This window comes from Micrococcus sp. NPDC078436 (assembly GCF_040702705.1).
Taxonomy (GTDB): Bacteria; Actinomycetota; Actinomycetes; order Actinomycetales; family Micrococcaceae; genus Micrococcus.
In genome coordinates this window covers 1-102983 of record NZ_JBFBLX010000008.1, presented here as the reverse complement: position 1 = coordinate 102983, position 102983 = coordinate 1, and the positions used below count along the sequence as shown (strand labels likewise).

The 102983-nt window shown below is 74.4% G+C and carries 83 protein-coding genes, 1 tRNA gene and 1 pseudogene; 30 read left to right on the top strand and 55 right to left on the bottom strand.

Going from position 1 to position 102983, the window contains the following annotated elements:
* Positions 1-227: 227 nt before the first annotated feature.
* The 4 genes from tyrS to AB0302_RS06505 all read right to left on the bottom strand — a co-directional run bounded on the left by tyrS (position 228) and on the right by AB0302_RS06505 (position 6842).
* Positions 228-1571: a tyrosine--tRNA ligase gene (gene tyrS / locus AB0302_RS06520; protein ID WP_248117094.1), complete on the bottom strand. Its 1344-nt coding sequence runs from the start codon at positions 1569-1571 to the stop codon at positions 228-230.
* A 77-nt stretch (positions 1572-1648) separates the two neighbouring features.
* Entirely contained in the window at positions 1649-3937 is a 2289-nt protein-coding gene (locus AB0302_RS06515; RefSeq protein WP_366370916.1) for a UvrD-helicase domain-containing protein, read from the bottom strand.
* A 186-nt stretch (positions 3938-4123) separates the two neighbouring features.
* Positions 4124-5584 carry an argininosuccinate lyase gene (argH, locus tag AB0302_RS06510; RefSeq protein ID WP_366370915.1) on the bottom strand — a complete coding sequence of 487 codons (1461 nt, stop codon included), beginning with the start codon at positions 5582-5584 and terminating at the stop codon, positions 4124-4126.
* A gap of 16 nt (positions 5585-5600) precedes the next feature.
* Positions 5601-6842, bottom strand: coding sequence for an argininosuccinate synthase (locus AB0302_RS06505; protein ID WP_248117101.1), 1242 nt, complete (start codon positions 6840-6842; stop codon positions 5601-5603).
* Positions 6843-7418: 576 nt separating this feature from the next.
* On the opposite strand from AB0302_RS06505, the gene rpf reads away from it, so the two are divergent.
* On the top strand, positions 7419-8375 hold the full coding sequence (gene rpf / locus AB0302_RS06500) for a resuscitation-promoting factor Rpf (protein ID WP_366370914.1): 957 nt from the start codon (positions 7419-7421) through the stop codon (positions 8373-8375).
* Between the two features lie 135 nt (positions 8376-8510).
* On the opposite strand, the gene argR is transcribed toward rpf, so the two are convergent.
* The 6 genes from argR to argC all read right to left on the bottom strand — a co-directional run bounded on the left by argR (position 8511) and on the right by argC (position 14495).
* A complete protein-coding gene (argR, locus tag AB0302_RS06495) occupies positions 8511-8999 on the bottom strand; it encodes an arginine repressor (protein WP_366370913.1) in 489 nt (162 codons plus the stop codon).
* The gene (argF, locus tag AB0302_RS06490; protein WP_366370912.1) at positions 8999-9985 is read right to left on the bottom strand and encodes an ornithine carbamoyltransferase; all 987 of its coding nucleotides are present in this window, start codon (positions 9983-9985) and stop codon (positions 8999-9001) included. Before argF ends, argR begins: the two co-directional genes overlap by 1 nt.
* 73 nt (positions 9986-10058) lie before the next feature.
* On the bottom strand, positions 10059-11318 hold the full coding sequence (locus AB0302_RS06485; RefSeq protein WP_319076208.1) for an acetylornithine transaminase: 1260 nt from the start codon (positions 11316-11318) through the stop codon (positions 10059-10061).
* Positions 11315-12286 carry an acetylglutamate kinase gene (argB, locus tag AB0302_RS06480; protein WP_319076210.1) on the bottom strand — a complete coding sequence of 324 codons (972 nt, stop codon included), beginning with the start codon at positions 12284-12286 and terminating at the stop codon, positions 11315-11317. The genes AB0302_RS06485 and argB overlap by 4 nt, the downstream gene beginning before the upstream one ends.
* An 11-nt stretch (positions 12287-12297) precedes the next feature.
* Entirely contained in the window at positions 12298-13458 is a 1161-nt protein-coding gene (gene argJ / locus AB0302_RS06475; protein WP_366370911.1) for a bifunctional glutamate N-acetyltransferase/amino-acid acetyltransferase ArgJ, read from the bottom strand.
* A complete protein-coding gene (gene argC, locus AB0302_RS06470; RefSeq protein ID WP_366370910.1) occupies positions 13455-14495 on the bottom strand; it encodes an N-acetyl-gamma-glutamyl-phosphate reductase in 1041 nt (346 codons plus the stop codon). Before argC ends, argJ begins: the two co-directional genes overlap by 4 nt.
* A 62-nt stretch (positions 14496-14557) precedes the next feature.
* Between argC and AB0302_RS06465 the strand changes: the two genes are divergently transcribed.
* The 3 genes from AB0302_RS06465 (at position 14558) to AB0302_RS06455 (ending at position 21146) form a co-directional block, all read left to right on the top strand.
* Positions 14558-15562 (top strand): quinone oxidoreductase, encoded by a 1005-nt coding sequence (locus tag AB0302_RS06465; protein ID WP_366370909.1) that lies wholly within the window; start codon positions 14558-14560, stop codon positions 15560-15562.
* Positions 15563-15747: 185 nt separating this feature from the next.
* Positions 15748-19749: a Pls/PosA family non-ribosomal peptide synthetase gene (locus tag AB0302_RS06460; RefSeq protein ID WP_366370908.1), complete on the top strand. Its 4002-nt coding sequence runs from the start codon at positions 15748-15750 to the stop codon at positions 19747-19749.
* Entirely contained in the window at positions 19746-21146 is a 1401-nt protein-coding gene (locus AB0302_RS06455; RefSeq protein WP_366370907.1) for a M1 family metallopeptidase, read from the top strand. The genes AB0302_RS06460 and AB0302_RS06455 overlap by 4 nt, the downstream gene beginning before the upstream one ends.
* A gap of 28 nt (positions 21147-21174) precedes the next feature.
* On the opposite strand, the gene AB0302_RS06450 is transcribed toward AB0302_RS06455, so the two are convergent.
* The 3 genes from AB0302_RS06450 to pheS are packed head-to-tail and all read right to left on the bottom strand — an operon-like array spanning position 21175 to position 25503.
* Entirely contained in the window at positions 21175-21828 is a 654-nt protein-coding gene (locus tag AB0302_RS06450) for a 4'-phosphopantetheinyl transferase superfamily protein (RefSeq protein WP_366370906.1), read from the bottom strand.
* Positions 21829-21839: 11 nt separating this feature from the next.
* On the bottom strand, positions 21840-24416 hold the full coding sequence (pheT, locus tag AB0302_RS06445) for a phenylalanine--tRNA ligase subunit beta (RefSeq protein WP_366370905.1): 2577 nt from the start codon (positions 24414-24416) through the stop codon (positions 21840-21842).
* Positions 24417-24420: 4 nt separating this feature from the next.
* A complete protein-coding gene (pheS, locus tag AB0302_RS06440; protein ID WP_248117127.1) occupies positions 24421-25503 on the bottom strand; it encodes a phenylalanine--tRNA ligase subunit alpha in 1083 nt (360 codons plus the stop codon).
* Between the two features lie 86 nt (positions 25504-25589).
* Between pheS and AB0302_RS06435 the strand changes: the two genes are divergently transcribed.
* Positions 25590-26012, top strand: a complete 423-nt coding sequence (locus tag AB0302_RS06435; protein ID WP_366370904.1) for a CHY zinc finger protein — start codon at positions 25590-25592, stop codon at positions 26010-26012.
* A complete protein-coding gene (locus tag AB0302_RS06430; RefSeq protein ID WP_366370903.1) occupies positions 26009-26443 on the top strand; it encodes a hypothetical protein in 435 nt (144 codons plus the stop codon). Before AB0302_RS06435 ends, AB0302_RS06430 begins: the two co-directional genes overlap by 4 nt.
* Before the next feature lie 50 nt (positions 26444-26493).
* Here the strand turns inward: AB0302_RS06430 and AB0302_RS06425 are convergent, their stop codons facing one another.
* On the bottom strand, positions 26494-27165 hold the full coding sequence (locus tag AB0302_RS06425) for a pyroglutamyl-peptidase I (RefSeq protein ID WP_366370902.1): 672 nt from the start codon (positions 27163-27165) through the stop codon (positions 26494-26496).
* Between the two features lie 72 nt (positions 27166-27237).
* Here AB0302_RS06425 and AB0302_RS06420 point away from each other — a divergent pair, with 72 nt between their 5' ends.
* Entirely contained in the window at positions 27238-28350 is a 1113-nt protein-coding gene (locus AB0302_RS06420) for an Rv2578c family radical SAM protein (RefSeq protein WP_319076228.1), read from the top strand.
* An 18-nt stretch (positions 28351-28368) separates the two neighbouring features.
* Here AB0302_RS06420 and AB0302_RS06415 read toward each other — a convergent pair whose 3' ends face one another.
* On the bottom strand, positions 28369-28851 hold the full coding sequence (locus AB0302_RS06415; protein ID WP_298713750.1) for an NUDIX domain-containing protein: 483 nt from the start codon (positions 28849-28851) through the stop codon (positions 28369-28371).
* Between the two features lie 56 nt (positions 28852-28907).
* Between AB0302_RS06415 and AB0302_RS06410 the strand changes: the two genes are divergently transcribed.
* Complete coding sequence (locus AB0302_RS06410) at positions 28908-30137, top strand: MFS transporter (protein ID WP_319076230.1); 1230 nt, start codon at positions 28908-28910, stop codon at positions 30135-30137.
* 119 nt (positions 30138-30256) lie between these two features.
* Entirely contained in the window at positions 30257-30532 is a 276-nt protein-coding gene (locus AB0302_RS06405) for a GlsB/YeaQ/YmgE family stress response membrane protein (protein WP_319076231.1), read from the top strand.
* A 112-nt stretch (positions 30533-30644) separates the two neighbouring features.
* On the opposite strand, the gene AB0302_RS06400 is transcribed toward AB0302_RS06405, so the two are convergent.
* The 4 genes from AB0302_RS06400 to infC all read right to left on the bottom strand — a co-directional run bounded on the left by AB0302_RS06400 (position 30645) and on the right by infC (position 33541).
* On the bottom strand, positions 30645-31532 hold the full coding sequence (locus tag AB0302_RS06400) for an RNA methyltransferase (protein ID WP_366370901.1): 888 nt from the start codon (positions 31530-31532) through the stop codon (positions 30645-30647).
* Between the two features lie 126 nt (positions 31533-31658).
* Positions 31659-32045, bottom strand: a complete 387-nt coding sequence (gene rplT, locus AB0302_RS06395; RefSeq protein ID WP_248117145.1) for a 50S ribosomal protein L20 — start codon at positions 32043-32045, stop codon at positions 31659-31661.
* A gap of 86 nt (positions 32046-32131) precedes the next feature.
* Positions 32132-32326 carry a 50S ribosomal protein L35 gene (gene rpmI / locus AB0302_RS06390; RefSeq protein ID WP_248117147.1) on the bottom strand — a complete coding sequence of 65 codons (195 nt, stop codon included), beginning with the start codon at positions 32324-32326 and terminating at the stop codon, positions 32132-32134.
* Positions 32327-32443: 117 nt separating this feature from the next.
* A complete protein-coding gene (gene infC / locus AB0302_RS06385; RefSeq protein WP_366370919.1) occupies positions 32444-33541 on the bottom strand; it encodes a translation initiation factor IF-3 in 1098 nt (365 codons plus the stop codon).
* 351 nt (positions 33542-33892) lie between these two features.
* Here infC and AB0302_RS06380 point away from each other — a divergent pair, with 351 nt between their 5' ends.
* Positions 33893-34264, top strand: coding sequence for a DUF1844 domain-containing protein (locus AB0302_RS06380; RefSeq protein ID WP_248117151.1), 372 nt, complete (start codon positions 33893-33895; stop codon positions 34262-34264).
* An 87-nt stretch (positions 34265-34351) separates the two neighbouring features.
* Here AB0302_RS06380 and AB0302_RS06375 read toward each other — a convergent pair whose 3' ends face one another.
* A complete protein-coding gene (locus AB0302_RS06375) occupies positions 34352-34771 on the bottom strand; it encodes a hypothetical protein (RefSeq protein WP_298713762.1) in 420 nt (139 codons plus the stop codon).
* Between the two features lie 369 nt (positions 34772-35140).
* Between AB0302_RS06375 and AB0302_RS06370 the strand changes: the two genes are divergently transcribed.
* A complete protein-coding gene (locus tag AB0302_RS06370; protein WP_248117155.1) occupies positions 35141-35389 on the top strand; it encodes a WhiB family transcriptional regulator in 249 nt (82 codons plus the stop codon).
* Between the two features lie 15 nt (positions 35390-35404).
* Here AB0302_RS06370 and AB0302_RS06365 read toward each other — a convergent pair whose 3' ends face one another.
* The 3 genes from AB0302_RS06365 to AB0302_RS06355 are packed head-to-tail and all read right to left on the bottom strand — an operon-like array spanning position 35405 to position 39152.
* Positions 35405-36913: a sensor histidine kinase gene (locus AB0302_RS06365; RefSeq protein WP_366370900.1), complete on the bottom strand. Its 1509-nt coding sequence runs from the start codon at positions 36911-36913 to the stop codon at positions 35405-35407.
* Positions 36883-38508 (bottom strand): ATPase, encoded by a 1626-nt coding sequence (locus tag AB0302_RS06360; RefSeq protein WP_366370899.1) that lies wholly within the window; start codon positions 38506-38508, stop codon positions 36883-36885. Before AB0302_RS06360 ends, AB0302_RS06365 begins: the two co-directional genes overlap by 31 nt.
* A 2-nt stretch (positions 38509-38510) precedes the next feature.
* The gene (locus tag AB0302_RS06355) at positions 38511-39152 is read right to left on the bottom strand and encodes a flagellar biosynthesis protein FlgA (RefSeq protein WP_319076301.1); all 642 of its coding nucleotides are present in this window, start codon (positions 39150-39152) and stop codon (positions 38511-38513) included.
* 256 nt (positions 39153-39408) lie between these two features.
* Between AB0302_RS06355 and AB0302_RS06350 the strand changes: the two genes are divergently transcribed.
* Positions 39409-39645 carry a helix-turn-helix domain-containing protein gene (locus AB0302_RS06350; RefSeq protein ID WP_248117160.1) on the top strand — a complete coding sequence of 79 codons (237 nt, stop codon included), beginning with the start codon at positions 39409-39411 and terminating at the stop codon, positions 39643-39645.
* Positions 39646-39666: 21 nt separating this feature from the next.
* Here the strand turns inward: AB0302_RS06350 and AB0302_RS06345 are convergent, their stop codons facing one another.
* On the bottom strand, positions 39667-40230 hold the full coding sequence (locus AB0302_RS06345) for a hypothetical protein (RefSeq protein WP_248117162.1): 564 nt from the start codon (positions 40228-40230) through the stop codon (positions 39667-39669).
* A gap of 187 nt (positions 40231-40417) precedes the next feature.
* Between AB0302_RS06345 and AB0302_RS06340 the strand changes: the two genes are divergently transcribed.
* A complete protein-coding gene (locus AB0302_RS06340; protein WP_366370898.1) occupies positions 40418-41191 on the top strand; it encodes a hypothetical protein in 774 nt (257 codons plus the stop codon).
* Positions 41192-41274: 83 nt separating this feature from the next.
* Positions 41275-41793: an Rv3235 family protein gene (locus AB0302_RS06335; RefSeq protein ID WP_298713775.1), complete on the top strand. Its 519-nt coding sequence runs from the start codon at positions 41275-41277 to the stop codon at positions 41791-41793.
* Positions 41794-41808: 15 nt separating this feature from the next.
* Here AB0302_RS06335 and secA read toward each other — a convergent pair whose 3' ends face one another.
* The 6 genes from secA to mtrA form a co-directional block, all read right to left on the bottom strand.
* Positions 41809-44544, bottom strand: a complete 2736-nt coding sequence (gene secA / locus AB0302_RS06330; RefSeq protein WP_298713777.1) for a preprotein translocase subunit SecA — start codon at positions 44542-44544, stop codon at positions 41809-41811.
* Positions 44545-44744: 200 nt separating this feature from the next.
* Positions 44745-45434 (bottom strand): ribosome-associated translation inhibitor RaiA, encoded by a 690-nt coding sequence (raiA, locus tag AB0302_RS06325; RefSeq protein WP_366370897.1) that lies wholly within the window; start codon positions 45432-45434, stop codon positions 44745-44747.
* 209 nt (positions 45435-45643) lie between these two features.
* Positions 45644-46435 (bottom strand): ComF family protein, encoded by a 792-nt coding sequence (locus AB0302_RS06320; protein WP_319076238.1) that lies wholly within the window; start codon positions 46433-46435, stop codon positions 45644-45646.
* Between the two features lie 98 nt (positions 46436-46533).
* On the bottom strand, positions 46534-48318 hold the full coding sequence (locus AB0302_RS06315; protein WP_319076239.1) for an LpqB family beta-propeller domain-containing protein: 1785 nt from the start codon (positions 48316-48318) through the stop codon (positions 46534-46536).
* Positions 48315-50054 (bottom strand): MtrAB system histidine kinase MtrB, encoded by a 1740-nt coding sequence (gene mtrB / locus AB0302_RS06310; RefSeq protein WP_366370918.1) that lies wholly within the window; start codon positions 50052-50054, stop codon positions 48315-48317. Before mtrB ends, AB0302_RS06315 begins: the two co-directional genes overlap by 4 nt.
* Positions 50055-50071: 17 nt before the next feature.
* Positions 50072-50752: an MtrAB system response regulator MtrA gene (gene mtrA, locus AB0302_RS06305; protein ID WP_248117191.1), complete on the bottom strand. Its 681-nt coding sequence runs from the start codon at positions 50750-50752 to the stop codon at positions 50072-50074.
* Between the two features lie 168 nt (positions 50753-50920).
* Between mtrA and AB0302_RS06300 the strand changes: the two genes are divergently transcribed.
* Entirely contained in the window at positions 50921-51637 is a 717-nt protein-coding gene (locus tag AB0302_RS06300) for an RNA polymerase sigma factor (RefSeq protein ID WP_366370896.1), read from the top strand.
* Entirely contained in the window at positions 51628-52689 is a 1062-nt protein-coding gene (locus tag AB0302_RS06295) for a CU044_5270 family protein (protein WP_366370895.1), read from the top strand. Before AB0302_RS06300 ends, AB0302_RS06295 begins: the two co-directional genes overlap by 10 nt.
* A gap of 20 nt (positions 52690-52709) precedes the next feature.
* On the opposite strand, the gene AB0302_RS06290 is transcribed toward AB0302_RS06295, so the two are convergent.
* The 6 genes from AB0302_RS06290 to AB0302_RS06265 all read right to left on the bottom strand — a co-directional run bounded on the left by AB0302_RS06290 (position 52710) and on the right by AB0302_RS06265 (position 58922).
* Positions 52710-53816: a hypothetical protein gene (locus AB0302_RS06290; protein WP_366370894.1), complete on the bottom strand. Its 1107-nt coding sequence runs from the start codon at positions 53814-53816 to the stop codon at positions 52710-52712.
* Positions 53809-54225 carry a chorismate mutase gene (locus AB0302_RS06285; RefSeq protein ID WP_248117199.1) on the bottom strand — a complete coding sequence of 139 codons (417 nt, stop codon included), beginning with the start codon at positions 54223-54225 and terminating at the stop codon, positions 53809-53811. Before AB0302_RS06285 ends, AB0302_RS06290 begins: the two co-directional genes overlap by 8 nt.
* A gap of 10 nt (positions 54226-54235) precedes the next feature.
* Complete coding sequence (gene mnmA, locus AB0302_RS06280) at positions 54236-55372, bottom strand: tRNA 2-thiouridine(34) synthase MnmA (RefSeq protein ID WP_248117201.1); 1137 nt, start codon at positions 55370-55372, stop codon at positions 54236-54238.
* A 310-nt stretch (positions 55373-55682) separates the two neighbouring features.
* Positions 55683-56885, bottom strand: a complete 1203-nt coding sequence (locus AB0302_RS06275) for a cysteine desulfurase family protein (protein WP_366370893.1) — start codon at positions 56883-56885, stop codon at positions 55683-55685.
* Between the two features lie 41 nt (positions 56886-56926).
* A complete protein-coding gene (locus AB0302_RS06270) occupies positions 56927-57625 on the bottom strand; it encodes a TrkA family potassium uptake protein (RefSeq protein WP_366370892.1) in 699 nt (232 codons plus the stop codon).
* The gene (locus tag AB0302_RS06265; protein WP_366370891.1) at positions 57618-58922 is read right to left on the bottom strand and encodes a potassium transporter TrkG; all 1305 of its coding nucleotides are present in this window, start codon (positions 58920-58922) and stop codon (positions 57618-57620) included. Before AB0302_RS06265 ends, AB0302_RS06270 begins: the two co-directional genes overlap by 8 nt.
* Before the next feature lie 134 nt (positions 58923-59056).
* On the opposite strand from AB0302_RS06265, the gene AB0302_RS06260 reads away from it, so the two are divergent.
* From AB0302_RS06260 to AB0302_RS06250, 3 genes are all read left to right on the top strand, one after another.
* A complete protein-coding gene (locus tag AB0302_RS06260) occupies positions 59057-59995 on the top strand; it encodes a DnaJ domain-containing protein (protein WP_366370890.1) in 939 nt (312 codons plus the stop codon).
* A 109-nt stretch (positions 59996-60104) separates the two neighbouring features.
* Positions 60105-60584 (top strand): tRNA (cytidine(34)-2'-O)-methyltransferase, encoded by a 480-nt coding sequence (locus tag AB0302_RS06255; RefSeq protein WP_319076305.1) that lies wholly within the window; start codon positions 60105-60107, stop codon positions 60582-60584.
* Positions 60585-60591: 7 nt separating this feature from the next.
* On the top strand, positions 60592-62052 hold the full coding sequence (locus tag AB0302_RS06250; RefSeq protein WP_366370889.1) for an anti-sigma factor: 1461 nt from the start codon (positions 60592-60594) through the stop codon (positions 62050-62052).
* A 58-nt stretch (positions 62053-62110) separates the two neighbouring features.
* Here AB0302_RS06250 and AB0302_RS06245 read toward each other — a convergent pair whose 3' ends face one another.
* Positions 62111-62911 carry a PIG-L deacetylase family protein gene (locus AB0302_RS06245; protein ID WP_366370888.1) on the bottom strand — a complete coding sequence of 267 codons (801 nt, stop codon included), beginning with the start codon at positions 62909-62911 and terminating at the stop codon, positions 62111-62113.
* Positions 62908-64329 carry a trypsin-like peptidase domain-containing protein gene (locus tag AB0302_RS06240; protein ID WP_319076251.1) on the bottom strand — a complete coding sequence of 474 codons (1422 nt, stop codon included), beginning with the start codon at positions 64327-64329 and terminating at the stop codon, positions 62908-62910. Before AB0302_RS06240 ends, AB0302_RS06245 begins: the two co-directional genes overlap by 4 nt.
* Positions 64330-64566: 237 nt before the next feature.
* Between AB0302_RS06240 and AB0302_RS06235 the strand changes: the two genes are divergently transcribed.
* From AB0302_RS06235 to AB0302_RS06225, 3 genes are all read left to right on the top strand, one after another.
* Positions 64567-66750, top strand: a complete 2184-nt coding sequence (locus tag AB0302_RS06235) for a TPM domain-containing protein (protein WP_366370887.1) — start codon at positions 64567-64569, stop codon at positions 66748-66750.
* 146 nt (positions 66751-66896) lie between these two features.
* The gene (locus AB0302_RS06230) at positions 66897-67706 is read left to right on the top strand and encodes a PspA/IM30 family protein (RefSeq protein ID WP_319076253.1); all 810 of its coding nucleotides are present in this window, start codon (positions 66897-66899) and stop codon (positions 67704-67706) included.
* Positions 67707-67898: 192 nt separating this feature from the next.
* Positions 67899-69278, top strand: coding sequence for a sodium:glutamate symporter (locus tag AB0302_RS06225; protein WP_366370886.1), 1380 nt, complete (start codon positions 67899-67901; stop codon positions 69276-69278).
* Between the two features lie 139 nt (positions 69279-69417).
* Here the strand turns inward: AB0302_RS06225 and AB0302_RS06220 are convergent.
* From AB0302_RS06220 to AB0302_RS06210, 3 genes are all read right to left on the bottom strand, one after another.
* Positions 69418-69491: transfer RNA gene (locus AB0302_RS06220), tRNA-Met, on the bottom strand.
* A 110-nt stretch (positions 69492-69601) separates the two neighbouring features.
* Entirely contained in the window at positions 69602-72751 is a 3150-nt protein-coding gene (locus tag AB0302_RS06215) for a UPF0182 family protein (protein ID WP_366370885.1), read from the bottom strand.
* A gap of 129 nt (positions 72752-72880) precedes the next feature.
* A complete protein-coding gene (locus tag AB0302_RS06210; protein ID WP_366370884.1) occupies positions 72881-73960 on the bottom strand; it encodes a S16 family serine protease in 1080 nt (359 codons plus the stop codon).
* 204 nt (positions 73961-74164) lie between these two features.
* Between AB0302_RS06210 and AB0302_RS06205 the strand changes: the two genes are divergently transcribed.
* Positions 74165-75565 carry a zinc-dependent metalloprotease gene (locus tag AB0302_RS06205; protein WP_366370883.1) on the top strand — a complete coding sequence of 467 codons (1401 nt, stop codon included), beginning with the start codon at positions 74165-74167 and terminating at the stop codon, positions 75563-75565.
* A gap of 14 nt (positions 75566-75579) precedes the next feature.
* Here the strand turns inward: AB0302_RS06205 and AB0302_RS06200 are convergent, their stop codons facing one another.
* On the bottom strand, positions 75580-76230 hold the full coding sequence (locus AB0302_RS06200) for a M48 family metallopeptidase (RefSeq protein ID WP_319076260.1): 651 nt from the start codon (positions 76228-76230) through the stop codon (positions 75580-75582).
* Positions 76231-76332: 102 nt separating this feature from the next.
* On the opposite strand from AB0302_RS06200, the gene AB0302_RS06195 reads away from it, so the two are divergent.
* A complete protein-coding gene (locus tag AB0302_RS06195; protein ID WP_366370882.1) occupies positions 76333-77190 on the top strand; it encodes a ThiF family adenylyltransferase in 858 nt (285 codons plus the stop codon).
* Between the two features lie 66 nt (positions 77191-77256).
* Here the strand turns inward: AB0302_RS06195 and AB0302_RS06190 are convergent, their stop codons facing one another.
* Entirely contained in the window at positions 77257-79386 is a 2130-nt protein-coding gene (locus tag AB0302_RS06190; protein WP_298713798.1) for an ATP-dependent DNA helicase UvrD2, read from the bottom strand.
* Between the two features lie 120 nt (positions 79387-79506).
* Here AB0302_RS06190 and AB0302_RS06185 point away from each other — a divergent pair, with 120 nt between their 5' ends.
* On the top strand, positions 79507-80703 hold the full coding sequence (locus AB0302_RS06185; RefSeq protein WP_366370881.1) for a macrolide 2'-phosphotransferase: 1197 nt from the start codon (positions 79507-79509) through the stop codon (positions 80701-80703).
* Here AB0302_RS06185 and AB0302_RS06180 read toward each other — a convergent pair.
* From AB0302_RS06180 to AB0302_RS06170, 3 genes are read right to left on the bottom strand one after another with little or no spacing between them, the layout of a single operon-like run.
* The gene (locus tag AB0302_RS06180; protein WP_366370880.1) at positions 80678-84157 is read right to left on the bottom strand and encodes an ATP-dependent DNA helicase; all 3480 of its coding nucleotides are present in this window, start codon (positions 84155-84157) and stop codon (positions 80678-80680) included. The two genes, AB0302_RS06185 and AB0302_RS06180, sit on opposite strands and share 26 nt — an antisense overlap.
* Positions 84145-87612, bottom strand: a complete 3468-nt coding sequence (locus AB0302_RS06175) for a PD-(D/E)XK nuclease family protein (protein WP_366370879.1) — start codon at positions 87610-87612, stop codon at positions 84145-84147. Before AB0302_RS06175 ends, AB0302_RS06180 begins: the two co-directional genes overlap by 13 nt.
* Before the next feature lie 30 nt (positions 87613-87642).
* On the bottom strand, positions 87643-88119 hold the full coding sequence (locus tag AB0302_RS06170; RefSeq protein ID WP_366370878.1) for an MGMT family protein: 477 nt from the start codon (positions 88117-88119) through the stop codon (positions 87643-87645).
* 66 nt (positions 88120-88185) lie between these two features.
* Between AB0302_RS06170 and AB0302_RS06165 the strand changes: the two genes are divergently transcribed.
* A complete protein-coding gene (locus AB0302_RS06165) occupies positions 88186-88872 on the top strand; it encodes a 3'-5' exonuclease (protein ID WP_298987329.1) in 687 nt (228 codons plus the stop codon).
* A 21-nt stretch (positions 88873-88893) separates the two neighbouring features.
* Here the strand turns inward: AB0302_RS06165 and hemL are convergent, their stop codons facing one another.
* From hemL to AB0302_RS06150, 3 genes are all read right to left on the bottom strand, one after another.
* Positions 88894-90222: a glutamate-1-semialdehyde 2,1-aminomutase gene (gene hemL, locus AB0302_RS06160; protein ID WP_319076269.1), complete on the bottom strand. Its 1329-nt coding sequence runs from the start codon at positions 90220-90222 to the stop codon at positions 88894-88896.
* On the bottom strand, positions 90219-91205 hold the full coding sequence (gene hemB / locus AB0302_RS06155; protein WP_366370877.1) for a porphobilinogen synthase: 987 nt from the start codon (positions 91203-91205) through the stop codon (positions 90219-90221). The genes hemL and hemB overlap by 4 nt, the downstream gene beginning before the upstream one ends.
* 90 nt (positions 91206-91295) lie before the next feature.
* Positions 91296-91829, bottom strand: a complete 534-nt coding sequence (locus AB0302_RS06150) for an ATP-binding protein (protein WP_248117247.1) — start codon at positions 91827-91829, stop codon at positions 91296-91298.
* Positions 91830-91921: 92 nt separating this feature from the next.
* Here AB0302_RS06150 and AB0302_RS06145 point away from each other — a divergent pair, with 92 nt between their 5' ends.
* The gene (locus AB0302_RS06145) at positions 91922-92464 is read left to right on the top strand and encodes a GNAT family N-acetyltransferase (protein WP_366370876.1); all 543 of its coding nucleotides are present in this window, start codon (positions 91922-91924) and stop codon (positions 92462-92464) included.
* 35 nt (positions 92465-92499) lie between these two features.
* On the top strand, positions 92500-92985 hold the full coding sequence (locus AB0302_RS06140) for a GNAT family N-acetyltransferase (protein WP_366370875.1): 486 nt from the start codon (positions 92500-92502) through the stop codon (positions 92983-92985).
* Between the two features lie 454 nt (positions 92986-93439).
* Here the strand turns inward: AB0302_RS06140 and AB0302_RS06135 are convergent, their stop codons facing one another.
* Positions 93440-94567 (bottom strand): hypothetical protein, encoded by a 1128-nt coding sequence (locus AB0302_RS06135; RefSeq protein ID WP_366370874.1) that lies wholly within the window; start codon positions 94565-94567, stop codon positions 93440-93442.
* Positions 94568-94789: 222 nt separating this feature from the next.
* On the opposite strand from AB0302_RS06135, the pseudogene AB0302_RS06130 reads away from it, so the two are divergent.
* Positions 94790-95968: pseudogene (locus tag AB0302_RS06130) on the top strand (IS3 family transposase).
* 175 nt (positions 95969-96143) lie between these two features.
* On the opposite strand, the gene AB0302_RS06125 reads toward AB0302_RS06130, so the two are convergent.
* The 5 genes from AB0302_RS06125 to AB0302_RS06105 form a co-directional block, all read right to left on the bottom strand.
* On the bottom strand, positions 96144-96854 hold the full coding sequence (locus tag AB0302_RS06125; RefSeq protein ID WP_041290833.1) for a DUF305 domain-containing protein: 711 nt from the start codon (positions 96852-96854) through the stop codon (positions 96144-96146).
* 59 nt (positions 96855-96913) lie between these two features.
* Positions 96914-98932, bottom strand: coding sequence for a copper-translocating P-type ATPase (locus AB0302_RS06120; RefSeq protein WP_366370917.1), 2019 nt, complete (start codon positions 98930-98932; stop codon positions 96914-96916).
* Positions 98933-99229: 297 nt separating this feature from the next.
* Positions 99230-99559, bottom strand: coding sequence for a heavy-metal-associated domain-containing protein (locus tag AB0302_RS06115; protein ID WP_012801982.1), 330 nt, complete (start codon positions 99557-99559; stop codon positions 99230-99232).
* A 71-nt stretch (positions 99560-99630) separates the two neighbouring features.
* Positions 99631-100800 (bottom strand): HAMP domain-containing sensor histidine kinase, encoded by a 1170-nt coding sequence (locus tag AB0302_RS06110; protein WP_192593062.1) that lies wholly within the window; start codon positions 100798-100800, stop codon positions 99631-99633.
* Positions 100797-101522, bottom strand: coding sequence for a response regulator transcription factor (locus AB0302_RS06105; RefSeq protein WP_366370873.1), 726 nt, complete (start codon positions 101520-101522; stop codon positions 100797-100799). Before AB0302_RS06105 ends, AB0302_RS06110 begins: the two co-directional genes overlap by 4 nt.
* Before the next feature lie 156 nt (positions 101523-101678).
* Here AB0302_RS06105 and AB0302_RS06100 point away from each other — a divergent pair, with 156 nt between their 5' ends.
* Positions 101679-102545, top strand: a complete 867-nt coding sequence (locus tag AB0302_RS06100) for a F510_1955 family glycosylhydrolase (RefSeq protein ID WP_298713843.1) — start codon at positions 101679-101681, stop codon at positions 102543-102545.
* Positions 102546-102983 lie beyond the last annotated feature (438 nt).

The window sequence follows — 102983 nt, the reverse complement described above, 5'->3', positions numbered from 1 at the left end:
CGGCAAGAATCCGCGGATTCCATGTTCTTCACCCGGCCGTCCGATTCCTCGAACCGCGCCTCAGCACGAGATGGAACTCTACACACACCACGACCCCCACACAAAATCGGGCTGCGATCGGCATGCGAGAGGCCCCGTCTTCCGCAGGATCCTGCGGAGGACGGGGCCTCGGGTCTCTGCCGGCGGGACGCTTGCGGCAGAGGCAGCGGCTGTGACGCCGCCCTCACTCACCGCGCGGTCAGATCCGCGCCGGCCATGTTCTTCTTGCCCCGTCGCACCAGGAGGTAACGACCCGCGAGGGCGTCGGCCGCGCCGAACCTCTGCTCCGCGTCCGTCATCCGCACGTTGTTCACGGACGCGCCGCCCTCCTTGATGGTGCGCCGTGCCTCGGACGTCGAGGAGGCGAGGCCGGTGGAGACGAGCAGCTCGACCGCCGTCGCCGTGCCGGCCTCGCCCTGCCACTGCGCGGGATCCGCCTGGGGCAGCTCGGAGAGGACCGCGGCCAGCGTCTCCCCGTCCACGGTGGAGAGGTCCCCTCCCCCGAACACGGCCGCGGACGCGTCGATGACCTTCTGGGTCGCGTCCTCCCCGTGGGCCAGGGCGGTGACCTCCCACGCGAGCCGCTTCTGCGCCTCCCGGCGGAACGGCTCCTCGGACACCTTCCGCTCGTACTCCTCGATCTCGGCACGGGTGAGGAAGGTGAACACCTTCAGCCGGGAGACCACGTCGGCGTCTGCGGTGTTGAGCCAGAACTGATAGAACGCGTAGGGCGAGCACATCTCCGGGTTCAGCCACACGGCGTTCCCCTCGGACTTGCCGAACTTCGTGCCGTCCGCGTTCGTGATCAGCGGAGTGCCGAGGGCGTGCACGTGCGCACCCTCCACCTTGCGGATCAGCTCCGTGCCCGAGGTGAGGTTGCCCCACTGGTCCGAGCCTCCCGACTGCAGGCGCACCCCGTGGCGGCGGTACAGCTCGAGGAAGTCGTTGCCCTGGAGCACCTGGTAGGAGAACTCGGTGTAGGAGATCCCCTCCTCCGAGTGGAGGCGCTTGGCCACGATCTCCTTCTTGACCATGGTGCCCACGCGGAAGTTCTTGCCCACCTCGCGCAGGAAGTCGAGCGCGCTCAGCTGGGAGGTCCACTCGAGGTTGTTGACCATCGTGGCGGCGTTGTCTTCCTCGAAGGACAGGTAGGGCTCGATCTGCGCCCGCAGCGAGTCCACCCACGCGGCCACGGTCTCGCGCGTGTTCAGCACGCGCTCGGAGGTCTGCCGGGGATCGCCGATGAGGCCGGTGGCACCGCCGACCAGGGCGACGGGGCGGTGGCCGGCCAGCTGCAGGCGGCGCATGAGCAGCAGCTGGACCAGGTGGCCCAGGTGCAGGGACGCCGCCGTGGGGTCGAACCCGCAGTAGTAGGAGATCGGCTCCCCGGCCAGCGCCTCCTCGAGGGCGGCCTCGTCTGTGGAGACGTGGACGAGCCCGCGCCAGCGCAGCTCCTGCCACACGTTCTCGAAGGAGGGATCGTTGGCCTGCTCCCGCAGGCGCTGGGCACGGTTCACGGTCGATTCAGCCACGCCGCCACCCTACCGACGTCCCGCTCCCCCGCGACGGCGACGCGCCGCCGTCGCGGGGGACCACGCCGACGCCGGCCTCAGCGGGGCACGGCGCTGAGGCCGGCGGGCAGCCGCGCCTCCTCCGCCGTGGAGACGATCGTCAGGGCCTGCGTGCATCGCGTCATGGCCACGTAGAGGTCGCCGACGACGCCGTGCGCGTCCTCCACGATCCGCTCGGGGGCCGCGAGGACCACGGTGTCGAACTCCAGTCCCTTGGTCTCGCGGGGGCTCACCACGACGACCTCCACCCCGGGCAGCGGCGCCCGGTCCACGCGCGCCGTTCCCCAGCGCTCCCGCAGGGCGGCCACCTGGGCGGGCACCTCGGCCTCGGGCACGATCACCGCGGTGAGTGCATCCGGGACCAGGTCGCGCTGGCGGGCGACGGCGTCGCCGACCAGCCCGGTGAGCGTGCCGCCCGGCTCCGCGACGAGCTCGGGGGCGTGGTCGCCCTCGCGCACCGCCTCGGGCTGCGAGACGGCGTGACCGGCCGCCTGTGCCACCTGCGCCGCCCAGCGCATCACCCGGGCCGGCGAGCGGTAGTTCACCGTCAGCTCCTCCAGCCGCCAGCGGTCCCCGAAGACCGGCGTGAGCGCCGCGTCCCACGAGCCGGCCGCGTCGAGCCGCGAGGACTGCGCGATGTCCCCCACCACCGTGAAGGACTTCATGGGGCAGCGGCGCGCGAGCAGCCGCCACTGCATCGGGGAGAGCTCCTGTGCCTCGTCCACCACCACGTGGCCGTACGTCCACGAGCGGTCGTGGGCGGCCTGGTCGGCCGTCGTCCTGCGGACGCCGCCGGGCTCGTTGGCCGCGGCGAGCTGCTCGGCGTCCACCACGCCGTCGATCCCCATGTCCTCGAGGCTCTGGTGCATGTTCTCCAGCGAGGCGCGCGCGTTGTCCACGTTGCGGCGGTGCTGCGCCTCGGACTCCCGGCCGGTCGGCGGGGCCTCCACGGCGCCGAGCAGCTCCGCGGCCTCGTCCAGGAGCGGCACGTCCGCCTCGGTCCACGGGGAGCCGGCGGGCCGCAGCAGCGCGGCGATGTCCTCGTCGGAGAGCCACGGGGCAGCCGCGCGCAGCAGGGGCTCGCGGGAGAGGAGGTCCCCGATGAGCCACTCCGGCGTCATCGGCATCCAGCACAGGTTGAGCGCCACCCGCACGTCGCGGGCGGTGCGCACGTCCTCCAGGAGGAGGTCCCGCTGCACGGGGGCGCCGGAGGACTTCTCCAGCTTCTTGCGCAGCTTCTCCGCGAGGTCCTTCACGAGGATCTTCACGAAGGTCGAGCGCGCCTCGTTGTGCGGCTTGCCCGTGGCACGGGCGCGTTCGCGAGCGCGCCGCACCATGGCCGGCTTGAGCTTGACCACCGTGCCGTCGATGTTCAGCCGGCGGGGCTCCACGAGGAGGCGCTGGCGCTGCGCGACGGCGTTCGCCACCACCGCTGCCATCTCGAGGCGGCCCTTCACCGCCGCGGCGGCCGCCCGCGGCTCCGGTCCGGCCTGGAACCCCGGCATGAGCGTGCCGAGCGAGGCCATCACGACGCCCGTCTCGCCGAGCGAGGGCAGCACCCGCTCGATGTACCGCATGAAGGCGGTCGAGGGGCCCACCACGAGCACGCCGGAGCGGGCCAGCCGGTCGCGGTGCGTGTACAGCAGGTACGCGGCGCGGTGGAGGGCGACGGCGGTCTTGCCCGTGCCCGGCCCGCCCTGGACGACCAGCGCGCCCGAGACACCGGCGCGGATGATCTCGTCCTGCTCCGCCTGGATCGTGGCGACGATGTCCCCCATGCGGCCCGTGCGGCGCGCCGTGACGGCGGCCAGCAGGGCGCCCTGGGAGTCCGGGCTGATGTGGTCGTCGTCCGCGAGCAGGCCCGGGTCCAGGATCTCGTCGTCCAGGTCTCGCACCTCGCGGCCGCGCAGCATGAGGTGACGCCGGCGGCGCACGTGCTGGCGACGGGCCGCCGTCGCCTGGTAGAAGGCACCGGCCTCGGCGGCGCGCCAGTCCACGAGGAGCCGCTCCTGCTGGGGGTCGGTGAGGCCGATGCGCCCGATGTAGCGCTGCTCCGACACGCCGTCCTCGTCCGGGTCCAGGTCGAGGCGGCCGAACACGAGCCGCTCATCGACGGCGTAGAGCTGGGCGAGGCGGTCCTCGTAGAGCGTGGCGAAGGCGTCCCGCTCGGAGTGGTTCTGGAGCGATCCCTCGAGCCCGGTGCGGCGCACGCGGGCGAGCTGCTCCTCCTTCTCGACGCGCAGGGCGTCCAGCCGGGCGTAGCGCTCGGACACCCGCCCCTGTTCGAGCTCGAGCTCCGTCTGGCGGGCGGACACGACGTCGGTCATCGCGGTGGTCCTTCACAGGGGCGGTCGGGGGTGGGCGGGCTCGGCGCGCCGCGCACCCGGTGGAAAAGTGACCACCCATGCTACAGCGACACAGATGAACGACAGATGGCCGCGCGGTGGACCTCCCCGCACGGCCATCCCCGTCCCATCCGGGCCTCGGCGCCCCCGCGAGGGCACCGGCGCGCCTCACCGCGCGTCGACCACCGAGCCCCGGCTGGCCGCGAACGCCCGGAGGGGCTCCAGGGCTGCGGCCAACGCCTCGATCTGCGCGGCGACGGCCGAGGGGGCCGTGCCGCCCTGCCCGCTGCGCGAGGCCAGGGAGCCCTCGGTGCTGAGCACCTCGCGCACCGCCGGCGTCAGGTGCGGGGAGATCCGCGCGTACTCCTCGTCGGAGAGGTCCCACAGCTCGACGCCGCGGGCCTCGGCCGCCTGGACGGCCTCCCCCGAGAGCTCATGCGCCTCGCGGAAGGGCACGCCCTGACGGACGAGCCACTCGGCGACGTCCGTGGCGAGCGCGAAGCCCTGGGGGGCCAGCTCCGCCATCCGCTCGGTGCGGAAGGTCAGCGTCGCGATCATCCCGGAGACCGCGGGGAGCAGCAGCTCGAGGGTGTCCGCGGCGTCGAACACGGGCTCCTTGTCCTCCTGGAGGTCCCGGTTGTAGGCCAGGGGCATCGCCTTGAGCGTGGCCAGCAGGCCTGTGAGGTCGCCGATCAGACGTCCGGACTTGCCGCGCGCCAGCTCCGCCACGTCCGGATTCTTCTTCTGCGGCATGATCGAGGACCCCGTGGAGAAGGAGTCGTGCAGGGCCACGAACCCGGCCTCCTTCGTGGCCCAGAAGATGACCTCCTCGGAGATGCGCGAGAGGTCCACGCCGATCATGGCCGCCACCCAGGCGAACTCGGCGTAGACGTCGCGGGAGGCCGTGCCGTCGATGGAGTTCCACACGGCCGAGTCGAAGCCGAGCTCCGCGGCCACCGCGTTCGGGTCCAGGCCGAGGGAGGATCCGGCCAGGGCCCCCGAGCCGTACGGAGAGACCGCGGCGCGGGCGTCCCAGTCCGCGAGGCGCTGCAGGTCCCGGGCGAAGGCCCACGCGTGGGCCAGCAGGTGGTGGGACAGCAGCACCGGCTGGGCGTGCTGGAGGTGGGTGCGCCCCGGCATGGGCGCGTAGGGGTGGGCCTCGGCCTGGGCCAGGAGGGCGTCGATCGTGTCGAGGACCCCCCGCGCCACGATCCGGGCGTGGTCCCGGAGGAACATGCGCCCGAGCGTGGCCACCTGGTCGTTGCGCGAGCGGCCCGCGCGCAGGCGCCCGCCCAGCTCCGGCCCGGCGCGCTCGATGAGACCGCGTTCGAGGGAGCCGTGCACGTCCTCGTCCGAGGCCGAGGGCGCGTACGCGCCCGAGCGCACGTCCTCCTCCAGGCGGTCCAGTGCCGCGAACATGTCCCCCAGCTGATCCGCCGTGAGCAGGCCGGCCGCGTGGAGGACGCGGGCGTGGGCCCGCGAGCCCGCGATGTCGTAGGGCGCGAGCCGCCAGTCGAAGTGCGTGGACTTGCTGAGCGCGGCGAGGGCCTCCGAGGGTCCCCCGGCGAAGCGGCCGCCCCATAGGGCACCCTCATTCGTGCCGTGCCGCGGCGTGGACTGCTCCGTCACGTGTCTCCCCTCGCGATCAGTCGTTGCTCAGGCGGGCGACGTCGGCGAGGTCGGCGGTGCCGGCCAGGCGCTGCTCGCGCTCGGACGCGGTCTTGGCCGAGAGCCCGAAGATGTCGATGAAGCCGCGGGCCGAGGACTGGTCGAACGCGTCGCCCTCGTCGTAGGTGGCGAGGTTGAAGTCGTAGAGGCCCGTCTCGGAGCGGCGGCCCTGCACCGTGGCGCGGCCGCCGTGGAGCTCGAGGCGGATCTCGCCGTTCACGTGCTCCTGAGTCGCGTCGATGAAGGTGTCGAGGTTGCGCTTCAGGGGGGAGAACCACTGGCCGTCGTAGACCAGCTCGGTCCAGCGCTGCTCCGCCTGGCGCTTGAAGCGGGCCTGCTCGCGCTCGAGGGTGACGTGCTCGAGCTCGCGGTGGGCGGCGATCAGCGCCATCGCGCCCGGGGCCTCGTAGATCTCGCGGGACTTGATGCCCACGAGGCGGTCCTCCACGATGTCGATCCGGCCCACGCCCTGGGCGCCGGCGCGGCGGTTGAGCTCCTCGACGATCTGCAGCGGCGAGAGCGCGCGGCCGTCGAGGGCGGTGGGGACGCCCTTCTCGAACGCGATCGTGACCACGTCCGGCGCCGGCGGGAAGGCGGGGTCGTCGGTGTAGTCGTAGACGTCCTTCGTGGGCCCGTTCCAGATGTCCTCGAGGAAGCCGGTCTCGACCGCGCGGCCCCAGACGTTCTGGTCGATCGAGAAGGGGTTCTTCTTCGTGGTGGCGATCGGCAGCCCGTTGCGCTCCGCGTAGTCGATCGCCTTGTCGCGGGTGAGCGCGAGGTCGCGCACGGGGGCGATGCACTTCAGGTCCGGGCCGAGGGTCTGGATGGACACCTCGAAGCGCACCTGGTCGTTGCCCTTGCCCGTGCAGCCGTGGGCCACGGTCGAGGCGCCGAACTGGCGGGCGGCCGCCACGAGGTGGCGGGAGATCACGGGGCGCGAGATCGCGGACACCAGCGGGTACGCGTCCATGTACAGGGCGTTCGCCTTCAAGGTGGGCATGCAGTACTGCTCCGCGAACTCGTCGCGCGCGTCCGCGACGTAGGCCTCCACCGCGCCGCAGTCGAGGGCGCGCTGGCGGATGGTCTCGAGGGACTCGCCGCCCTGGCCCACGTCCACGGCGACGGCGACGACCTCGGCACCCGTGGCCTCCGCGATCCAGCCGATGGCCACGGAGGTGTCCAGGCCTCCTGAGTAGGCAAGGATGATGCGTTCCTTCACGATGAACTCCTCTGTCTCCTGTGCGCTGCGTCCGGGGCGGGCGCGCGGGCCCGGTCGGCCCCGCACTGCTGACCGATCGTACCCAGTGTTTGCATAAATATTCAATGCGTCGCATAGGGAACCCCCGCGGCGCAGGGATGACGTCTGCCACACATCGAGCGCGTCCGGACCCCCCCCGATGCACGGGGGGACATCCCCCGGGGGCACGCCCCCTCCACCGTTGTCCACACCCCTGGGTGGACGGATCGCGCGGCAACGAGCCCCTTCATGCCGGATCGTCCGACCGGGATGGGCGATACGGAGCGGATCGTCCTCGCATACAGCCCCTCGGTCCCTCCCGGCCGCCGCCACGGGTGCCCGATTTGACGGGCCGCCCCCGAAGGGCGTTGACTCGTTCGTAGCCGATTCGTGATCTCACCGTTATCTGCCTGAGCGGATGACGCGATGATCTCGTGATCGAAATGCTTCGTCGGTCGCCCGCTGTGGGGTCGTCCCGAGCCGACGGAGTCTTTGACCCGACCAAGGAGTAGACGACCCCGGTGCGCCCCGGCCCGCCGAACAGCGAGGACTCGACACATGGACATCATGACTCTCTTCGCTTCTTCCGCCACCCGCTCCCGCCGTGCGACCGCGACCGTCGTCGCCGGCATGACCCTGGCCGGTGCTGCCGCTGTCGGCGGCGCCGTTCCCGCCCAGGCCGCCTCGGTGGCCACCTGGGACCGCCTGGCCCAGTGCGAGTCCGGCGGCGACTGGTCCATCAACACCGGCAACGGCTTCTACGGTGGCATCCAGTTCACCTACTCCTCCTGGCGCATGGTCGGTGGCTCGGGCTACCCGCACCAGGCCTCGAAGGCCGAGCAGATCAAGCGCGGCGAGATGCTCCTCGACATGCAGGGCTGGCGCGCCTGGCCCGCCTGCTCCAAGAAGCTGGGCCTGACCGCCTCCGATGCCGCGGGCACCCCGTCCGTTGCCGTCGAGCGCACCGCCACCGTGCAGCGTCAGGATGCCGCTGCCGCCGAGCGTGCCGCTGCTGAGCGCGCCGCCGCCGAGCGCGCCGAGGCCCAGCGTGCCGCAGCCGCCGAGCGCGCCGAGGCCCAGCGTGCCGAGGCCCAGCGTGCCGCCGCGGAGCGCGCCGAGGCCAAGCGTGCCGCAGCCGCCGAGCGTGCCGAGGCCCAGCGTGCCGCCGCGGAGCGTGCCGAGGCCCAGCGTGCGGCAGCCGCCGAGCGCGCCGAGGCCAAGCAGGCCACTGCTGAGCGCGCCGAGGCCAAGAAGGCCGCTGCCGCGAAGTCCGCTCCGGTGAAGGCTGCGGCTCCCGCAGCCAAGGCCGCCCCCGCCGCCAAGGCTGCGAAGGCCGCTCCCGCCGTCAAGGCCGAGCAGACCGTCGTGGTCGCCAAGGGCGACACCCTGAACAAGCTGGCCGCCGAGCACGGTGTCGACGGTGGCTGGAAGGCCATCTACGAGGCCAACAAGGACCTCATCGAGGATCCGAACCTCATCTTCATCGGCCAGGAGTTCGTCCTCCCCCAGGCCTGATGAGCCTCGCGTGACCCTCAGCGTCACGCACCACAAGAAGGCCCCCGCCGTCCGGTGGGGGCCTTCTTGCGTGTCCGGAGCGGTGGCGCCCACGCCGGCGGCCGGCAGGTGGACGCCCCGGGGCGCCGGTCCCGGTCAGCCGGCGAGGCCCAGCAGCCGGGAGGCCACGACGGGTGCGTTCTCCGAGCCGGCCGTGATCAGCAGGATGGTGTCGTCGCCGGCGATCGTGCCGAGCACGTGCTCCACCCGGGCGTGGTCGATCACGCTGGCCAGGAACTGGGCGGCCCCCGGCGGGGTGCGCAGCACGACCAGGTTCTCGCTCGGCTCGGCGGAGATCAGCAGCTCGCGGGCCATGCTCGCCAGGCGGCCCTGCTGGGACTCCGAGCTGCGCGGCGGGACCGCGGACTCCTCGCCCTCGGCCGGCACCGCGTAGACCATCCCCGCGGCGCCGCGCACCCGGACGGCGCCCAGGTCCACGAGGTCGCGGGAGAGGGTGCCCTGGGTGACGGAGAGGCCGCGATCCCCCAGGGCGGCGGAGAGCTCGGCCTGCGAACGGACCTCGCGCATGGCCAGCAGCTCGCGGATCGCGGCCTGCCGGGCGGTCTTGGTGGTCGGCACGGCCATCAGCGCGCCCCCTCCGCCGTCGCGCGCGGATCCTCCGCCAGCCCGGAGCGGTACAGGAGCCAGGCCATGAGGGCCTTCTGCGCGTGCAGGCGGTTCTCCGCCTCGTCGAAGACCACCGAGGCCGGGCCGTCAATGACGTCGGCGCTCACCTCGTAGCCGCGGTAGGCCGGCAGGCAGTGCAGGAAGATCGCGTCCTCGGCGGCCCGGGCCATCGCGGCCCCGTCCACCTGGTAGGCGCGGAAGAGGGTGAGCCGATCCTCCTTCTCGTCCTCCTGGCCCATGGAGATCCAGGTGTCCGTCACAACCGCGTCGGCGCCGTCCAGGGCCTCGCCCGGATCCGAGGTGATGAGCACCGAGCCGCCGGTCTCGAGGGCACGCTCCCGAGCGGCCGCCACGACGTCGTCGGCGGGGAGGAAGCCGGCGGGGCCGGCGATCCGCACGTGCATGCCCGCCGTGACGCCGGCCAGGAGGTAGGAGTTGGCCATGTTGTTGGCCGCGTCCCCCACGTACGCCAGGGTCAGGCCCGCGGTGCGGCCCTTGTGCTCCCGCACCGTGAGGAGGTCGGCGAGCAGCTGGCACGGGTGGTAGTCGTCGGAGAGCGCGTTGACCACGGGGACCCGGGAGTGGGCGGCCATCTCCTCGAGACCGGCCTGCGCGAACGTGCGCCACACGATGATCCCGACCATGCGCTCCAGGACCTGGGCCGTGTCCGCGACGGACTCCTTGTGGCCCAGCTGCGACTCCCCCGGATTGACGATCAGCGGGCTGCCGCCGAGCTCCGCGATCCCGGCGGAGAAGGACACGCGGGTGCGCGTGGAGGTCTTGTCGAAGAAGACCACGCCGGTGCGGGGACCCGCCAGCGGGCGGTGCAGGAAGCGGTCCCCCTTCATCTCCAGGGCCAGGTCGAGGACCTCGGCCTGCTCCGCGGGGCTCAGGTCCGTGTCCACCAGGAAGTGGCGGGTCGGGGGGTGGGGGGCGGTGCTCATGGGGTCTCCTCCCGGAGAGGTGGGGCGGACGGGTGGGGCGGGCGGGCCCGCCAGGTCGGTGGCGCGAGGTCGCTCAGGCGGCGGCCACGAGGGCCGGCAGCGAGTCCGTGAAGCGGTCGAGGTCGGCCCGCCCGATGGTCAGGGGCGGGGCCAGGCGCAGGGTGGCGGGACCGGTGGCGTTGAGGATCCATCCGGCGTCGAGGCCGGCCCGCACGACGCCGGGGGCGAGCCCGCCCTCCGGGTCCGCGCCCGCCCTCTCGGCGAGGTCCACGCCGATCCACAGGCCGTAGGCGCGCACGGCGCTCACCTCCGGCAGCGCCGACAGGCGGGCGGCCAGGCGCACGCCCTCCGCGCGGACACGCTCCAGCAGCCCCTCGGCGCGGATCGTCTCGACGACGGCCAGGCCGGCCGCCGTTGCGAGTGGATTGCCGCCGAACGTGGTGCCGTGCTGGCCCGCGGTGAGCAGGCCGGAGGCTCGCTCGCCCACGCACACGAGCGCGCCGATCGGCACGCCGCCGCCCAGGCCCTTCGCAAGGGTGAACGCGTCCGGGAGGACGGGCACGTCCGAGCCGGTGACCTCCGGGCTCTGGAAGCCGAACCACGCCCCGGTGCGGCCCATGCCGGACTGCACCTCGTCGAGGATCATGAGGGCGCCGGCCTCACGGGTGGCCTCGCGCACCCCGGACAGGTAGCCGGCGGGCCAGCCGTGCACGCCTGCCTCGCCCTGCACGGGCTCCAGCAGCACGGCCGCCACGGTGGCCCCGTCCGCGTCCGGGGCGAGCGCGGCGCGCAGCGCGGGAAGATCCCCGCCCGGGACGTGCTCGACGCCGCCGGGCAGCGGCTCGAAGGGGGCGCGGTAGGCCTGCTTGTGGGTGAGGGCGAGGGCGCCCATGGTGCGGCCGTGGAAGGCCCGCTCGAGGGCGATCACCCGGGTGCGCCGCCCCGAGGGGTCCTCGCCGCCGTGGCGGCGGGCCAGCTTGAAGGCGGCCTCGTTGGCCTCGGTGCCGGAGTTGGCGAAGAAGACGGTGGAGCCCTCGGGTGCGCCGGCCGCCGCGAGCAGCTCCTCCGCGAGCCGGACCTGCGGCTCCGAGGTGAAGAGGTTGGAGACGTGCCCGAGCGTGCCGACCTGCTCGGTCACCGCGCGCACGATCGCCGGGTGGGCGTGGCCGAGCGAGTTCACGGCGATCCCGGCCAGCAGGTCCGTGTACTCCTTCCCGTCCGCGTCCCACACGCGGCTGCCCTCCCCGCGCACCAGGACGCGCGAGGGGGGCCCGAACACGCCGGTCAGGGAGGCGCCGTAGCGCTGGAGCAGCTGGGACTGGGTGGTGCTCATGCGTCCTCCTGGCCCGGGGCCGGTGCGTCGTCGTCGGGGACCACCTGGGTGCCCACGCCCGCCGACGTGAACACCTCCAGCAGCATGGAGTGGGGCCGGCGGCCGTCCACCACGTGGGCGCGCTGCACGCCGGCCTCCACGGCGTCCAGGCACGCGGCCATCTTCGGGATCATGCCCGAGGCCAGGGAGGGCAGCAGTGCGCGCAGCTGGCCGGCGGTGAGGGAGCTGATGAGGGATCCGCGGTCGGGCCAGTCCGCATAGAGTCCCTCGACGTCCGTGAGGAGGACGAGCTTCGTGGCCCCCAGGGCGGCCGCGAGCGCGGCGGCGGCCGTGTCGGCGTTGACGTTGAGCACGTGGCCGGTGGGGTCGCCGTCCGGCCCGATCTCGGGGGCGACGGAGGAGACGACGGGGATGCGCCCGGCGTCGATCACGTCCCGGATGGCGGCGGGGTTCACCCCCGTCACCTCGCCCACCAGCCCGAGGTCCACCTCGACGCCGTCCACGACGGCGCCGGTCCGGCGGGCGCGGAACAGTCCGGCGTCCTCCCCCGAGGACCCCACCGCGTACGGCCCGTGCGAGTTGATCAGTCCCACGAGCTCGCGGCCGACCTGGCCGGTGAGGACCATGCGCACCACCTCCATGGCCTCCGGCGTGGTGACGCGCAGTCCGCCCCGGAACTCGGAGGAGATCCCGAGGCGGTCGAGCATCGCGTTGATCTGCGGACCGCCTCCGTGCACCACCACGGGGTGCACACCCACGTGGTGCAGGAACACCACGTCCTCGGCGAACGCCGCCCGCAGCTCCTCCGAGACCATGGCGTTGCCGCCGTACTTGATGACCATGGTGGTGCCGGCGAAGCGGCGGATCCACGGGAGCGCCTCCACGAGGACCTCGGCCTTCGAGGCGGCCCGCTCGAGGCGGTCCGCCGTGGAGAGCACGGGCGGGGCGGCGGTGGGGTTCTCGCTCATGTCGGGTCTCCTCACGTGGAGTAGGCGGAGTTCTCGTGCACGTAGTCGTGGGTGAGGTCATTGGTCCACACGGTGGCCTCCGCGGAGCCGGCGTGCAGGTCGATCTCCACGCGCACCTCCCGGGCGCCCAGGTCCACGAGGGAACGGTCCTCCCCCACGCCGGAGGCGCGGCACACCTGCACGCCGTTGAAGGAGACGTCCAGGGCGTCCGCGTCGAAGGGCGCGAGGGCCTCCGGCACGGTGCCGACGGCCGAGATGACGCGTCCCCAGTTCGGGTCCTGGCCGAACACGGCGGCCTTGAAGAGGTTGGACCGGGAGACCGCGCGGGCCACCGCCTCGGCGGCCGCTTCGGTGCTCGCTCCCACCACGCGGATCGCGATCTCGTGCGACGCGCCCTCGGCGTCGCCGATGAGCTGGCGGGCGAGGTCCGCGCACACCCCGCGCAGCAGCTCGGTGAACTCGCGCGGATCCGGCGTGGCGCCCGAGGCGCCGGAGGACAGCAGCACCACGGTGTCGTTCGTGGACATGCAGCCGTCGGAGTCGGCGCGGTCGAACGTGGTGCGCACGGCCTCCCGCAGCGCGGCGTCGAGCACGGCGGAGGGCAGCAGCGCATCCGTGGTGAGGACGCACAGCATGGTCGCCAGTCCGGGCGCGAGCATGCCGGCGCCCTTGGCCATGCCGCCGATGACGTAGCCCTCGCCCGTCGCCAGCGCCTGCTTGGGCACGGTGTCCGTCGTCATGATCGCGACGGCGGCGTCCCCGCCGCCGTCGGCGGAGAGCGAGCCCGCCGCCGCAGAGACGCCCTCGAGCAGGAGCGGCATCGCGAGGCGCTCGCCGATCAGACCCGTGGAGCAGACCGCGACGTCGGCGGGGTCCACGGACAGGGCCGCTGCCGTGTGTTCCACCGTGCGCCGGGCGTCCTCGAGGCCGGCCGCGCCCGTGGCCGCGTTGGCCCCGCCCGAGTTGAGCACGACGGCGGCGGCGCGCCCGTCCGCGAGCGCCGCGCGGGAGAGGCGCACGGGGGCGGCCGCCACGCGGTTCGTCGTGAACACGCCGGCGGCGGCGTGCTGCGGCCCGTCGTTCACGACGACGGCGACGTCCGACCTCCCCGACGGCTTGAGCCCGGCCGTGACGCCGGACGCGCGGAACCCCTGTGCTGCGGTGACGCTCACGGCGCGACCCCCTGGTGCTCGAGCCCGGTCTGCTCCGGCAGTCCCAGGGCGATGTTCATGGACTGCACGGCGCCGCCGGCCGTGCCCTTGGTGAGGTTGTCGAGGGCGGCGGTGACGATCACGCGCCCGGCGCGCCCGTCCACGGCCAGCTGCAGCTGCACGTGGTTGGAGCCCAGCACGGCCTTGGTGGCCGGCCACTGCCCCTGGGGAAGCACGTGGACGAAGCGCTCGCCCGCGTAGGCGGCCTCCCACGCCGCGCGCACCGCGTCCGGCGCGACCCCGGGGCGCAGGCGCGCGGTCGCCGTCGCGAGGATGCCGCGGGGCATGGGGGCGAGGGTCGGCGTGAAGCTGATCTGCACGCGCTCCCCGGCCGCCTGGGACAGGCCCTGCTCGATCTCGGGGGTGTGCCGGTGCCCGCCGCCCACGCCGTAGGGGCTCATGCCTCCCATGACCTCGGAGCCGAGCAGGTGCGGCTTGGCGGCCTTGCCCGCGCCCGAGGTGCCGGACGCGGCCACGATCACGACGTCGGAGGTCTCGAGCAGGCCCGCCGCGAACCCGGGGGCCAGGGCCAGGATCGACGTCGTGGGGTAGCACCCGGGGACGGCGATGCGGCGGGCGCCGGCCAGCCTCTCGCGCTGGCCCGGCAGCTCGGGCAGGCCGTAGGGCCACGTGCCCGCGTGCTCAGATCCGTAGAAGGCCTCCCAGTCCTCGGCGGACTCGAGGCGGTGGTCCGCGCCGGCGTCGATGACGAGCGTGTCCGGGGAGCGCTCCGCGATCTGCGCGGCGAGCGCGCCCGAGGCGCCGTGGGGCAGGGCGAGGAGGACGACGTCGTGCCCGGCGAGCACGTCCGCGGTGGTCTCCTGCAGCACGCGGTCCGCGAGGGTGTGCAGATGCGGCTGGAGGGCGCCGAGGCGCTCCCCCGCGTTCGAGTGCGCCGTGATGGCGCCGATGCTGACCTCGGGGTGGGCCGCGAGCAGGCGCAGGGCCTCTCCCCCGGCATAGCCGCTGGCGCCGGAGACGGAGACGGTGTGAGTCATGGGCCCACCCTACCTGGTGTATGCGAGATTCGGAATATGTATGCGATCGTACAGTGGAGGGCATGAGCCTCGAACACGCCTCCCCCGCCCACCCCTCCACCCACCACGCCGTCGTCGTCGCCTCCGCGGGCGGACCCGAGGCACTGGCGTGGACCGAGGTCCCCGCGCCGAGGCCGGCCGCCGGGCAGGTCCTCGTGCGCACGGCGGCGGCGGGCCTGAACTTCATCGAGACGTACCAGCGCTCCGGCGTGTACGCCGTGGACGTCCCCTTCACCCCCGGCACCGAGGGTGCGGGCGAGGTCGTGGCCGTGGGCGACGGCGTCGACGGCTCCCTCGTGGGGCGCCGCGTGGCGACGGCCGCCGGGCACGCCACGTACGCCGAGCACTTCACAGCCCCCGCCGACCAGCTCCTCGACGTGCCGGACGCCATGGACCTGGCCGACGCGGCGGCCCTGCCCCTGCAGGGCATGACGGCGCACTACCTGTGCCGCTCGACCTTCGAGGTGTCCGAGGGGCAGACGGTGGCGCTCACCGCCGGCGCGGGCGGCGTGGGCCTGCTCCTGACCCAGCTGGCGGCGGCCCGCGGGGCGCGCGTGATCGCCGCCGCCTCCACCGAGGAGAAGCGCGAGCTCTCGCGGGCCGCCGGGGCACACGCCGCCGTCGGCTATGCGGAGCTGAGGGACGCGGTCCTCGAGGCCACCGGCGGAGAGGGGGCGCACGTCGTCTACGACGGCGTCGGCCGGGACACCTTCGAGGCCTCGCTGACGATGCTGCGCGTGCGCGGCCTGCTGGTGCTCTTCGGGGGCGCCTCCGGCCAGGTCCCCCCGTTCGACCTGCAGCGCCTGAACTCCGGCGGCTCGCTCTACGTGACCCGGCCGTCCCTGGCGGCCTACACACGCACCGCCGAGGAGACCCGGCAGCGCGGCGCAGAGCTCTTCTCCGCGTGGACTCAGGGCTCCCTCGACGTGCGGATCGGCGCCCGCATCCCGCTCTCCGACGCCGGACGCGCGCACGAGCTGCTCGAGTCCCGCGCGACGACCGGCAAGGTGCTCCTGACGCTGCCGTGACCCCGCCGTGACGGTGTCACGACGTCCTCGCGGGGCGGCGCGGAAGAGCCTCCGCCGCCGCCCGGGGACGGAGGACACCGAGCACGAGTCGTCAGGTGAACTACATTGGGCTGGTTCGGCGGCCCGTCGTGAATCTCCCGACGCCGCGCCGCCCACCCATCGACTGACCCTTCATCGGAGGTCCCATGACCGAGCCGACCGCCCGCGTCCACCCGCCCCAGCTCCCCGGATCCGACCGCACCCCGCCCCCACGGACCCTCCTCGACCTCTTCGAGGCCACGGTGCGTGAGCATCCCGACTCCCCCGCCCTCGACGACGGCCGCGAGCAGCTGACCTACGCGGAGCTGCACGAGCGCGTGCTGGAGTCCGCCCGCTTCCTCGCGGAGCGCGGCGTGCGGCCCGGGGACCGGATCGGCGTGCGGATCGCGTCCGGCACCGTCGGCCTCTACGTCTCCATCCTCGCCGTGCTGGCCGCCGCCGCCGCCTATGTCCCCGTGGACGCGGACGACCCGGAGGAGCGCGCCCGCCTCGTGTTCGGCGAGGCCCGCGTGGCCGGGATCCTCACGGACGAGCGCGTGCTGAGCGCCTCCCGCGAGCCCGCCGCCGACGTCGGGACGGGCGATCCCGTGCGCCCGGGCCTGGGCGACGACGCGTGGATCATCTTCACCTCCGGCTCCACGGGCACCCCGAAGGGCGTGGCCGTCTCGCACCGCTCCGCCGCCGCGTTCGTGGACGCTGAGGCGCGGATCTTCCTCCAGCAGGACCCGCTCGGCCCCGGCGACCGCGTGCTGGCGGGCCTCTCCGTGGCCTTCGACGCCTCCTGCGAGGAGATGTGGCTGGCCTGGCGCCACGGCGCATGCCTCGTGCCGGCCCCCCGCGCCCTCGTGCGCTCGGGCATGGACCTCGGCCCGTGGCTGGCCGAGCGCCGGATCACCGCCGTCTCCACGGTGCCCACCCTCGCCGCGATGTGGCCGACCGAGGCCATGGACAACGTGCGTCTGCTCATCTTCGGCGGCGAGGCCTGCCCGCCGGAGCTCGCCGCGCGCCTGGCGGTGGAGGGCCGCGAGGTGTGGAACACCTACGGCCCCACCGAGGCGACCGTGGTGGCCAGCGCTGCCCCGCTCACGGGCGAGGGGCCCGTGCGCATCGGGCTGCCGCTGGACGGCTGGGACCTCGCCGTCGTCGATCCCGCCACGGGGGTCCCCGTGGCCGCGGGCGAGACGGGCGAGCTGATCATCGGCGGCGTGGGGCTGGCCCGCTACCTGGATCCCGCGAAGGACGCCGAGAAGTACGCCCCCCTGCCCTCGCTGGGCTGGGAGCGCGCCTACCGCTCGGGCGACCTCGTGGTCTTCGACCCCGCGGGCCTGCTGTTCGTGGGCCGCGCCGACGACCAGGTGAAGCTCGGCGGCCGTCGCATCGAGCTCGGCGAGGTCGACGCCGCCCTCCAGGCACTGCCCGGGGTGCACGGCGGCGCGGCCGCGGTGCGCTCCACCCCCGCCGGGCACCAGATCCTGGTGGGCTACCTCAAGCCCGGCGGTCCGCTCGAGGACTTCGACCTCGCGGACGCCCGCGAGCGCCTCACCGAGGAGCTGCCGGCCGCCCTCGTCCCGCGCCTCGCCCTCGTGGAGTCCCTGCCCACCAAGACCTCCGGCAAGGTGGACCGCCACGCCCTGCCCTGGCCCCTGCCGGGCGCCGAGGCCGCGGACGAGGACGCCCCCGAGATCGACGAGTCCACCCCCGCGGGCTGGATCCTGCGGCAGTGGGCGGACATCCTCGGCCAGGCCCCCGCCGGGCCGAAGACCGACTTCTTCGCCGCCGGCGGCGGCTCCCTCGCCGCGGCGCAGCTCGTGGCACGCCTGCGCCAGCGCCACCCCGCGGTCACGGTGCAGGACGTGTACCGCCACTCCAAGGCCGGCGCGCTTGTCGCCGCCGTCGTGGGTGAGGAGGGCGACGCCCCGGGCATCGAGGTGCACGACCGCCACGTGGCCCGCACCCGGCACCGCACGCAGTGGGCGCAGACCCTCGTGGGCCTGCCCGTGTTCGTGCTGCCCGCGCTCCGCCTGGGCGTGTGGACGGGCCTCGTGCTCAACGTCCTCGCCCTGACCGGCCTGGCCCCCGGGCTGCCGACCGTGTCGTGGTGGGTGCTCGGCGTGGCGGCCCTGCTCGTCGTCACCGCGCCGGGCCGCATGCTCATCGCCGGCCTCGCGGCGCGGCTGCTGCTGCGCGGCGTGGAGCCCGGCTCCTATCCGCGCGGCGGCCGCGTCCACCTGCGCCTGTGGCTGGCCCAGCACGTCACGGACCTCGTGGACCCGTACTCGCTCGCCGGCGCCGCGTGGGTCCCGGCCTACGCCCGCCTGCTCGGCGCGAAGATCGGCCCGGACGTGGACCTGCACTCGGTGCCCCCCGTGACCGGCCTGCTCGAGATCGGCGAGGGCGCGTCCATCGAGCCGGAGGTCGACCTCTCGGGCTACTGGGTGGACGGCGACGTCGTCCGGATCGGCCGGATGCACGTGGGCGCCGGCGCCGTGGTCGGCGCCCGCACGACGCTGATGCCGGGGGCCCGCGTGGGCGCCGGCGCGCACGTGGAGGCCGGCTCGACCGTGGCCGGCCGCCTGCGCGGCGGCCAGCGCCACGCCGGATCGCCCGCCGCCAAGGTGGGCAAGGTCAAGGCGGACGGGCCCAACGTGGCGCCGCCCCGGGCCACGGGCTGGCGCATCGCCTCCACCGTGGGCTCCACCGTGCTGGCCCTGCTGCCGCTCCTGGCGGCCACCGCCGCGCTCGCCGTGGGCGCGTGGTCCCTGGCGTGGTGGCCGGAGGCGGCCGCCGCGGCCACCCCGCTGGCCGCCGTCGGGCAGACCGCCCTGCGCCTGCTCGCCGCCTCGCCGCTCATGGCGGCGGTGTGGTTCGGCACGCAGATGCTGCTGGTCCTGATGACCGTGCGCGTGCTCTCCGTGGGCATCACGGAGGGCCACCACCCCGTCCGCTCGCGGGTGGGCTGGCAGATCTGGGCCACCGAGCGTGTCCTCGACGCCGCGCGAGACCAGCTCTTCCCCCTCTACGCCTCGCGCTTCACGCCCGTGTGGCTGCGCTGGCTCGGCGCGGAGATCGGCCGCGACGTGGAGGCCTCCACCGTGGTCCTGCTGCCGAAGTTCACCCGCGTGGGCGACGGCGCGTTCCTCGCCGACGACACCATGGTCTCCTCCTACACCCTGCAGGGCGGCTGGATGCACGTGGGCCCGGCGAAGGTGGGCAAGCGCTCCTTCGTGGGCAACTCGGGCATGGTCCCGGGCGGGCGCACCCTGCGCCGAGACTCGCTCGTGGCCGTGCTCTCCACGACGCCGGCCAAGACGAAGGCCGGCTCCTCCTGGATGGGCTCCCCGCCCGTGCGCCTGCGCCGCACCGAGGTCGCCGCGGACGCGGCCCTGACCTACGACCCGCCGGCCCGGCTCAAGGCCGCGCGCACCGCGTGGGAGCTGCTGCGCGCCATCCCCGTGTGGCTCCACGTCGCCCTCACCATCGCCGTCGGTGCGGCACTCGCCGCGCTGGCCGCCGTCGGGGGCTGGCTCCTGGCCGCCGTGCTGGGCGGGGTCGTGCTGCTGGCCGCGGGCGCGGTGGCGGCCGGCATCACCGTGCTGGCGAAGAAGCTGTTCGTGGGGCGCATCCGCACCTCGGAGCACCCGCTGTGGTCCTCGTTCATCTGGCGCAACGAAGTGGCCGACACGTTCACCGAGTTCCTCGCCGCCCCGTGGTTCGCCCGTGCCGCCGCCGGCACGCCCGCACTCGTGTGGTTCCTGCGGGCGATGGGCGCGCGGATCGGGCACGGCGCGTGGGTCGAGTCCTACTGGCTGCCCGAGGCCGACCTCGTCACCCTCGGCGACGGCGCCACCGTGAACCGCGGATGCGTGGTGCAGACGCACCTCTTCCACGACCGCGTCATGGCCCTCGACGAGGTCACCCTGGGCGACGGCGCCACGCTGGGCCCCAACTCCGTGGTCCTGCCCGCGGCGCGCCTGGGCGCGGGCACCACCGTCGGCGCCGGCTCGCTCGTCATGCGCGGCGAGGACCTGCCCGCCGGCACTTGGTGGCTCGGCAACCCCGTCGCGCCGTGGCGCATGCCGGACGGACCGGTCGCCGTCGTCGAGCACGGAAGCACCGCCGCCCCCGCCACCACCGCAGAGGAATCATGAGCACGGACCCCTACATCCCCGGAGTCGGCACGGACGTGGCGACCATCGAGCACATCGACCTGACGCTCGACGTCCGGCTGGCCGCCAACCGCGTGGCCGGCGTGGCCGTGCTGCGCGTGCGGCTGCGGCGCCAGACCTCGAGCGTCGAGCTGGACCTGCACCGCCTCGCGGCGCAGTCCGTGACCGGAACGGTGGACGGGCGCACGCTGAAGGTCCGGCACTCCCAGCCGCGCCGCACGCCGCACCGCCTCGTGGTGCAGCTGGGCGAGAGCCTCCCCGAGGGCGCCCTCGTGGAGCTGACGGTGACGTACGCGGGCACCCCCGCGCCGCGCCGCAGCCCGTGGGGCACCATCGGCTGGGAGGAGCTCACCGACGGCGTCCTCGTGGCCGGGCAGCCGCACGGCGCGTCCACGTGGCTGCCGTGCATCGACTCCCCCGCGGTCCGCTCGACGGCACAGATCACCCTGACCTGCGACGCCGGCTACCTCCCCGTGGCCAACGGGACCGGCCGGCCCGTGCGCACCCGCGGCTCCCGCGTGACGTGGCAGTGGCGCATGGACCGGCCCGTTCCCGCGTACCTGCTCACCGTGCAGATCGGGCGGTACCGCCGCGTGGACGCACCGACGGCCGTGCCCGTCCCGGCCGGCCGCGGGGCGCACACGGCCACCTCCCGTGTGGCCGCCGACGCCGACGCGGGCCTGCCGCCGCTGAGGCTCGTGGTCTCGCCCCGCCAGGAGCAGCGCGCCCGCGCCGCGCTGGCGCCCCAGGCGCGGATGATGGCCGCGTTCGTGGACGCCTACGGCGCCTACCCGTTCGAGGAGTACACCGCCGTCGTGGCGGACGAGGTCCTCGAGATCCCGCTCGAGGCGGCCGGCATGTCCCTGTTCGGCACCAACCACCTGGACGGCTCGTGGGAGTCGGAGCGGCTGATCGCCCACGAGATGTCCCACCAGTGGTTCGGCAACGCCGTGACGCTGGGCCGCTGGTCGGACCTGTGGCTGCACGAGGGCTTCGCGTGCTACTCGGAGTGGCTGTGGGCCGAGGCGTCGGGCCGTTCCAGCATCGCCTCGATGGCCCACCGCGCGTGGCACCGGCTGCGCGAGGAGCCGGAGGACCTCGTGCTCGTGGACCCCGGGCCGCGGGACATGTTCGACGACCGCGTGTACAAGCGCGGCGCCCTCACCGTGTTCGCGCTGCGCGAGCTCCTCGGCCCGCGCGCCTTCCACGACATGGTCCGGGCCTGGGTGGCGCAGCACCGCTTCGGCACGGTGGACACCGCCGCGCTGCGCGCCCACGTCCGCGCGTGGGCCGAGGCGGAGGGCGTGGAGGGATCGGACGTCGACGCGCTGTTCGAGGCGTGGACCGCGAGGGCGCCGCTGCCGGCGTTCCCGGGCTGACGCCGGCGGCGGTTGCGCCCGCGCGCGGTCATCGTCCGCGTCGCACCCGGAAGGCCAGCGCCCCGACGGCGCCGGGGACGACCGTGTCGTCGAGGTCGACCACGCGCATGCCCGCGGGAGGCCGCAGGGCGGGGACGTCGGTCGGATCACCGGTGAAGCCCGTCCCGGCGGCCTTCACGACAGCCTCCTTGCGGGTCCACAGCACCGCGCGAGCGGCCGGGCGGGCGGCCTCGTCGTGATCCGCGAGCCAGCCGCGCTCCCGAGGCGAGAAGGCGACGTCCCCGAGCGCGGCGTCCGTCGCGAAGGCCGGCGCGTCCTCCCGCTCCAGGTCCAGCCCGAGGCCGGCCCCCCGCCCCGCTCCGGCCCACCACGCGCCGAGCCGGACGCGCATGCCCGGCGCCCCGGGCACCGCCACGTGCGTGAACGAGACGAGCGCGCAGCGGCCGGTCGGCAGCCCCGTGAGGGTGGGCGCCCCGTGGTCCGTCCCCCCGCAGGCCGGGCACGCGTGCCCCAGCCCCAGCGGGCCCACCGGCTCCCCCCACACGTCGGCGAGCGCCGACGCGATCTCCTCCAGGAGGGCGGCGGAGGCGGCGACGGCCGCCCCCGCGGGTGCGGAGACGGCCGTCGTCAGACCCCAGCGGCCCGGAAGGCCACCCGGGGCGGGAGCGTGGCGCGCGCCCACGGGAGGACCGTTCAGCGCTGCACCGCGCCGTGGCGCCGGGCCGCGAGCTCGGTGGCCGCGGCGCGGGCCTCGGAGGCCTCGTCCGCGGTGAGCGTGCGGTCCGGGGCCCGGAAGCGCAGGGAGAACGCCAGCGACTTCTTGCCCTCGGGCACCCCCGGCCCCTCGTACACGTCGAACAGCGCGACCTCCTCGAGCAGCTCGCCCGCCCCCTCGGCGAGGGTCGCGCGCACGTCCCCGGCCACCACGGCGGCGTCGACGACGAGGGCGACGTCCTGCGTGCTGAGCGGGTACGTGGAGATGGCCTCGGCGACGACGGCCTCGGGCGCCGCCGCGGACAGCGCGTCCAGGTCCAGCTCCCACGCGCTCAGGCGCGCGGGCAGGTCCTCCGCCTCGAGCCACTGGGGGTGGAGCTCGCCGGCCACACCGACGACGGCCTCGCCGTCCGCGACGGCCACGACGAGCTCGGCGGCGCGCCCGGGGTGGAATGCGTGGTGCGCGCCCTGCCGGACCGTGAGCTCGACCCCGAGCAGGTCCGCGACGTCCAGCGCGGCGGACACGGCGTCCTGCCAGTCCACGGCGCGCCCGGCGGCGCCGGGGCCCACGGGGGCCTCGTGCCCGACGAGGACACCGCCCACGTGCCACGGCTGCGCGGGCACGCCGGAGGTCAGTCCCTCGAGCACCTCGGCGGAGGGGTGCACGCCGCGCGGCGGCACCTCGGGCGAGCCGAGCGCGCCCGAGGGCAGGAACACGCGGCCCACCTCGGCCAGCGCGAGGTCACGGAAGCCGCGGCCCAGGTTGCGGCGCGCGGTCTCCACGAGGCCCGGCAGCAGCGAGGTGCGCAGGAACCGGAACTGGGAGGAGATCGGGTTGGCGAGCGAGACCGTCTCGAGCGCGTCGGCGGCCGCATCCGTCGCGGCGCCGAACCGGCGGTTCTGCTCCTCGGAGACGAACGGGTACGTCAGGACCTCGGTGTGCCCGCCGGCCGCGAGCGCGGCGGCGACGCGGCGGCGCTGGGCCTGGGCGCGCGTGAAGCCGCGGCCCGGGGGCGCGACCGGGACCACGGAGGGGATCTGGTCGTAGCCGCGCAGGCGCGCGACCTCCTCGACCAGGTCCTCGGGGATCTGCAGGTCCGTGCGCCAGGACGGAGCGGTGACGCGCAGCAGCGGCGCACCGCCGTCGCCGGTCTCGCCGACCTCCACCTCGGCGCCGAGGGAGCGCAGGGTCTCCACGACCTCGTCCGCGGTGTACTCCACGCCCACGCGGGCGGTCGGGTAGTCCGCCGCCATCTCGACGACGGCGGGGGCCGGGCGCTCGCCGACGTCCGTGACGCCCTCGGCGGCCACGCCGCCGGCCAGCTCGACGAGCAGCTGCACGGCGCGCTCGGCGGCCTCGTCCGCGACCTCCCAGTCCACGCCGCGCTCGTTGCGCTTCGAGGCCTCGGAGGGCAGGCGGTGGCGGCGGCGGGTGCGGGCGATGGAGACCGGATCGAAGTTGGCCGACTCGATCACGACGGCCGTGGTGGCGTCCGAGACCTCGGTGCGCTCCCCGCCCATGACGCCTGCCAGGCCCACGGCGCCGGCCTCGTCCGCGATGACCAGGTCCTCGGCGTCGAGGGTGCGCTCCTTGCCGTCGAGCGTGGTGAGGGTCTCCCCCGGGGCCGCCCGGCGCACGGTGATGCCGCCCTGGAGCTTGTCCGCGTCGTAGAAGTGCAGCGGCTGGCCCAGCTCCCACATGACGTAGTTGGAGATGTCCACCGGCAGGGAGATGGAGCGGATCCCGGCCAGGCGCAGCCGTGAGGCCAGCCACGGCGGCGTCGGACGGGAGGCGTCCACGCCGGTCACGGTGCGGGCCACGAAGCGCGTGCAGCCCGGGTTCCCGTAGATGGGCGCGTCGTCGTCGAGCGTGACGGGCACGCCGGCGTCGTCGGCCGCGGGCGGGGTGACGGCCTCCGCCGGGTCCGTGAACGGCCTGCCCGTGGCGTGCGCGTACTCGCGGGCCACACCGCGCATCGAGAACACGTAGCCACGGTCCGGCGTCACGTTGATCTCGGCGGCCTCGTCCCGCAGGTCCAGGACGTCGCGCACGTCGGCGCCGAGCTCCGGATCCAGGCCGAGGGTGAAGAGCACCAGGATGCCCTCGTGGTCCTCGCCCAGGCCGAGCTCGCGGACGGAGGCCATCATGCCGGCCGAGACGTGGCCGTAGGTCTGGCGGGGGCTGATGCGGAAGTCGCCGGGCAGGACGGCGCCGGGCAGGCACACGGCCACCTTGTCCCCGACCTCGAAGTTCTGCGCGCCGCACACGATGCCCTGCACGCCGGAGGGGTCGACGCCCTCGCCCGTGAGGGTCTGCTCGGCGCCGTCGGGCACCACGCGGACGGAGCACCAGTTGATGGTCTTGCCGTTCTTCTGGGGCTCGGGCTCCTTGGTGAGCACCTGGCCCACCACGATGGGGCCCTCGAGCTCGGCGGCGGGACGGTGGACGTCCTCCTCCTCGAGGCCGACGCGGACGAGGTCCGCCATGACGTCCTCCGCGCGGTGGTCGGCAGGGACGGGGACGAACTCCCGGAGCCAGTTCAGGGGGATGCGCATTGGATCAGACCTCCATGCCGAAGTGCTGGGAGAAGCGGACGTCGCCCTCGATCATGTCCCGCATGTCCGGGACCTCGTTGCGGAACATGAGCGTGCGCTCCACGCCCATGCCGAACGCGAAGCCGGAGAACTCGTCCGGGTCCAGGCCGGCGGCGCGCAGCACGTTCGGGTGGACCATGCCGCAGCCGCCCCACTCGATCCAGCGGGGGCCGCCCTTGGCGCCGGGATGCCAGATGTCCAGCTCGGCGGAGGGCTCGGTGAAGGGGAAGAAGTTGGGACGCAGGCGGATGGCCGCCTCCGCGCCGAACATCTGCCGCGCGAAGTACTCGAGCGTGCCGCGCAGGTGGGCCATGGTGAGGCCGCGGTCCACGGCCAGGCCCTCGAACTGGTGGAACACCGGGGTGTGGGTGGCGTCCAGCTCATCCGTGCGGAACGTGCGGCCCGGGCAGAGCACGTAGGTGGGCGCGCCGCGCTCCAGGAGGGAGCGCATCTGCACGGGGGAGGTGTGGGTGCGCAGGAGCAGATGGGCCTCGGCGGGCTCCACGAAGAAGGTGTCCTGCATCTCGCGCGCCGGGTGGTCCGGGGCGAAGTTGAGCGCGTCGAAGTTGAACCACTCGGACTCCAGCTCGGGGCCCTCCGCGATCTCCCAGCCCATGCCGACGAAGATCTCGGAGACCCGGTCCATGGTCAGGGACAGCGGATGGCGGGCGCCCGGGCGGCGGCGCCGGACGGCGGCCGTCACGTCCACGGTCTCCTCGCGCAGGATCCGCTCGGCGTGCTCGGCCTCCAGCACCGCGGTGCGGGCCGCGAGCGCCTTGTTCATGCGGCCGCGCGCGGCGCCCATGACCTTGCCGGCCTCGGCCTTGCGCTCCTTGGGCAGGGCACCGATCCCCTTGTTGGCCAGGGTGAGCGGGGCGCGGTCGCCGGTGTGGGCCAGGCGGGCGGCCTTGAGCTCGTCCAGGTCGTCCGCGGACTCGAAGGCGGCGAGGGCGGCCTGCACGGCCGCGTCCACCGCCTCGGCGTCCACGGGGGAGATCTCCGGAGCGGGCGCGGCGGACTCCGCGCCGGGCTCGGTGCTGGGTGTCATGGGGGCAACGACCTTCGCGTGCTGGCTGATGGGGGCGGGCCCAGTCTAGTGTCCGGGCAGGGACGGACACCTCTACGCTGAGCGGCATGACCGACGCCCCCGTCCCGCCGTCCGTGCCCGTCCGCGGGGTCGCCGTGGACGGGCAGACCCGGTGCGCCCACTACGCGAGCCCCCGCGACGTCGTCGCGATGCGCTTCGCGTGCTGCGACGCCTACTGGCCCTGCCACCGGTGCCACGCCGAGCTCGCCGGCCACCCGGCCGTCCCCGTGCCGGCCACGGACTTCGCCCGGCCGCACGTCCTGTGCGGAGTGTGCCGCGCCGAGCTGAGTGTCCACGCGTATCGCGCGGCCATGGCCGCCTCCCCGGACGGCGACGGCGGCGCCTCGCCCGCCTCGCCGGCGTGCCCCTCGTGCGGGGCGGGCTTCAACCCCGGCTGCTCGGCCCACGCGCACCTGTACTTCGCGGTGCCGGAGCCCGGCCGGGCCGCGGCCGAGGGGTCCGACCGATGAGGGCCGCCCGGGCCCGCGGCCTGTGGAACCTCGTGAACCTGTCCACGCCCCTGGGACTCGTGGGCGCCGTCGTCGCGCGCTGCGAGCTGCGGCCGGGTCCCCTGGGCCTCATCGAGGCGCGCGGGTGGACGGCCCCCTTCCCGGGTGGGGCCGCGTTCACGGTGGGCGACGTGGTGTTCACCCGGCCCGGGCTGCGGATGACGCCGGAACTGTGGCGGCACGAGGGCGCCCACGCGGCGCAGTACGCGGCGTGCCTCGGGCTGCCGTTCCTGCCGGCCTACGCGCTCGCGGCGGCGTGGTCCTCCTGGCGCACGGGCGACCCGGCCTCCCGCAACGCGTTCGAGCGTGGCGCCGGGCTGGTGCGCGGCGGCTACGTGGAGCGGCCCGTGATCCGCACGCTCTCGCTTCGGCCGCTCCGGCGACGCGGCTGAGCGGCGGCCGGGTCGGGCGGAACGGGGCTCGGGCGCGGGCGGAGCGTCCCTCAGTGCAGGGTGCCGCCGGGGACGGTCAGGTCCGCGCCGCCGTCGAGCGCGGCCAACGCGGTCTCCGCCACGGCGCGTGCGAGGTCGGCGGCCGGCAGCCCGGGCGCGTCCGCCGTCGGCCGGTGCTCGATGTCCCACGGCACGTGCACGAACCCGGCGGCGCGCGCCGTTCCCGGAGCGTCGAGCAGCGAGTACATGACGTGGTTGCACACGAAGGCGCCCGCCGAGAGCGAGGGCTCTGCGGGCACGCCGGCCGCGCGGATGCGGGCGACGGCGCGCTTGACGGGCAGCGTGGCGAAGTGCGCGGCCGGGCCGCCGAGCCGCACGGGCCGGTCCACCGGCTGGTCCCCCGCGTTGTCCGGAATGCGGGCGTCCTGCAGGTTCACGGCCACGCGCTCCACGCGCACGGACCCGGTGCCGCCCGCCAGCCCGACGGCGACCACGGCCTCCGGGTGCGTCTCCCCCAGTGCGGCGGCCAGCGCGGGCCCGGCCGCGGCGAACACGCACGGCAGCTCGACGGCGTGCGCGCTCACCCCCTGCGTCGAAAGGAGGCCGACGGCGGCGCGCGCGGCGGCGATCGAGGGGTTGTGGGCGTCCCCGCCGAAGGGCTCGAAGCCCGTGAGGAGGACGCGGACGGGGGTGGCGTGGACGGGGGTGGCGTGGACGGTCATGCGCCCAGGGTAGGCGCGAGGAGGACTCGAACATGCTTGCGATGGCGTTCGAACATGTGTTCTACTGAGGTCATGCGATGGGAAGCGCAGACCCTGCGGTCCGAGGGCGGATCCGAGCAGGCGGAGGACGGCACACCGGCCGGAGCCCCCGCTCTGCTCCCGCTCTCGGACCTGCAGCGGAGCATCACCACGCCCGAGTTCGCGGGCATCACGTTCCACGAGGTCCTGGCCAAGAGCGTGCTGAACTCCGTCCCGGAGTCCTCGGCCATGCCGTTCCGCTGGACCGTGAACCCGTACCGCGGCTGCACCCACGCGTGCCGGTACTGCTACGCCCGCAGCACGCACTCGTTCCTGAACCTGGACGCCGGGGCGGACTTCGACCGGCAGATCGTGGTGAAGGTGAACGCCCCCGAGGTGCTGCGCCGGGAGCTCGCGCGGCCCACGTGGGGCCGCCAGAGCGTGGCGCTGGGCACCAACACGGACCCCTACCAGCGCGCTGAGGGCCGGTACCGGCTCATGCCCGGGATCATCGCCGCGCTCGCGGACTCGGGCACCCCGTTCTCCGTGCTCACCAAGGGCACCCTGCTCGCTCGGGACGTCCCGCTGCTGCGTGCCGCCTCCCGGTCCGTGCCCGTGCAGGTCTCCCTCTCCCTGGCGGTCCTGGACCCGTCCGTGGCGGCGGCGGTGGAGCCGGGGACGCCGTCCCCGGCCGCGCGGCTGCGCCTCATCGAGCAGCTCGCCTCCGCCGGGGCCGAGGTCACCGTCATGGCCATGCCCCTGCTGCCGTGGCTGACGGACTCGGAGGGGCAGATCGACGCGCTCATGCGGGCGGTCTCCGGAGCGGGCGCCGCCCACGCGCTGGCCGGCGCCCTCCACCTGCGTCCCGGCGCCCGGGAGTGGTACCTCGCGTGGATCGAGCGGGACCATCCCCATCTGCTGGAGGGGTACCGCCAGATGTACGCCCGGTCCTCGTATGCCCCGGCCGCCTACCGCCGCACGCTCGCGCGGTCCGCGGCCGAGGCCGCCCGGCGGCACGGGCTCGGCCGCCACGGCGCGCACGGCGTGCGGCGCGACGACGGCCCGCGCCCGGACGGCTCCCCCGCTCCCGCGCCGCGGCGGACGGGGCGTCCCGGGCCGACGGCGGGTCGCTCGGACCTCGCGGAGGCGCAGCCCGCGCTCTTCTGAGAGCGGCGGCCGCCGCGGTCAGGCGAAGGCGTCCTCCAGCTGCGCCAGCACGGCGTCCACGATCGGCCGGTCGGCGGGGATCCACGGGTGGGCGTGGAGGTCCTCGGCGGTCAGGGGCGTCCACGCGAGCCGGTCATGGTCCTGCAGGGCCGCCGGTTCGGCCGATCCCTGCTCGAGGACGCCGTAGAACACGCGCATCCGGGCGCCGTCGGCCAGCTTCCATCCGATCGTCTCCGGGGCCGCCACCTCCGCGCCCAGCCGCACGCGCGCGCCGAGCTCCTCCCGGACCTCGCGCAGTAGCGCCTCGCGGTCCGACTCCCCCGGCTCGACCTTGCCGCCCGGGAACTCCCACAGCCCGGCCAGGGACGCGGGGGCGCTGCGGCGGGCCGCCAGGAGGACGCGCGGGGCCGCGGCGTCGTCGAGGAGGGCGACACCCACCACCGTCCGCCTCGGCGGCGGGGGCGGCACGGTGGGCGTGGCGTGCGATGTGTCGGAGGTCATGTGGCCACCCTAGCCAGCGGCGGCGACCCGCCCGGTGCACTCCGTAGGCTTGAGCGGTGCTGACCCCCTCTCCCGACTCCCCCACCCCCTCCGGGCCCGACGCCCTCGTGCGGCGCCGCCCCGCGCGCCTGCTCCCCGCGATCCTGGCGCTCGCCCTCGGCAGCTTCGCGATCGGCACCACCGAGTTCGCGATGATGGGGCTCCTGCCGCAGGCGGTCGACGACCTCGGCGTGGGACTGGAGACCGGTGGCGTGCTCATCTCCATGTACGCCCTCGGCGTGGTCGTGGGCGCCCCCGTGCTCGCCGCCGCGTGCGCGCGCATGGACCGCCGGCTCACGAGCATGCTGCTCATGGCCCTCTTCGCGATCGGCCACGCGGCCTCCCTGCTGGCCCCGGACATCACCACCATGATGCTCGCGCGCTTCGTCTCGGGCCTGCCCCACGGTGCGTTCTTCTCCGCCGCCGCCCTCGCGGCCGCGGACCTCGCCGGCCCCGCCCGGCGCGGCCAGGCGATCGCGTGGGTCATGGCGGGGCTCTCGGTCGCCAACGTGATCGGGGTGCCCCTGGCCACGGCCGTGGGCCAGGCGTCCGGCTGGCGCTGGATGTTCGTGATCGTGGCGATCTGCGCCGTCGGCTGCATCGCGGCGACCGCGTTCCTCGTGCCTCCGGTGCCCGCCCCGCCGGGCTCGTCCGTGGCGAACGAGGTCCGTGGCCTCGCCTCCCCGCGGCTGTGGGCGACCGTCGCCGTCGGGGTGATCGGGTTCGCGGGGATGTTCGCCCTCTACACCTACATCACCCCGCTCCTGACCCGGGTCGCGGGGCTGGATCCGCGGTGGGTCCCCGCCGTCCTGGCGCTCTACGGCGTGGGCATGGTGGTCGGGACGCTCGTGGGCGGCGCCCTCACCGACCGCGACCCCGTGCTGACCCTGCGCGTGAGCTTCGCGGCGAGCGCGGTGGCGCTGCTCGGTGTCGGCCTCACCGCCTCGTGGCTGCCCGTCATGATCGTGTTCCTCTTCCTGGTGGCGGTGACCGGCTCCGGCATCGCCCCGGCCCTCCAGGTGCTGCTGGTGGACTCCGCGCCGTCCGCCCCGCAGCTGGCCGGGTCCCTCAATCACTCCGCGCTGAACATGGCCAACGCGATGGGCGCCTGGGTGGGGGCGACGGCGATCGGCGCGGGGGCATCCCTGCAGGTCCCGCCCACGATCGGCGCGGGGATCGCGGCGCTCGGACTGGCACTTTCCCTGATCCTGGTGAGCCGCAGACGGATTTCCGCATCGGGAAAATGAGAGTCGGGTCACCGCATTGATCGGTTGTCAGCGGGTGACATACCCCCATAGGGGTTGATACAGTCGCAGGCGTAACGGCGTCACACAAGTGCACGTCCCACCATCGAAAGGTCTTCATCATGGGCTTCATTGCTTGGATCATCCTCGGCCTCATCGCCGGCGCCATCGCCCGCATGATCCTCCCCGGCTCGCAGGGCTCGGGCTGGATCGGCGCGCTCATCACCGGCGTCCTCGGCGCCCTCCTCGGCGGCTGGATCGGCCAGCTCCTGGGCTTCAACCCCAACCAGGAGTTCTTCTCCCTGACCACCTGGATCTTCGCGATCCTGGGCGGCGTCATCGTTGCCGCCATCTGGCAGGCCGTCGCCGGCCGCATGGGCCGCGGCACCCGCGTCTGATCCTCGCGATCTGACACGCACCGCCTGAAAGGGGTGGGAGACCGGACACCCGGTCTCCCACCCCTTTCGCATGCCCGCATCGCGGGCCTCCCGCGTCCGCCGGGTCCCGGGGTCAGGCCCCGTCGGCCCGGGCGTCTCCGTCGCGCGGAGCCGCCATCGCGGAGGCGTAGAGGCACACCGTGGCGGCCGTGCCCACGTTCAGGGACTCGGCCGCCCCGTACAGCGGCACCGCCACGCGACGGTCGGCCCGGGACATCTCCTCGTCGTCCAGGCCCTGGGCCTCGTTGCCGAACAGCCACGCCGTGGGCCCGCCCGTGATGTCACGGGGCAGCGTGTCCAGGCGGTCCGGCGCATAGCCGTCGGCCGCCCACACCTGCAGGCCCGCGGCTCGCGCCCGCTCCGCCGCCTCTCCCACCGGAACGCCGACCGCCAACGGCACGTGGAAGAGCGATCCCGCGGTGGACCGCACCACCTTCGGGTTGAAGGGGTCCACGGAGCCCGGGGTGAGGACCACGGCGTCCGCGCCCGCGGCGTCCGCGGCCCGCAGGACGGTCCCCGCGTTGCCAGGGTCCTGCACCCGGCAGAGCACCGCGGCCAGGCGGGCGCCCTCCAGCACGGCCGACGCCGAGCGCTCCTCGGGGATCCGGGCCACCGCCACGATCCCCTGTGCCGTCACCGCATCCGACATCGCGCCGAGCACCTCGGCCGTGGCCGTGCGCACGGGCACGTCGGTCAGGCGCCCCACCAGTGCGGCAAGGTCCGGGTCACGCTCGGCGAGCCCCTCCCCCACGAACACCTGCACCAGAACGTGGCCGGCGGGCCACTGCTCGACGGGCGCCGGCCCCTCGCCCAGGTGCGCGCGCAGGGCTTCGCGGCACCCCTGGGGGCCCTCCACGAGGAACGTGCCCGTGCGGCGTCGGGCGGAACGGGTGGCCAGTGCGGCCACGGCACGGACGCGGTCCGCCCGAGGATTGGCCAGCAGGGCGGCGTCCGGGGTCATGCGGGGGCTCCTTCGGGGTGGGGCAGGGGCGGGGACGCCGATGGGGGCGGGCCGGAATCGGCCCGCCCCCATCGGCGTGGTGCTTACGTTCGCGCGCGAACCGCGCGACGCGCGCTCCGTGTCGGCTCAGCGGCCGGCGGCCGGGGCGTTCACGTCCGCGGGCAGCGCGGCGCGCGCGGTCTTCACCAGGGCGGTGAAGGTGGCGGCGTCCGAGACGGCGATCTCGGCCAGCATGCGGCGGTCGACCTCGACGCCGGCCAGCTTCAGGCCCTGCATGAAGCGGTTGTAGGTCATGCCGTTGGCGCGGGCGGCCGCGTTGATGCGGGTGATCCACAGGCGACGGAAGTCGCCCTTGCGCTTGTGACGGTGCTGGTAGTTGTAGGTGAACGAGTGGAGCAGCTGCTCCTTCGCCTTGCGGTACAGGCGAGACCGCTGACCGCGGTAGCCGGACGCGCGGTCCAGCATGGTCCGACGCTTCTTGTGGGCGTTCACTGCCCGCTTCACACGTGCCACGTGCGACTCCTATCTGTGATGCCCCGCCGGTGCGTCCGAGAGCACGTCGGCGGGAGGGTGCCCGGCACAGGGCCGGACGGGGGTGATCAGATGCCGAGCATCCGCTTGATGGTCTTGATGCTGCCCTTGGAGACGACCTTGTCGCCGGCGAGGCGGCGGGTCAGGCGCGAGGACTTGTGCTCCAGGTAGTGGCGGCGGTTGGCCTGCTGGCGCATGATCTTGCCGGAGCCGGTCACGCGGAAGCGCTTCTTGGCACCGCTGTGGGTCTTCATCTTCGGCATGGCTGCCGTTCTCCTTCGTTCTTCAGCTGCCGGACACGGGTGGTGCGGCAGTGCTGTGCTCACCCATCCCGTGCGGGATGGGCTGGACTGGGACGGCCCGAGGGCCGACGTCGACGCTCAGGCCCCCTTGGCGCCCGGCTTCGGCGCACCGCCACGCGGGGCGCCGGGCTTGGGCGGGGTGGGCATCGGCCGACCGGCGCCCGGCTTGGGGGCACCGGGCTTCGGGGCCGCGACGGGCTTGGGGGCGGCGGCGGGCTTCGGCGCCGACGCCGGCTGGGTGGCCGGTGCCGGGGCGCTCGGCTGGGCCGCGGGGCGCGGAGCGGACTCCGAGGTCGGCGCGGCGCCGCGCCGCGGCTCGGCCGAGCGGGGCGCGGACTGCGGACGCGGAGCCGCCTGCGGGCGGGCGGGCCGCTCCTGGGCCGCCGGGCGGGCCTGCGGCGCGGGGGCCTTCACGGACTCGGAGGGCGCCTGCGACGCCGGGGCCTCGGGGGCCTCCACCGCGGGAGCCGACGGGGTGGTGCGCGGCTCGGCCGCGAGACGGCGCAGCTCCTCCGGGAACGCGTCGCCCACCGAGTTCGAGACGGGCGCGGCGTTCTCCTTGGCCTTCTTCTCCGCGGCGGCACGCGCCTCACGGGCGGCCTGGTCACGGCGCGAGCCGCCGTCGGCACGCTCGCGATGATCCTCGCCGGAGTCCTTGCGCTGCTCGGCGCGGGCCTCCGCCTTGGTCTTGTGCGGGCCGATGACCATGACCATGTTGCGACCGTCCTGGCGCGGCTGCGACTCGACGCTGCCCAGGTCCGCAACATCCTCCGCGAACTTGTGCAGGAGCTTGATGCCGAGCTCCGGGCGCTGCTGCTCGCGGCCGCGGAACTGGATGATGGCCTTCACCTTGTCACCCTGGCCCAGGAACTTCTTGGCGTGGCCGGTCTTCGTCTCGTAGTCGTGCGTGTCGATCTTCAGGCGGAAGCGGACCTCCTTGAGGACCGTGTTCACCTGGTTCTTGCGCGATTCACGGGCCTTCACGGCGGCCTCGTACTTGTACTTGCCGAAGTCCATCAGCTTGCACACCGGAGGCTTGGCCGTGGGGGCCACCTCCACGAGGTCGAGGTCGGCCTCGGCCGCGAGCCGCAGTGCGTCCTCGATGCGGACGATGCCGGCCTGCTCGCCGTTCGGGCCGACGAGGCGGACTTCCGGAACGCGAATACGCTCGTTGATGCGGGGATCGCTGATGGCGCTACTCCTGTGTTGAGACGACGGGGTGGACTCCGCGCGGCGCGACAGGACGGGCCTCTGAAACGAGAGAAGGCCTCCCCTGCGGTGACGCAGACGGAGGCCTCGACGCGATCCCGACGGACGGGACCCTCGACAACGGGACGCGACGGGCGTGATGCACCCGGCGGACCGATCGGTGACCCGGCAACTCGGCCCGGCGGTGCCGGACATGCTGCTGACGCGGGTGGGAGGAGGCCTCCACTTGTCCTCCCGGGGCTGACGCCGCGGCGCCGGGCCCGTGGGCCAGACTGCTGCGTGCACAGACCGGGAGTGGTCTGTGGGAAGCTTACCACCATGACCGATGAACGTCACCCCCAGGCCCCGCAGGACGCCGGCGCGCCGGCCGAGATCCGCGACATCCACGAGGTCCCCGCCGTGGAGGTCATCACCACCACGGCCGTGCACCTCATGACCGCCGCCGCCGTGAAGGTGGGACTCGCCGACAGCCCGGACGCGCGAGAGCTCATCGACCTCGACGAGGCCCGCAAGCTCATCACGGCCCTCGCCGGCCTCGTGGTGTCCGCCGCCCCTGAGATCGGCAGCCAGCACGCCGGCCCGCTCCGCGACGGCCTGCGCTCCCTGCAGCTCGCCTTCCGCGAGGCCTCCCCCTTCCCGGACGCGCCGGGCAAGGGCCCGGGCGAGAAGCTCACCGGCCCGGTCAACTGACCGCGACCGCCACAGACGGGCCGCCGCCTCCCCCGGAGGCGGCGGACCGTCGTCGTCCCGGAGCCCGGGTCCGTGCCGGCTGACGCCTCAGCGGCGGTCCGCGCCGGCGGGCGTCCCATCGGAGGCGGGTGAGAGGTGCCGGGTGACCGGACCCGTGAACAGCGCGATGAGGGCGGCGCCGGAGAGCACCAGCAGCCCCGCCCCCAGCGGTGCGGCGCCCATGCTGATGAGCCACCACGAGAGCAGCACGGCGAACAGCTGCACCGCGGTGGTGGCGCCCCGACTCCAGGCACGCCCGCGCACCATGGCCACGGCGGCGGCGCCGACCCACACCCCGAGCAGCAGGTAGAGCACCGCGAGGAACACCTGGGCTCCGGACGGCAGGACGCCGCCGCCCACGTGGGCCAGGGCGTCCACGGCGAGCCACAGCAGGGCGATCGACTGGGCGGCGAGCACGCCCGCCACCAGCAGGACGGCCGCGGGCGGGCGGCGACGGGACGGGGCCATGGCGGACTCCCCTTCGGGTGGTCGAGACGACGATGGGCGGTCGGCAGCGGTGCGCGCGGCCGGCTCCACGCTACGCGCTCCCGGCCGCGGATGCCGGTCGCCGAGGTGACGAACGACTCACCCGCGCGGCCTGTGATCGTTGTCATTCACCTCTTGTTCACACTGGGGCCCCGTGCGAGGATTGTTCCCAATGCAATCGACGGGGGCCGAATCGCCAAGACTCGGTCCCCGTTCTGATGACCGGGTCGTGCACGCCCCGGGGCCCGGCCCAGAGCCCGTGGAGCCCCGAGCGCCCACTCCAGGCCGCGGCCACGACTCCCCGGGGACCCACGACGGACCCGGGACACTAGACAGAAAGCGAGCATCCCCATGGATTGGCGCAGCAAGGCCGCGTGTCTCGACAAGGACCCGGAGCTCTTCTTCCCGGTGGGCAACACCGGCCCGGCCCTCCTCCAGATCGAGGAGGCCAAGGCCGTGTGCCGCACGTGCGACGTGATCGACACGTGCCTCAAGTGGGCCATGGAGTCCGGCCAGGACTCCGGCGTCTGGGGCGGCATGAGCGAGGACGAGCGCCGGGCCATGAAGCGCCGGGCCGCCCGCGCGCGCCGCGCGTCCTGACCCGCCGACGCGGCGTCAGGACGCTGGCACCCGCACGCTGACACGCGTGCCGCCGTCGGGGCGCCGCTCCCAGCGGATGGCGCCCCGCAGGTCCCCCTCCACCAGCGTCTGCACGATCCGCAGCCCGAGCCCCGACGACGTCGGCGCCGGCTGGAAGTCGCCCGCCTCCCCCTCGAGGGGAGCCCCTGTTCCGCCGTCCTCCACCGTGACCACCAGGACACGGCCCGAGGGCGTGTCCTCCTGACGCGCGCGCAGCGCGACGTGCCCCCCGCCCGGCCCGGTCCCATGCTCCACCGCGTTCGTGGCCAGCTCGTTGAGCACCAGGGCCAGCGGCGTGGCCACGTGCGTCGGGAGTTCGCCGAACTCCCCCGTCACCTCCGTGGCGAGCGGCCGGCCGTCGCCCGCCACCTCCACCGCGAGCCGGAACTGCCGCTGCAGGAGGCCGTCCACGGGGATGTGGCCGTCGATCTCCTCGCTGAGCGTCTGATGCACGAGCGCGATGGTGTCCACGCGTTGCATCGCCTGACGCAGTGCACGCCCGGCCTCAGTGGAGTCCATCCGCCTGGCCTGGATCCGCAGCAGCGAGCCCACGGTCTGCAGGTTGTTCTTCACGCGGTGGTGGATCTCGCGGATCGTGGCGTCCTTGCTCACGAGACGCTGCTCCTGACGGCGGAGCTCAGTGACGTCGCGGAGCATGAGGAGCGCGCCCGTCCAGCCGTCACCGCCACGCAGGGGGACACTGCGCACCGTCAGGGTGGCGCCGCCGGCCTGCACCTCGGTGCGCCCGGCCCGCCGGCCGCCGAGGATGGACCACGCGCCCTCCTCCACGGGACGCCGTGCCGCGGCGGTGCTCAGCAGGATGTCCGTGAGCGCACGCCCGAGCAGCGGTGCGGTCACGCCGAGGCGTCGCAGGGCCGAGACCGCGTTCGGGCTCGTGAAGCGCGCCCGCGAGTCCGCGCCCAGCACCACGAGCCCGTCGCCGACGCGCGGGGTTCCCCCGATCCAGAAGGCCGGCGGATCCTCCGGGTCGGGCCAGCGGCCATGCTGCATCATGTCGAGCAGCTGGTCCGCGGCTGCGCCGTAGTTCTCCTCGATCACCGAGCGGGCGGGCCGGCTGTTCGGGTCCGCGTGGGCGCTGACCACGCCGATCACCCGTCCCTCGCGGACCACGGGCCACAGCCGCACCTGGAGGGTGCCGCCAGGGGCGACCACGGGCTCCACGCCCTCGCCCGGGGCGTCGGCCCGCCACACCCGGTCCACGAGGGCACGCAGGTCGGCGCGGACCCGAGAGCCGACGATGTCGCGCTGGAACAGCGTGGGGGCCGTGAAGGGACGCACCTGGGCCACGGCCACGTAGCCGCCGGCCGGCTCGGTGTGCGGCACGGGGTACCAGAGGACGAGGTCGGCGAGGCCGAGGTCGGCGACGAGCTGCCAGTCCCCCACGAGCATCTGCAGCCAGGAGCGCTCCTGCTCCCCCAGGTCGGGGTGCGAGTTCAGGGGGTCCGACGCGAGAGTGCTGACCATGGGACCAGCCTACGGCCGCTCCCCCGCCGCCCTGCGGCAGCGTCGTCCTCCGTGCCCGACCGCGTCGCCCGCCGCCGACGGCGCCCGTCCCCCGGCGGCACGGCCCCCTCCCTGCGCGCGAGGGACGCGACCGCCCGGCGCAGGGGGCTGGACGGGGCCGCCTCGGCGAGCACCTGCCCGCCCAGCAGTGCACGGTCCGCGGCGCCCGGGTCCCACGGAAGGAACGCGGCCACGGGCACGGGAGGTCCGTAGCGCGCCCAGACCGAGCTCACTTGGGCCCGCGGCGACACCCCGGACGCCCCGGCCCGCGTGCGGTTCACCACCACGCCGATGCCCTCGGCGGTCACCGTGCGGCCGAGCGCCTCGACCCCTCGGATGAGCCGCGGGAGGCCCACGGCGTCCGCCGTCCCCACCGCCAGCACCCGGTCTGCGGCGCCAAGCGCGGCGAGCGTGGCGGCGTTGCGCTGTGGGGCGGGGACGTCGAAGGAGAGCTCCTCGTCCTCCTCGAGGCTGAAGCCCACGTCCACGACCACGCGGTCCCAGTGCTCGCGTGCCGCGCCCAGGATGCGCTCGACGGCCGAGCCCCGCACCTCCGGCCAGCGGTCCGGCCGGGACAAGCCCGTGAGCACGTCCATCTCCGCGCCGGCCACACGGACGCGCACGGCGGCCTCCACGAGGTCGGCGGCCGTGATGCGCTCACGGTCCGCCCGTCGTGCTGCCCGGGACACGCCCGCCGTCTCGTCGGCCAGGCCCAGATGTGCGCCGACGGCCGGTCCGTAGGTGTCCAGGTCTACCAGGAGGGTGGCCAGCCCCGTGAGCGCCAGCTCGGCCGCCACGTTCACCGCGACGGTGGTGCGGCCCGGGGCGCCCGTGGGTCCCCAGACCACGACGACCCGACTCGGCCCCCGTCCCGACGCACCGTCGCCCGGGCCGCCGTCGTCCGTCGCCGCCTTCGGCGCGTCGTCCCCCACGTCCTCGGTCAGCACCGTGAGGGCCGCACCGCCGTCCGTCGTGGCGGCACCCTCGCCGGTGTCCGGCGCGGGGCCGCCCCACACCTCGGAGAACGCGGAGTCCGGCACGGGCTGCCCTGCGAGATCCCAGCGCGCCGTGGGATCGACGCCCACCGGGAGGGATCCGGTGTCGACCTCCACGGTGCCGGGGACGGCGTCCACGGAGTCCACGAGGGCCTCCACTCCATCCGGCTCCTCCTCGGCCAGGCCGGCCGTGGGCTGCACCCCCAGTGCGGCGGCGCGCGCCGCGTCCTGGATCGCGCGGGCCAGCTCGAGGGGCGCGGCGTCGGCGCGCAGGCACGGCACGCCGAGCCCGCGGAGGCGGACCCGCTCGGAGCGGATGTCGCTCAGGGCCACGATGCCCACGGGCCGCGGGGCCGCCTCGAGCTCGTCCAGGAACGCGCGGGTCAGCTCGTCCGATCCACCGGCCACCAGCACGGCGTCCACCATGCCGGAGCGTGCGGCCGCGATCAGCTCGGCGAGGTCGGCGGCGCGACGCAGGACCGTGACCTCCCTCTGACTGCGTTCGAGGACCCCGATGAGGTCCGTGCCGGGCGCCACGGTGACGGCCAGGGAGATCCGCACGATCAGGCCGCCCCGAGGGCGGGGACCACCGTGATGCGGGCGTCCGTGACCTTCGCGTCGAGCAGGCGCGGCAGCACGTCCTCGTCCACCATGAGCTGCACGCGTGCGGTGGGTCCTCCCCCCAGGGCGCCCTGGTCCTCGGCGAGCTCGATGATCTCGATCCCCTCCGCGAGCCGCTGCGGGTCCGCGTGACCGCGGCCGCCCTCCACCGGCGCGGCGACCCACACGTCCACCCGGTCACCGACCCCGACGCCGTCCGGCAGCGGCTCGTCGAGCTCCACCCCGACGGGCCGGCGACGCTGGGGGTCGACCTCTCCGAGCAGGCGCAGCGGCACCAGCTCGCCCGCCCGCACGGTCCCCGACGCCACGCGGCCCGCGGGCGGCGGCCCGTCTGCGCGCAGGTAGAGGTGCCCGGCGTCGCCGAGGTTGGCCTCCGCGGGCGCGAACTGCTCCGCCTCGACGGGGGCTCCGGGGACGATGTCCCGCGTGGCCGCCCAGTACGACTGGGTGCGCTGGGAGGCGGAGACCAGGGCGACGACCCCCGCGACCGAGACGAGCACCAGCACGAGCCCGACGATCAGACGCGGATCCCGCCACCGCGGACGACGCAGTCGCGTGCCCTCGGCTGGCGCGTTGACGTGCATGGACACGGTGGGTCCCCCTTCAGGACGGGCCCGGCGAGGGGCCGCGCGGGCCCGAGCACCCCGTCGGTGCCTCCCCCGCCCCGCGCTGGCACCAGGGTATCCACCGACGGCGCGGGATCCCATGCCTGGCGCCTGGGTGTGGAAAAGTGTCCGGAGCCGTCCCGGACACGATTCAATGGGGGACGACGACGCGGTCGCGACCCCGACCGCGTCCGCCCGCCTCGGAGCTCCGGGGCGACGACCGTGGAGGAGCATCGTGCAGCGCTTTCTGACCCTGACGGACGTGGCCGAGGTCCTCAACGTCTCGGCCGGGCAGGCTCGCGCGCTCGTGCGCAGCGGCGAGCTCCAGGCCATCCAGGTCGGAGGCCGCGGCCAGTGGCGGATCGAGCAGTCCTGGCTGGACGAGTTCATCCAGCGCCAGATGGAGCGCACGCAGGCCCGCGTGCGGGAGTGGGCGGAGTCCGGAACGGACATGGACGCGGACGTGCGCTGAGCCGGCCCGTCGGTCCCGTCCTCACTCCAGCCCCTCCGCGCCCCGCACGAGCCCGACCGCGGAGAACGGCACCACGAGCACGCCCCGCACCGCTCCGCGGCGGCGCGCCTCGTCGCGGGCGTGGCGGGCGATGTCCAGGTGGTCCGCGCCGACCCGGTCCACCGTCCCCTCCACGATCACATCGCCCCGCAGGCCGACCACCGTGACGGCGGCACGCGAACGCGCCACGCCGCGCAGCACCGCCGCCAGCCCGATCTCGCCGGCCACGCCGGCAGGCTCGGGGACGGCGGCGCCCAGCGACCCCTCGACGGCCGCCACCGCGGCCGTCCGCACGACGGCGGAGCCGCCTCCGGTCAGGTCGACGCCGAACCACGTCCGCCCCACGGTCCGCACCCGGACGTGGAGGGCCTGTCCCCCCACGAGGTGCACGCGGAGGTCCGCGCCGCGGGCGCCGCGGAGCCGGTCCGCCAGCGTGATCCCGGCCCACTCCGCGCGCGTGAGCTCGGCGGCCTCGGCCACCGTGCCCTGCCACCCGAGGTCTGCCCAGCGCGCCTCGATGTCCTCGAACAGTCCGTCCCACCGCATGCCGCCAGCCTAGGGGTGCGGCAGCGGCGGGATGAGGTGCGCCGTCCGTCCGACGTCGCCACGTCACCGAACGACAGCAAACGACATCAAAGGACACCATTGACAATCGAACGGGACCAGGTTTGACTATGGATCGTCAAGCGACACCGGCCACGGGGCCGGCACCGCACCAGGCCTGGAGGGGACCATGCCGCACATCCTTGACCATCACGCCGCCCACACAGCGGGGTCCGCGACGCGCACCGACGTGGCGGGGACCGTCCTGCTGACCCTCTCGGGGCCCGTCCTGCTCCTCTCGGCCGCCACGTTGACGGCGGCCGCTCCGCGCGGCCCCGGCCCTCAGCTGACGCACGCCCTCGGCCTCGCGGCCGGGGGCGCCGGTGCCCTCCTCCTCCTGTGGTGCTGTCTCGGCGCGCTCGGCATCGCCCTCATGGCGTTCGGTGAGCGCGCGGGCCACCGCGGGCTCACCCGGATCGGCTCCCGCATGGCCCCCGCCGTGATGCGGCGGGCGGCCTGCGCCGTCCTGGGGCTCCACCTCATCGGTGCCCCCGCCGTCTGGGCCGCACCCGCGCCGGCCCCCGCCACGGCGGCGGCGCTCGCCGATGCGTCGTGGACAGCCGCACCGAGCCCCACGCCTCGAATCGGCACGGTCCCCGGACCGCTGCCCGACGCTGGCTGGATGCCGCGCTCCCCCGCCCCTGCCCCGCCCGGCTCCGCGGAGCGGCCGACGCAGGATCGGCCCACGGTGACCGTGCGGTCCGGGGACTGCCTGTGGGACATCGCCGAGGAGGAGCTCGGCCCGGACGCGACGCTGCGCGAGGTCGACCTGCGCTGGCGTGAGTGGTACCGGGCCAATCGGGCGGTCATCGGCGACGACCCCCACCTGATCCTGCCGGGCACCGTGCTGGTGGCCCCGGTCTTCTCCCCCCATGTCCCCGAGGCCGGCGGAGCCCGCCGATGACACGCACGGTCCACTCCGACCCCGGCACCCGCCTCGACCATTCCGCCCGCTGTCCCCCTGCCCTCAGCCTCCCGGAGGATCCCATGACCGCTCTCGCCGCCGCCCGCCCGCCCGTCGCCATGTCCCGCCCGTCGTCCGCACCACCCGTCCGAGGGCAGGGCCGCCCTGGCCAGGAGAGCCTGCTGCACGGCCCTGCCCGCCGGCCCTCCGCACTGCCCGGCACGGAGGAGCTGGCGCGGCGGGCCGCCGCGGAGCAGGGACGTGAGGAGCTGCGTCGCGCCAGGTCGCTCGTCGCGGTCGTCGCCGTCGCGTGCGTCGAGGTGGAGGCGGGTCGGCGTCCGCTGCGCGACCTCGCCGGCTGGCTCTCCCCGGAGGTCTACGACAAGGTCGCACGGCGGCTGGAGCTGCTCGCCTCGTCTCCGGCGACGCGCGGCACCGGCACGCCGCCGCCCCGACCGGTGGGCGCACGGGTGTGCGAGGTCGCCCCCGGCCGGATCGAGGCCAGCGCCACGGTGTTCACCGACGGGCGCGCCCGGGCCTTCGCCCTTCGTCTCGAGCGCCGTCTCAGCCGGTGGAAGGTGACCACGGTCGAGATGGGCTGACGCCGGCCGGCCCCGTCAGTCGCGGCGTTCGCGTCGCTGGGCGGCGCGGCGGGACCGGCGGTTCGTGCCGGCCTCCACAGTGGCCCCGGACTCCGTGGTCACCTGGGTGGCCGTGGCCGTGCCGTCCTCCGAGGGACCGCTCAGGCGCAGCTGCGCGGGCTGCCGCGGGGCGTCCACGCCCTCCACGCTGATCTGCGGCGTCATGGTGGCCGCGCGGGCGTCCTTGATCCCCGGCAGGCTCGTCGGGGCCGGGGCGGCGGAGATCTGCGCCTGGAAGAGGGTGCGGACGGACTCCTCGCGGATCGCGGCGAGCATCGCCTGGAACAGGGTGTAGCCCTCGCGCTGGTACTCCACCAGCGGCTCTCGCTGGGCCATCGCGCGCAGGCCGATGCCCTCCTTGAGGTAGTCCATCTCGTAGAGGTGCTCCTGCCACTTGCGCCCGATCACGGAGAGCACGACGCGCCGCTCGGCCTCGCGCAGCGCCTCGGAGCCCACCTGCGCCTCGCGATCCTCGTAGGCCAGCAGGGCGTCGGAGACCAGCTCGCGGCGCAGGGTCGTGGCCTTGAGGCGGCCCCGTCCGCCGGTCTCGGCGAGCACGTCCTCCTGGCTGATGCCCACCGGGTAGAGCTGGGCGAGGTCCGCCCACAGGGCGTCCAGGTCCCACTCCGTGGGGTGGCCGTGCTGGGTGGCGGCGTCCACGATGCCGCCGACGGCGTCCTCCACGAACTGGCGCACCCGCGCCGCGAGGTCCTCGCCCTCGAGGATGGAGCGGCGGTCCGCGTAGATGGCCTCACGCTGGCGGTTCATCACGTCGTCGTACTTGAGGACGTTCTTGCGCTGCTCCGCGTTGCGGCCCTCCACCTGGGTCTGCGCGTTCTGGATGGCCGCGGAGACCATCTTGAACTCGAGGGCCATGTCGTCCGGGATGGAGGAGCTGTTCATGATCCGCTGCGCCGCGCCCGGGTTGAAGTTGCGCATCAGCTCGTCCGTCAGGGACAGGTAGAAGCGGGACTCGCCCGGGTCGCCCTGACGGCCGGAGCGGCCGCGCAGCTGGTTGTCGATGCGGCGGGAGTCGTGGCGCTCGGTCCCGAGCACGTAGAGGCCCCCGGCCTCGATCACGGCGTCGTGGTCCTCCCGGACGGCCGCCGTCGCCTCCTCGAGCACGGCGGGCCAGCGGGCCTCGTACTCCTCCGGATGCTCGGTGGCGTCGAGGCCGAGCTCCTGCATGCGGGCCACGGCCGCGAACTCGGCGTTGCCGCCGAGCATGATGTCGGTGCCGCGGCCGGCCATGTTGGTGGCCACGGTGACCGCGCCCGGGCGGCCGGCCTGCGCGACGATCGCGGCCTCGCGCGCGTGGTTCTTCGCGTTGAGCACCTCATGGCGGATGCCCTCCTTGGCCAGGAGCGTGGAGAGGTACTCGGACTTCTCCACGGACGTGGTGCCCACGAGCACGGGCTGCCGGGCGGCGTGGCGCTCGACGATGTCCTTGACGACGGCGTCGAACTTGACCTTCTCGTTCTTGTACACGAGATCGTTGCGGTCAACGCGCTGCTTCGGCCTGTTCGGGGGGATCACCACGACGCCCAGGCCGTAGGTGGACGTGAACTCGGCGGCCTCGGTCTCCGCGGTGCCGGTCATGCCGGAGAGCTTGTCGTAGCCGCGGAAGTAGTTCTGCAGCGTCACGGTGGCCAGCGTCTGGTTCTCGGGCTTGACCTCCACGCCCTCCTTGGCCTCGATCGCCTGGTGGACGCCCTCGTTGTAGCGTCGGCCCGCGAGCACGCGGCCGGTGTGCTCGTCGACGATCTGGACCTCGCCGTCCAGCACCACGTAGTCCTTGTCCCGCTTGAACAGCTCCTTGGCCTTCACGGCGTTGTTCAGGAACTGGATGAGGGTGGTGTTCTGGGACTCGTAGAGGTTCACGATGCCGAGGTGGTCTTCCACGGCCTCGATGCCCGGCTCGAGGATGCCCACCGTCTTCTTCTTGTGGTCCACCTCGTAGTGGGTGCCCTCCTCGAGGCGCCGCACCACGCGGGCGAACTCCGCGTACCACCGGTTGGCCTCGCCCTGGGCGGGCCCGGAGATGATCAGCGGGGTGCGGGCCTCGTCGATGAGGATCGAGTCCACCTCGTCCACGATCGCGTAGTGGTGGCCGCGCTGGACCAGCTCGTCGAGGGACCAGGCCATGTTGTCCCGCAGGTAGTCGAACCCGAACTCGTTGTTCGTGCCGTACGTGATGTCCGCGTTGTACTGCGCGCGGCGCGTGGCCGGGTCCTGGCCGGAGAGGATCACGCCGGTCTCCATGCCGAGGAAGCGGAACACGCGGCCCATGAGGTCCGCCTGGTAGGACGCCAGGAAGTCGTTCACGGTGATGACGTGGACGCCCTTGCCGGTCAGGGCGTTCAGGAAGGCCGGCGCGGTGGCCACGAGGGTCTTGCCCTCGCCGGTCTTCATCTCCGCGATGTTGCCGCGGTGCAGGGCGACGCCGCCGAGGAGCTGCACGTCGTAGTGCCGCTGGCCGAGGGTGCGTCCCGAGGCCTCCCGGACGGCGGCGAACGCCTCCGGCAGCAGCAGGTCCAGGGACTCGCCGTCCGCGTGCCGCGCCTTGAGCGCGTCCGTCTCGGCGCGCAGCTCGGCATCGCTGAGCGCTCGGAAGTCCTCCTCGAGCAGGTTCACGGCGTCCACCGTCCCCCTCATGCGCGAGAGCACACGGTTGTCGGAGATCTTCAGGACGCGGTCGATGATCGAAGGCACTGGTTCCTCTGCTCCCTAGCGGTGTGGCCGAGCACGCGGGGAGCGCCCCCTCGGCCGGCCGATGCGCGGTCTTCTGCGACAGTCTACGGTCCGAGCCCGGACGCGCCGCGGCGCCCGCTCGGTGGCGCGGGTGCCGCGGCGCACGGGGCAGTCCGCGGAGCACCCCGGCGACGACGTGCCTGCCGCCGGGATGCCCGTGCTCAGTCGGCGGAGCCCTGGTACTCCCGCTCCTGGACCCTCTGGCCGGCCACGTGGTCGGCCGGCAGGGACTCGTCGAGGCGGATGACGCCGTAGCTCCACCCGCGGCGGCGGTAGACCACGGAGGGCACGCCGGTCTCCGCGTTCTGGAAGAGGTAGAAGTCGTGGCCCACCAGCTCCATGGCGTCCACCGCCTCGTCCACGCCCATCGGGGTGGCGGGGAACGCCTTCTCGCGGATCCGCACGGGCGTGCCGGGCTGGGGCTCGCCGTCGTCGGCGGCGTCCGCGCCGGCGGCCGGAAGGTCCGCTCCGGTCGCGGGCAGCGGCGGGACGAAGGCCACCTCCCCGGCACCGCGGGAGGACGCCGCGCCGCGGCCCGTCCGGCGGTCCTTGCGACGGTCGCGCAGGCGGCGCAGGCGCTCGGCGAGTCGCCCGCAGGCCAGGTCGAAGGCGGCCAGCTTGTCGTCCGCCGAGGACTCGGCCCGGATCACGTCCCGCGGCCCGCGCACGGTGAGCTCCACGGTCACGGACTCCTCGGAGTGTCGGTGGTGCGAGGACTTGGTGACCTTCACCTCGAGCTGGGTGGCGTCGCCGGCCAGCGGCTCCAGCCGTGCCGCTCGCTCCGCCACATGCTCGCGGAACCCGTCCGTGAGCTTGAGGTCGTGGGCGATGTAGCTGACATCCATGGTCATGGCGTCCTCCTGGTCCGACAGTCACAGACGCCCCGCCGCGCAGAAGGGGTGGACGACCTCTCGGACCGCCTCCCGACCCTGCAGGTCGGCGACCGGTCAGAGGGGAGACCTCCTTCCAGCCGCCGGCGGGACGGGAACCGGGGAACCGGTTCCTTGCCCGCCACCCTACGCCGCGGGGCTCCCGCATTCCAGTGGATTCGTGACGCGCCTCACGGTCCAGGTCTCGTCGTGGTCCCCCGCCGCCCCGGCTCCACCCCGGCCACCACCACCGCTCCCACGGGCCGGGCGCCGGCCTCCCACGCGGCCGCGGCGAGCGCCCTGAGGGTGGCTCCGGTGGTGACCACGTCGTCCACCAGGAGCACCGGCGTCCCCGCGGGCACGCGACCGGGCATCGGCCGCCAGCGGCGGGAACGGCGGCGGCGCTGCGTGGCGCCGGATCCCGCATGCTGCGGCGCACCGCCCGCCCAGCTCGGCAGGGCCGTGAGCGCGCCCCGGGGCGCCATCACGAGGTCGGAGCGCACCCACTCCGGCGGGAGACCACGGGCGAGCTCCGCCACCGGGTCGTAGCCGCGCCGGCGGAATCCGGCCGCGCTGCCCGGCACGGGGAGGAGGAGGGCGGCAGCGGCGTCCGGCACGCCGGGGTCGCACCGCAGGGCCGCCGCGGCCAGGGCGAGGGCCTCCCCCAGCGGCGCACGCAGGTGCAGGGCGTGGTGGTCCTTGAAGGCCAGGAGCGCGGTGGACAACGGCGGCTCGTACACCCCGGCGGCCATCACGGGCAGGGGTGCGCCGCCGGGGCCGAGCGGGAGCGCCAGCGCCCCCTCCTCCACGCGCCGCGGCCGCGCGAGCGCCGCCTCCAGGTCACGGCGGCACGCCGGGCACAGCCGGGTGGCCGGCTCCCCGCACACGACGCACTCCGCGGGCAGGACCAGGTCCACCAGCCCCTCGACGATCGCGCCGACTCCTCCGGCACCGCTCCCGTGCCGGCTCTCACTCCCCCGCATGGGACCAGGCAAGCACCGCCGTGGACGGCCCGCCCCCGCGCGTGCCCCCGCTGGGGACGAGGGCGCCCCCGGTGACTCCTGTGCAGGGGCCTCGCGGCTCAGCCGGGGAAGGCCAGATCGCGCACGGGCCGGCTGAGCTCCTGTGCCCGCCACGAGGACCCGACCAGCATGAACACGGTGTCCCGCGTCTCGGCGTACAGCGTGCCGCGGTCCCCGGCCGAGACGCCGGTGAGCCCGGAGAGCGGGTTGAGCTGACGCGTCGTGCCGTCGAGGTCGATGATCTCCGGGGTCACCCGGTCGTCCTCGTCCCCGGCTGTCGCGCTGGCGATCAGGCTGGTGTCCCCCACCCACTCCACCAGGTCCGGATCCTCCTGGCTCGGCAGCAGCAGCGGCTCGGTCAGGGAGGCGGGCACGCCGTCGGAGCCTCGCACGACGCCGGCCACCCGCACGGTGCGCCGCTCGCCGTCGTCCACCACGAGCGCGGCCCGGGCGCCGCCGCGGGAGATCCGCAGGGCGACGATGCTCTCGCCGTCCTCCAGCCACGGGGCGGTGACCACGCGCCCGGAGCCGTCTCCTTCGGGCTCGAGGGGGCTCGCCTGGATCCGGGCGGACCCGCCGGCGTCGACCGTCCAGGCCCAGCCGAGCGCGTCGATGCTCGGCGGGGTCAGGCCGGTGCCCCTCACGGCCTGCTCCAGCCTGCCCTCCGCGGTGGCGAGGTAGAGGGAGGTCCGGTCCTGAGTGAGGAACGCGAACCGGGTGCGGTCACGGCTCATCGCGGGGACCGCGGGGTGCAGGTCGGCGACGTTCGGGACCCCGCCCACGGGCGTCACGCTCAGACCCTGGAAGAACGCGAGTCCGCCGGTGGAGGGGGCGACGCCCACCTGCACCGACTCGGCGGGCGGGTCGACCTGGACCGGGACGGGGGTGGCGTCGCCGCCGCTCGAGGCCAGGGGGGCGCCCTCCACCGAGACCTCCACCCGGTTCACGGAGGCCAGGCCCGTGAGCGTGAGCCGCAGCTGCTCCTCCATGCGGTAGCGCGCCTCCGCGTCCGCGCCCTCGACGGCGGCGTCCACGAGGTCCACGCGGGCCACGCCGGCTTCGTCCACGGGGACCGCGGGGTGGGTCAGGTCGGTCCCGGAGCGCACGGGGAACGCGGACACCGTGGCCCCCGTGAGGTAGGGCGCGGGGCCGTGGAGCAGCGCGCGCGTCGCGGCCGTCACCGTGGTCCCGCGATTGACGAACCACCGCACGTCCGCGACGGCGTAGGTCATGGTCTGGTCGAAGAACACCAGGTCGTGCGGAGCGTAGACCTGGGTGAACTGGGAGAGGGAGAGCAGTGTGCCGTCGTCGACCGCCGAGATCCGCGGGCCCTGCTCGGTCTCGTCGAGGGTGATCTCCCAGGCGCGTGTGCTGCCGGGCGGGGCCATGGTGCGCAGCCCGTACTCGTCCACCTCGGAGTCCACCTCCACCTGGATCTGGTAGGAGTCCTCGGCCACCCGCGTGATGGTGGGCTGCGCCGAGTAGACGACCGTGCGCTGGGCCGGGTTCCACTGCCGCGTGGCGGGACCGGTGAGGTGCTCGCGGGCGATCTCGTAGTCGTCCTGCGGGCTCGTGCCCGCCAGGATGAACCCGCGGATCACCTCCTCGGCGTCCGCCCCGTCGGCGGGGCCGGGCGGACGGAACTGCGGGGTGTCGGCGGAGGCACGGTTGTCCGCGAGGGGCTCTCCGGTGCGCACCGGGGAGGACTGGGGGATCTGCGTGCAGCCCGCCAGCACCAGGCAGGCCGCGAGGGTCGCGGACAGGGCGGCCGTGCGCCGCCCGCGGGAGGTGGGCGGGCGGAGCGGGGCTCGGCGGCGCGGCTCGGCTCGATGTGGATCGCTCACGATTCCTCCTCGGACAGGGGCGGGGCGGGGATCGGGTGGGATCCGGCCCCCGAGGGGTCGCCCCCCGGACTCCGGCCGTCCGCGGCCGCCGCGGCGATCACGGCGTTCCAGCGCGTCTCGGGCAGCGGGCGGTCCAGGTCGTCGGCGCGCCGCCGGCCGGACTCGGAGTACTGGGGCGGGGTGCTCATCGCGGCGCGCACGAGCGGCTCGGGCGCCTCCATCCCGGCCGGGGTGGCGGACCGCCGGCGGGGCAGGGAGAGCATGAAGCATGCTCCCACGCCCAGCTCGCCCCACGCCTCGAGGCGGCCGCCGTGCAGCCGGGTGTCCTCCGTCGCGATGGAGAGGCCCAGACCGGAGCCGCCCGTCGTGCGCTTGCGCGACGGGTCGGCCCGCCAGAAGCGGTCGAACACGCGCTGGACCTGCTCGGGGCTCATCCCGACGCCGTGGTCCACGACCGCCACCGTGACCACCTCGACGTCGGCGCCCACCACGACGTCGACGGGCGCGCCGTCCGCGTGCTCGATCGCGTTGTTGACGAGGTTGCGCAGGATCCGCTCGATGCGTCGAGGGTCCACCTGGGCCTCGAAGGTCTGCCCCTCCGCCCGGCCGAGCGGCACGAGGTAGACGGGCACCTCCGCCTGCTCGGCGAGGGGCTGGGCGGTGAGCACCACGTCACGCGCCAGCTCCAGCAGGTCGGTGCGCTCGAGCGCGAGCGAGGCCGCGCCGGCGTCGAAGCGGGTGATCTCCAGCAGGTCCGCGAGCATGGCCTGGAAGCGGTCCACCTGGTGGTGCAGCAGCTCGGTGGAGCGTCGGTTCACGGGGTCGAAGTCCTCGCGGGAGCCGTAGAGCACGTCGGCGGCCATCCGCACCGTGGTGAGCGGGGTGCGCAGCTCGTGGGAGACGTCGGAGACGAACCGCTGCTGCATCTGGGAGAGCTGGGCCAGCTGGGTGATCTGATCCTGGATGCTGTCCGCCATCCGGTTGAACGAGGTCCCCAGACGGGCCAGCTCGTCCTCGCCGCGCACGGGCATCCGCACGGCCAGGTTCCCGCCGGAGATCGCCTCGGCGGCGCTGGCGGCCTCCTGGACCGGGCGAACGAGACGGCCCGCCGACCACGTGGACAGCACCACGTTGAGGACGATGAAGCCCGCGCCGAACACGAGCAGGACCCGCAGCACGGAGTCGAGGGACTCCTGGACGTCGGAGAGGTCGTAGACGAGGTACAGCGCGTAGCCGGCCCCCGGGGGCAGCACCACCTGGGTGCCGAAGGCGAGCGCGGGCCGCGGGACGCCGGCGGCGTCGGGCAGGGAGATGCTCGCGTCGTACACCCCGGGGCCCTGGGCCACGGCCCGTTGCAGGTCCTCCGGGATCACGGACGGATCGAACTGCGCGGAGGAGATGGTGCCGACATAGGCGGACTCGGACTCGGGCAGCGGCGTCAGGTGGAAGCGACGGCGGATCGTGGTGCCGGTGTCCCCCTCGAGCGCACGCAGCGTCTGGCTCACGAGCGCGTCCGTGCTCTGGTCGTCCGAGGCGGTGGAGCCCGCGAAAGTCTCGTGCACCCGGCTCAGACCGCGCCGGGCCTCGGCCTCCACCTGCTGGTACCGGGACTGGAAGAGGGCCTGGGTGATCTGCTGCGTGAGGAGCCCGGAGAGGGCCAGGCCGGCCACGAGTGTCAGCAGGGCGGCGAGCACAGCGCTGCGCAGCCGGAGGGACTGGGCCCAGCGGTGGCGCAGTGCCGTCCACGCGCGCGTCAGGACTGGCCCGCCTTGTACCCCACGCCGCGGACGGTCAGCACCACGGACGGGTTCTCGGGGTCACGCTCCACCTTCGAGCGCAGGCGCTGGACGTGGACGTTGACGAGGCGGGTGTCCGCCTGATGACGGTAGCCCCAGACCTCCTCGAGCAGCATCTCGCGCGTGAAGGCCTGACGCGGCTTGCGGGCCAGCGCCACGAGGAGGTCGAACTCAAGGGGCGTGAGCGAGAGGGCGGTGCCGCCGCGGGTGACCTGGTGGCCGGCCACGTCGATCTCCACGTCCCCGATGCGCAGCAGCTCCGCGGGGCGGGTCTCGCCCTCGCGCAGGCGCGCGCGCACCCGGGCCACGAGCTCGGCCGGCTTGAAGGGCTTGGGCACGTAGTCGTCCGCGCCGGACTCCAGCCCGCGGACCACGTCCGCGGTGTCGGACTTGGCCGTGAGCATCACGATCGGCACGTCCGACTCGGCGCGGATCAGCTTGCAGACCTCGATCCCGTCGATGCCGGGCAGCATGAGGTCCAGCAGCACGAGGTCCGGGCGCTCGGCGCGGAACGTCGGCAGAGCGGACGTGCCGTCGGCGGCGAACGCGGGCTCGAAGCCGTCGTTGGTCAGGACGATGCCGATCATCTCCGCGAGCGCCTCGTCGTCGTCCACCACCAGGATCTTGGCCCTGCTCATCGTTCCTCCTCGTCCGCGTCACGTCCGGGCGTCCCCGACACTTCGGATCGTAGCGCCCCGGGCGGACGCCGGGCGCCCTCGGCCGTCACCGCGGCCCGGAACGTCACCGATTCGTGACGACGGCCGACCCCGGTGGGAACCCTGCGCCGCCTGCGGACATGATGGGGCATGGACACCTCCTCGACTCCGCCGCTGACGGACCTCGGCGACGTCGCCCTCTGGGCCCGCGTGCGGGGCGACGACGCCGGCGCCTTCGCCGCCGTCTTCGATCGCCATCAGGCGCGAGTGCACCGTCACGCCCGGCGCTGGACGGTCACGCCGCACGACGCCGACGACCTCGTGGCCGCCGTATTCCTGGAGGCATGGCGTCGCCGGGAGGACGTGAGCGTCGTGGACGGATCCGTCCTCCCCTGGCTCCTCGCCGCCGCCAACAACGTCCAGCGCAATCGTGCCCGCTCCGCCGTGCGCGGCAGCCGTGCCATGGAGCGGCTGCGCCGCCGCAGCGCGACGTCGGCCCCCGACCACGCGGACGACGTCGCCGAGCTCGTCGACGCCGAGCGGCGCGCCGACACCGTCCGGCGGGCGTTCGCGCGGCTCGACCCGATCGCCCAGGACGTCCTGACCCTCTGCGTGCTGGAGGACCACCCGATGGCCGCTGCGGCCGAGGTGCTCGGCTGTCCCGTCGGCACCGTGAAGTCACGGCTGAACCGGGCCCGGCGCAGCCTGCGCCGGGCCCTCGAGGACACCGCACCGGACGCCCCCGTCACCGCCCTCCCCTCGGTGCCGGCCGCCGGCCCCGTCCCTGCCCGCCGTTCCGACACGCCTCGCATCGTCACCCGCCCCGCGTCGCCCACCCTCACCGAGAGGACCGCCTCATGTCCGTGAGCACCCGTCACCAGCCCCCTGCCGACGCGCTCGGCCCCGCCCTCGACTCCGCACTGCTCGGCCGCGCAGACCGCTCCCCCTCCCCCGATCGGGTCGCGGCGCTGCGGGAGCGCATCCTGGAGGACGCCTCGTCCGAGGCGGTCCTCCAGGCCTCGGAGACCGACTCCTCGCGCCGTCCCCGCGCTCAGCGGTGGCTCGCCGCGGCCGCCGTCGGCGCCGTCGTCGTCACGGGCCTCGGCGTGGTGCCGGGTGCCGTCGCGGAGGCGGAGGCGAGCCAGGTCCTCACCGACACGGCCGCGGGGATCCGGTTCACCGACGACCTGGTCCCCGGGTCGGGCCAGTACATCCGAGTGGACTACCGCCGCACCCAGAAGGCGATGTCGGGGCCGGGCGGAGTGCAGGAGGCGCTCTCCTACGGCCGGGCCCGCTACCTCCCGGCCGACCCGGGCCGCGACGCCGTCGACGTGCCCGATCCGACGCTCGCGGCGGACGGCAGCGTGCTCTCCCAGGAGCCCTCGACCTCCTACCGGGCGGACGCGATGGGGCCGGGCAGCCTGCCGCAGAGGCTCGAGGTCGACACTCTCGAGGACGTGCCCCGGGATCCCGACCAGCTGATCCGGTTCTTCCGGGACCGGTATCACGGCGGCTCCGCCTCGAGGGACGAGAACCTGTTCGTGCAGCTGACCGACACGCTGCGCGAGCCCGGCCTCCCCGCCGACCTGCGTCGAGGCCTCGTCGCGGCCCTGGCCCAGGCACCCGGGGTCCGGGTGGAGGAGGCGGTCACGCTGTCCGATGGGCGCACGGGCGTCGGCGTGAGCCGCGCCGAAGTCCTGCGGATGGGGGCCGTCGAGCAGATGGTGCTGGACCCGACCACGGGGCAGGTGATCGGCGAGCGCGATCTCGTCGGATTCGGCGTCGGGGAGTTCGGGACGACGGAGGTCGTCTCGGAGTCGACCACCCGGCTCTCGATCGTCGACGAGGCCCCGAGGGCCCAGGTGCACATCGACGACCACAGGGGACCGAACGGGGAGGACATCACCCACCTCCCCTGAACCCCGGGACACCCGGCGTCTCAGCCGAGGAGCTCGCCGACCCGCGCGTCGAGCTCCTCGGCGTCGGTGCGCAGCCGGCGCAGCACGGCTGCGTCGTGCCGCCCGCCGACCGTCAGCGTCACGCGGCGCAGCAGGGCGGGGTCCATGCCCATCCGGTCCCACGTCCGGACGATCGTCTCGGGCCGCTCGGCGGTGCGCAGGGTGACGCGGCGGCCGGCGTCGGCCCAGCCCGCGACGACGCCCCACTCCTCAGGCGTGGCGCCCGGCCCCTCGAGCGCGCCCACGGGGAGCACGAGGGACACCGGCTGCCGCGTCGTCCCCGACTCCGACGGGGGCGGCGCGTCCGGGAGCGCCTCGGCCGCTAGCGCAGCCAGCGCGGCATGGTCCGGCGCGCCGTCCTCGGACCCCACGCCCGCCCGGCCCGGAGCGAGCCACGCATCCTCGATCCCCCCGCGCGCCATGAGCCCGGTGAGCAGCTCGCGCCACACGTGCCGCGCCTCGTCCCGGGGCATCGAGCGCACGGTGCGGTATCCGCTCGCGGTGGGCAGGGCTCCGGCGAGCACCGCGGCGGCCCACGGCTCGTCCAGCACGACGCCGAGGCGGCGCGCCCCGGCGGTCTCCCGCAGGCGCCCGAGCGCCTCGATGAGCCCTTCCCGGTAGGACTCGGCGACGTCGCGGCGCGCACCGGCGTCGATGAGCACGCGTTCACCGCCGGGCAGCCACAGCGCCCCGAGCAGACTCAGCGGCCCGCGCACGCGCACCGCGAGGCGCTCGGTGGAGACCCCCTCGGCGCCGGCCGTGTCTGCCCAGCGGTGGGCGTCCTCGCGCCAGAAGGACGCCGCCCGCCGCCGGTCCATGCCGGAGCCGACGACACCGGGCGGGCTCACCCGCCAGCCGTGGGGCTGCAGGTCCACGGGGAGCTCGTGCAGGAGGGCGGCCGAGCGTCCCACGTCGTCCGCGCCGGGGCCGCGGTCCGGCAGCTCGGGGAGCAGGGGCCAGTGCTGGCCCTCGAGCTCCCCGTGGGTCGCGCGGTGGGCCTCCGCGGCATCGGACCCGGACCACGGGGACCCGCCGAGGGCGCGCACCGACGTCGCCGACGGTGGCTCAGTGGCGACCGGCTCAGGCACGGGCCCCTCCGTCAGCATCACGGGCGGCGTCCTGCCGGACCACGGGGACCGTTCCGGTGCGGGGGCCGACGTCCTCGCCCGCCGCGATGGCGCGGTGGTGACGGATGACCTCGGCGATGACGAAGTTCAGGAACTTCTGGGCGAACGCGGGCTCGAGCTCGGCGTCGTGGGCGAGGCGCTGGAGGCGCTCGATCTGCGCGGCCTCTCGTCCCGGATCCGAGGGAGGGAGGTCATGCTCGGCCTTCAGCCGGCCGACGCGCTGCGTGAACTTGAAGCGCTCGGCGAGGAGGTAGACGAGCGAGGCGTCGATGTTGTCGATGCTTCCGCGGATCGCGAAGAGCTCGTCGAGGACGGCCGGGTCGGTGGACGCGTCGAGGGAGCTGGCATGCGGGTCGTAGTCGGCGCTCATGACGGGAAGACTACGCACCCGCGGGAGCGGCGAGGCGGGCGTTGCGCGCGGCGTCGATGGTGGCCTGGCCGAGCACGCGCGTGCCCCGGTAGAGCACGGCGGACTGTCCGGGGGCGACCCCGCGCAGTGCCGCGGCGGGCTCGATCTCCCAACGGGGGGCGCCGTCGTCGCCGGCAGCCTGGCGGGCGCGGGCCGGGACGATCTCGCCGTGGGCGCGGAACTGCAGCTCGCAGTCGAACCAGTGCCCGGCGGCGGCCTCCGGCAGCGGCGACCCCGCCCACGTCGGGCGGATGCCGGTGATGCGGTCCACGTCCAGCAGGTCGCGGCCGCCGACCACCACCGTGTTGTCCTTCGGGCGCACCTCCAGGACGAAGCGGGGCCGGCCGTCGGCGGCCGGGCGGCCGATGGCCAGCCCCTTGCGCTGGCCCACGGTGTAGGCCTGGGCGCCGGCGTGGGTGCCGAGGCGCTCGCCGTCGGGGCCGACGATGGGGCCGGGCTCGAGCTCGATGCGCTCGGCGAGCCAGCCGCGCGTGTCCCCGTCAGGGATGAAGCAGATGTCGTGGGAGTCCGGCTTCTGGGCGACCGTGAGGCCGCGCTCGGCCGCCTCGGCGCGCACGAGCGCCTTGGACGGGGTGTCCGCCAGCGGGAAGAGGCAGTGGGCCACCTGGTCCGCGGTCAGCACGCCGAGGACATAGGACTGGTCCTTCGCGTCGTCGGCGGCGCGGTGGAGCTCGAGCGCCCCGTCCGCGCCGGGGCGCACGGCGGCGTAGTGGCCCGTGCAGACGGCGTCGAAGCCGAGCTCGAGGGCACGCTCGAGCAGGGCTGCGAACTTGATCTTCTCGTTGCAGCGCAGGCACGGGTTGGGCGTGCGGCCCGCGGCGTACTCGGCCACGAAGTCGTCCACCACGTCCTCCTGGAACCGCTCGGAGAAGTCCCACGTGTAGAAGGGGATGCCGAGCCGCTCGCACGCGCGCCACGCGTCCTGCGCGTCCTCGATGGTGCAGCAGCCCCGCGAGCCGGTCCGCAGCAGGCCCGGCATGCGAGACAGCGCCAGGTGCACCCCGACGACGTCGTGACCGGCGTCCACCGCCCGCGCGGCGGCCACGGCCGAGTCCACTCCCCCGGACATGGCGGCGAGGACCTTCATGGGGATGCCTTTCGACGGGGAGCAGGGCTGGACAGTCTACCGAGCCGGCCCCAAGACCGTGCATGGTCGCCGCCGCCCGATGGGTCCTCCTGCCGCGAAGGCGCGGGGGGGATCAGGAGCGCAGCCACCAGCACCGCAGAGAGGCCCAACCCCCACCAGAAGAGCGTCCCAGCCGCTCAGTGACGACAGGGACGCCTCTGCACTCGGCGCCGTCCCCGTCGGCATGTCCCCTCCATCTGCCGCGCGCTCACGCGACCCCAGGGCAGACGATCACCTCAGCGCCCCCAGGACGCGGGGCTTCATCGACTGCTCACCGTCCGGAAGGACGCAGCCGCCCCAGCGCCCCCACGAGCGCCGCCACGTCCTCCGCCGTGCTCGTGTGCCCCAGCGTGAACCGCTGCGTCGCCCGCGCATCCGCCTCGGTCCGCCCCGGCAGCGCGAGCACCACGTGGGACGGCTCGGCGACGCCGGCCGTGCACGCCGAGCCGGAGGACGTGTCCAGCCCGGCCATGTCGAAGCCGAACAGCAGCGCATCCGCGCTCTTCCCCGGCACGGTGACATGCACGTTCCCCGGCAGCCGCCGTGTCCCGGCGGGCAGCCGCTCCCCCGTGGCCGGGTCCACATCGCGCGGCCCGGTGAGCGTCACGCCCCCCACCGCGTCGACGGCGGCGATCACCTCGTCCCGCAGCGCACCGAGGCGCTCGGCCTCGCCCGACTGCTCGGCCACCGCCTCCTCGACGGCGGCCGCCAGCGCCGCCGCCAGCGCCGCCGACACCGTCCCGGAGCGCAGGCGCCGTTCCTGCCCTCCGCCGTGCGCCACCGGCTCGAGCGACACGTCCCGCCGCACGAGCAGCGCCCCCACGCCGACGGGCGCGCCGAGCTTGTGCCCCGACAGGGCGAGCGTCGCCGGCCCGGACCCTGCGAAGTCCACGGGCACCGCGCCCACGGCCTGCACCGCGTCGGTGTGCATAGGCACCCCGTGCTGCGCCGCGATCCGTGCCGCCTCCGCCACGGGCTGCACCGTGCCGATCTCGTTGTTCGCCCACATCAGCGTCGCCAGTGCCGTGCGGTGCGGCGCCTCCGCGAGGGCCGCCGCCCACGCGCCGAGGTCGACGGCGCCGTCGTCGTCCACCGGGACGAGCACGGACTCGGCGCCCTCATGGGCCACGAGCCAGTCGACCGTGTCCAGGACGGCGTGGTGCTCGATCCCGGTGTGCACGATCCGCGTGCGGCCCCGGTCCGCCGCGCGGCGCGCGCGGAAGAGCCCCTGGACGGCGAGGTTGTCCGCCTCCGTGCCCCCGGAGGTCAGCACCACCTCGGACGGGTGCGCCCCGACGGCGGCCGCGATGCGCTCGCGGGACTCCTCGAGCCCCAGCTTGGCGCGGCGGCCCGTGGTGTGCAGCGAGGCGGGGTTGCCCACCTCCCCGGCCGCGCCGGCGAACGCCGCGAGCGCCGCGGGCCGCGCCGGGGTCGTCGCGGCGTGGTCCAGGTAGACGCGTCGGGGCGTGGGCACGGGGCGAGTCTACGGAGCGCGGGCACGGACGCCGCCGCCCCTCAGCGCAGCGCCGCGAAGGCCTCCACGGCGCGCGTGGGGCCGGCCACGAGCAGCGTGTCCTCGGGCACGAGCACGTGATGGCCGGGCGGGTACGCCCATCCGTCGCCGCTGCGCAGGGCGACGACGCGCACCCCGGTCTCCCCCGCCAACCCGGCCGAGCGCAGGTCCTGCCCGAGGTGGCGCTGAGGCGCGGACGTGCGCACGATCGCGAAGCCGGGCTCGACCTCCACGAAGTCGTCGAGGGCGTTGAGCACGAGGTGGGCCACGCGGCGGCCCATGTCCCGCTCGGGGTGGACCACGTGGGCCACGCCCAGCTGCTGGAGGATCGCGCCGTGCCGGGGGTCGTTGGCCTTGGCCCACAGATGCGTGACGCCGAAGCGCAGCATCAGCGAGGTCGTCAGCACGGACCCCGCGAGGTCGCCGCCGATCGCCACCACCACGTGGTCGGCCTCGTGCACGGACAGCTCGCGCATGACCTCCTCGTCTGTGGTGTCGGCGCGCACCACGTAGGTGAGCCGGCCGTTGAGGGACTGGACGACGGCCGGGTCGTGGTCGATGCCCAGCACGTCACGGCCGGAGGCCATGAGCTCGAGGGCGACGGAGGCGCCGAAGCGGCCGAGGCCGAGTACCACCACGGTGGAGCCCAGGGCGCCGGTGGACGGCTTGGCCGAGAACAGGGAGCGGAGCGGATCAGCCAATCAGGGGCCTCTCTTTCGGGAGTTCGTAGTGGCGCGTGCGGGTCTTGAGGGCCAGGGCGCCGGCCACGGTGGCCGGGCCGATGCGCCCCACGAACATGAGCACCATGAGCACCAGCTGCGCCAGCGGCGGAAGCTGGGCGGTGATGCCGGTGGACAGCCCCACGGTGGCGAACGCGGAGACGCATTCGAAGAGCACCTGGTCGGTGGTGAAGGACGTCATGCCCATGAGCAGGACCGTCCCCGTGATGACCGCGGCGGCCGAGAGCATGATGACCGTGATCGCCTCGCGGTGCGTCGAGCGGGACAGGCGGCGGCCCATCACGTTCACGGCCGCGTCGCCGCGCAGCTCGGTGACGACGACGGCGCCCAGCACCACGGCCGTCGTGATCTTCACGCCGCTCGCCGTGCCGGCCGGGCCGGCGCCGATGAACATCAGCAGGTCCGTGGCCATGAGGGTGACGGGGTGCATCTGCCCGTAGTCGAGGGTGTTGAAGCCGGCGGTGCGGGTGGTGACCGACTGGAAGAACGCGGCGAGGACGCGGGGGGCCGGGTCCAGGGCACCCAGCGTGCGCGGGTTGTTCCACTCCATCACGAGGTACATCGCGGTGCCCGCGGCCAGCAGCGCCACGGTGCCGACCACCACGATGCGCGCCGTGAGCGGCCAGCGGCTTGGCCTGCGGAAGTGCCGGACGAACGTGACGTACACGGGCAGGCCCAGGCCGCCGGCGATGATCGCGGCGGCGATCGGCAGGCACACGAACGGATCGGCCACGAAGTCCATGAGGTTCGCCGAGTGCAGGGCGAAGCCGGCGTTGTTGAAGGCGGAGACGGCGTGGAAGAGCCCGTGCCACGCCGCGGTGGGCAGCGGCAGGCCGTGGCCGAGCCAGAACCGCAGGGTCAGGCACGCCGCCACGCTCAGCTCCACCGCCGCGGAGACCGTCACGAGAAGGCGCAGCACGCCGGGCAGGTCTCCGATCCCGGAGGTGCGCGAGGAGGCGGCCGCGTCCAGCCGCTGGGTCAGCCCGAGGCGACGCATCACCAGCAGGCCCATCAGGGAGGCGAACGTCATCACGCCGAGGCCGCCGAGCTTGATCAGGCACAGGATGACGACCTGGCCGAACCCCGTCCAGAACGTCTCGGTGTCCACCACGCCGAGGCCCGTCACCGTGGTGGCGCTCGTGGCGGTGAAGGCCGCCTCGAGGAGCGTGGGCGCGCGGCCGGCATAGGACGCGGGCAGCCGCAGGGCGACGGTGCCGAGCGCGATCACGACGAGGAAGGACAGGACGAGCGCCTGCACGGGACGTAGCCGCGGACGGCCGGGCATGCGTGGCGCTGAGGGCATGGGCACGAGCCGGGAATCTACACCCGCGTGGGGCGCCACGCGGAGCACTCCCGCGATTCCCGGCGCGAGGCGTGCGACACAATGGTGCGATGCCGCACGACGACGGGGACCACCGCACCGCGTATGAGGTCCTGGGCGTGCCCCGGGCCGCCACGGAGGAGGCGGTCCGCCGCGCCTACCGCCGCGCGGCCCGGCAGGCCCATCCCGACGTCGGCGGGGACCCCGCGGCCTTCCGCGCGCTCACGAGGGCATGGGAGACCCTGGGGGACCCCGAGGCCCGCCGGCGGTATGACCTGTCCCTCCCGACGGACCCCGCGCGGGGCGCCGCCGGGCCGGGGGCGGGAGCGCCGTCTGCGCGCGCGGCCGAACGGCCCGGCACGACGCCCGTCCGCTACGACCCGCCGCCGGGCGAGGCGTCCGCGGACCTGGCCGTGCTGGACCTGGCCCGATCGAGCCAGCGCGTGCACGGCGCGCCCCGGCCCCGGGGCCTCCTGCCGGACGAGCACCGCGTGCTGCGTCAGGCCCGGACCCTGGACCTGCTGATGCGCCACGTCCTCGACGCGCTGCCGGCCGCGCGCATCCTGACGGGCCTGCGCCTGGCCGGCCGCTGGGGCCGGCCCCTGGACGTGGACCACGCGGTGCTCTGCGGGCACCGCCTGGCGCTGATCGGATCGGTCCAGGTGCCGGACGGCGTCTACACGTGGGACGGCACGGACCTGCGGGCCGGGACCCGCCCCGTCGCGCCGCCGCTGCTGAGGCCGGCCATGATGGCGTGGCAGCACGCCCTGCCGCACGTCACCGTGGGCGGCTTCGTGCTCGTCATGACGGACCGGGACGCCATGCACACGCCCGTGATCCGGCACGCCCGCGGCGCGGACGACCCCGCCGCGCAGGAGGACCTCCTCACCGAGCCGCCGGCCGCGGGCAAGACGTTCCTGCGGGACCTGCTGCTCTTCCTCGGCTCGGGCGAGCACCGCGACCTCGTGGACCGCCGGGTCCTCGGCGCGCTCGTCGCCCGGCTGCACTGACCGGGCCCGGCACTACCATGGGCGGGTGCCCGATCTCCCCGCATCCGCGCCCCTCAACCCCCACGCCGCAGCGGAGCGGGGCCCCGCCCCCGGCACGCCCGGGTTCCGGATCCTCCTGCACTCCCCGGAGATCCCCGGCAACACGGGCAACGCGATCCGGCTCGCCGCCATCACGGGTGCGGAGCTCCACCTCGTGGAGCCGCTCGGCTTCGGCTTCGAGGACGCCCACCTGCGCAGGGCGGGCCTGGACTACCACGACCTCGCCGTCGTGACCGTGCACCCGGACCTCGAGGCGGCGTTCGCCGCGCTGGGCCCCGCGCGGGTCTTCGCGTTCACGGCCCGGGGCGGCGTGCGCCACGACGAGGTGGCCTACGAGGCGGGGGACGTGCTGATGTTCGGGCGCGAGTCCACCGGACTCGACGCGGAGGTGCTGGCCCACCCGCGGGTCACCGCCGCGGTCCGCCTGCCGATGCAGCCGTCCCGGCGCTCCCTGAACCTGGCCAACGCCGTCTCGGTCGCCGTGTTCGAGGCGTGGCGGCAGCACGGCTTCGCGGGCTCCGCGGCCCCGGACGGCGATTCCCTACACTGAGGTCACCATGGACACGACTGACGCGCACGAGACCCCCGCCCCCGCGCTCGAGGAGGAGGGCGGGCGCTCGCCCTCCGACCCGCTCACGGTGGACGCCCTGCTGCGTCAGAGCGCCCGGGGGGACCGCGCGTCCTTCTCCGCGTTCTACGACGCGACCGTGCCGTGGGTGCACGGGATGGCGGCGGCCATGTTCCGCTCCCCGCGGGACGCGGCCGAGGCGACGCTGCAGACCTACCTCGCCGCGTGGGAGGCGGCCCCCGAGGCCGAGCTGGACCTGAGCGAGAAGGACGACGCCGCTCACCGCGAGCGCCTCGTGTTCGCGTGGCTGGAGGTGCTGGCCCACCGTGTCATGACCGGACTGCTGCGAGAGGAGGCGGAGCCCGGTCGGGGCCGCCTCCCCGACGGCGCCGGGCCGGCCGCCTCCGACCGGCACGCACCTCCGGAGGACCTCAGCGGGCGGGTCGATCCCGCCGCCTTCGAGGCCGTCCGCGGTGCGTGGCTCGGCGGCCTGACCGACGCCCAGCTCGCCGAGCGACTGGGCCTTCCGCGCGACACGGCCCGCACCCTGGTGCGCACCGGCGTCCGCCAGCTCACAGCCGCGCACCGCACGCTGGCCCGCGGACTCGACCAGCCCGCCGACGCGGACGCGGCCCGCACGACCGACGTCCCCCTCGGCGCCACCACCGCCGAGGACCTCGAAGCCGGCCGCGGCGCCCAACTGGCGGACCTGGCCGCCCTCCATGCCCTGAGCCCCGAGGACCACGCCGCGGCCGTCGACGCCGTGCGCCGCCGCGGCGGCGGTGACCTGGCGGTGTGGCGATCACGCGTGGACGGCGCCCGCCGCGCCGTGACATGGGCCTTCCGCGGCGTCGTGGCGGAGCCGCCCTCGGCCCTGCTGGACGACCTGCTCCACCGCCTGCCCGCTCCGGCGGCGGAGGACGCGGCCGGCAGGCCCGTCCGTCCGCCCCGGGACCGGCGGCGACCGCTGAAGATCGCGCTGCTGACCCTCCTGACGCTGCTCGTGGTGGCCGCGGGCGCGTGGGTGGCCTGGGACCAGTTCTCCCGTCCCGGGATCGTGCACCGTGTGGAGTCGGCCCAGGACCTCTACACCACATCCACGTATCCGGGGCGCCAGGGCGGGACGCTCCAGGCGTTCCTCTCCACGGATCAGAACAGCGGGTTCGTCACCGTCAACGGCATGCCCCGGCTTCCCGAGGGCAGGGCCTACCAGGTGTGGCTCTACCCGAAGGACGGCTCGGCCCCCTCCTCGCTCGGGCAGTACGGCTCCGGCGACTTCGGGGACCCGCTGGCGTTCCGCGGCCTGGACCGGTTCGCCGCGCTCTCCCTCACCGAGGAGGCGGACGACTCTCCCGCCGTCCCCACCTCGAAGCCCCTCGTCAGCATCAGCCTGGACCCTGGCTCGCACACCGGGCCCCAGTACGGCGGACGCCCCTCCGGCCACGGCTGAGACGCACCGACCCGCATCGATCGCGGCCCCCGCTCCTCTCGGGCGGGGGCCGCGGCCGTCAGAAGCCGGCGATCGTGCCGGGGCCGTTGACGGTGACGAGGTGGAAGGCCTCGGCCGAGCCCGCGGGGCCGGCCGGGCCCGCGGCGGCACGGTGGTTCTCCGCCAGCATCCCCCGCACGTGCCGGCGCATCCCCTCCAGGTCCGGGTGCTGGGAGAGGTGCGCGTCGAGGGCGCGCAGCTTCACGTCCTCCAGCCCCGTGACGTCCACGGCGAGGTTCCTCCGCTCGGCGGGCGCCGTGTAGAGCATCAGGTGGCGGATGCGGAACGCCTCGAGGCCGGCCTCGGCCAGCTCCGGGTAGGCGTACGGGTTCTCCACGGCGGGGTACGCCGCGCGGACCACCGCCTCCCCGCACGCGAGATGGTCGGGATGGGCGGCCTGCATGCGCTCCCAGTCCCGCTCGGGGTGCGGGGAGAGGACGACGTCGGGGCGCACCTCGCGCATGAGGCGCACGAGCGCCCTGCGGACCCGGTGGTCCGGCTCGAGGTGGCCGTCCCGCTCCCCCAGGAACCGCACGTCCTCCACGCCGATCGCGGCGGCGGCCGCGCGCTGCTCGGCATGCCGGCGGGCCGTCATGGCCTCGGGCCCCGCGGAGTCGAAGCCGCCGGCGTCGCCGTCGGTCACCACGCACAGGACCACGCGCAGCCCGGCCGCGCAGAAGCCCGCCAGGGTCGCCGCGGCGCCGAAGTCGAGGTCGTCCGGGTGGGCGCCCACGGCGAGGACGGTGCGCCAGCCGTGCTGCCGGGCGAGCGCCGCGGGGGTGACCAGGGCGGTCACGGCCGCGTCCGTCGCGGGCGTCACGCGGCGCCCCCGTCCGCGAAGGTGACGTCCGCGGTCCTCTCCTCGCCGCCGCGGCGGTAGTGCACGGTGGCGGTGTCGCCCACGCGCTGCTCACGGACGACGGCGGTGAGGGACTGCGCGTCGGAGACGGCGCGCTCCCCCACGGCGGTGATGACGTCGCCGGACTCCAGCCCCGCCTTCGCGGCGGCGGAGTCGGCGACGACGTCGCGCACCCGCGCGCCGGCGCTGAACACGGCCGCCGAGTCCTCCGATCCGCCCTTGGCCTGCGCAGGCTCGGGGGTGACGCTCACGCCGAGCATGCCGTGGGTGGCCTCGCCGTCCTCGATCAGGTCCTGCGCGATCCGGTGCGCGTAGTCCACCGGGATGGCGAAGCCCACACCGATGTTGCCGGCCTCCCCGGAGCCACCGGCGCCGCCCGCGGAGGCGATCGCCACGTTCACCCCCACGAGGCGGCCCTGGGCGTCCACGAGGGCGCCACCGGAGTTGCCCGGGTTGATGGCCGCGTCGGTCTGCACCACGTTGATGTACACCTCGCCGTGCTGGGCCTGCTGCGCGGAGTTCGGCAGCTCGAACCGGAAGCGCTCCGAGCCGGGTGCGCCGGCGGCGGCGTCCTGCTTCGGGGCCTCCGAGGAGGCGACCGCGATCGTGCGGTCCAGCGTGGAGATGATGCCGTCCGTCACCGTGTTCGGCAGGCCCAGGGGCGCGCCGATCGCGATCGCGTCGTCGCCCACCTTCAGGTCCTTCGAGGAGCCGAGCTCGATGGGGGTGAGCCCCTCGGCGTCGATCTTCAGCACCGCGAGGTCGGAGAGCGGGTCCGTCCCCACCACCGTGGCGGCGTACACCGTGCCGTCCGAGGTGCGGACCGTGAGGGACGGGTCGGCCGCCTGCCCGCCCAGGGTCACCACGTGGGTGTTGGTCAGGATGTGGCCCTCGGCGTCGAGGATCGAGCCGGAGCCGGACCCGGAGCCCTGGGGCGAGGTCGCGGAGATCGTCACGACGGAGGGCAGCGCCTTCCCGGCGGCCTGCCCCACCGCGGTGGCCCCCGTGGGCGGGACGGAGCCGCCGGGCGTCGCGCCGGCCTGGGCCTGCTCTCCCTGCCCCGCACCGCCCTGGCCCTCCTGGGCGGTGCCGGCGACGGCGGCCGGGGCGTCGTCCGCGAGGCGACTCACGCCGGCGCCCACGCCGCCGCCCACGAGCCCGGCGGCCAGCACGGCCGCGGCGAGCGCGCCCATGCCCACGCGGCGCGCCGGACGCACGGCCGCCGCGCCGGAGCGCGTGCCGGCTTCAGGCTCATGATGGGGGGTGGCACCCTGGTGGAGGGTCGCGTCCTGGAGGGGGGCGGTCTGCGGCCCCCGCGTGGTCTCGTCCACGGCGTCCTGCCTCTGCTGCTCGTTGCCTGGAGGCCCGGTGCGGGCCACGCTCTGCGAGCGGACCCGGGCCCTCCGCGCGTCGGTCCTGCCCCGGCGGCGCCCCCATCGTTCCCCCTCCGCCTGGACGTGTCCTGAACGTCTCATCCACATGCGGGACGAAGCAGGGCGGGGCGGACGGGACCCCTGGTTCCCCCGCCGGGCGGCCCCTACACTCGAGCGCAGGTTCCCCCGGGCGCCGCCCTCCTGGCGGCGTCCGCTCCGCACGCCCACCGAAGGAGCGCCTGCATGGCCATCCCCGCCCCCACCACGCACGTCGGCCGGCTCAGCCGCGCCGTGACCGCGGGAGGCGTGGGCCTCGGCCTCGCCGCGCTGGCGGCGCCCGCCGCCCACGCCGTGGTGGCCGTGCCGCCGGGCGTGCAGGTGGTGGACGAGGCGGGCGTCCTCTCCTCCTCCGAGGAGCAGCGCCTCACGCAGGACATCCAGCAGATGCGCCGCGAGACCGGTCAGAACCTCTACGTGGTGTACGTGGACCAGTTCGGCGCCGGGGGCTCCCAGGGAGTGGTGGAGGACGTCAACGCGTCCCGCCCCCTGGGCTCGAATGACCAGGTGCTGGCGATCGCGGTGGAGGAGGGCCTCTACGGCTTCGACGCCGGCAGCGCCCTCAACCGGATGCAGGGGGACATCACCTCGGCGTACATCGGTCCCGCCCTGCCGACGTCGGACCCGGCCGACTGGCTCGCCCCGGCCGAGGCCGCGATCGCGGGCGTGGACGACGCCGCCGACGGCGCGCTCGACGGCCGGGGGGCCAGCGGCACGCAGCTCGATCCGGGCGGCCCGCTCCCCGCGGGCGCCGGGGCCGGCGGCGCCGCCCGGCAGGACTCCGGGCAGCAGGACGCCGCCCCCTCCGACGGCGCGGGCGGCGCGCTGACCGGCCTGCTCGGCGCCGGCGCGGTGGCCGCCGCGGTGGCCGGCGGCGTCGCGGTGGCCCGGGGCCGCAAGCGCAAGGACGGGGGCGAGGCCCGCGGCCGCGAGGTCGCGGCCGGTCCCGCCGCTCCGCGCGACCCCCTGGACGCGCTCCCGGTGGAGGAGCTGCGCACGAAGGCCGGCTCCAAGCTGGTGGCCGCGGACGACGCGATCCGCTCCTCCGAGCAGGAGCTCGGGTTCGCGATGGCCTCCTACGGGGAGAAGTCCGTGGGGACGTTCCGCGAGGACCTGGACAAGGCGAAGGAGCACATGCGCGCCTCCTTCCAGCTCCAGCACCAGCTCGACGACGAGATCCCGGACACCGAGGCCGAACAGCGCTCGTGGCTCAAGGAGATCATCGCGCGCTGCGACGAGGTCGGCGCGGCGCTGGCCGCCCACGAGAAGGAGTTCAACTCCCTGCGGGACCTCGAGAACCGCGTGCCCGAGGCACTGGAGGGCATCGCTGCCAAGGTCCCGGCGGCCGAGGAGCGCGTGCAGCGGGCGGAGTCCGCGCTCGTCGCCCTGCACGGCTCGTACGCCGAGTCCGCCCTCGCCGAGGTCAAGGACAACGCCGCCCAGGCACGCCAGCGCATCGACTTCGTCCGCACCGCGGAGGCGAAGGCCAAGGAGGCCTGGAACTCCGGGGATCGCTCCACCGCCGCCCTGGCCGTGCGCGCCGCAGAGGAGTCCCTCGCCCAGGTGGACACGCTCACCGCGGCCGTCGACGGTGCGGACCAGTCCCTGCGGACGATGCTGCAGAACGTGCACACCGGCATCGCCCAGTCCGAGCAGGACGTGGCCGAAGCCGAGGCCGTGGTCCGCTCCGGCGCCCACGCCGACCTCGCCGGCCCCGTGGCCGGCATGAAGCAGACCCTCACCACGGTCCGCTCCTCCCTCGCCTCCGGACGACCTGACCCGCTGGACCTCCTGCGCCGTCTCGAGGCCGCGCACCGACAGCTCGACGTGCCGCTCTCCAGCGTGCGCGACGGCCGCGAGCAGGCCCGCCAGGCCGCGCAGATGCTCCAGGCGGCGATCGCCCAGGCCCAGGCGCAGATCGACGGGACGGCCTCCTTCATCGGCGCTCGCCGCGGCGCCGTGGGATCCGAGGCGCGCACCCGGCTCGCGGAGGCGGACCGCGCCCTCCAGACCGCCATGCAGCTGGGCGGCTCCGACCCCGTGACGGCCCTGCAGCACGCGCAGCGCGCCTCCCAGCTGGCCGACCGCGCGAGCGAGCTCGCGCAGGAGGACGTGAGCGGCTTCGGCTACGCCGGCGGCATGGGCACCATGGGCTACGGCCCCGGCATGGGCTACCAGCGCAGCGGCGTCGGCGGCGGCTTCGCGGGCGGACTCGGCGGCGCGCTGCTCGGTGGCATCCTCATGAACTCGATGCTCGGCGGCGGCCACCACGACTCGTGGGGCGGCGGCGGCTTCGGCGGATTCGACGGCGGCGGGCTCGGCGGCGGCGACTTCGGCGGCTTCGGCGACATCAGTGGCGGAGGCTTCTGATCGCCCACGACTCCGGCGTCGACGCGCCGGCCCCGGCCCGGTCCTGACCGGCACGGGACCCGTCCGCCCTCGGGCCGGCCGGGACGCACGAACCACCGCGGGCCGCCGGCCCGCGGGAAGTGGAACACCGACGAAAGGCAGACATCATGGTCAAGCAGTCCATCCTCGGTCGCATCAGCACCCTGGCCAAGGCCAACATCAACGCCATGCTCGACAAGGCGGAGGATCCCCAGAAGATGCTGGACCAGATGGTCCGGGACTACACGAACAACATCGCGGAGGCCGAGGCCGCCGTCGCCCAGACCATCGGCAACCTGCGCATGATCGAGGACGACTACCGCGAGGACCAGGACGCGTCCCGCAGCTGGGGCCAGAAGGCCCTCGCCGCCTCGCAGAAGGCCGACGACTTCCGCAGCAGCGGCGACACCGCCTCCGCGGACAAGTTCGACAACCTCGCCAAGGTCGCCATCGAGCGCCAGATGGACGCCGAGCGCCAGATGAAGTCGGCCGAGCCGACCATCACCTCCCAGCGCGACATCGTGGAGCGCCTCAAGACCGGCCTCGACCAGATGAAGGTCAAGCGCCAGCAGCTGGTCTCCAAGCGGGACGAGCTCACGGCCCGCGCGAAGTCCGCCCACGCCCAGTCCGCCGTGGCCGACGCCGTGAAGTCCATCGACCTGCTGGACCCCACCTCCGAGGTCAACCGCTTCGAGGAGAAGGTCCGCCGTGAGGAGGCCCGCGTGCGCGGCCAGCAGGAGCTCGCCTCCTCCTCCCTGGACGCCCAGTTCGAGTCCCTCGAGGACCTCGGCGAGCAGACCGAGGTCGAGGCGCGCCTCGCTGCCCTCAAGGCCGGCCAGTCGCCCGCCCAGATCGAGTCCTCCGCCGCCGAGGGCCAGAACCTCCAGCTGGACTACGCCGAGGACGAGACGGCCACCCAGGCCCAGGCCCAGGCCTGATCGCCTGCGGGACGACGCCGGCCGCGCCGCGGCCGCGTCCGCCCCTCGACGACGGCGACGTCGAGCACCCCTCCCGGGTGCCCGGCGTCGCCGTCTTCGCGTCTGCGGGGGCGGATTGCTAGGGTCCCCCAGTCCCCCGCATCCCTCGGGGGATCCTCGTTCCTCCCTCGCACCCGACAGGGGTACCTCCACATGCAAGACCAGTTCACGGCGTGGTCCGTCCTGGTGGACGCGGGCCTGATCGGCGCGCTGCTCGCCGTCGGCACGCTCGGCCGCGCCCTCATCAAGCCCCTCCAGACCCTGATGATCCCCGCCTCGGTGATCGCCGGCATCCTGGGGCTGGCCCTGGGCCCGAACGGCGCCGGATGGCTGCCCTTCAGCTCCCAGCTGGGCACGTACGGCTCGATCCTGATCGTCATCGTGTTCGTGTGCATCGCGCTCACCGACGACTTCGACGTCCGCAAGATCGGCCGCCCCGTGGGCGCGTTCGCGTCCTACGGCGTGCTGATCTACGCCTCCCAGGTGGCCATCGGTGCCCTCATCACACTGGTCCTGCTGCAGCCGCTGTTCGACGCGCCCGACTCGTTCGCCGCCCTGCTGTTCGCCGGCTGGGCGGGTGGCTTCGGCTCCGCGGCGGCCGTGGGCCAGGCGTACGCGGCCAACGGTGATGCGACCGTCACCTCGCTGGCCTACACCTCCGCCACGGTCGGCATGATCGTCGGCGTGGTGGGTGGCATCATCCAGGCCAAGATCGGCGCGCAGCGCGGCCACGCGCGGGAGTTCGCGGGCCTCACCTCCATCCCGGAGGAGCTGCGCACCGGGGTGCTGAACCAGGTGGAGGAACGCCCGGTCATCGGCCGGCACACCTTCTCGGCGGCCTCGGTGGAGTCGCTGGCCTTCCAGGTCGGCGTCGTCGCGATGATCGCGGCGGCCGCGCACGGCGTCGTCACGTGGATCACCGCCGTGTGGCCGCAGGTCGTGGGCGAGGGCGGGCCCCAGCTGATCATCCCGGCGTTCGCGATCGCGTTCATCATGGGCCTGGTCGCGCGCGTGCTGTTCCAGGCCACACGGACCGCGAAGTTCCTGGACTCCGCCTCGCTCAACTCGGTCTCGGGCACCGCCACGGACATCCTCATCGTGTGCGGCATCGCCTCGATCGCCCCCACCGTGGTGGTCGAGTACTGGCAGCCCCTGCTCGTGCTCTTCGTCGTGGGCCTGGCCCTCGCGCTGGCGCTCGGCACCTTCGTGGCCCCGCGCGTCATGACCGACTCGTGGTTCGAGAAGCAGCTGTTCACGTGGGGCTGGGCCACCGGCGCGGTCGCCACCGGCGTGGCCATGCTGCGCATCGTGGACCCCAAGCTGAAGTCCGGGACCATGGAGCAGTTCGGCGTGGCCTACATTCCCGTGGTGCCCGTCGAGATCGCCGCCGTGTCCTTCGTGCCGCTGCTGCTGATCGCGGGCCTGGCCTGGTCGGTGGTGGGCATCTGGGGCGCGATCGCCGTCGCCGCGATCCTCGTCTCCATCTGGCTGCGGCGCACGGATCCGGCGCGCCGGGCGGCCGTGAAGGCGTGAGCCTCCCGCACTCCGACGGCGGCGTCGAGCGGTCCCCCACCACGAGCGGTGGAGGTCCGCCGGACGCCGCCGTCGTCTCAGCCGGGGTCCTCCCGGACACGCACGAAGGCCCCCAGCAGATGCTGGGGGCCTTCTCTCGTTGCGGGGGCAGGATTTGAACCTGCGACCTCCGGGTTATGAGCCCGGCGAGCTACCGAACTGCTCCACCCCGCGGCGACTCGTATGACTATACACACCCGGAGCAGTGCGTTCAAATCGAGGACAGCCGCCCGTCACCTGACGGCCACGCCCCCGCCATCCGAGACGGCGGGGGCGTGGTCGGATCAGCCCGCGGGCTGGGGCTCGGCGGCCTCCTCCGCCCCGTCCGCGGGCGGGGTCCCGCGCAGGGCGTCGTCGGCCGCCGTCGCCCGCTTCAACGCCTCGTCGAGGCGCTTCTGCTGCTCGCCGTAGGCGGCCCAGTCGCCCGCCGCCATGGCCTCCTGGCCGCGCGCGATGGCGTCCTGCGCCTCCGCGAGCGCGGCGCTCAGCTCCTGGTCCGCGGGCTTCGGCTCCCCGGGCTCACCCTGGCCGGGCTCGCCCTCGCCGTCGCCCTGGTTCTCCTCCGGGGTCACGGCCCCGGAGTCGCCGCCGAAGACCTGGTCCAGGGCCTCCTGGAGGGTGTCGGCGAAGCCCACCCTGTCCCCGAAGGAGACCAGCACCTTGCGCAGGGTGGGGTAGGACGTGGCGCCCGAGGAGCGCACGTACACGGGCTGCACGTAGAGGATTCCGCCCGCCACCGGGAGCGTGATCATGTTGCCGTTGAGCACCTCCGAGGCGCCCTGGCGCAGCAGGTTCAGCTCCTGGGAGACGCCGGCGTTGGAGTCGAAGTTGGCCTGCGCCTGGCCCGGCCCGGGGACCGTGGTCTGGCGCGGCAGCTCCAGCAGACGGAGCGTGCCGTAGCCCTCGGCCCGCTCACCGTCCCTGCCCGTGCCGGCGTCGCCGCTGGCCGAGAGGAACCCGTAGAGGACGTTGCGCTGCTGCGAGCCCTCGGTGATCTGCGGGATGTAGGTGGTGGTCAGCGAGTACGCGGGCTCGTCCTGGCCGGGCACCTGCAGGGTCATGTAGTACGGGGGCTGCTTGACGTTCGGGTCGTCCTGCGTGGGGTCGGCGGGCACGGACCAGGCGTCGTTGTTCTCGTAGAAGTCGTCTGCGTCGGTCACGTGGTAGCGGCCCAGCAGCTCGCGCTGCACCTTGAACATGTCCTCCGGGTAGCGCACGTGGTCCAGGAGGGCGGCGCTCATCTCCGAGTAGGGCTTGAGCGAGGACGGGTACACGCCCTGCCACGCCTTCAGCAGCGGGTCCTCCTCGTCCCAGGCGTAGAGCTCCACGGAGCCGTCGTAGGCGTCCACGGTGGCCTTCACGGAGTTGCGGATGTAGTTCACCTGGCCGGTCAGCAGCGCCCGCTGGTCGCGGTTCAGCGCGTCCTGCGTGGCGTCGCCGAGGCGCTGCGACGTGGAGTAGGGGAACTGGTCGGACGTCGTGTAGGCGTCCACGATCCACTTCACGCGCCCGTTCACGATCGCCGGGTAGGCGTTGGTGTCCACCGTCAGGTACGGGGCCACCTTGCGGACCCGCTCCTCCGGATGGCGGTCGTAGAGGATCTGCGAGGCGCTGTTCACATCCGAGGAGAGCAGGAGCTCGGGCGAGCCGAACTTCACGGCATAGGCGAGCTTGTTGAAGAGCCCGCCCACGGCCGGGCCGCCGTCGCCGGCGAAGGTGTAGGCCGTGTCCTCCCCGGAGTCCGCCGTCTGGGGGCGGTCGCGCTCGACGGCGGGGGCGCCCTCCGGCGCGCCCACCACGGAGTACTCGGGCGAGTTGAGCCCGAAGTAGATGCGCGGCTCGTACTGGGAGTCGTCAGTGAGCGGGCCCCGCGAGGGGATCTCGGAGAGCAGGAAGGAGGGACGGCCGCCGGCCGCCACCTCGGAGGCGTCAGCCATGACCATGCCGTAGCCGTGCGTGTAGATGGCATGGCGGTTCACCCAGGACTGGGAGTCCTCCACGTTCACGTCGCGCGCGGCGAGGATGGTGTCCCGGGACTCGCCGTCCACCTCGTAGCGGTCCACGTGCAGCGTGCCGGGGAACGAGTAGTAGGGGCGGAACTGCTGGAGCTGCCCGAAGGTCTGCGAGATGAGGTTCGGGTCCATGAGGCGCACGTTGGCCGTGTTGGCCTCCTCGCCGGCGAGGGCTCCCTCCTGCGCCTCGACGCTGCCCTCGTAGGTGGTGACCTGCACGTCGTCGAGGCCGTAGGCCTCACGGGTCATCCGGATGTTGCGGTCGATGTACTCGGCCTCGAGCGTGCGCTCGGAGGGCTGCACCTGATACTGCTGCACCAGGTACGGGTAGGCCGTGCCCACCACGAGGGCGGTGATGACCAGCACGGCGGTGCCCACCAGCGGCAGGCGCCACTGTCCGGAGAACACGGTCCACACGAACAGCGCGGCCACGATCAGGGCGGTGACCGCGAGGATCGCAGAGGTGGGGATCACGGCGTTGACGTCCGTGTACATGGCGCCCGCCCACGAGCCGGTCTGTGACTGCGTGGTGCGGTACCGGTTGAGCCAGAACGTGACGGCCTGGAGGAGCAGGAACAGCGCCAGCGTCACCGCGATGTGGACCCGCGCGGAGGGCGTGACGGACAGTCCCCCGGAGTCCTCCACCCGCACGGAGCCGTACAGGTAGTGGATGATGAGGCCGGCGATCCCCGCCACGAGCACCACGGAGACGAGGTACCCGACCACGAGGGTGAGGAACGGGAGCGTGGCCAGGAAGAACATGAGGTCCAGGCCGAACTCGGGGTCCGTCTGGCCGTAGGGCACCTGGTGGAGGAACAGCTGGACGGTCGTCCAGCCGTTCATGGCCGCCGAGCCCGCGAAGAGGCCCAGGATGACCGGCACCGCGAGGAACACGAGGCGGCGCATGGGCTCGAGCTGGCGCTGGGCCTGGCTGAGCGAGTCGCGCGCGTCGGCGGGGGCGTCCTGCCGGCGGTGGCGCCACGCGAGCCGCATCGCCAGCCACACGGCGGAGCCCATCAGGAGCGCGCCGATCAGGAACAGGGCCGCCTTGGTGAGGACCTCGGTCCAGAAGACGTCCTCGTAGCCCACCTGGGAGAACCAGAGCACGTCCGTGTACACGTTGGTGAACAGCACGAACAGGCCCACCAGGATCGCCACGGAGACGATCGTGAGCACGAGCGCACTGGGGCGGCCGGGGGTCGCCGGCCGGGGCCGGCCGGCCGCCGAGCTGCCGTTGCCGTCGCCGGGCCCGCTGGGACCGCCGCTGCCGGGGCTCGCGGGCCCGCCGTCGCCCGGGCCCATGGGGGCGCCGCCGAAGGGGCCGAAGCCGCCGAAGGGGCCGGAGCCCCCCGCGCCGGCGGATCCGCCGCCGTCACGGGGCGGGCCGCCGAAGGGCCCGCCGCTTCCCTGTCCGAAGCTCACTGTCTCTCCTCTCCCCGCCGGGGGCGGGGTCTGGGGTCGGCGCCGTGCCGGGCGGCACGGGCGTCTGGGGTCCGGGGTCGTCCGCCGCGGCCACGGAGGGGACGCGCGGGATGTCGAAGGGCGGGGGGATCACCCACAGGTGGGCACCCCGTCGGGGGTCTCGCCGCGGCCCACGGCCTCGACCACGCCGCGCGCGGTCGTGAGGGTGTCCACGGCGTAGACGGCGATGCCCTCGGGCACGCGGCCGTCGAGGTCCGCGCAGTTGGCGGCCGGGGCCAGGAACACGGCCGCTCCGGCGTCGGCGGCGCCGCGCACCTTCTGGGCGATGCCGCCGATGGGACCGACCTCGCCCTCCTCGGTGATGGTGCCGGTGCCCGCGATGTGCGCGCCGCCCGTCATCGCGCCGGGCGTGAGGCGCTCCAGGACGGCGAGGGCGAACATGGTGCCCGCGGAGGGGCCGCCGATGTCCTCGAGGCTGATCTCCACGTCCACCGGGAAGTCGTACACGGTCTCGAGGTACACGCCGATCTGCCACGCCTGGCCCGCGCCCTCCGGCGCGGCGCGCACGGGGACCTCCACGTCCGTCTCGACGCCGTCCCGGAGCACACGCAGGGCGACCGGCCCGGGGCCGGCGGCGTCGACCGCCGAGCGCAGGGCGGCGACGTCGTCCACGGGCGTCCCGCCCGCCGTGAGCACCTCGTCGCCGGCACGCAGCACGTCGCGGGCCGGGCTGTCCGGGGCGAACTCCCGCACGGCGAGCCCGCGGCCGTAGTCGCGGCCGAGCTCGTGCAGGGCGGCCGCCGTCGCCAGGTCCTGGGAGGCGGTCATGGCCCACGCGTTGGACTCGCTCACCTGGTCCGCGGACACGCCCGTGGGGTAGACCAGCTCGCGCGGCGTGGTGTCGCGTCCCGGGTCCACGAGCGCGCCCGCGAGCTCGAGGACGGAGGTGGAGCCCGTCGGCGGGCCGGAGACCATCACGGTGGTCATGTCCAGGGCGCCCTCCCCCGGGTCCACCCGGGAGGCGCCGTCGACGGTGAGGACGGGGTGGCCGTCGGCCTCCCCCAGCACGTCGATGGCCGGGCCGGGCCCCTCCAGCAGGTACGGCGCGGGCAGCGCCAGGGCGGTGGCCGCCGAGGCGGCGGCGATCCATCCGGAGACCGACGGGCGCGCGGCGCCGCGGCGGCTCCTTGCGCGGGGCACTGCGGGCACGCGACACCGACTTTCCTGCCGTGGTCCTGGATCAGGGGCCGTCGCCGCAGGCGCGGACGCGCTGGCGGGGGGACGGTCGCACCAGTCTACGGGGCCGCCGCGGCCGGGGCCGGGCCGGAGCGCCGTCGTGCGCCCTGCGCGAACCGCGGCGCCGCGCCGTCCATCCGTGGGCCTGGCGCGAGGCCCGCGGATACGCTGTTCGGCATGACTGACCACCCGCAGACCCCCGGATCCGACGACGGCCGCGACCCCCTGGAGGACATGCTCCGGCAGATGTTCGGCGGGCAGGCCCCGGACGTCGAGGAGATCCGCCGCGCCATGCAGGGCATGGGCGGGACCGGCGGCATGCCCTTCGACCCCTCCCGGCTGGACCCCGCCATGATGCAGCAGGCCATGGCGCAGTTCCAGGCCATGATGAACCCGGGCGCGGGCTCCGAGGGCCCGGTCAACTGGACCCTGGCCAAGCAGGCCGCGCGCCAGGCGGTCGCCGGCGAGGACCCCGCCGTGGGCTCCTTCGCCCGCCGCGAGGTGGACGAGGCCCTGCGCCTGGCCGAGCTCTGGCTGGACGGCGTGACGGACACGGAGTCCACGGGGCAGATGGGGGCCGCGTGGTCCCGCGCCGAGTGGGTCGAGGCCACCATGGAGAACTGGCAGCGGATGACCGGCCCCGTGGCCGTCTCGCTCGCGAACGCGATGTCCGCCGCCATCGAGCAGCAGCTGCCCGGCCAGCTGCCCGAGGGCATGGACCCCTCGATGCTGGGCGGCCTGCAGCCCATGCTCAAGAACATGGGCGGCACCATGTTCGGCCTCCAGCTCGGCGGCGCCGTGGGCGCGCTCGGCAAGGACGTGCTCTCGGGAACGGACATCGGCCTGCCGATCGCCGGCCACCGCCTGGCCCTGATCCCCGTGAACATCGAGGAGTTCGGCGACGGGCTCAGCGTCCCGGACGACCAGGTGCGCCTGTACCTCGCGCTGCGCGAGGTGGCCCGCATGCGCCTCTTCCTGCACTCCCCGTGGCTCGAGCGGGACCTGTTCGCCGCGATCGAGCAGTACGCGGCCGGCATCCGCCTGGACGTGAGCGGGATCGAGCGGGCCGCGGAGTCCGTGGACCCCATGGACCCGGAGTCCATGCAGGCCGTGTTCGACGGCGCCTCGTTCATCGCAGAGCCGGATGCCACCCAGCGCGCCGCCCTCGAGCAGCTAGAGATGCTCATCGCCCTCGTGGAGGGCTGGGTCGACGTCGTCGTCGCCGAGGCGGCCACGCCGCTGGAGTCCGCGAGCGCGCTGCGCGAGACCATGAACCGTCGGCGCGCCTCCGGGGGACCCGCCGAGCAGGCGTTCGCCGCCCTCGTGGGCCTCGAGCTGCGCCCGCGCCGCCTGCGCGAGGCGGCCGCGTTCTGGGAGCACGTCACGGCCGAGCAGGGCAAGGAGTACCGCGAGGCGATCTGGCGCCATCCCGAGCGCCAGCCCACGGGCGAGGACCTCGACGACCCCACGGGCTACGCGCAGCGCCGCACGGCCGCGGACGCCTCCACGGACGCCCTCGACGACGAGCTGCAGCGGCTACTCGACGGCGGCTTCGGTGAGGCCCCCAAGGAGGGCTGAGCCCCGCGCCTGCCTCAGCCCCCCTCGACGTCGTCGCCCCAGCCCGGGGCGGCGACGTCGTCGTCTGCGGAAGCGGGCCCGGCGGCGAGGCCGCGACCCTGCGCGTAGGTGACGCCGGCGAGGAACGCCATGGCCTCGGCGTAGCGGGGGTGGCGGGCGACGAGCCTCTGGAAGCGGGGCCCGTGGCCGGACTCGAGCAGGTGGGCCACCTCGTGCACCAGCACGGCCTCCACCACCCAGTCGGGCATGCCGCGCAGCTGCGCCGAGAGCCGGATGGTGCGCCGAGCCGGGGTGCACGATCCCCAGCGGTGCCGCTGCCGCGTGGACCACGTGACGCTCACCGGATCCGCCTCGCCCCCGTAGTGCTCGGCCGAGACGCGGCGCGCCCAGGCCAGCAGGGCGGCGTCGCCCGGGGCGGAGGCCCCGGGGTCGGGCCTAGCGGGCGCCGGGGCCGCGCCCGCGCGCTCGACCATGCGGGAGATCCATTCCCGCTCCTCGGCGCGGGAGAGCCGGGCGGGGACGGAGACCTGCAGGCGGCCCTCGCGCCACACGGCGGACACGGTGCGCGTGCGCGCGGTGGAGCGCACGAGCCGCACGGGCGTGCCCTCCCAGTCGAGGTCGACGGTCTCGCGGACCGGGCGGGAGGCGGGGCGACGCGGCGGCATCGCTCCATTGTGCGCGACGGCTCCGCGGATCCCTGTGGATGAGGCCCCCGCGGCGCCTCCCTCGTGACACCGTGGGGCCACGTCGAGCGATCGGAGACCTCCATGCCCCGCCCCCTCCCGCTTCCCGACGGCGAAGGCCGTCCCACCTCCTCCGCTCCTCCCCACGGCCCGCCCGCGGACTTCCCCGACGGCGTCCACGTCACGGGGCTCGGCCGCACCGGGCTGGCGATCGCCCTGCTCCTGGCCAGCCGGGGCATGGGCCCGCTCGCCCTGTGGGATCCCACGCCCGTGGGGGCGTCGGACCTCGGCACGGGCTACCGGCCGGCGGACCTCGGCCGGCCCCGTGCCGTCGCGGCCGAGCGGCGGATCCGCGAGCTCCACCCGCGCGAGCGGGTGTTCGCCCACCACGGGCCGGAGGCCGTGCTCATGGGGACGGCCACCGTCTCGGTGACGCGCGGGCGGATCGACGAATCGCTCGTGGCGCGGGCGCTGGCCGCCGAGCACCCGCTCCTGCCGGTGGTCGTGGACGAGGAGTCGGCCGTCGGGCCCTGGACGATCGCCGGATCCCCCGGGTGCGCCCTGTGCGAGCACGTCCGCCGCCCGGCGGAGGAGGCCGCCACCGGCCGCAGCCGCGACGCGGCGTGGGAGGACGGGCCGGGCGAGGAGGATCCGGAGAGTGTGCTCGGGGCACTGCGCACCGCCGTCCTCGTCCACGACCTGCTGATCGCGGGCTCCTCCTCCCCCGCATGGCAGGGCGTCGTGCGCAGCTGGGCCTATGCGCTGGACGAGACCACCGAGGGCGTCCGCCCGCGGCACGGGTGCCCGTGCGACCCGGACGGGATGGCGGCGGACCTGGCCGCGCTCACCCGGGAGCTGAGCGGGGAGCTGCACCAGGAGTTCGGGGTGCTGCCCGGCTTCGGCGGGCCGCCGGACCTCGGGGAGCCTTCGTCGGGGGCCTGACCCGGGCGCGTGATCCGACCCCCCGGCATCTCAGGCGAGCATGGTGCCTCAGGCGGACCTGGTGACTCAGGCGGGCGCGGTGCCGTGGAGCAGCTCGAGCACGTCCGGGCCGTAGCGGTCCAGCTTGGCCTTGCCCACGCCCGGGACCTTGATGAGGTCGAGGGGGGTGGCCGGCATGGCCTCCGCGATCGCCACGAGGGTCGCGTCCGTGAACACCACGAACGCGGGCACCTTCCCCGCGCGGGCGGTGCTGGCGCGCCAGTCCCGCAGGGTGTCGAGAACGGCCTCGTCGTACGTGGCCGGGCAGTCCAGGCAGCGGCCGACCTTGCGCTCGGCGCCCGTCTCGAGGGCCTTGCCGCACGTGCGGCACGTGGCCACGGTGGCGCCGCGCCGCCGACCGCGGGGTGCGCCTGCCCCGGACGCGGCGGCGGGGGCGTGCTCGCGGGTGCCGCCGAGGGTCGGGTCGATGTCCCGCAGGAAGCGGGAGGCCCGCCGCGAGGCGCGCCCGCCGGTGCCGCGGGAGAGCGTCCACGTCAGCGACAGATGCTGGCGGGCGCGCGTGATGCCCACGTAGAGCAGGCGGCGCTCCTCGTCGATCTCGGCGGGCGTGTCCGCGAAGGAGATGGGCATGAGCCCCTCGGACAGCCCCACCAGGAAGACCGCGTCCCACTCGAGGCCCTTGGCCGAGTGCAGGGAGGCGAGCGTGACGCCCTGCACCGTGGGGGCGTGCTGGTGCTGGGCGCGCTCGTCGAGCTCGGCCACCAGCTCGGTGAGCGTGAACTCGGCTCCGCGGGCGGCGGCCAGCTGGTCGGCGAGGTTCACGAGCGCGTGCAGCGACTCCCAGCGCTCGCGCGCCGCGCCCGTGGCGGCGGGCGGCTCGGCCGAGTACCCGAGGGAGGCCAGGACGTCCCGTGCACGGGCGGTCACCTCCTCCCCCGTGAGACCCGGGTCGGCGCGTGCCGCGGCGCGCAGCTGCAGGATGCCGTCGCGCACCTCGCGGCGGGAGAAGAAGCGCTCGCCGCCCCGCAGCTGGTAGCCCAGTCCCGCCGCGGACAGAGCGGTCTCGAACGCCTCCGACTGGCCGTTCGTGCGGAAGAGGACCGCGATCTCGGCGGGCGGAGTGCCCCCGTCCACGAGCTCGCGGATCCGCTGGGCCACCCAGCCCGCCTCGGCCTCGTCGTCCGTGCACTCGGCGAAGACGACGTCGGGCCCCGCGGGGCGCTGCGAGGTGAGCTGGAGCGGCTCGGGCCAGTGCGGGAGCCGGCGGTCGCGCTGCCCCTCCGCCGTGCGCGCCGCGAGGAGCCGGTTGGCGGCCTCCACGATCTGGGGGCTCGAGCGGTAGTCGCGCACGAGCTTGACGACGGTGGCCTCCTGGTGGCGCTCGCGGAAGCCTGTGAGGAAGCGGGAGGTCGCGCCCGTGAACGAGTAGATCGTCTGGGATGAGTCGCCCACCACGCACAGGTCCGCGCGGTCCCCGAGCCAGAGGTCCAGGAGGCGGTGCTGCAGCGGGGAGACGTCCTGGTACTCGTCCACCACGAAGACGCGGTACTGGTCCCGGATCGTGGCCGCGATGCGCGGCTCCGTGGAGAGGATGCCCACGAGGATGAGCAGCACGTCCTCGAAGTCGATCATGTTGCGGGCGGTCTTGGCCTCCTCGTACCCCGTGTAGAGGCGTGCCACGGTGGTGGCGGTCCAGCCCGAGGGCATCTCCCGCTCCTTGGCCGCCTCGGCGTATCCCTCGGGAGCGTGGAGGGAGACCTTGGCCCACTCGATCTCGCCGGCGAGGTCGCGCAGCCCGGCGCGGTCCACGCTCATGCGCATGCCCTGGGCCACCTGGGTGAGCAGGCGCACCTTGTTCTCCACGAGCGTGGGCATCGGACCGCCGACGGCCTGCGGCCAGAAGTACTGCAGCTGGCGCAGCGCGGCGGAGTGGAACGTGCGGGCCTGGACGCCGTCCACCCCGAGGTCGCGCAGGCGCGTGCGCATCTCCGCGGCCGCGCGCGCAGTGAACGTCAGCGCGAGGGTGCGGTGGGGGTCGAACACCCCGGAGGCGACGCCGTAGGCGATGCGGTGGGTGATGGCGCGGGTCTTGCCCGTGCCGGCACCGGCCAGGATGCACACGGGGCCCCGGAGGGCGGTGGCGGCCTGCCGCTGCTCGGCGTCGAGCCCGCGGAGGATCTCATCGGGAGTGCTCATGCGGGACGAGTCCTCCTCGGTGTCCAGGGTCTGCGCGTCCGGCGACGTCCCACCGTACCAACCCGCGGACGCCGGTGCGCCCCACCGCGCTCGGGCGTGGGCGCGCATAGGGTGGACCCCGTGCACCGTCAGTCCCTCCACCTCGCAGCCCTGGCCGCCGCGGCCGTCCCCGGCCTGACCCCGGTCTCGGTGGTCGCCAGCCCGGACGACCCCGCGGACTTCTCCGCCGCCGTCGTCGTGGACGCCCAGCGCCAGTGGTGGCGCGTGCGCTCCCCGCGCACCCCGGAGGCGGGGATCCGCCTGGAGACCGAGCTGCAGGTGCTCGCCGCGCTCACCCCGCGCGTGCGCGCGGCCCTGCCCTTCCGCACGCCCTCCGTAGCCGGCGCGGTGCGCCTGGGTGGCCTGCGCACCTTCGTGTACCAGGACATGCCGGGCCGTCCCCTCCCCCTCGAGGACCTCGTCCCGCTCGGCGAGCCCGCGGTGCAGGACGTCGGCCGCGTCATCGCGGCCGTGCACACCCTGCCCTCCTCCGTGGTGGACCTCGCGGACCTGCCGGTCTACACGGCGGAGGAGGTGCGCAACCGCCGGCTGCATGAGCTGGACCAGGCCGCCACCACGGGTCGCATCCCCCCGGTGCTGCTGCGCCGCTGGGAGGAGGCCATGGAGGAGGAGGCCCTGTGGTCGTTCTCCCCGGTGCCGGTGCACGGAGACCTGCACGAGGACAACCTGCTCGTGGAGCGCGGCCGGGTGGTCGGGGTGACCGGCTGGACCGACCTGCACGTGGGCGATCCCGCCGTGGACCTCGCGTGGCTGGCCGCCGCCGAGGACCCCGACTTCGCCGAGCGCGTGCTGGACGCCTACCGCGGGCGGCGCGCCGACGCCGGAGCCGGTGACGACGGGGACGAGCACCTGATGCGCCGCGCCTCCCTCCTCGCGGAGTTCGCGCTGGCCCAGTGGCTGGTGCGTGGCGTGGACCGCCACGACGCGGACATGATCGCCGAGGCGGAGGACATGCTGGCCGAGCTGGCCGACGCCGTCCGGGGCCGCACGCACGGGAGCGCACCGGAGCACGCCGACGGCGAGGCGGCCGACGGCGAGCCGGCGGGCGACGCGGTTGATGCCGACGACGAGGACGCCGACGGTGACGACGCGGGCCGCGAGCGCGAGCCGGACGAGGCCGACGAGGCCGACGACCAGACCGCCGCCCTCACCGTGGTGCCGGCTCCGGGCCGGGAAGCGGACCGGGCCGCCGCCCGGGGTGCTCGCCGGGCGCAGAGCCCCGGCGACGGGATCACGGGCGGTTCAGCGCCTCGGTGACGATGCGCTCGAGCTCATCCTCCCCCGGCAGGTGGGCGAGCGAGCGCTCGACGCCGTGCGCGACGTAGACGAAGCTCGCCCTGATGTTCTCGAGCGGGATCCCGTGCAGGCGTGACCACGCGAGCCGGTAGACCGCCAGCTGCAGGCCCTTGACCTCGAGGTCGCGGTCCGACGGCACCGCGCCCGTCTTCCAGTCCACCAGCTCCCACTCGGCCTCGGGATCGAGGGGCATCCCCTCGCGGGCTCCCGAGCAGTAGATGGCGTCCACGCGCCCGCGCAGGGTGATCCCGGCGACCGTGGTCTCCACCGCCGCCTCCACGAACGCGGGGGTCCGGTCCGCCCAGCGCGAGGACCGGAACCACTCCTGCATCGGGGCGAGGTCCAGGGCGTCGTCCACCCACTGGTCGGCGGCGTCCGAGGGGTCCTCGATGTCCAGCATGCCCGTCGCGCCGAACCGGTCCTCGAGCCAGGCGTGGAACGCCGTGCCGCGGCGCGCCGCGTGGGCGGGCGGACGCGGCATGGGCCGGCGCAGCTGCTCGGCCACCGCCTGCGGGTCCGCCGCCAGCTCACCGTAGAGCGAGACGGAGACGTGGCTCGGCAGCGCCACCTGGCCCCCGGTCCCGGCGATGTCCCGGCGCCGCAGCAGCACCCAGGCGAGCTCCCGGGCGATCTCCGGGTCCGCCTCAAGGTCCTCGGGGGCCGCGTCTCGGACGCGCGCAGCCGCGGACTCGACCGCGGCGCGCCGCGGCCGGGAGCGGGACGGGAGCTTCTCCCAGCGGTCCTCGTCCTCGGGGTCCTCCGGGTCAGCGACGGCGACCTCCGGCCCCGTCAGCGGGTCGAACGGCCACCAGGCGGCGAGCAGGCGGCCGGCCACGGGGTTCTCCTCCGTCAGCTCGGAGGGGTCCGGCTCGTGGCCGATCTCGATCCCGGGGAACGAGCCGGCGAGCGCGGCGACCTCCTCAAGGAACTCGGACGGCGCCGCGGGGTTCTTGTTCGTCCCCTTCCAGCGGGTGGTGCTCAGCCACAGCCGGCTCCGCGCGCGGGTGAACGCGACATACGCGAGCCGCCGCTCCTCCCGCCTCCCGTGGGCGTCCACGGCGATCTGGTAGGGCTCGGGCAGCCCCTCGGCATCCTTGGACGTGTAGGTCCTGCCGGCCGACTGCGCCCAGTCGCGCATGTTCTCAGCCCATCCGGCGTCCCACTGCGGCAGTGAGGCCGCGTCACCGCGCAGGGCCCACGGCAGCGCGCCGTTCGCGGGCGCGGTCCAGCGGTCGGACCGAGCCGAGGGGAACGAGCCCTCCATGAGCCCCGGCACCGCGACGACGTCCCACTCCAGTCCCTTGGACGCGTGGGTCGTGAGCACCTGGACCACCCCGGGAGCGGGCTCCCCGGCCTCGATGCCGAGGCCCTTCTCGTGCTCCTCCACCGACGCCGTCCAGGCGAGGAACGCGGAGAGCCCCGCCGCCGCCGTCGTGCCGGCGGCGAAGCCGCGCGCCGCGTCCTGGAACGCGTTGAGGTGGCGGCGGGCGGAGGCCCCGGACGCGTCGGGGCGCAGGGCCACCTCCACGTCCAGGCCGATCTCCCGCTCGACCTCGGCGATGAGCTCGGCGGGCTCCGCGTCCGCACGAGCGGAGAGGCGCCCCAGGAGGCGGTTGGCCTCGCGCAGGCGGCGCAGACCCTCGTCCGAGAAGCCGCGCCCGCGGGAGCCGGTCCAGTCGAAGCCCTCCCGTGGCAGCGAGTCGAGGGCCTCCAGCAGGGCGGGGGCGTCGGTGTCCTCCTCGGGGCTCACGTCCGCGGCCTCGACGTCCGCCGCCCCCTCGGCTCCGGCGGCCCGCAGGCGGGAGACGAAGCGGGCGCGTTCGTGGAGCACCTCGAGGTCCGCGGGGCCGATGCGCCACCGGGGGCCGGTGAGCATGCGGACCACGTGGTCGTTGCGGGAGGGGTCGGCGAGGACGTGGAGGACGGCGAGCACCTCGGAGACCTCGGGAAGGGAGAGCAGTCCCGAGAGGCCGAGGACCTCGTAGGGCAGGCCTGCCTCGTCGAGGGCCGCGAGCACCGGCACGAACTGCGCGCGCGTGCGGCACAGGACCGCCCGCGTGAGGCGGGTCCGGCCGTCGGCCGCGACGTCCGGCAGCGCCGCCAGCCGCTCCGCGAGCGCCCTCGCCTCCTCGTCCTGGGTGACGTGCCGGTCGATGCGCACCTCCCCCTCGCCCGCTCCGGGGCGGGGGCGGAGGGGTCGCAGCTCGATGGGCGAGCCTGCCCCCGCCTCCGCGTGGACGACGAGCGGAGCCGCCACTGTGTTGGCCGCCTCCAGCACCGCCTCGTCGTTGCGCCACGCGACGGTCAGGTGGGAGACGTCCGCGTTGACGCGCCGAGCTCCGCCGTCGGGGAGCGCCTGGACCCGCGGGAAGGTGCCCGGGAAGGCGAAGAGCTGGCCGGCGGAGGCGCCGCGGAAGCCGTAGATGGACTGGTGGGGGTCGCCGACGGCCGTGACGCAGTGCCCGAGCCCGGGCGCGTCCGCCTCGGGGCCGGTGGGGCCGAAGAGCCCGGCGAAGATCTGCATCTGGGCGTGTGAGGTGTCCTGGAACTCGTCCAGCAGGACGACGGGGAAGCGACCGCGCTCCTGCTCCCCCGCACAGGGCACCTCCCGGGCGATCCGCGCGGCGTGGCGCAGCAGGTCGCCGAAGTCCATCGCGTCGCGCTCCTGCTTGGCCTCGTCGTAGCGGGCCACGAGGTCGGCCATGAGGGCCCGGTCCTCGAACGCCTCGATCAGCTCGAGGATCACGCGGGAGGGCTCCTTCATGCGGGCCGGGAGCGGGAGCCCCTGGCCCTGGGCGACGAGCGCCTCCAGGTGCGCACGGACGTCCTCGGGGGCCACGAGGTGCTCCGCCATGTCCCCCGCGAGGCGCAGCGCCTGGGAGATCAGCGTGGAGGGCCGGACGCCGAGGCGGTCCGCCACGATCGGATGGGACTCCACGACGCCGGCCATGATCCGGTGCGCGTCGGCGTCGCCGAGCAGCACGGCCTCGGGCTCCACGCCGATGCGCAGCCCGTGGTCGCGCACGAGCGCGCCCGCGTAGGAGTGGTACGTGGACACGGCGGCGCGGCCGAGGTCCTCCGGCTCGCCGTCGAACCCGGGGATCACGAGCCCGGAGCGCAGCAGGGCGTCCACCTTGTCGTTGATGCGGTGGGCCAGCTCGCCGGCGGCCTTGCGCGTGAACGTGACGCCGAGGATCTGGTCGGGCCGCGCGTGGCCGTTGGCCACGAGCCAGACCACGCGGTCGGACATCGTGGCGGTCTTGCCGGAGCCGGCGCCGGCCATGACGAGCCGGGGCGTGAGCGGAGCGGTGATGACCTCGGCCTGCTCGTCCGTGGGCGGATGCACCTTCAGGCGGGCGGCGATGTCCTCCGGCGCGTGGACCGCGGCGGGGACGTCCATGTTCAGCGGTTCCATTCGGTGACCTGCCTTCCTTCGGCGCAGAGGGGACAGACGGACGGCAGGGCGCAGCCGGCGGACCCGTCGTGGAGGGCGAGGAAGCGGGGCCCGACGGTCCGGCGGGCGGCCGTGAAGACCTGGTCGAGGGCCCAGCGGTCCTCGTCGGTCAGCGCGGCCTGCTCCTGCACCTTCGTCTTCTGGGTGCCCGCGCCGAGCTGGACGAGCGCGGCCCCGGCCGGGGCGGACGGCTCCGCCAGCTGCGCGAGGGCGGCCCGCAGCGCCGGGTCGGCCTCCGGGTCATCCCGCAGCACCGCCACCCCGTGCGCGCGCAGGGCGACCTGGTAGGCGGCGAGCTGCGGCTGGCGGGGCAGCTCGGCCGCCGACGGCGCGCGGCGGCCCGTCTTGAGGTCGACGATGTACGGGCGTCCGGCCGCGTCCACCTCGAGCCGGTCGATGACGCCGTTGATCAGCACCGTCAGTCCCGCCCACGTGAGTTCGGCCCGCATGGGCACCTCCTGGGCCAGGGCGCGCCGCCCCGCGGCCCGCGCGACGGAGAGGTAGCCGAGGTAGGCCTTCGCCAGCTCGCGGGCCCGGGCGTGCTCGAGCTCGCTGACCCACCCCTCGGGCAGGCCCAGCTCCGGCAGGCGACGCTCGAGCTCGGCGCGCACGGCCTCGGGCGGGCCGTCCGGGTGGTGCTCGGCCACGGAGTGGACGAGGGTGCCCACGGACTGCGCCAGCGTCGCTCCAGCCTGGGACCCCACGTGGTAGAGCAGCCAGTTGAGGGGATTGGTCAGGGCGGTCTCCACGCGGGACGGCGAGAGGCGAACCGGGTGGTGGGCCACGTCCGTGAGGGCCTCCTCCGTGGACAGCGGCGCGAGGCCCCACCAGTGCGCGGGGTCTGCGGTCTCCACGCCGTCCGCGGCCAGCCGGGCGAGGGCCGCGGCGGCCGCCGCCGGATCCACGGCCCCCGCGCCTTCCTCCCCCTGCTCGAGGGCGCGGCGGAGCCGCGCGACGAGCGCGCCGGCCGTCAGCGGCGGCGCCACCTCCGTGAGGGGGCGGACGCCGCTCTCATTGACGCCGGGTTCCGCGGGGGCCAGGAGGTCGAGGAAGTCGGAGGGCATCTCGTCCTCGTTCCGCACGGCGGTGGCGAGGACGCGGCGGCGCGCCCGGGAGACCGCCGCCGCCAGCATGCGCAGCTCGTCCTGCCGCGTCTCCTGCAACCGGGTGCGGTGGTCCGTCGGCCACGCGGAGGGGTCGGGCGCGAGCAGCAGGTCCGCGAGGTCCGTGGCGCCGAGCAGCTGGCCGCGCAGCCGCGTGTTGGGCCAGACGCCGTCCTGCAGGCCCACGACGATCACGGTGTCCCAGTCGCGACCGGCGGCGACGGCGGAGGCAGGGGTCAGCACGTGGACGGCGTCCCCGGTCTCCGCGCGGCGCGCGAGGGTGTCCATCGGCAGGTCCTGGGACTCCATGTACCCGCGGAAGTCCTCGGGCGAGGATCCGGGGAACTGGTCCACGAAGCGCTCCGCCACCTGGAACAGCGCCACGACGGCGTCCAGGTCTGCGTCCGCCCGCCGCGCGTCCCGGCGGGTGTCCGCCCCGTCCACCCGCCCGAGGGCGATCGAGCGCCAGCGGTCGGCCCGGCCGGAGGCCGACCACAGGGCCCAGAGCACGGTCTCGGCCGTCGCCCCGGGGGCGGCGGCCGCCTCGAGGCCGGCGCGGAACATCCACGCCACGCGCCGCAGGGCACGATGCCGCCCGGCCTCCTCCCCCGCGAGCGCCGGATCCGCGAGGGCGGCCACGAGCAGCTCGTCCGACGAGCGCCGCCCGCCGCGCGCCCGCTCAGCCCGCAGCAGGTCCTGGCGCAGCCGCCGCACGTGCAGCGCCGTGGCCGCTCCGTAGCGCCCGGTCAGCAGGCCGACGAGCTCCTCAGGGTCCAGCACGGAGACGACGTCGGCCTCGGGGTCCCCCGCCAGGGTGGCGCAGGCGCCCAGGAGGGTCAGCAGCGGGGCGACCGCCGGCTCCTCCTTGAGCACGGTGCCCGACGCGTCGCGGGTGACCGGCACGCCCTCCGCCTCGAGATGCCGGGCGAGCGCCGCGACGCGGGAGCCGGAGCGGGCCACCACGAGGAGCCGGTCCAGCGACACGGACTCCTCGTGATGCACCCGCAGGACCCGCTCGAGGACGAACTGGTCCTCGTCCGCCCGCGAGCGCACGACGTGGCCGCGCACTTCTCCGCCCTCCTGTGCCGGCAGCGCCGTGCGCCGGGCCCGCTCGATCGGCTCGTGCCGCTGCCGGACCCGGCGGGCCACCCGCAGGTACCCCTCGAGCACGCCGGCCGCCATGCGGTGCCCCTGGGCCAGGACGACGGTCCGCTCCCCCGGCGCCGGCGACGCCGGGGCGCCCGGCACGGGAGCCGGGTCCAGGGCGGCGGGGTACTCGCGGACGAGGTCCGGGCGTGCGCCGCGGAATCCCTCGACCGTGGTGTCGGGGGTCGCCGTGAGGAGGACGTCCCTGCCGACGCCGAGGACGCGGAGGAGATCGTGCACGGCGGGTGTGGCCTCCTGGAGGTCGTCCACCACGAGGGCGCGCAGCCGGGCGCGTTCCGCCCGGGCGAACTCGACGGCGGCACGGTCCCGCTCCGGGTCCTCCGGGAACCGCTCCGTCAGGACGAGCACGGCGGCGCGGATGAGGCCGGCGGGGTCGAAGGCCTCCGCCATGCCCAGGTCCAGGCGGTCCCGGTAGTCCTGGACGAGGACGGCCGCCGCCTCCCACGCCGGCCGCCGGTGCACCTCGCCCAGCTCCTGCAGGCGGCCGGGCTCCACCCCGAACTCGCTCATGCGGTCCACCAGCTCGCGCACCTCGCGGCGGAACCCCCGCGTGCCCACAGCGGGGACGACGTCGGCCGGCCACTCCGGACCGGCCGCGTGGCCCTGGGCGTAGCCCTCCAGGAGCTCGGCGATCACCGTGTCCTGCTCCGCGCCGGACAGCAGCCGCGGGGCGTTCGCCAGGTGCCGGAGGGGGCCCGTGACGCGGGCGCGGCGGAGCAGGTCGAACGCGTAGGACGCCCACGTGCGCACCGGCGTGACAGCGCGCGTGCCGTGCCCCGTGGCCTCGAGGCGCTCGGTCAGGGCGTCGCGCAGACGGGCCGCGGCGTCCCGGCTCGGCGCGAGGACCAGGAGGGACTCGGCATCCGTCCCCGCCTCGAGCCGCCGCGCGGCGTACTCCACGGCCACGGTGCTCCGCCCCGTGCCGGGCGCACCGAGCACGAGGACGGCCCCGTGCCCGGGGGCGAGGCCCGCCACGGCCTCCTGCGCGGGGGTGAGCTCGACCGTCTCCTCCCGCTGCCGCCCTTCGCGGACGAGGAGGGCGTGCACGGGCGGCGCAACGGGCTCCTCGGCCTCGTCCGCCGCGAGGATCGCGGCCTCCTCGAGCGCCCCGTCCGGGGCGGCTGCGGCGTGCTCGTGTGCGCTCATGGGGTCATCCTCCCATCGGCGCGGGACAGGTTAAGGGGTGCGCCCGCTTGCCGGGCTGATGCTCCCGCGGCCGTGGTCCACGCGCGCCGCGAGGTCGGCGATCGCCGCGAGCGCGGGGCCGTCGCCGTCGTCGTGGGGATCCCAGGCGGCACGGGCCAGGTCCACACGCGGCAGCCCGCCGGCGGCCGGGCGCAGCGGCGTGCCCTCGCGATCGCGCTCGGGCGCGGCGCGGGCGGCGAGGTCCTCGGGCAGGGACCCGTCGGCCCGCACGACGCGCCACCACGGGGTGCCCGGATCCGCCTCGGCCATCGCGCGTCCGGCCAGTCGCGCGCCGCCGCGGCCCAGGATCCGCGCGAGCGCCCCATAGGACACGGCACGCCCCGGGGGCACGAGGCACGCGACGGCGGCGAGCGCCTCCGCCACCGTCAGCGGACCCTCGGGTGGCGCGGCGGGGAGGGGAGGAGCGCGGCGCGGCGGAGCGGGGCGCGGGACGGCGGCGGAGGACACGAGCCCATCCTGCCCGCCCGCCGGAGGGTGCTTCACGCGTCCGGCTCCGGCGGTAGCGTGGCGGACGTGAATTGGCATGAGCAGATCCGAGCCGGGTTCGACCTCGAGACCACGGGCAGAGACCCCCAGCAGGCGTTGATCGTGACGGCCACCATCGTGATGGTGGACGCCTCGGGCGCGGCCGTGTCCGCCGCCGAGTGGCTCCTGGACCCGGGCGTCCCGATCCCGGACGAGGCGGCGCAGGTGCACGGTGTCACCACAGAGCGGGCCCGCGCCGAGGGCATGCCCGCGGCGCAGGGGGTCATCGAGATCACGGAGACGCTGCGGGACCTCTTCGCTGCCGGCATCCCGGTGATCGCGTTCAACGGGGTGTACGACTTCACGGTCATGGACCGTGAGGCGCGGCGGCACGGCCTGACCCCGCTCGACGCCGCACCCGTGATCGACCCCTACGTGCTGGACAAGCAGCTGGACCGCTACCGCAAGGGCAAGCGCACTCTCACCGCCGTCTCGGAGCACTACGGCGTGCAGCTGGAGGACGCGCACACCTCGGCCGCGGACGCGCTCGCCGCCGTCCAGGTCGCGGACCACCTGGCCCGCAAGTACCCCGCAGTCCAGATCGAGCTGTCGGAGCTGCACGCGAGGCAGGCCCAGTGGAAGGCCGAGCAGGCCGCCAGCTTCGAGGAGTACCTGCGCCGGAAGGATCCGGCGGCCACGGTCTCGCGGGAGTGGCCGGTCGAGCCCGGCACCTGACCCTCGGAGCTCGGACCGCTTTCAGCCCTGCGGCGTCGCGGCCGCGGCCGCCCTCACCGCGCCGGGAAGGGCCTCGAGGACCGTGCCGATCGCGGCGTCGTCGTGCGCCGCCGAGACGAACCAGGCCTCGAAGACCGACGGCGGCAGGTACACGCCCGACTCCAGCATCGACTGGAAGAACGGGGCGTAGCGGAACACCTCCTGGCCCTGCGCGTCGGCGTAGTCCTTCACGCCGCCCTTCGACGTCCCGAACGCCACGGAGAAGAGCGTCCCGGCGCGCTGGATCGAGTGGTCCACGCCCTCCGCGTCGAGCGCGGCCACGAGGCCCTCGCGGACCGCGTCGGAGGCGCGCTGCACGGCGGCGTACACGGCGTCGTCGGCGCTGCTCAGCGTCGCGTACCCGGCGGCCATCGCCACCGGGTTCCCGGAGAGCGTGCCCGCCTGGTACACCGGGCCGAGCGGGGCCAGGTGGTCCATGATCGCGGCCGAGCCGGCGAGCGCGGCGACGGGCATGCCGCCGCCGATCACCTTGCCGAAGCACCAGATGTCCGGGGTCCAGCCCTCGGGCTCCCCGCTGAGGCCCCACGCGCCGCGGCTCGTGGCGCGGAAGCCGGTGAGGACCTCGTCCCAGATCAGCAGCGCACCGTGACGCTGCGTGATCTCGCGCAGGAACGCGTTGAAGCCGTCCTGCGGCTCCACCACGCCCATGTTGCACGGCACGGCCTCGGTGATCACGGCGGCGATCTCGGACCCGCGCTCGGCGAACGCCTTCTCCAGGTCCTCGCGGGAGTTGTAGGTGACCACGAGCGTCTCGGAGGCCGCGGCCTCGGTGACGCCCGCGGACCCGGGCAGGGCCGCCGTCGCGACGCCGGAGCCGGCGGCGGCCAGCAGGCCGTCGGAGTGGCCGTGATAGCAGCCGGCGAACTTCACGATGAGGTTGCGGCCGGTCACGCCCCGCGCGAGGCGCAGGGCGGTCATGGTGGCCTCCGTGCCGGTGGACACGAAGCGCACGCGCTCCACGGGGACCTTCGAGGCGATCAGCTCGGCAAGCGCGGTCTCCGACTCGGTGGAGGTGCCGAAGCTGAGGCCGCGGTCCACGGCGGCGTGCACGGCCTCCAGCACGGCCGGGTGGCCGTGGCCGAGCAGCATGGGACCCCACGAGCAGACGAGGTCCACGTACTCGCGGCCCTCGACGTCGTAGAGGTACGGCCCCTGCGCGCGCTCCATGAAGCGGGGCGTGCCGCCGACGGAGCCGAACGCGCGCACCGGCGAGTCGACGCCGCCGGGGATGACGGTCTGGGCCGCGGCGAACGCGGCGGCGTTGGTGGTGCGGGGGGTGCGGGTGCTCACAGGGAGCCCTCCTTCATCCAGCGGCCGAGCTCGGCCGCCCAGTAGGTCAGCACGGTGTCGGCGCCGGCGCGCCGGATGGAGAGCACGGACTCGGTGATCGCGGCGCGGCGGTCGATCCAGCCGTTCGCGGCGGCGGCCTCGATCATCGCGTACTCGCCGGAGATCTGGTACGCGGAGACCGGCACGTCGGCCATCTCGGCGACATCGCGCACGATGTCCAGGTAGCTCATGGCCGGCTTCACCATGACCATGTCCGCACCCTCCTCGAGGTCCAGGGAGACCTCCAGCAGCGCCTCGGTGCGGTTCGCGGCGTCCATCTGGTACGTCTTGCGGTCGCCCTGCAGGGCGGAGTCGACGGCGTCGCGGAAGGGGCCGTAGAACGCCGAGGAGTACTTCGCGGCGTAGGCGAGGATCGCCGTGTCCGTGTGGTCGGCGGCGTCGAGGGCCTCACGGACCACGCGGACCTGGCCGTCCATCATGCCGGAGGGGCCGAGCACGTCCGCGCCGGCCTCGGCCTGCGCCACGCCCATCTGCGCGTAGATCTCCAGGGTGGCGTCGTTGTCCACGGCGCCGTCCTCGCGGAGCACGCCGCAGTGGCCGTGGTCGGTGAACTCGTCCAGGCAGAGGTCGGACATGACGACGAGCGCGTCCCCCACCTCGGCCTTCACGTCGCGGATGGCCTTGTTCAGCACGCCCTCGGGGTCGAGGGAGGCGGTGCCGCACGTGTCACGCGTCTGCGGCACGCCGAACAGCATGATGCCGCCCAGGCCCAGCTCGGCGGCCTCGGCCGCGGCCGCCTTGAGCGAGTCGGTGGTGTGCTGCACCACGCCCGGCATGGACGCGATGGGCTGCGGCTCGGCCACGCCCTCCTTGATGAAGGCCGGCAGGATCAGCTCGGCCGGGTGGAGGCGGGTTTCGGCGACCAGGCGGCGCATGGCGGCGGACTGGCGCAGACGGCGGGGGCGCTGGTGGGGGAATGACATGGCCTCGAGTCTAGGCCGTGGGCCCGACGCGGCACGGGTGCGCGGTCCCCCTCAGGACGCCGCCCGGGCCGCCGACGGCGAGGGCGCGCGTCACCGGCGGGGCAGGGCCGCCAGCGCGTCGCGCAGCGCGGCCGCGCGGGTGGTCGTGTCGATCACGGTCCGGGGACCGTCGCGGTCGACGTCCCACGCCACCCAGCCGTCCGCCTGGACGTCATCCCAGGTCGGGACCCGGTGTCCGGGGATGTCGGCCGCGCGCGTCTCGACCCGGCGGCGATGCTCCCGTTCGTCCGGCAGGACCGTCTCCAGGACCACCAGCCGCGCGCCCGCCCGCGGCGCGGTCCCCGCCCAGCCGGCCCGGGAGGCGGGGACGGGATGGACGGCGTCGACGACGACGTCGTGGCCCAGCAGCAGGTTGGAGACCGCGAGCTCGTGCACGACGGCGTAGCCCGCAGCGCCCACGTGGTCCTGGACCCGCCCCAGTGCGGTCTCGACGGCGTCCACCCGCAGACAGCAGGCGCCCGTCGCCCGCGCGAGCGCCTGGGCCAGCGTGGTCTTGCCCGTCCCGGCGCGTCCGGCGAGCACGCACAGCCAGGGCCGGTCGCCTCCCTCGATCACCGTTGCCATGGGGCCCATGGTGCCGGTGACGACGCCGGCGCGCCCGCCGACCCGCCGGGGCGGTGTTGACATCCGCACGCCGACCCGATCCCGTGGGGCCCATGACTCCCCCGATCCACCTGCGCCCCCTCCGCCCGGACGACGCCGACGAGATGGTCGTCGTCCTCTCGGATCCGGCCCTGTACACGTTCACGGGCGGCGAGCCTCCCGCCCGGGAGGGCCTCTCCCGCCAGTACGCCGTCCATGCCCGCGGCCACTCCGACGACCGCAGCGAGACATGGCTCAACCACCTGGTGGTACTCGACGACACCGGGGAAGCCGTCGGCTACGTGCAGGCCACCGTGCCCGTCTCGGGCGGGCCCGCCGAGATCGCGTGGGTGATCGGCGTCCCCTGGCAGGGCCGGGGCCATGCGACCGCCGCGGCGCGCCTGCTGCTCGACGAGCTCGCCCGGCGCGGGGTCCCCGAGGTCGTGGCCGACATCCACCCCGACCACGCTGCCTCGGCCGCCGTGGCACGGCGGCTCGGCCTGCGCCCCACCGGACACCTCGTCGACGGCGAGCAGCGCTGGGAGGGACCCGTCGCCGTCGCGGACGGGGCCGCCCCGGCCATGAGGAGAGGAACCCCGCGCCCACCGACCTGCTAACCCTCCACCTGTCGCCGGCGCGGCCTGGCGAGCACGTGCCCGGCGGCCTCGAGCTGCGGGGCCTGGAGGTCGAAACGGCTGACGAGCTGGCCCGGTGCTACTTCGCCAGCTACCCACCGGGCGTCGCCGCCTCCGACCTGGCCGAGGCGCGCGAGGAGATGGACGCGACCTTACGCGGCGACTACGGGGAGCTGCGCGCCGACGCGAGCGCCTCAGCGTGGGTGGAGGGCCGCCGGGCCGGGGCGGTCATGGTCGTCACGCACTCGATCTGGGACGCGGACCTCGCGGGGCCGTTCATCATCGACCTCTTCACCGATCCCGCCGCGCGCGGGAAGGGGGTCGGGCGCGCCCTGGTACAGCACGCCGTCGACGCCTGCTCCGCCGCCGGCGACCCCGCCCTCAGCCTGCGCTTCGGCGAAGGCACCTCCGAAGCGGCCATGGGGATCTATCGGCGGCTCGGATTCCGACCCGTTCGGCAGGGGGAAGTCGGTCATTCCTGGCCGAGCCGCTTCGCGCCATGACGCTGGGCATCGAGACGGAGCGCGTGGGCATCCCGAGCGCCCTCGCCGCCGACCCCTGGCGCCCTGCGTGCGGCGCCGAGCGTTCACCCGTACCAGGTGGCTCCCGGTTATCGCTCCAGCAGCCACGCCGGCTCTGCGCCGGACGCCGTCCTGCCCGGCGCGCTCGACTCATGGACCTGGCCTCGCAACACGTCCATGAGCACCGCCTCAAGATCGCCCGGGCATCTCGTAAGCAGTCGGCTCAGGTCCGTCCGCTGCCCGATCACCCGTCCCGGGTCCGCCGGTGGCGGCCGCCCCTGCCAGGGCACCACCGTGAGGACCCCCGCGATCACGTCAGCATCCAGGAGCCACGCACAGCGGTTTCGGCTGAAGTGCCGCCGCTCCAGCTCGACGACAAGCCTGCACACCGCCTCCATAGAGGGCATCGATCCGGAAGAGGACGGCCTGCGGGTGCTCACCTCTCCCCCTTCTGAGTACGGTCACCCGCCCGTGCCGGCCCCGCGGAGCCGATATCAGCGGCAGTCGCGCGGCGGATCCATCCGCCGCCGGGCCCACGGTGCCAGCTTTGCCTGGGCTCGTCCGACTCGCGCACCGTGTCGGTGAGCCATACGGTGGTGTCCGGGCCCCACCCGGCGAGGACCGTGGCCGCATCAGCGTCTACGGACAGCGCCCGGGTGGCTGAGCTGAGATAGCCCATGGTGGTCAGATGCACCGCGTCCCACTCCGAGGCGACCTGCTCCCAGTCCGGTATGACCCAACGGCCGGACCGGCCCGTCACCCGGTACCAGTCGTGCCGGCGTGAGGCACTCACCTCCAGAGGGAACTCCCGGCACAGCCGCACCCAGTCACCGGGGGCGTGGATCTCATACGTCCTCCCCGCCCCCTGCACCGGGATCACCGTGGCCGCCTCCGCGCCGAGAGCGTCCTCGACGAGGTCCAACCCGGTGGGGATCTGCCCGAAGCCAGCAGTGACTCCCTGAGGGATCGACCACCAGCTCCCGGACCAGTTCGCCGTGGGGTCGGCCGGGCGTTCGACGGTGGCGCGAGCCTCCTGCAACCGCTCCTCCTGGGCCCATTCCGACAGGACGCGACCCGGGTGACGGGTCAGCCGGGTCGGATCCTCGAAATCCCGCCAGTCGGCGACCCACTGCACCGGCTGGCGTGGACGTCCCCAGGGCCGGGACGCGGGTGAGGCCACGACGGCGGCGGCCACGGGTGCCAGGGCGGCGCGGATGACCGACTGCCCAGCCAGCACGTCCTCCCCGTCGGGCTCCTGCCAGTACCTGGCCGATTCCACAGCGCTGACCAGAGCCGACTGGACCACGTCGTCCGAGAGGCCCGAGAGGTCGAGACCGGTCAGGGCCCCTGCCACCTCGTCCGGGGATACCGTCGGAGGCGAGACCGGGACGCGGCGGCCCTCGTGGACAGCCCACACGAGACGGGCGCCGCCCCGATCCGGGTCCAGCTCTTGCCCGAGCCAGAACACCAGGTCCGCGACCCGCGGGCTGAGCGCCCTCGCCGCTTCGAGACAGAGACGCCGCCCCCGCGGACCGGCCAGCAGTGCCTGTGTGCTCGCTTCCATCGGACCATCCTCCCCCGACCCCCACGACTCGTCGAGGGCCACCTCCGCCCCCGTGGCCCCGTCGTGCTGGAACCACAGCGTCGCCTCGGTCCGAAACGGTCTTGCCTGTCGCGCTCGGCTCGCGCTGGATGTGCTCACCTTTGACTCGCGGCGAGGGTCTGCCGTGAGTTTGGTTGACATCTGATCTGTGGTCCCGGGAGGGGCTGCTGGAAGGATGTCCTCATGCCCGCTGCATACCCCCGAGAGTTCCGCCAGGACGTGGTCAGCATCGCCCGCAAGGGCCAGATGCCGATCGCGCAGGTCGCGAAGGACTTCGGCATCACCGAGTCCTGCCTGCGTCGCTGGCTGGCCCAAGACGATGTCGAGGCCGGGATCCGGCCCGGCGTCACCAAAGCTGAGAACGAGGAGCTGAAGGCGCTCAAGCGCCGCAACCGTGAATTGGAGATGGAGAACGAGGTCTTACGCCGCGCCGCCGCGTATCTGTCGCAGGCGAACCTGAAATTGGGCCAGTCCCCGAAATGACCTATCCCGTCGTGAAGGACCTGGCCCGCGACGGGATCCCCGTGAAACTCTCCTGCCGGGTCCTCGGGTTCACCCGTCAGGCCTACTACCAGTGGCTGGCCGAACCTGTCAGCGCGCGGGAATGGTCCGACGCGCATGCCGCCAATGCCGTCCTCGACGCCCATGCTGATGGCCCGGAGTTCGGATACCGGTTCCTGGCTGAGAAGCTCCGCGACCGTGGCCTAGACGTGTCAGACCACCAGACGTTGAAGGCCTGCCGGCTCGTGCGTGTCCGCTGCTGCCACTGGTTCCGCCGCGGCTCGGGCAAGCGTCCTGGCCCTGCCGTTCATGATGATCTGGTTCGTCGTCAGTTCCGCGCTGAGAAGCCGAACCAGTTGTGGCTCACGGACATCTCAGAGCATTGGGCCGGGGACTTGCAAGCTCTATCTCTGCGCGGTCAAGGACGTGTTCTCGAACCGGATCGTGGGCTACTCGATCAATCGGCGGATGAGCTCGCAGCTGGCTGTGGATGCCCTGCAGATGGCTCTGGCCCGGCGTGGAGGCAAGGCCGAGGTGCAGGGTTGCCGTGTGCATTCGGATCGTGGGTCGCAATTTCGATCCAGGCGATTCGTGGAGACGCTGCGGGTCAACGGCTTGGTCGGGTCGATGGGCCGGGTCGGTGCTGCTGGGGACAACGCGGCGATGGAATCCTTCTTCGCGCTGTTGCAGAAGAACGTGCTGGACCGGCGTCGCTGGCAGTCCTTTGCCCAGCTCCGGCTCTCAATCGTGAGCTGGATCGAGCGGACCTATCACCGGCGTCGTAGGCAGGCCCGTCTCGGCAGGCTCACCCCCGTCGAGTTCGAGATGGTTCAATCAGTCCAGGCGGATGCCGCCGCCTGATAACTCGTGTCAACCAAACTCACGGCAGACCCGCCCTAAGGGATGGCCCTCCTGCCGTCGAAGCAGGGGCCGGCCTCACCCAGGGCGGCCCATCATCCGCTGACGGCACCACACCTCCAAGGACGGCCCGTCCACCGAACGGGCCCTCCTTGGGATTGTGGTGCGGCGATGCCGGTCAGGTCGCGGGCAGCTCCTGAAGCATCTGTTCCATCTCGGTGATCTCGGCCTGCTGGTCCGCGACGACCTTTTCGGCCAGGGCCACGGCCTGCGGGGTCTGCCCGCCCTCGACCTCGTCCTGGGCCATCTCGATGGCGCCCTGGTGGTGGGCGGTCATCTGCTCCAGGTACAACCGGGCAGCCTCGGTGCCCTGGGCCTGCTCCAGGGCGGCCATGTCCTCCTCGGACATCATCCCGGACATCCCGCCGTGGTCCATGCCCTCCATACCGCCCATGTCTCCCATGTCCACGGGGTCTTCACCCCAGGCGGTGAGCATGGCGTTCATGCGCTCGATCTCCGGGCCCTGGGCGTCGATGACCTTCTGGGCGAACTCGGCCACCTCGGCCGGGATCTCATCCTTGGCCAGCAGCATCTCGCTCATCTCCACCGCCTGCTGGTGATGCGGGATCATCATCTGAGCGAACATCACGTCCGCGTCATTGTGCTCGGCGGAGACCTCCTCGGCCGAACCGGTGGCCGAGCTAGTAGCCGATTCCGTGGCGGACGGTGTCGCGGTGTCCGTGGCCGCAGGGGTGGCGGCGGGGGCGGAGCCGGTCGCGGTGGCCGAGGCCTCAGCGCCGGCGTTCTCGTCCTGGGCCCCGGTGCCGCAGGCGGTCAAGGTCAGGGCGGAGGCCAGGGTCAGGGCGGTCAGCGTCATGGTGCGTTTCATGGTGGGTCCTTTCATGGTGGGTTGAGGGTTCACATCAGGGTTCACGCCAAGGGGCGAGATCAGGAAACCGCAGCCGGCTGAAGGGCAGCCTGCGACCGGGGGTGCTCGAGAGGAGCCAGGTGCTCCGGGTCCAGGTCGGTGCGGCGCAGCAGCTGGGCGTTGAGGGCCACCACGATGGTGGAGACGGACATCAGGATCGCGCCCACCGCGGGGGAGAGCACGAAGCCGATCGGGGCCAGCACGCCGGCGGCCAGCGGGACGGCGAGCACGTTGTATCCGGTGGCCCAGACCAGGTTCTGGATCATCTTGGTGTAACTGGCCTTGGACAGGTGGATCATGGATAGCACGGCACGGGGGTCATTGCCGGCCAGCACCACGCCGGCCGATTCCATGGCCACGTCGGTGCCGGCGCCGATGGCGATGCCGACCTCGGCCCGGGCCAGGGCCGGGGCGTCGTTCACGCCGTCCCCGACCATGGCCACGGACAGGCCCCGGGCCTGCAGTTCGGTGACCTTGGTGTCCTTGTCCTGGGGAAGGACCTCGGCGAAGACCTCGTCGATGCCCAGATCCCGCGCCACGGCCTCGGCGACCTGGCGGGCGTCGCCGGTGATCATCGCGACCTTGACCCCCCGGGCGTGCAGGGCGGCCACGGCGGCCCGGGACTCGGGGCGGATCTTGTCCTCCACGGCGACCGCGCCGATAACGGACCCGTCGCGGACCACATGCAGCACCCCGGCCCCCCGATCCGTCCAGGCCCGGACATCGGCGGCCAGTGCCTCGGGGGTGTCCAGGGTGAGCTCGCGCAGCATGTTCGGCCCGCCGACGAGGACCTCGGCGCCGGCCACGGTGGCCGTGACCCCGCGGCCGGTGGCGGCCTGGAATCCGGTGCCGCGCAGGCCCAACCGGGCGGCCTCGGCATGACTGGTGGCGGCGGTGACGATGGCCCGGGCCACCGGGTGCTCGCTGTCGGCCTCGGCCGCGGCGGCGTAGGCCAACAGCTCGGCCTCGGAAATGCCGGGCGCCGCGGCGACACCGGTGACGGCGTGGGCGCCCTCGGTCAGGGTGCCGGTCTTGTCAAAGAGCACCACGTCGATGGTCCGCATCTTCTCCAGGGCCATCCGGTCCTTGATCAGCAGCCCGGCCTTGGCGGCGCGTTCGGTGGAGATCGCGATCACCAGCGGGATGGCCAGGCCCAGGGCGTGCGGGCAGGCGATCACCAGCACGGTCACGGTGCGGGTGACCGCATCGGTGGGCTGACCGATCACGGTCCACACGATCGCGGTGATGATCGCCGCCCCCAGGGCGAACCAGAACAGCAACGCGGCGGCCCGGTCCGCCAACGCCTGGGCCCGGGAGGAGGACTCCTGGGCGTCGGCGACCATCCGCTGGATCCCGGCCAGAGCGGTGTCGGCGCCGACGGCCTCGATGCGCACCCGCACGGTGTTGTCGGTGGCCACGGTCCCGGCTACCACCCGCTCCCCGACGGTGCGGGCCACGGCCCGGGATTCGCCGGTGATCATCGACTCGTCGAACTCCGCGGCGCCTTCCAGGATGGTCCCGTCGGCCGGCACGCGGGCCCCGGAGCGCACCAACACGGTGTCCCCGACCGCCAGCTCGCCGACGGGCACGGTCACGGTGTCTCCGTCCACGATCTTCTCGGCCTTCTCCGGCAGCAGCGCGGCCAGGGCGTCCAGGGCGGAGGATGCCGCGCCGAGGGCGCGCATCTCCATCCAGTGCCCGAGCAGCATGATGGTCACCAGCAGGGCCAGTTCCCACCAGAAGTCCAGCATCAGGTCCCCGATGCCCAGGGAGGTGATCCAGGAGGCGACGAAGGCCACGGTGATGGCCATCGCGATCAGCAGCATCATCCCCGGCTGGCGGGAGCGCACCTCGGTGAGTCCGCCCTTGAGGAAGGGGGCGCCGCCGTAGAGGTAGATCACGGTGCCCAGCACCGGGGCGATCCACGTCGAACCGGGGAACTCAGGGACGTGGTAGCCCAGCAGTTGTCCGACCATGTGGCTGAAGAACACCACCGGGAGTGACAGCACCAGCGAGACCCAGAACCGGTTCTTGAACATCGCGGTGGAATGCCCGGCGTGCTTGCCGTGGTCATGGACCTGGTGCTCCTCGTCCAGGGCCGAGTGGGCGTGGCCCTGGGGCATGGCCTGCCCGTGGGTGGCCGCGTCCGCGGGGTGGTGGGCGGCATGGTCGGTGTGGTTGGCGTGGCCGGCGTGGGGGTTCGGGTCTGGGTGTTCGGCGGTCTGGTCGGTGGGGTGATCGTGGTGGTGCGGGGTGCTCATGGTGTTCCTTCTGCTCGGCGGTCTGTTCGGCGACCGGCTCAGCGGTGGGGCGCCGACCTCGAGGGGATGGGTCGGTTAGATCCGGACGCGGTAGCCGGCCGCTTCGATGGCCGTCCGCACGGAGTCCGCGGAGGCGGGCCCGGTCACGGTGACGGGGGAGGCCCCGCCGGCGACCAGTTCGACCCGGACATCGTCCACCCCGTCCAGGGCGCTCACGGCCTCGGTGACGGAGCCCACGCAGTGTCCGCAGGTCATGCCCTCCACCTGGTAGGTCGCGTCGCCGGCGCTCGTCCCGGTTGGGTCGGCACTCTGGCGCCCGGCGGGGGCGGTGGCGTCGGCGGCTGGGGCGCAGCACGAGCAGCCGTTGGTGGCCCCCGGCAGCGGGGTGCGGGCGGATTCGGTCATGACGGTCTCCTTCAGGTCTGAGGGCGGCGCCGGACGGCGCCTCTCCTCTTGGTATATACCCCCCGGGGGTATCATTCAAGGGGTGGAGCGCCGGTGTTCACGGTGGATAAACGGGTGCGCCGGTAGGTGGGCTGGTCGGGGGGCTGCTTGGTGGGCAGGTCGATGGTGAACGTCGCCCCGGCCGTGGTGGAGGTGGCGCTCAGGGTGCCGCCGTGGGCCTGGATGAGAGCTCGGGAGATGGCCAGGCCGACCCCGGAGCCGCCGTGGTCACGGTCGCGGGCGGTGTCCCCGCGGTAGAAGCGTTCGAAGACGTGCGGCAGGTGCTCGGGAGAGATCCCCTCCCCGGTGTCGGTGACGCTGAGCGTGACCCCGGACGGGCTTTGTCGGGCCTCGAGGGTGACCCGGCCCCCGGCCGGGGTGTGGCGCAGGGCGTTGGTGAGCAGGTTGCCCAGGACCTGGCCCATGCGCTGGCGGTCCACGTCCACGGCCAGGCCCGGATCGGCGTCCATGGTCAGGGCCACGCCCTTGGTGGCGTAGGCCTCCTTGTGGGCCTCGGTCGCGGCATGCAGCAGCCCGCTGACCCCTTGGGGGCTGCGGTCCAGTTCGATCCGGCCCTCCTCGGCGCGGGAGACGTCGTTGATGTCCTCCACCAGCCGGGTCAACCGGGCCAGCTGCTCGCCCATCAGCTCACCGGTGGGCTCGTCCCAGTGGGACACCCCGTCTTGCAGGGCCTCGTGGTAGACGGTCAGCACGGAGACGGGGGTGCGCAGCTCGTGGGCCAGGTCCGAGAGCATCCGTCGACGGGTGTCCTCGGTGCGCTGAAGCCGTGCGGCCATGGTGTTGAAAGACCCTGCCAGCTCCTCCACCTCGGTGCCGGCGCCCATGGCCGGCACGCGGGTGTCGTACCGTCCACCGGCCATGGCCTTGGCCGCCTGGGTCAGGGCGTTGATCGGACTCTGGATCCGGCGGGCGACATGCCAGGTCAATGCCAGACAACAGATCAAGGCCGTGGCCAGGGCCACGCCCAGGGTCCAGAAATTGGCGTCCCGGTAGGCCTGCTCCACGTGCAGCACCTGGGCTGCATCGTGTCCGGCCCCGGCCTGTTCCAGGTGCTCGTGGAACAGTGGTGGGCCGGCCAGGGAGGCCACCACCACCGCGGCCAGCACGCTGGCCCCCACCACCAGCAGCTGGGCGAGGAAGAACCGGGCCGCTAATCCTTGGTAGCGCCGCCGGCCGGTCATTGCTCCGCCATCCGGTAGCCGACCCCGCGGACGGTGTCGATATAGCGGGCCGGGTCCGCGTCGAGCTTGCGGCGCAGGTTCTTGATGTGCACGTCCACGAGCCGTTCATCGCCCACCCAGGCCGGGTCCCAGACGATATCGATCAGCTGGCGCCGGGAGAAGGCCTGGTGCGGGCGCCCCGACAAGGCGGCCAGCAGGTCGAACTCCGTGCGCGTTAGTTGCACCACCTGGCCCGACACGCGGGCCTCGTGGGCGGCCAGGTCGATGACCAGGTCACCGCAGACCCGTTCCGGTTCGGGGGCTGACACCGTTGTGCGCGGCCGGCGCATGACCGCCCCCACCCGGGCGACCAGCTCCCGGACGCTGAAGGGTTTGGTGATGTAGTCATCGGCCCCCACCGCCAATCCCTCCAACCGGTGGTGCTCATCGCCGCGGGCGGTGAGCATCAGCACATAGCACTCGGAGAAGGCCCGCACCCGCCGGCACACCTCGATCCCGTCCAGCCCGGGCAGGCCCAGGTCCAGGACCATCACGTCGGGCTCGTGAACCCGGGCGGCCTGCACTGCGGCCGGGCCGGTGTGGGTGAGGGCCACCTCGTAGCCGGCCCGCTCCAGGTAGGTGGCCACCATGCGCGCCAGCGGCTTCTCGTCATCGACCACCAACACCCGGCCGGCCGCCGGACCAGTCCCAGGGTCAGTCCCAGTGCCAGTGCCAGAGTTCATGGGTCCAGTCTCGCTCTGTCTCGCGCCCCGGCGGCTCAGAACGGTGCCGGGGCGGGGAATCTTCATCGAATCTTCAAGGCAAACCGCCCCATCCCGGCGCGTCACCGGCCGACAATGGTAGAAGCCCCGCCTTTTGGCCCGGGGCGGAAAGGCTCCATGACCCCCCTGACCCGCAGAACCCTGATCGCCGGCGGGCTGACCCTGCTCGGCGCTGGCACCCTCACCGCCTGCGCCGCGCCGAACCCCGCGACATCCCCGGCGGCCGGCACCGGCACGCAGGGCACCGGCACGGCCATCACCCACGTCCATGCCCTCACCCGGGACCCCGAGTCCGGTGAGGTGCTGCTGGCCACCCACCAGGGCCTGTTCCGGCTCCAGGACGGGGAGCTGACCCAGGTCGGTCCGGTCGTGGACTTCATGGGTTTCACCCTGACTCCCGAGGGCCGCTACCTGGCCTCGGGTCACCCCGCGCCGCGCACCGGCCTGCCCGAGCCGCTGGGCCTGGCCGAGTCCACCGACCGGGGCCAGAGCTGGACGGTGCTCTCCCGCGGCGGCGCATCCGATTTCCACGCCCTGGCCGCCGGCCCGAACGGGGTCCTCGGCTTCGATGGGCAACTGCGCGCCAGCACCGACGGCCTCACCTGGCAGAGCCTTGAGATCCCCGTCGCCCCGGCATCGCTGGCGATCTCCCCCCAAACCGGGACCGTGCTGGCCACCACCGAAACCGGCATGTTGCGCTCGACCGACCACGGCGCGACCTGGACCACCCTGGACACCCCCCAGCTGATGCACCTGGTCGCCTGGGCCGATGACACCACCGCCGTGGGCGCCGGCACCGAGGGACACCTGCTGACCAGCACCGACGCCGGCGACACCTGGACCGCCAGCGACCGCCCGGTCGGCACGGCCACCGCCCTGGGAACGGGCATCACCGACGACGGGCAGACCGAAGCACTGCTGGTCGTCGGCTCGACCGTGCTGTCCACCACGGACGGCGGGAACACCACCGAATCGCTACTGTGACCTCCTCCCGCCGCCCCCTGTCCGGCTGGCCCGCCCTTCGAACCGTTCTGGGCACCCTCGTGTTGATCCTGGGCCTGCTCGGGATGCACGCTGGTACGGGCACCAGCGCGGCTTGGGCCGCCACCGGTACGGCCGCCGCCACAACTGTTCATCACCTCGGGCCGGGGGCCATCGGTCCGGCCGGCATGGTGCCCGAGGTCGTGCTCCCGGCCGAGCCTGCCGGGGATGAGGCAGCCGACCCCGGGCTGCCGGTCTGTGCCCTGGAGGCCGTGGACGATACCTGCGCCTCGGCCCTGACCAAGGCACCTGTCGTGTCCCACTTGGCCTCCCGGGCCCTCCTGCCTAGGGCGTGTTGCTAAAGGATGGTGGCGAGCCAGTGCAGTGTCGCTGCGAGACTGAGCCCGGCGTGATAGTTCCGGGCGTACTTGTCCGAACGCA

Excerpts from the sequence above, each read along its gene's own strand:
- AB0302_RS06515 (WP_366370916.1), bottom strand. The coding sequence starts at position 3,937 with ATGACCGACGTCGTGTCCGCCCGCCAGACGGAGCTCGAGCTCGAACAG.
- rpf (WP_366370914.1), top strand. The coding sequence starts at position 7,419 with ATGGACATCATGACTCTCTTCGCTTCTTCCGCCACCCGCTCCCGCCGT.
- argR (WP_366370913.1), bottom strand. The coding sequence starts at position 8,999 with ATGGCCGTGCCGACCACCAAGACCGCCCGGCAGGCCGCGATCCGCGAG.
- argF (WP_366370912.1), bottom strand. The coding sequence starts at position 9,985 with ATGAGCACCGCCCCCCACCCCCCGACCCGCCACTTCCTGGTGGACACG.
- AB0302_RS06485 (WP_319076208.1), bottom strand. The coding sequence starts at position 11,318 with ATGAGCACCACCCAGTCCCAGCTGCTCCAGCGCTACGGCGCCTCCCTG.
- argB (WP_319076210.1), bottom strand. The coding sequence starts at position 12,286 with ATGAGCGAGAACCCCACCGCCGCCCCGCCCGTGCTCTCCACGGCGGAC.
- argC (WP_366370910.1), bottom strand. The coding sequence starts at position 14,495 with ATGACTCACACCGTCTCCGTCTCCGGCGCCAGCGGCTATGCCGGGGGA.
- AB0302_RS06465 (WP_366370909.1), top strand. The coding sequence starts at position 14,558 with ATGAGCCTCGAACACGCCTCCCCCGCCCACCCCTCCACCCACCACGCC.
- AB0302_RS06460 (WP_366370908.1), top strand. The coding sequence starts at position 15,748 with ATGACCGAGCCGACCGCCCGCGTCCACCCGCCCCAGCTCCCCGGATCC.
- AB0302_RS06455 (WP_366370907.1), top strand. The coding sequence starts at position 19,746 with ATGAGCACGGACCCCTACATCCCCGGAGTCGGCACGGACGTGGCGACC.
- pheT (WP_366370905.1), bottom strand. The coding sequence starts at position 24,416 with ATGCGCATCCCCCTGAACTGGCTCCGGGAGTTCGTCCCCGTCCCTGCC.
- pheS (WP_248117127.1), bottom strand. The coding sequence starts at position 25,503 with ATGACACCCAGCACCGAGCCCGGCGCGGAGTCCGCCGCGCCCGCTCCG.
- AB0302_RS06435 (WP_366370904.1), top strand. The coding sequence starts at position 25,590 with ATGACCGACGCCCCCGTCCCGCCGTCCGTGCCCGTCCGCGGGGTCGCC.
- AB0302_RS06430 (WP_366370903.1), top strand. The coding sequence starts at position 26,009 with ATGAGGGCCGCCCGGGCCCGCGGCCTGTGGAACCTCGTGAACCTGTCC.
- AB0302_RS06425 (WP_366370902.1), bottom strand. The coding sequence starts at position 27,165 with ATGACCGTCCACGCCACCCCCGTCCACGCCACCCCCGTCCGCGTCCTC.
- AB0302_RS06420 (WP_319076228.1), top strand. The coding sequence starts at position 27,238 with ATGCGATGGGAAGCGCAGACCCTGCGGTCCGAGGGCGGATCCGAGCAG.
- AB0302_RS06415 (WP_298713750.1), bottom strand. The coding sequence starts at position 28,851 with ATGACCTCCGACACATCGCACGCCACGCCCACCGTGCCGCCCCCGCCG.
- AB0302_RS06405 (WP_319076231.1), top strand. The coding sequence starts at position 30,257 with ATGGGCTTCATTGCTTGGATCATCCTCGGCCTCATCGCCGGCGCCATC.
- AB0302_RS06400 (WP_366370901.1), bottom strand. The coding sequence starts at position 31,532 with ATGACCCCGGACGCCGCCCTGCTGGCCAATCCTCGGGCGGACCGCGTC.
- rpmI (WP_248117147.1), bottom strand. The coding sequence starts at position 32,326 with ATGCCGAAGATGAAGACCCACAGCGGTGCCAAGAAGCGCTTCCGCGTG.
- AB0302_RS06380 (WP_248117151.1), top strand. The coding sequence starts at position 33,893 with ATGACCGATGAACGTCACCCCCAGGCCCCGCAGGACGCCGGCGCGCCG.
- AB0302_RS06375 (WP_298713762.1), bottom strand. The coding sequence starts at position 34,771 with ATGGCCCCGTCCCGTCGCCGCCCGCCCGCGGCCGTCCTGCTGGTGGCG.
- AB0302_RS06370 (WP_248117155.1), top strand. The coding sequence starts at position 35,141 with ATGGATTGGCGCAGCAAGGCCGCGTGTCTCGACAAGGACCCGGAGCTC.
- AB0302_RS06365 (WP_366370900.1), bottom strand. The coding sequence starts at position 36,913 with ATGGTCAGCACTCTCGCGTCGGACCCCCTGAACTCGCACCCCGACCTG.
- AB0302_RS06355 (WP_319076301.1), bottom strand. The coding sequence starts at position 39,152 with ATGCACGTCAACGCGCCAGCCGAGGGCACGCGACTGCGTCGTCCGCGG.
- AB0302_RS06345 (WP_248117162.1), bottom strand. The coding sequence starts at position 40,230 with ATGCGGTGGGACGGACTGTTCGAGGACATCGAGGCGCGCTGGGCAGAC.
- AB0302_RS06340 (WP_366370898.1), top strand. The coding sequence starts at position 40,418 with ATGCCGCACATCCTTGACCATCACGCCGCCCACACAGCGGGGTCCGCG.
- AB0302_RS06335 (WP_298713775.1), top strand. The coding sequence starts at position 41,275 with ATGACCGCTCTCGCCGCCGCCCGCCCGCCCGTCGCCATGTCCCGCCCG.
- raiA (WP_366370897.1), bottom strand. The coding sequence starts at position 45,434 with ATGACCATGGATGTCAGCTACATCGCCCACGACCTCAAGCTCACGGAC.
- AB0302_RS06320 (WP_319076238.1), bottom strand. The coding sequence starts at position 46,435 with ATGCGGGGGAGTGAGAGCCGGCACGGGAGCGGTGCCGGAGGAGTCGGC.
- mtrA (WP_248117191.1), bottom strand. The coding sequence starts at position 50,752 with ATGAGCAGGGCCAAGATCCTGGTGGTGGACGACGACGAGGCGCTCGCG.
- AB0302_RS06300 (WP_366370896.1), top strand. The coding sequence starts at position 50,921 with ATGGACACCTCCTCGACTCCGCCGCTGACGGACCTCGGCGACGTCGCC.
- AB0302_RS06295 (WP_366370895.1), top strand. The coding sequence starts at position 51,628 with ATGTCCGTGAGCACCCGTCACCAGCCCCCTGCCGACGCGCTCGGCCCC.
- AB0302_RS06285 (WP_248117199.1), bottom strand. The coding sequence starts at position 54,225 with ATGAGCGCCGACTACGACCCGCATGCCAGCTCCCTCGACGCGTCCACC.
- mnmA (WP_248117201.1), bottom strand. The coding sequence starts at position 55,372 with ATGAAGGTCCTCGCCGCCATGTCCGGGGGAGTGGACTCGGCCGTGGCC.
- AB0302_RS06260 (WP_366370890.1), top strand. The coding sequence starts at position 59,057 with ATGCCGCACGACGACGGGGACCACCGCACCGCGTATGAGGTCCTGGGC.
- AB0302_RS06250 (WP_366370889.1), top strand. The coding sequence starts at position 60,592 with ATGGACACGACTGACGCGCACGAGACCCCCGCCCCCGCGCTCGAGGAG.
- AB0302_RS06235 (WP_366370887.1), top strand. The coding sequence starts at position 64,567 with ATGGCCATCCCCGCCCCCACCACGCACGTCGGCCGGCTCAGCCGCGCC.
- AB0302_RS06230 (WP_319076253.1), top strand. The coding sequence starts at position 66,897 with ATGGTCAAGCAGTCCATCCTCGGTCGCATCAGCACCCTGGCCAAGGCC.
- AB0302_RS06225 (WP_366370886.1), top strand. The coding sequence starts at position 67,899 with ATGCAAGACCAGTTCACGGCGTGGTCCGTCCTGGTGGACGCGGGCCTG.
- AB0302_RS06205 (WP_366370883.1), top strand. The coding sequence starts at position 74,165 with ATGACTGACCACCCGCAGACCCCCGGATCCGACGACGGCCGCGACCCC.
- AB0302_RS06200 (WP_319076260.1), bottom strand. The coding sequence starts at position 76,230 with ATGCCGCCGCGTCGCCCCGCCTCCCGCCCGGTCCGCGAGACCGTCGAC.
- AB0302_RS06195 (WP_366370882.1), top strand. The coding sequence starts at position 76,333 with ATGCCCCGCCCCCTCCCGCTTCCCGACGGCGAAGGCCGTCCCACCTCC.
- AB0302_RS06190 (WP_298713798.1), bottom strand. The coding sequence starts at position 79,386 with ATGAGCACTCCCGATGAGATCCTCCGCGGGCTCGACGCCGAGCAGCGG.
- AB0302_RS06180 (WP_366370880.1), bottom strand. The coding sequence starts at position 84,157 with ATGGAACCGCTGAACATGGACGTCCCCGCCGCGGTCCACGCGCCGGAG.
- AB0302_RS06175 (WP_366370879.1), bottom strand. The coding sequence starts at position 87,612 with ATGAGCGCACACGAGCACGCCGCAGCCGCCCCGGACGGGGCGCTCGAG.
- hemB (WP_366370877.1), bottom strand. The coding sequence starts at position 91,205 with ATGTCATTCCCCCACCAGCGCCCCCGCCGTCTGCGCCAGTCCGCCGCC.
- AB0302_RS06150 (WP_248117247.1), bottom strand. The coding sequence starts at position 91,829 with ATGGCAACGGTGATCGAGGGAGGCGACCGGCCCTGGCTGTGCGTGCTC.
- AB0302_RS06145 (WP_366370876.1), top strand. The coding sequence starts at position 91,922 with ATGACTCCCCCGATCCACCTGCGCCCCCTCCGCCCGGACGACGCCGAC.
- AB0302_RS06135 (WP_366370874.1), bottom strand. The coding sequence starts at position 94,567 with ATGGAAGCGAGCACACAGGCACTGCTGGCCGGTCCGCGGGGGCGGCGT.
- AB0302_RS06125 (WP_041290833.1), bottom strand. The coding sequence starts at position 96,854 with ATGAAACGCACCATGACGCTGACCGCCCTGACCCTGGCCTCCGCCCTG.
- AB0302_RS06120 (WP_366370917.1), bottom strand. The coding sequence starts at position 98,932 with ATGTTCAAGAACCGGTTCTGGGTCTCGCTGGTGCTGTCACTCCCGGTG.
- AB0302_RS06115 (WP_012801982.1), bottom strand. The coding sequence starts at position 99,559 with ATGACCGAATCCGCCCGCACCCCGCTGCCGGGGGCCACCAACGGCTGC.
- AB0302_RS06110 (WP_192593062.1), bottom strand. The coding sequence starts at position 100,800 with ATGACCGGCCGGCGGCGCTACCAAGGATTAGCGGCCCGGTTCTTCCTC.
- AB0302_RS06105 (WP_366370873.1), bottom strand. The coding sequence starts at position 101,522 with ATGAACTCTGGCACTGGCACTGGGACTGACCCTGGGACTGGTCCGGCG.
- AB0302_RS06100 (WP_298713843.1), top strand. The coding sequence starts at position 101,679 with ATGACCCCCCTGACCCGCAGAACCCTGATCGCCGGCGGGCTGACCCTG.